Raw genomic sequence first — 115343 nt, forward strand, 5'->3', positions numbered from 1 at the left:
TAATTTTGTGCAAGCTGCATTAGGGGATGAAATTAATGTGCCGACAGTTCATGGTGAAGTGAAATTAAAAGTTCCAGCTGGAACACAAACCGGAACGAATTTCCGTTTACGTGGTAAAGGTGCGCCAAAACTGCGGGGAAGCGGAAATGGTGATCAACACGTAAAAGTGAAATTGATTACACCTAAAAATCTAAGCGAAGAGCAAAGACAAGCATTGCGTCAATTTGCTGAAGTTAGTGGAACAAAATTGACTGAACAACAGTCAGAAGGCTTCTTTGATAAAATGAAAGATGCCTTTGGCGGTAAGAAAAAATAAGATAAAAGAGTTCATCAGAGAAATCTGATGAACTCTTTTTCTTTTGAAATTGGAAGTTGGAAAAGAAGTATTCAGCTTATTGCAACAAAAGTTAATTTTAGACTACCGTTTATTTTATAAATAGTAACGAAAATTATATCCATATCCTAGCTTTCTTAAAAAATATTTGTTAAAAAGTGACTTATGTTTTTTGCCGCTTTATCTAATTTTGTGAAATTAAATAATTTCGTGAAGCTTTTCTTATTTTGGGTTATAGTTAGAATAGTTAGATAAAAGGAGTGGTAGAATGCGCGTTTTTGCTAGCCCCCAAGTTTATATCCAAGGATTTGCGGCTTTTCAAACAGAACTTTTATGCTTGCAACGATTAGGTAAAAAAGCCTTGATTGTGACTGATGCATTTGTGATGCAGATGGTAGGAGAGCAGTTGGTTGAGAATTTAAACAGAGTAGAAATTGAAAGTGCCGCTGTTTTAGTGGATGACAGCAGTCAAGCAACTTTCTTTGCAAAGACTAAAGAGATGATTCAAACTGCTAATTATCAATTTATCATTGCCTTAGGGGGTGGGAAGGCAATGGATTTAGGGAAAATGGTTGCAAATAACAATCACTTACCTGTTGCCGTCTTACCTACATCGGTAGCGACAGATGCTGCTACGTCGCGAATTTCTGTTATTTATGATGAGGCAGGAAATTTTGTACGATACAATTTTTATGCTAAAAATCCTGAAATCGTTCTAGTGGATACTAAAATTATCTTCGCGGCACCTCAAGAAATGCTAGTGGCAGGTTTTGCCGATGGTATTGCAACTTATATTGAGGCGCGAAGTGTTTGGGAGGATCAGGGCGTAAATATTGCTGGTGCCAAACCGACCCTAGCAGCGTTAAGTTTAGCTAAAACGTGTCACGACGTTTTAATACGTGATATTAAAAGTGCACTACGAGCACAAAAGGATGGCATCATAAATGCTGCTTTTGAAAATGTCGTAGAGTCCAATATTTTATTAAGTGGTTTGGGGTTTGAAAATGGCGGCTTGAGTTTGGCCCATAGTTTTCATAACGTGATAATGGGAGATTGCCAATTGAGCGTAAGAGGCAGTCATGGTCAAATTGTTGCAGTGGGACTACTTTTACAGTTGTTAATTGAAAAAAGGAGAACAGAGTATGAGGATTACCGTCAATTATTTACGAGTTTGAAACTGCCGACTACCTTACCAGAACTTAATTTGAATTTATCTCAAACCATGATTAGGGATCTTGCTAAGAAAATTTTATTAACGAAGCAAGCTGGAAATCACCTTGGAAAACAAGTAGATGAAGCAAAAATCAGCACAGCTTTAACTGAGTTAGCATAGAAAGAAGAGCTTAAAATTAAGATTTTAGTAACCGGATTTGATCCTTTTGATAAAGAAAAGATCAACCCCGCCTTAGAGGCGGTGAAACGTCTGCCAGAAGAAATTGCGGGAGCAAAAATTATTAAGTTGGAAATTCCAACAGTATTTGGACAAGCTGGTATAGTAGTTGAAAATGCCATTGAATTAAATAAGCCTGATGTCGTAGTTAATATTGGTCAGGCGGGAGGACGCTTTGCGATTACACCTGAGAAGGTAGCGATTAATCTGGCTGATGCGCGAATTGCCGATAATGCCGGAAATCAGCCGCTTGACGAGACGATATTTACGGATGGGCAAACCGCGTATTTTACTCAATTACCGATAAAGGCCATGGTAGCGGCAATTAATGCTAAAGGACTTCCAGCGGCAGTTTCTTATACGGCGGGTAGTTTTGTTTGCAACTATATTATGTATTATGTGCAATACTTAATTGATAAAAAATATCCAAATTTAAAAGGTGGGTTTATCCACGTACCTTTCATTTTCGAACAGGTTGTTACAAAACCACAACAGCCCGCAATGAGTATAAATGACATTGTAATGGGTCTAACAGCAGCAATTGCCGCAATAGCTACTTCTGGGCAAGAAGATATCAAAACTGTTGGTGGAACGAAACATTAATGTGATTTGCTGAAAAAATAAAATTACACTTACATTTGTTTAAAATTAAGGAAAGTTGGAGGGATATTTCGGCTTTGAGACATAAAAGTAAAATTTATTAAAATGGATTTTTCATTTGTATAAATTTTTGTCTGTGGGTGAGGATTGATTCGTGGAGCCTGACAGGGATAATCTTTGACCGCATGATTTATTCATATAAAAAAGCAATCCTCTGTTAAGAAAACTTAGCAGAGGATTGCTTTTTTTTAATGTAATTAGACGTTTAAGACCTTATCTAAGAAGTCTTTGGTCCGCGGATTAGTAGGATTATTGAAGACTTCATCTGGAGTGCCGTCTTCTAAAAATTTGCCGCCATCGCAAAATAAAACACGATTGGCAACTTCTTTTGCAAATCCCATCTCATGGGTAACGATGACCATTGTCATCCCTTGTTTGGCTAGTTTTTTCATGACATTTAAAACGTCACCAACCATTTCGGGATCTAGTGCTGAAGTTGGTTCGTCAAACAACATAATATCTGGGTTCATCGCCAATGCACGCGCAATAGCGACACGTTGCTTTTGACCGCCAGACAAACTACCAGGCAGGGCGTCTTTTTTATCAGCTAAGCCAACTGTTTCCAATAAACTAACTGCTTTTTTCTCGGCATCTGATTTTGACATCCGACCAAGGTCGGTGGGTGCTAAAGTAATATTTTGCATCACGGATAGATGAGGAAACAAATTGAAATGTTGGAATACCATCCCGATATGCTGACGAACCTTGTTGATGTTCGTTTCTTTAGCCATTAAGTGGGTACCATCGATTTCGATATCGCCACTGGTAGGTTCTTCTAGTCGGTTTAAGCAACGCAAAAATGTACTTTTACCTGAACCAGATGGGCCGATTACACACACAACTTCGCCTTCGTTAATTGTGATACTCATATCATTTAAGACGGTATTGTCACCATATTTTTTAACTAAGTTGGTTACTTTAATTTTTTCTGCCATCTTATTTCACCTTCTTTTCTAAAACTTTCGCCAGACGAGTTAAGGCAGTAATTACGATTAAATACATAACACCGATAATTAGGTAAACGTAAGTACTTTGCATATTACGGGCTACGATGATTTTACCAGTCTGAAGCAATTCAACAACCCCAATAACAGAAATAATGGTGGTGTCTTTTAGCGAGATAACAAATTGGTTAACAAATGATGGAATCATGATTTTAATAGCTTGGGGCAGTATAATTTTGCGCATGGTATGGGTATAGCCTAACCCTAAACTACGAGAAGCTTCCATTTGTCCCACAGGAACTGCATTAATACCACCACGGACAATTTCAGCGATATAGGCACTAGCATTCAGGGTTAATGTGATAACCCCAGCCGTATAGTCGGGAATGGTAAAGCCAATTGCATCTGATAAACCAAAGAAGATAAAGAAGGCGAGTACCATCATTGGAATCCCACGAATAATATCGACATAAATTGAAGCAAAAATACGTAAACCTTTGATTGGCGCAACGCTAAACAAACCAAAGATAACACCAATTGCAAGTGCTAATACAAAAGAGATTAAAGCCAGTGAAATTGTTTTCCATAATCCTTCTAGTAAAACTTTCCAGTTGTTTTTCAACAAACCGCCAATGGTTGACTCATCAACCGTAGATTTTTTTTGTTCGTTGCCATCAGCAATGTATTTATTTAAGATCTTGTCATATTCACCGGTCTGTTTCATTTCTTTTAAGGCTTCGTTAAACATTTCCAAAAGTTCCGGAGATTGTCCTTTTTTAACAGCAAAGCCATATGAACCGCCGCTTTCACGTTTGATTGGGGTAGCTAGTTCTTGTCCTTGGCTAATAGCATAGCCAATTACGGGATAGTCATCCATAATAGCGTCAATTTGCCCCCCGCGAACGGAATCATAAAGTCCGTCAGCTGTATCATATTGTTTGATCGTGTAGCCGTATTTATCTTTATTTTTTTGGAGGAAATCAGCACTTTCAGTTCCTATTTTCGCGCCAACTTTTTTTCCTTTTAAATCAGCGTAACTCTTGATTTCGTCATTGCCTTTTTTTATGGCTAATTGAATTCCCGATTCAAAATAAGGCTCAGAAAAATCAAAACTTTGTTTGCGTTCGTCGGTGATCGTCATCCCAGCAATCATAGCATCGGCTTGATTACCTTGAACTGCTTGGACAGCACCTGCAAAACCAATATGATTCCATTTTAATTTAAAACCTTGCATCTGGGCTGCTTTATTTAATAAGTCAACGTCAATACCTTCGTACTTATTATCTGTATTTTGAAATTCAAAAGGTGCAAAAGCAGTATCGCTGGCAATGACATATTCTGCTTTTTTGGGTTCGATTTTTTTCATCGGAGTAGCAGCATTATCTTCACTTTTAGCAACATATTTTGCCACGATTTTATCGTAGTCGCCACTAGATTTTAAGTCTTTTAAGCCAGCGTTGAATTTTTTTAGTAATTCTGCATTTTTGCCTTTTTTGACAGCAAAGCCATATGAATTGCCTTTTTCTTTGTCACCGACTAATTGTAAAGGTTGTCCTTTTCTAACCGCGTAACCTAAAACAGGTTCATCATCGAAAATTGCCTGTACTGTATTGTTATTCAATGAACCGTAAAGAGCGTCAGCGGCATCATATAATTTGATACTATAGTCGTATTTTTCTTTATTTTCTTCCAAGAAAGTTGCAGACTCTGTTCCAACTTTGGCACCAACAGTTTTCCCCTTTAAGTCGGTGTAGTTTTTAATTTTGGTATCGCCTTTTGCAACGGCCATTTGAATACCGCTATCGTAATAAGGATCTGAAAAGTCAAAAGATTTTTTACGTTCGTCGGTGATACTCATCCCAGCGATCATACCGTCCAATTGATTTGACTGGACACCTTGAATCGAGCTGTCAAAGCCCAGGGGTTTTAATTCGATTTTAAAGTCCTGGTCTTTTGCAATTGCCTTTAGTAAATCAATATCGATACCGACATACTCATTTTGCTCGTTTTGAAATTCAAAGGGGGCAAAAGTGATATCAGTTCCGATTTTGTATGTTTCTTCTGCAGCGGCAGCGGGTTTATTGACGGCTAAAGTTAAAAAGCCTGCCAAAAAAGATAAACATAAGATCAGCTTTCTTTTCATAGTTAATTCCTCCTATAAATAAATGTTAAAAGGCTTCTGTCTGCCTTTAGAAATGGCAGGCAGATTAAGCCTTCTTAACTGCAGATAAAAAGTGGATATAAAAATTCACATATGAAATATTATATGCAGTAATCTGTTGCTTAACAATGTTTTTTGTGAATTATGAGAAAAAAAGTCTTAAAAAAGTTACAACTCATGTTATAAAAAGTAACATTAAGAAAAGGTTCAGACGTAGCAGAAAACTAGCGAAAATATGTTCGGTATGTTAAAATATTTCGTGGACAAAATGCGTATTTATTTTCTTTTATATAGGAAAAGAATACAATTTTTGTAGAGATAAAATATTTTTAAGGAGGAAGATGTGAATGATTGATCGAGTGACCTCCAATCAATTCCAGTTGGTTTCAAAATACGAACCGGCCGGTGACCAACCAGAAGCTATTAGCCAATTAGTAGCAGGGGTTAACGAGGGAAAAAAAGCGCAAATTTTACTAGGCGCTACCGGTACTGGTAAGACGTATACAATTTCAAATGTTATTAAAGAGGTTAATAAACCGACTTTAATTATTGCCCACAACAAAACATTGGCAGGCCAATTGTATGGTGAGTTCAAAGAATTCTTCCCTGATAATGCGGTTGAATATTTTGTTAGTTACTATGATTATTATCAACCCGAAGCTTATGTTCCATCTTCTGACACCTATATTGAAAAAGATTCCAGTATTAATGATGAAATTGATAAATTACGCCATTCCGCAACCAGCGCTCTTTTGGAACGCAATGATGTTGTGGTGGTTGCCTCAGTTTCTTGTATTTTTGGTTTAGGTTCACCTATGGAATATCAAAAACAAGTTGTTTCGTTGCGGGTAGGAATGGAAATCAGCCGTGATCAACTTTTACGAGACTTAGTAGAAATTCAATTTGAACGTAACGATATTGATTTTCAACGGGGACGTTTTCGTGTCCGAGGAGATGTAGTGGAAATTTTCCCTGCTTCAAGAGATGAGCGCGCATTACGAATCGAATTTTTTGGTGATGAAATCGATCGCATTCGAGAAGTCGATGCCCTGACTGGTGAAATAATGGCTGGGACAGAACATGTTTCAATTTTTCCAGCTACTCACTTTGTTACCAATGAAGATCATCTAGAGTCGGCAATTGCTTCTATTCAAAATGAATTGGATTTGCGTTTGAAAGTTTTAAGAGAAAATAATCAATTACTTGAAGCACAACGACTAGAGCAGAGAACCAATTACGATATCGAAATGTTACGGGAAATGGGCTATACTTCTGGGATTGAAAATTATTCTCGTCATTTAGACGGCCGTAAAGAAGGAGAGCCACCTTATACGTTAATTGACTTCTTTCCTGATGACTTTCTAATTGTCATCGATGAATCCCACGTCACCATGCCCCAAGTTCGCGGTATGTATAATGGAGACAGAGCCAGAAAACAAATGTTAGTAGATTATGGTTTTCGCTTACCTTCGGCGTTAGACAACCGTCCGCTGCGACTAGAGGAATTTGAAGAGCACGTCAATCAAATTATTTATGTTTCAGCTACACCTGGTCCATACGAAGCAGAGCAAACGAACACTGTGGTGCAACAAATTATTCGGCCAACTGGTCTATTAGATCCGTTGATTGAAGTCCGGCCAATTATGGGACAGATTGATGATTTAGTGGGAGAAATTAATGAACGAGCGGCAAAAGATGAACGGGTATTTGTCACAACGTTAACGAAGAAGATGTCAGAAGATTTAACGGACTATTTTAAAGAATTAGGGATTAAAGTTAAGTATCTTCACAGTGATATTAAGACATTGGAGCGAACTGAGATTATTCGCGATCTACGTTTAGGTAAATTTGATGTATTAGTAGGAATTAATCTTCTAAGAGAGGGCTTGGATGTGCCTGAAGTATCTCTTGTTGCAATTTTGGATGCTGATAAAGAAGGTTTCTTAAGAAGCGAACGTTCATTAGTTCAAACAATTGGTCGTGCTGCCCGTAACTCAGAAGGTAAAGTTATTATGTATGCCGACAAGATTACCGATTCGATGCAAAAAGCGATGGATGAAACCTCCCGCCGTCGTAGTATTCAAGAAAAATATAATGAAGATCACGGAATCGTGCCAAAAACTATCATTAAAGAAATTCGTGATTTGATTGCCATCACCAAAGCTAGTGATGACACAGGTGAAGAAGTTACGTTGGCAAACTATGATGAATTAACTAAAGAAGAAAAAGATATCTTGTTAATTAAGTTGGAAAAAGAAATGAAAGAAGCTGCCAAAGCATTAGATTTTGAAACAGCAGCCACTTTGCGTGATACAATTTTAGAATTAAAAGCTACGGAATAAATTGAGATTAACAGCATCTTTTGGTGCTGTTAATCTCATTAAGGAGTAAAAATATGGCAAATGATAAAATCGTGATTCATGGCGCCAGAGCCCATAATTTAAAAAATATTGATGTTACGATTCCTAGAGATGAGCTAGTTGTAGTGACGGGTCTTTCCGGGTCAGGAAAGAGTTCACTTGCTTTTGATACGTTATACGCTGAAGGACAGCGGCGCTATGTGGAAAGTTTATCGGCTTATGCTAGACAATTTCTAGGGCAAATGGATAAACCAGATGTTGATAGTATTGATGGCTTAAGTCCAGCTATTTCTATTGATCAAAAAACAACGAGTAAAAATCCGCGTTCAACAGTTGGGACAGTCACAGAAATTAATGACTACTTGCGCTTGTTGTATGCTCGTGTTGGGCACCCGATTTGTCCCAATGATCATATTGAAATTACGAGTCAGTCAGTTGAACAAATGGTAGATGAGGTTCTAACTTTACCAGAAAGAACGAAAATTCAAATTTTAGCTCCCATTGTGTATCAAAAAAAGGGCCAACATAAAAAAGTTTTTGAATTGATTCAAAAAGAAGGCTACGTCCGGGTACGTGTAGATGGTGAAATCTACGACATCAGTGAAGTACCAGAACTAGAAAAGAATTTGAAGCATGAGATTGCCATTGTAATTGACCGCATTGTGGTTAAAGATGGGATTCGTTCTCGCCTATTTGATTCTTTTGAAGCTGCTTTGCATTTGGCAAAAGGTTATGCTGTAGTAGATGTAATCGGTCAAGAAGAAAAATTATTCAGTGAACACTACTCTTGTCCTTATTGCGGATTTACTGTAGGAGAATTGGAACCACGTCTATTTTCTTTTAATGCACCTTTTGGAGCTTGTCCTGAGTGTGATGGCCTTGGGGTTAAATTGGAAGTGGATTTGGATTTAGTGATTCCTGATCAAAGTAAAACACTAAGAGAAGGAGCGATTGTTCCTTGGAATCCAATTAGTTCACAATATTATCCAGAAATGTTAGCACAAGCCTGTGATAGTTTTGGAATTGATTTAGATACACCTTTTGAAAAATTACCCGAAGAACAACAACAAATCGTTTTACGCGGTTCAAATGGTGAGACTTTCCATTTTCATTATGAAAATGACTTTGGCGGTATCAGAGATGTAGAGGTGCCTTTTGAAGGCGTTTTGACAAATATTAAACGGCGATATCATGAAACCAATAGTGATTTTACCCGTGACCAGATGCGACTTTATATGACAGAACTTACGTGTGAAGCCTGTCATGGTTATCGTTTAAATCCACAGGCATTATCGGTCCAAGTTAATGGTACCCATATTGGTGAAGTCAGTGAAAAGGCTATTCATGGGGCGTTAAACTTTTTTGAAACTGTGAGACTGACAGAACAAGAACAAATGATTGCTAAACCAATTTTAAAAGAGATTGGCGATCGCTTGAACTTTTTACAAAATGTTGGTTTGGATTACTTAACGTTAAGTCGCGCTGCTGGGACATTGTCTGGTGGTGAAGCGCAACGAATTCGTTTGGCCACTCAAATTGGTTCAAACTTATCTGGGGTATTGTATATTTTAGATGAACCTTCTATTGGTTTGCATCAACGAGACAATGATCGCCTGTTAGATTCGCTGCGGAAGATGCGTGATTTAGGAAATACTTTAATCGTGGTGGAACACGATGAGGATACCATGCGGGCTGCTGATTATTTGATTGATGTCGGTCCTGGTGCTGGCGCACAAGGTGGGGAAATTGTCGCTGCTGGTACGCCAGCAGAAGTTGCCGCAAATCCTAATTCGATTACTGGTCAGTATTTATCAGGTAAAAAGGTCATTTCCGTACCTGAACAACGGCGAAAAGGTAATGGCAACAAATTAAAGATTACCGGTGCCGCAGAAAACAACTTAAAAAATGTAAACGTCGAATTTCCTTTAGGTAAATTCATTGCAGTTACTGGTGTTTCTGGTTCTGGAAAGTCAACCTTAGTGAATGAAATTTTGAAAAAAGCCTTGGCACAAAAAATTAACCGTAACTCCAACAAGCCAGGGAAATTCAAAAAAATGACCGGCTATGAGTCAATTGAAAAAATAATTGATATCGATCAAAGTCCAATTGGACGTACACCACGCAGCAACCCAGCTACTTATACCAGTGTCTTTGACGATGTTCGTGATTTATTTGCCAAAACCAATGAGGCAAAGATTCGGGGTTATAAAAAAGGACGATTTAGCTTTAACGTAAAAGGTGGTCGTTGTGAAGCCTGCCGCGGTGATGGGATTATTAAAATTGAAATGCATTTTTTGCCAGACGTATATGTTCCGTGTGAAGTATGTCATGGGAAACGGTATAATTCTGAAACCTTAGAAGTTCATTACAAAGGCAAAAATATTGCTGAAATTTTAGATATGACAGTAGAAGATGCGGTGGAATTCTTCAAACATATTCCAAAAATTCATCGCAAATTACAAACAATTGTGGATGTCGGTTTGGGCTACGTTACTCTTGGTCAACCTGCAACAACTTTATCAGGTGGAGAAGCGCAGCGGATGAAGTTAGCCAGTGAATTGCATAAAAACTCCAATGGAAAAAGTTTTTACATTTTGGATGAACCAACTACCGGGCTTCATACAGATGATATTGCGCGTTTACTAAAAGTTTTGGAACGGTTAGCTGACGCAGGAAATACAGTTTTGGTGATTGAACATAACTTAGATGTCATTAAGTCAGCCGATCACGTGATTGACCTTGGTCCAGAAGGCGGCGATGGTGGTGGTATGATTATTGCCAAAGGGACCCCTGAACAAATTGCTAAAGTAAAAGAAAGCTACACAGGTCACTACTTGAAAAAAGTTTTAGTTTAAATCAATAATATTTCTTTTAGAAAGGGTGCAGTCAGAAGATAGCTTTTGATTGCTCTTTTTCTTTATGGTATGATACGAATGTTGTATTAAAGGAAGATATTGAAATTATTTAAAGTAAAACATGAAGTGAGTGTGGTAAAAAGTGGAACAACAACCTTTTGTCCCCATATTATTAGGTAGTGATATGAATGTTTATGGCATGGCCCGAGCTTTTTATGAAGAATATGGCATGAAGTCAACGGCGTATGCTTCTTTTCAATTAGCGCCAACAAAGTACAGTAAAATTGTGGATGTAAATGTGATTGCAGGCTTTGATCAAGATCCTGTTTTTAGTGAGAAATTACTGGAATTGGCTAAGTCTAAGTACAATGATCCAAGTATAAAGTATTTATTAGTAGCCTGCGGGGACGGCTATGCAGAATTACTGTCCCAACACAAAGAAGATTTGAAAGATTATTATGTTTTTGCTGCCAACGATTATTCCTTATTTGAAAAATTAATTAATAAAGTTAGTTTTTATGATATTTGTGAAAAATATCAGCTACCTTACCCCAAGACATTGATCATCACAAAAGATATGGTCGCAGCGGGAAAATTAAATCAAGAATTACCTTTTGATTTTCCTGTAGCGTTAAAACCAGCGAATAGTGTGGAATGGTTGTCTGTAGACTTTGAAGGTCGTAAAAAAGCTTTTATCATTGATAATTTGACAGAGTTCAATACGATTTTAGATCGTTTATATAAAGCTGGTTACCAAAGTGAAATGATTGCTCAAGACTTTATTCCCGGGGATGACAGCAATATGCGGGTATTAAACGCATATGTCGATCAAAAGGGTAACACGCGTTTTATGTTTTTGGGTCATCCTTTATTAGAAGATCCAGCACCGGCGGCAGTTGGCAATTACGTTGTGATCGTACCGGATGAAAATGACGAAATTTACCAAACTATTAAAAGTTTTTTAGAAAAAATTAATTACGTTGGCTTTGCCAATTTTGATATGAAATACGATCGCCGTGACGGGCAATATAAATTGTTTGAAATTAACTTGCGTCAAGGGCGTAGCAGCTTCTTTGTAACCTTAAGCGGATTTAATTTAGCAAAATATGTGACCGAAGACTTAGTATTTAATAGCGTCTTTAGAAAAACTGAATATGGACGTAAAGATGATCCCAAGGCTAAAGTTTGGCTTGGCGTACCAAAAAAAGTTTTTCGCAAATATGCTAAAGACAATGCAGATAAACAATACGCGGAAAAATTAATCAAAGCAGGCCGTTATGGCACAACGTTATTTTATGATAAAGATTCATCTATTCGTCGCTATGTATTGATGAAATACGCTTTCCACAACTACGTGACAGGCTTTAAGAAATACTTCAGTGAGAAAGAAGGCTAAACTAAGTGGAAAACTTTTTTAGTATTTTAGGTGGGATGGGCACGCAAGCAACCGAAAGTTTTGTTCGTTTGTTGAACCATCGTACCGTTACCCATAAAGATCAGGATTATTTAAATTATGTTTTGTTTAATCATGCTACTGTTCCTGACCGTACGGCGTACATTTTAGATTCAACAGCAGAAAATCCATTACCTTTTTTGTTGGATGATATTGCTAAGCAAAATTTATTAAAACCGAATTTTATTGTTTTAACTTGTAATACAGCCCATTACTTTTTTGAAACATTACAAGCTGCAACAGAGATTCCAATTTTGCATATGCCAAGAGAGGCAGCTATTGAGATGAGTCGCCGACAAAAAGGGGGCAAAGTTGCTTTTTTAGGTACCGAGGGCAGTGTAAAAGCCGGAGTCTACCAACGGGAACTGGAAAAAGTTGGCTTTGAAGTGATGTTGCCTGAAAGTAAGTTACAACAAAAAGTAAATGATTTAATTTATCGTGATATTAAAGAAAATGATTTTTTAAATAAGGAACTCTATTACGAAATTTTGGCCGAAGCAATTGAAGAGTGTGGCTGCGCCAGCGCCGTTTTAGGCTGTACAGAATTATCCTTAATGGAAGAATTCGCTACAGACAATCCTTACAATGTGGTTGATGCGCAGTCGATTTTAGTTGATCGAACAATTGAACGCGCGTTAGCAGATCGTAAAAAGAGCTGAGGGGATCATTTATCCCGGTGATATACGAGTAAAATTTGTGTCCATGCCTTTTTCATGTTCGCAAATTTTAGCTTGTCAGCGGATTGATTCATGAAACTAGCTAGTTTGAAAGCCAGATAGCGTCAAATCAATTTTTTTCTTACAAAAAATTTATATTTGCTTTATAAAAAAACAGATCATTTATAAATAAATGGTCTGTTTTTTAGTTAGGTTTAAAAGATATTTACAAGTGTCGCTATAACTGCGTCGCTATTTTGATTATTTTATAAAGCTTTTTTATTTCCTAGGGTAATTTTATTGCTAATGATACGCCCGGGATGTTATAATGTTTGTGAGAAATCGTCGTTTCTTTGAAACGGCGATTTAACTATGAGAGGAGCTTTTAATATGCAAGACAATTTAAAATTAGTCATTATTACTGGTATGAGTGGTGCCGGTAAAACAGTGGCAATTCAAAGTTTTGAGGATATGGGCTATTTTTGTATCGACAATATGCCGCCGTCTTTAATTCCTAAATTTTGGGAACTGATTAAAGAATCTGGTAAAGTAACGAGAATTGCCTTGGTTGTTGATTTACGCTCCCGTTCTTTTTTTGAAGAAATTCAAGAAATGTTAGTGGATATCGAAAATACGAATTTTATTGATACACAAGTTCTTTTCTTAGATGCTTCAGATGAAGAATTGGTTTCCCGGTACAAAGAAACCAGACGAGTGCATCCATTAGCTATGGATGGTTTAATTACAGAAGGTATCAGAAAAGAGCGGGCTATTTTAGAAGATTTGAAAACCAAAGCAACATTTGTGGTAGATACGACTAATTTAACCCCTCGCCAATTAAGAGAAAAAATTAATCAAGAATTTAAAACGTCTAGTGAAGGCGGATTTCGGATTGAAATGATTTCTTTTGGTTTTAAATACGGTCTGCCAATTGATGCGGATATTGTGATGGATGTTCGCTTTTTACCCAACCCACATTATATTCCGGAGCTACGTCCATTAACTGGTAAAGATCAAGCGGTGTATGATTACGTGATGTCTTTTCCAGAAACTGAGCAATTTTATCAACAATTTTATCAATTGTTGGAAACCATTATGCCTGGTTATGTCAAAGAAGGGAAAAGTAGCTTGACGATCGCAATCGGATGTACCGGCGGCCAACATCGTTCGGTTGCATTAACTGAGCGAGTGGGCCAAGCATTAAGTAAAAATTATAAAGTTAATATCACGCACCGCGATAAGGATAAACGTAAAGAGACGGTGAATCGCTCATGAAAATGAAGACGTATCGAATCCGCAAACCAAAAGTGGTAGTAGTCGGTGGCGGAACGGGACTACCAGTCATTTTACGGGGATTACGAAATCAAGGAATTGATATTACAGCTGTTGTCACTGTTGCTGATGACGGAGGAAGCAGTGGCGAAATTCGCGACTCCATTGCCATGTCGCCACCAGGAGATTTACGCAATGTATTAGTCGCGTTATCTGACATGCCCAAACTTTACGCAGATATTTTTCAATATCGTTTTAAAAAAAGTGATAAGTTTTTGGCAAATCACGCCCTTGGAAATTTGATTATTGCAGCGATGTCTGAAATGCGTGGCAGTACGTATGAAGCAATTCAATTGTTAACAAAAATGATGCACGTTGACGGCAATATCTATCCTTCTAGTGAGAAACCATTAGTTTTGCATGCGGTTTTTAAAGATGGTACCCAAGCGATTGGGGAGTCTAAAATTGCCATCGATCGTAAAACGATTGATCATGTTTTTGTCCGTAATCAAGACGGAGATAGTGAGCCTAGAGCGGCTCGAAAAGTAGTATCTTCGATTATGGAAGCAGATATGATTGTTTTAGGACCCGGTAGTTTATTTACAAGTATTTTGCCGAATTTGATGATCTCAGAAATTGGACAAGCGCTTCTAGAAACAAAAGCAGAAACAGTTTATATTTGCAATATCATGACTCAAAAAGGAGAGACCGAGCATTTCACAGACGCCAATCACGTTCAAGTTCTTCATCAGCATCTAAAGAAACCTTTCGTGGATACTGTTTTAGTAAATACAGAAAAGGTTCCTGAAGGATATATGGATCCAGAAGTTTACGATGAATATTTGGTGCAAGTAAAACACGATTTTAAAGCGTTGCGAAAAGAAGGTTGTCGCGTTGTCTCGGCTGATTTTTTACAGTTGCGAGATGGTGGGGTTTTCCATGATGGTGAAAAAGTTGTCGAAGAATTGTTACGTATTTTGTATTAATAGCAATTCATTGATCCAATTGAATTTTTGTAGTAGAAAGGGGTGATTGTGATGTCATTTGCTGCGGATGTAAAAAAAGAATTAACAACTTTAGAAGTGCATAAAGAACATGCAAAAGCTGAATTAGCAGCTTTAATTCGGATGAATGGGTCGGTGAGTTTAAGCAACCATCAATTTGTCTTAAACGTCCAAACAGAAAATGCTGCGATTGCTCGACGGATTTATTCGTTATTAAAAGATCATTTTGGGGTGCGTAGTGAACTATTAGTACGACGCAAGATGAAATTGAAAAAAAATAATGTCTATATCGTTCGTTTGAAGGAAAAAACGCAAGAAGTTTTAAATGAACTTGCGATTATGGATGGTCTGATGTTTCAAACCCATATTTCTGATGAGATTATGGGAAATGCCCAAAAGATGCGTTCTTATTTGCGGGGAGCTTTTATGGCGTCTGGGTCGGTGAATAATCCGGAAACGAGTCGGTATCATTTGGAAATTTATTCGCTTTATGAAGAGCACAATCAAGATATTTGTGAAATGCTCAATTATTATGATTTAAATGCGCGAACTTTGGATCGACGGAATGGCTATATTTCATATTTAAAGGGAGCCGAAAAGATTGCCGATTTTTTGACGCTGATTGGTGCTACAAATTCCATGTTGAAATTTGAGGATGTCAGAATTGTCCGAGATATGCGCAACTCGGTTAACCGTTTGGTGAATTGTGAGACCGCTAATTTAAATAAAACAATTGATGCAGCGTCAAAACAAATCGAAAATATTGAATTTATCGAACAACGGGTGGGTTTGCAGGCTTTGCCTGAAAAATTACAAGAGATTGCCGAGTTACGCTTGGAACATCCTGAGGTAAGTTTAAAAGAGCTGGGCGAGATGATTCCTTCTGGTGCTATTTCAAAGTCGGGAATTAACCACCGCATTCGCAAAATTAATGAATTTGCTGATCGATTACGAGAGCAGGCAAGTTAAATTTTTTTACAAAAGGCGTAAAAAAGATCGTAAGAAATAGTTGGCAGATGCTTTACCTTTACTGCTAATTTTAATGAAAAAAAACCGAGGTTAGCTTGTGCTGCTAATAAAAGCGACACAGACTACCCTCGGTTTTTTTACGTTTTTATTGATGAAGATACTCTAATAATGTAGCCTCACTAATTCCTTCATCAAAAATATGATTGTCGATAATCATTGTCGGGACAAATTGAATGTTGGCTCTTTTTGCCTCATCCATAATCGCTTTTTGAGTCAGCTCATCGGCATAGTTGGCTAATTTCAAGTCACTTTCAGCAAATTTAACAACAGAATCTAAAGATAGATCTCCCCATAAATCTTGGGATAAAAAGATTTTTTTAATATCTGCTAAAGCTTTTGTCGCATCACCTTTTGTGACGTACTGGTGCATGACATTACCCCGCTGTAAGCTTTCTTTGTCTTTATCGTAGAGTTTTATAACCCGTTTTAGATTACCACTTGCCACTTCTTGATTTAATAAATCTTCATGTTCTAAAAACCATTGACGACAATAAGGACAGCGTAAGTTAATAAATTCTACAAGTGTTTTTTTCGCATTTTTATTGCCAATTATAATTCCCACATCGCCATTTGTTTCGTTTGCATTAATAATTGTGATATCCAATTTTTTTTCATCCTCTCATTGTTTCTCTTTTTTAGTTTAGCGAAAGTTTAAAGAAATGGGAAATGTTGTGTTTAAGTAGACCGATTTCAAAGAAAAATGAAAAAGAGTTGTGAAAAAATTGTAACTTCCATGGTTTTGCAGGTGAGGGGATAGAAAAGCTGTGCTATACTATTGAAGTAAGTCCAATTGTAAAGGGAGTCTGCCTATGTCATTTAGCATTCAAGAATTATTTAATATCGATTATTGGAAACAAATGTTTAATGTCGATATTTTTTCTTGGAACTTTTTCGTTAATATTTTGGATATTCTGGTTGTCTGGTATATCGTCTATAAGTTAATCCAACTTGTTCGCGGCACCAAAGCAATTCAGCTATTTAAAGGAGTAGCAATTTTTATTGCGATCCGGTTTGGAGCTGAACTCATTGGTTTGCATACTTTGTCTTGGTTGATGGATCAAGTTATTACCTATGGAGTGATAGCGGCTATTGTCATTTTCCAGCCTGAAATAAGACGTGGGTTGGAACATCTTGGACGTAGTACCCTCTTTAAGACGACCAAACAAGAGCAAAAAGAAGATGAACAGCTGATTACATCACTAGACAAAGCGATTCAATATATGTCCAAACGTAAAATTGGTGCGTTAATCACCATTGAAAGAAATACGGGTTTAGAAGAGTATATTGAAACAGGGATTGCATTAGAGGCGGATATAACAGGTGAGCTTTTGATTAATATTTTCATACCCAATACGCCACTACATGACGGTGCAGTCATTATTCGCAATGACAAAATTGCTGTTTCTTGTGCGTATTTGCCACTATCAGAAAGTATGTTAATTCCAAAAGAATTTGGCACACGTCACAGAGCTGCAGTTGGGATTAGTGAAGTTAGTGATGCGGTTACCGTAGTTGTTTCAGAGGAAACTGGTGGGGTAAGTATTACTTTGAATAATCAACTGTTGTCAGAATTATCCCAAGAAGAATATTTGAAAATTTTACACAGAGAATTAATTCCAGAAGAAAAAACAGAGACAAAGAAAAACCAGCTGCAATCCTTTATCGAAAGTATCGCTAAAGGAGGTAAGAAATGAATTCAAGTCGCAAAAGCAATATCTTGTATGGCTTCTTAGCGTTGGTTTTCAGCTTGATTTTATTTTTTAATGCCAACGGACGTAATGTTCAAACGACATTGAACACAAATCCGGAAAATTTTGAAGAAACAGTTAATAAAGTGCAAATTCATCCGGTTTATGACTCGGATAAATATTATATCCTAGGCTTTGATCCGTATGTTTCGGTGAAATTAAGCAGTGCCAATCGTATCCAATTAAATGCTGAAGCAAATCCGGATACCAGAGGATTCCGTGTCGTTTGTGATTTAACCGGATTAGGAGAAGGTACCCATGAAGTGAAATTACGGATTCAAAACGGCAGTAGCGCTGTGGGCTATACGATTAATCCAACTAAAGTTACCGTGACGATTGAAAAGAAAGTAACGCAATCTTTTAAAATCCATCCGGTTGTTTCTTCTTCTAATTTAGGGGAAGGGTTCTCGGTTGATAGTGTAACGGTAAAACCAGAAGAAGCTCAGATTACCACTGGTGAAAAGACGTTAGCCCAAATTGATCGCGTAGTTGCAACAATTGATCCTTCTAAAACAGCTAGTGCTGACTTTGAAGAAAAAGCAACGATTGAAGCATTGGATAAAGAGGGGAATCGTTTGAGTGTTGTTTCAGATCCCCAAGAAGCGCAAGTTATTGTAAAAGTAAAAGCGCCAGAAAAAATTGTCAGTCTGTATGCTTCGCAAGTAGGGACATTGCCTAATGGGATTTCCCATTATGATTTTAAATTAGATACCCTTTCAACGGTGCTAAGAGGATCACAATCAAAACTTGATGGAATTGAAAGTCTCGCTCTACCGGTGGATATTACGAATATTACAGAGAAAACAACCAGAGAAGTGGTTGTTCCAACCGAAGATGGCATCGTCGCATCACCAAAGACAGTCAAAGTAGAAATCACGCCGGTACACAATACAACAAGCACGGCAACGACGAATTCCTCTAGTAGACAGTCACAAACTTCTTCTAGCGTAACTGAAACAACTCCAGCGACAACTACGGTGGAAACCAGCGAGACAAGTCAATCAGCTGTTGATGCAACGGCAAATGAATAAAATTAACTAAAACAATTTTGTGAGGTAAGAATAATGGGTAAATATTTTGGTACGGATGGTGTTCGTGGCGTAGCTAACGTTGAATTAACACCAGAATTAGCATTTAAATTAGGGCGTTGTGGTGGCTATGTATTAAGTCAACATGAGAACAGTGAACATCGGCCTAAAGTTTTAGTTGGCCGCGATACCCGTATGTCTGGTCAATTATTGGAAAATGCATTGGTTGCCGGGTTATTATCTGTCGGCATTGAAGTGTTTACACTGGGCGTAATCTCAACGCCAGGTGTGGCTTATTTAACCCGTGTGCAAAAAGCGAGTGCAGGAGTCATGATTTCAGCGTCTCATAATCCTGCTGAAGACAATGGTATTAAATTTTTCGGAAGTGACGGTTTCAAGTTAGTGGACGATCAGGAAGCAGAAATCGAAGCACTACTGGATGCACCACAAGATACTCTGCCACGTCCTTCGGCTGAAGGTTTGGGGACAGTTGAAGAATTTCCAGAAGGTCTTTTGAAATATTCACAGTTTTTAGAACAAACTATTTCAGGAGATTTATCAGGCTTAACAGTTTGTATTGATGCTGCAAATGGTGCAACTGCAACAAGTGTCAACCGCCTATTTGCTGATTTAGAAACAGACTTTTATACGATGGGAACTTCCCCTAACGGATTAAACATCAATGATGGTGTTGGTTCTACTCATCCGGAAAAATTGGCGGCTTTTGTCGTTGAAAAAGGTGCTGATGCAGGCCTTGCCTTTGATGGTGATGGTGACCGTGTGATTGCGGTGGATGAGTTAGGAAATATTGTCGATGGTGATAAAATTATGTACATTTGTGCAAAATATTTAGCATCAAAAAAACGTTTAAAACAAGATACAATTGTAACGACTGTAATGAGTAATTTAGGTTTCCATAAAGCAGTAGAAGCTATTGGCTTAAAAGATGTGATTACCCAAGTTGGCGACCGTTATGTTGTCGAAGAAATGCGAAAAAATGATTACAATTTTGGTGGCGAACAATCAGGTCACATGGTTTTCCTCGATTTTAATACTACAGGTGATGGAATGCTTTCTGGTATCCAATTGTTAAATATCGTCAAAGAAACCGGCAAAAAATTATCTGAACTAGCGGCAGAGGTAACAATTTATCCGCAAAAATTAGTGAACATTCGCGTCACAAACAAAAATGGTGCGATGGAAGTTCCAGCGATTAAAGCTGTAATTGAAGAAGCGGAAAAAGAAATGAATGGTGAAGGACGTATTTTGGTTCGACCTTCAGGGACAGAACCATTATTACGCGTAATGGCAGAAGCGCCATCGGATGAATTAGTAAATTACTATGTCGATAAAATCGCGGCAGTCGTACAAGCCGAAATTGGTGCTAAATAAAAAAATGACAGATTACAATTTGTAATCTGTCATTTTTTTTGCAGTTTCAATCACAAGTATAGCTAAAATTATTTTACTTTATTGCCTTTAAAGTAACTGGCACTAACAGGGAGTTTTCGAGCTACAAATTCGGCTGTAGAGGTGGCATTTACCAAAGTAAAATTAGCAGGCATCCCGCTTTTTAACCAACCGTTAGGAGCGATTAATTTTTGATCGGTGACCAATTCTAAACTTTCCGTTAACTCTTTTTGTGAGGTTAAGTCAAACATTTCTGCATAGCGATTAAGTTTATCTATCACATCACCATTACCAAAAGGTGACCAGCAATCGTAAATATTATCACAACCAATCTGGGTTTTCACACCGGCTTGTTTTAATTTTGTTAAAGGCGGAATAACAAAGTCTAAGGGGATGCTGGAAATAATTGTTATTTGATTGGCGGCAAGACGTGAAAATAATTCAGCTTGCTCACTTTTATTTAAATCTCGTAACCCATAAGCGTGACTAATCGTAACTCTTTTTTGCCAATTGGTTTCTTCTGTTAGCGCTAAAATTTTAGCGAAAGCTTTTCTGGCGTCATCACCTCGTTCATGAAGGTGATAATCAATGGGCACATCAAATTGTGTTGCTAAATCAAACGTTTGGTTCAAAGATTTTTCTAAGTTGTTATCAATACTAATTGGGTCGACTCCGCCAACGAGATTAGCACCATTTTGTAACGCCAGTTTCATTTCATTGTAGGCGTGGGATAAAAGGAGACCGTGTTGGGGGAAAGCCACTAATTCATAATCCAATTGGTCCTGGTAGTTTGCTAAAACAGCTTGTGCGGCCTCTAAGTAACTTTGCCCCACAGTAGGATGAACATCAATATGGGAGCGAAAATGCGTAACGCCATAAGAAAGTTCTAAATGAATTAAATTTTCCATGCGCTGGCTAAAAGAGACCGGTGCATTTTTTAAATAGGCAATTTCTTTTGTGAAACGTTCCACGCGGTTTTTTACAGGCTCAATCGGTGTCCAGGGAATACCTAATTTACTTTTATCAAAATGAACGTGCATTTCCCGCAATTGAGGTAAAATTAAAGCATTTTGTCCATCAATTATGGTGTAATCGGTTTTGGTATCTACTTGGTCACTGGTAAACACCGCTGTAATTATTCCATTTTCAAAGGCCACAGCAATATTTTTCGTCGCAGTTCCGTAAGTGAAATCATTTTCTGTCAGATAACTAGTTTCCACGCGGACATTTTTTAATAAAGTTTTCATAAAGCACCTCCGTCTTCATTTAAAATAGCTTGAAATGGATAAAAAAGCCAACGTTTGCATTTTGTAGACCTATAAACACAAAGAAATGCCATAATAAGGTTTTACCAAAAAGCTATTAAAAAACCTGCCTACGACAACGGATGGTCATAAGCAGGTTAAAGTAGCGGTCTTATTCGACGGTGACAGATTTTGCTAAGTTTCGTGGTTTATCAACATCATAGCCTCTTTGTAAGGTTGCAAAGTAGGCAATTAATTGCGTTGGGACAACTGCTAGTAGGCTAGTCAATAGCGGATGAACCGTGGGTAATAAAATTTGATCATCTGGCTTTGCTAATTCTTCTGTTGCGATAACAAGGGTATTGGCCCCGCGACTTCTTACTTCTTGTAAATTTCCCCGTGTGTGTAAGCCAGTTGCAGCGTCAGTAATGATACCAATTACAGGGGTACTATCTTCAATTAGGGCGATTGTTCCGTGTTTTAATTCGCCAGCTGCGAAACCTTCTGCTTGAATATAAGAAATTTCTTTTAGTTTTAAAGCAGCTTCCATTGAAACATAGTAGTCATTGCCCCGGCCGATGTAAAAGGCGTTGCGGGTGTGTGTTAAGTATTCTGCGGTTAATTCTTCTAGCAATTCTTTTTCATTAATCATTGTTTCCATTGCTGTGGCGATTAAACCTAACTCGTGGAATAAATCAAATTCATTCGCTGCAAGAATAGCTTTTTTTGTTCCCAAAGCTTTAGCTAAAACAGCCATAACCGCGATTTGAGCGGTATAAGCTTTAGTCGAGGCAACGGCAATCTCAGGACCCGCATGAAGCAGCAAAGTATAAGTTGCTTCCCTTGATAAAGTAGAGCCGGCTACATTTGTAATAGTTAAAGAAGGGTAGCCTAATTCATTTGTTTTTACTAAAACTTGACGACTATCAGCTGTTTCACCACTTTGACTCAAGTAGATGAAAAATGGTTTTTCCGATAGTAGTGGCATATTGTAGCCAAATTCACTGGATAGATGAATTTCTACAGGTAACTGCGTTAAGGTTTCAAAAAATTTCTTAGCTGCCCAACCAGCATGACTGCTAGTGCCGCATGCAACGATATAAACGCGATCGCTATTTTCTAAAGTAGCTAACAAGTTGGGATCAATCGCAATTGAGCCATCTTCATTTTGATATTTTTGTACAATTTTACGCATGACAACTGGTTGTTCATCAATTTCTTTTAACATGTAATAAGGATAAGTTCCTTTTTCAATGTCACTTGCATCCAGTTCTGCAACATAAAAATCACGGTTGATAATTTGACCAGCTGCATCTTCAATGATTGCATCTGTTGCGGTTAGTGTGACCATTTCACCGTCCGTTAATTCCACAAAGTGGCTCGTTTGATCTAACATTGCTAAGGCATCACTACATAAAACATTAAAGCCATCCCCTAAGCCGATTAAAAGAGGGCTTTTATTTTTTGCGACATAAATAGTTGTATCATCTTGTGTATCAACTAAGGCAAAAGCGTAAGATCCTTCGATTAAGCGTAATGCTTTTTTGAAGGCAGCTTTTGTTTGTAAGCCTTCATTTTTAAAATGAGCAATTAAGTGAACGGCAATTTCAGTGTCTGTTTGACCGTAAAATGTATCTTCACTCAAATACGTTTGGCGTAATTCGTCATAATTTTCAATAACGCCATTGTGTACTAAAACCAGCTCACCTTTTTCACTTGTATGAGGATGCGCATTTTCCTCAGTTGGTTTACCATGAGTGGCCCAACGTGTGTGTCCAATGCCCATTGTGCCAGTAATGGCTGGGGTTAATTTTGCTTCTAAATTTTTAATGGGACCAGTAGATTTAAGCAGATTATTGTTCTTGCCAGCGACATAGATTCCTGCTGAATCATAGCCGCGATATTCCAAGCGTTTTAAACCAGTTAAGATAATTTTTGTTGCGTCGTTTCTTCCAACGACTCCGACGATTCCACACATGTAAAAAAACCTCTTTCTTATTTCAATCTTGTTTTCTTTTTGTCTTCTTATTGGAGTGCTTTTATTAAGTAAAAGATAGAATAAAAATAAATTGGTATAGATTCATTTTTATTGGTCTAATTATTACGACATCCAAAATGATATTATTTATCTTGGCTTTTGTCAATTATAAATTTTATTTCCTTTAATTGGTATAGTCTTATTTTAAGCGTTCCAATTTTATTTTTTTTAAATACGTTGCATTTTTATTTTTTTCTAATTTGCAATTATTTACTTAATCGCTGTTTTTTTTGCTTTCTTTTCGCTACAATGAGAAAGATAAAACCTTTCATTTCATCGTAAGGGATACGAAGAAAACAGGTGATGGATTATTCTATCAAAATAAAAGGAGGACCAAATGGACAATATCGTACGTTGCATGTCTTTTAAACAATTAAAAGCCGCTGTTGCAAAATTAGAGGCGACAGCTGGAATCACAGAAGAAACCAAGATTTTTTTAGATACAGGCTGGGATAGTTTGCAAGAGGTTTCACCAGAAAGTATTGAAGTGAAAAAAGCGCGCTATTTTGAAGTGCAAGATCCTGTTAGTAAGGAATATTTTGGCGGTTTTGCGTTAAGTGAAAAAGCCGAAAAAGTAAAGGCTACAGGTGCAGAAGAAACGGTCATTGTAATTGAAAATTTATATTAATAGTCAAAATTAAAGGAGTAGAAAATGAATAAAAGAAGATGGATTGCAGTTGTTATCGCAGTTGGGTTGTTTGTTTTTTCAGCGGTGTCTTCTCGGGTTGCCACCCATAATGAGGCCGAGAGCCAACAAGCACTGGCAGGATTAAATGCATTATTGTATGGGTCAAATCAATTGGAAAAAAATGTCATTGAAGATGGCGATGCTGATAAACAGATTGCCAAATTGACTGTTGACGGTACGATTGCAGATACAGGTAGTGGTGGTATCTTTTCGACGGCAACGTATAGTCACCAAGATTTCCTAGCACAGTTACAAGAAATTCAGAGGGATGGAAATATTAAAGGGATTTTGTTAGAAGTAAATTCTCCTGGTGGTGGAGTTTATGAGAGTGCTGAAATTGCCAAGGAATTTGCCAAAATTAAAGAATTAAAGATTCCTGTCTATGTTAGTATGAAAAATATGGCTGCCAGCGGTGGTTATTATATCTCAGCAGCTGCTAATAAAATTTTTGCTACCGATGAAACGGTAACAGGTTCCATTGGCGTCATTATGTCTGGGGTAAACTATAGTGGTTTAATGGAGAAATTAGGTATCACCGATGAAACCTATAAAAGTGGGGCCTTAAAAGACATGGGCTCTACTACTAGAAAACCCACTCAAAAAGATCAAGAAGTCTTGCAAACGTATGTCAACAATGCCTATGACCGGTTTGTTAAAGTGGTAGCAAAAGGTCGTGGTATGTCAGAAGCTGCCGTACGTAAAATTGCTGATGGTCGTATTTACGATGGAGCACAAGCAAAAGCAAATGGATTAGTTGATGAAATTGGTTTTCCAGAAGATGCGCTAGCCGCACTAAAAAAAGACCAAAAATTAACCAACGCGCAAGTAATTGAATATTCTGTTGGCGATACCGGTTTTTATTCTTCTTGGTTAGGCAATAAGGCAGCTAAATTACAAGGACTAGCACCAAGTGAAGATAGTACATTAGTGCATTTATTTGCATCACTTGGAAATGCTCAGGCACCAAAACCTCTTTATTATTATGGAGGACAATAAAATGAGCGATAAAATACAAGGTCCAAAAGTATTTAAAACAAAAGATGATAAGGAAAACTTCACCCAAGAAGAAGTAAAAAAGCAGCAGAAAATATGGCGTCCGTTGCTAAATGAAAAAAATGAAAATAAAAAGTATTTCCCCAACTATTTTTATGCTGGTTTTTGGATTCGCATGTTTGCCTATTGCCTTGACTTAATGTGTATTCATGCGATTACAAACGCAACAGTAGGTTTAACATATCGCGTGGCGGCAGTAGAAATAGCAACTAATTTTTTAAGTTTTTCTAGTCTTTTGTCATTGGCGATTTATTTAGCGTATTTCACTTTATTGACAAAATTAAATCACGGACAAACTATTGGGAAAATGGTCTTTGGCATTCGCGTAGTTTCTTTAAGTGAAACAGAACTTTCCTGGGGGACAGTTATTGTCAGGGAAACTGTTTGCCGCTTTATCTTAAAGGGATTTCCGTTTGTTTTAGGGTACATCGTAGCAGCCTTTACAGATCACAAACAACACGTGGGTGATTATTTTTCGGACACTTCGGTAATTACCATTAATGTTTTGAAAGCTTTTAATAAAGAATTACGGGCTTAATTTTAACAAAGCAGGTGTTAAAAATGGGTGAAAAAATTGTCTTCCCAGATGAATTGCAACGAAATATTCGTTTAGCAAAAAAAGCAATGGAACAAAAAGAGTTTCTAACGAGCGTTACTTATTTACAAAAAGCTTATGAGATGGAAATGTCATTTGAGATTAATCAGCTCTATACAGAAGCTTTATTAAAAAGTGAAGATTTTAAAAGTGCACTGCAAATAGCACAAGACTTTGCGATTGAATATCAGAAAACGGCGACAACAATAACTACCTATGTAAGAATTTTATTATTAAATCAACAGTTTTTAACTGCTCGTAAGCTAGTTATACAAAATAGTCTTTTGACAAAAGAGCAAAAAAAAACATTAACCCAACAGATTAAACAATTGGAGTTGGCAATTGATTTATTAGATCCGGAAAGTTTGCAAGTAAAAAGACAGCTTTTAAATCAGTGGGATGAAAGTTTAATGCCGATTATAACAGCGGACTGGGAAGTTTTTGTGGGGCAGTTAACTTATCCTCAATTTATCGGGCTAATGCAGGATTTTTTACCCAAATGCCGAAATAATTTTTTGCGGCCGCGCTTAGTAGAGGAGCTCGTTTTACTAGGCTGTGATAAAGTCATTCGTTGTGCCCGTTGGGATAATACAATAGCGACTATAAATTTAAAAGAACTTAAATTACCCGAAGAAGTCCCAGCTTATCAAAAATTAAAAACATATTTTGAAACAGAAATTGCCGCGACAGACATCCAACTGGCAAATTACTGCTTAACTGAGCTAAGTGCGCAATTAGCTGTAACGTATCCTTTTGTACCTTTCACTGACGATTTAAAAAGGTGGGAGCAAAGTTATATTTTAGAATATCAGGCAATGATGGGAAATAATAAAGCAGTAGCGGGGCTAGAAAAACTAGCTGATATCACAAAACAAAAAGAAAAAATTCGGCAAATTTATCAAGTGATTTTCTAAAGTTTTTTTTACTTTCAATAACCTTAAAATGTTTACAATTCCTAAGGGTTAGTGTACTATTTAAAAGTATGCATGAAAGTATTTCATAGTAAAATTAGTTTATTCGGAGGGAAACACATGACTGCAAAATGGGAAAAAACTGGCACCAATGATGGTGTATTAACATTTTCAATCGATCAAGCTGAAATTCAAAAAGGTTTGACACAAGCATTCAACAAAGTAAAAGGAAATTTAAATGTACCTGGCTTCCGTAAAGGGAAAGTTTCACGCCAAGTATTTAACCGTATGTACGGCGAAGAAGCTCTATATGAAGACGCATTGAACGCTGTATTACCAGAAAATTACGAAGCTGCAGTGAAAGAAGCCGGAATCGATCCTGTTTCTCAACCAAAAATTGACATTGACAGCATGGAAAAAGATCAAGATTGGGTAATCAAAGCTGAAGTTACGGTTAAACCTGAAGTTAAATTAGGGGACTACAAAGACTTAACTGTTGAAAAACAAGATCGCACAGTCACAGAAGCAGACGTTGACGCAAAATTAAAACAAGAACAAGAACAACAAGCTGAGTTAGTGATTAAAGAAGACGAAGCAGCTGCAAACGGCGACACTGTTGTGATTGACTTTGAAGGTTTTGTTGACGGAGTTGCATTTGAAGGCGGCAAAGGCGACAATTACTCATTAGAATTAGGTTCAGGTTCATTCATTCCTGGTTTTGAAGAACAATTAGTAGATCATAAAGCTGGCGATAATGTGGATGTTACTGTAACTTTCCCTGAAGACTATCAAGCAGAAGATTTAGCTGGTAAAGAAGCTATCTTCAAAGTAGTTGTTCACGAAGTAAAAACAAAAGAATTACCTGAATTGGATGATGAATTTGCAAAAGACGTCGACGAAAACGTTGAAACTTTAGCAGAATTAAAAGAAAAATACATGACAGAATTAACAGAAGCAAAAGAAAAAGCAGCTGAAGATGCTAAAGATGAATTAGCTATTAGAACTGCTGTTGAAAATGCTGAAATTCTTGATTTACCACATGTAATGGTTCATGATGAAGTACACCGTTCTATGGACGAATTTTTAAACAACATGCAACGTCAAGGTATTTCACCTGAAATGTATTACCAATTGACTGGTTCAACAGAAGCAGATTTACACAAACAATTTGAAGGCGAAGCTGAAAACCGAGTTAAAACAAACTTGGTAATTGAAGCTATTGCTGCTGCAGAAAACTTAGAAGCAACAGAAGCAGATGTTGAAAAAGAAATCGCTGAATTGTCTGAAGCATACAACATGCCAGTTGATCAAATCAAACGCGTTTTAACAGAAGATATGTTAAAACATGATATCACAATGAAAAAAGCGGTTGAACTTGTTACAGGAACAGCTGTTGAAAAATAATTTTTAAAATTGAAGCCGCCAGCTTGTGCTGGTGGTTTTTTTTGCTTTATTGCCCTTAAAAAAATGGAAGCTGGCTTTACATTTTATTAAAAAACGATTGTACTTGGCTACAATGAAAGCAACTACTTTTTCTTTCGTAAATAGTATGCTATCATAGTTTAAGACTGTTTAAATCAGTTATCCAGCACTCGTTAAGAGTACGGAAATTTTTCAAGGGGTGAGACCATGTACGACAACACTAGCGGAAATGAAACTGTACGTTGTTCATTTTGCGGTAAATCGCAAGAAGAAGTGCGTAAGATCGTCGCCGGTCCCGGGGTCTACATTTGTAACGAGTGTATCGACTTATGCAAAGAGATCATTGACGAGGAGTTCCTGGATGAAGAAGTGCGGGAATTCATCGATGTACCTAAACCAAAAGAAATCTTAGCAATTTTAAATGAATATGTAATCGGCCAAGACCGTGCGAAAAAAGCATTGGCTGTGGCGGTTTACAATCATTACAAACGTGTGAATGCGGAAAGTAGCGAAGATGAGGTAGAATTACAAAAGAGTAATATCTGTTTAATCGGGCCTACCGGCTCAGGAAAAACTTTCTTAGCCCAAACATTAGCCCGTTCTCTTAACGTTCCATTTGCAATTGCGGATGCTACAAGCTTGACAGAAGCTGGTTATGTAGGTGAAGATGTCGAAAATATTTTATTAAAACTTTTACAAGCGGCTGACTTCAATGTTGAAAGAGCCCAAAAAGGGATTATTTATATTGATGAAATCGATAAAATTGCCCGTAAGAGTGAGAATGTTTCGATTACACGAGATGTTTCTGGTGAAGGCGTGCAGCAAGCTTTGCTTAAAATCTTAGAAGGCACAGAAGCAAGTGTACCACCACAAGGCGGCAGAAAGCATCCTCATCAAGAAATGATTCAAATTGATACGACTAACATCTTATTTATCGTTGGTGGTGCTTTTGATGGAATTGAAACAATCGTTAAAAATCGAATGGGTGAAAAAATCATCGGTTTTGGCACGAACAATAGAAAAATCGGTGATGACGAAAGTGTGATGCAACACATCATCCCTGAAGATTTATTGAAGTTTGGTTTGATTCCTGAATTTATCGGGCGCTTGCCAGTCATGGCTGCCTTAGATAAATTGACAAATGATGATTTAGTCCGCATTTTAACGGAGCCTAAAAATGCATTAGTCAAACAATACAAAAAGTTGATGTCTTTAGATGAGACTGAATTAACCTTTGAACCATCCGCGCTAAAAGCAATTGCAGCAAAAGCGATTGAGCGTAATACTGGTGCGCGGGGTCTGCGCTCGATTATTGAAGATATTATGATGGATGTCATGTTTGATGTGCCAAGCGATGGAGATATTAAAGAAGTTATCATCACAGAAGATGCTGTCACAGGTGTTGGTACACCAAAAGTTATTTATGCTGAGAAAAAAGCGGGATAAATGAATAAAAAAGCTGGGGCTCGTACCCAGCTTTTAGCTTGATTTTTAAAGGAGTGGAATAGATGAAAGTTCATAACGCAGAAATTGTGATTAGTGCCGTAGCGCCAAAACAATATCCCGAAACAGATTTACCAGAAATCGCGTTGGCAGGACGTTCTAATGTCGGAAAATCGTCTTTCATTAATACGCTAATCCAGCGAAAAAATCTTGCCCGAACTTCTTCTAAGCCCGGAAAAACCCAAACTCTCAATTTTTATTTGATTGAAGATACATTGCACTTTGTTGACGTTCCAGGCTATGGCTACGCCAAAGTGTCTAAGAGTGAACGGGCTAAATGGGGGCAGATGATTGAAACTTACTTGACTCAAAGGGAACAATTGAAGGCAGTAGTATCTTTAGTCGATTTACGCCATGCCCCTAGTCAAGAAGATATTCAAATGTATCAGTTTTTGAAGTACTACGACTTACCTGTAATTGTAGTTGCAACAAAAGCAGATAAAATTCCCCGTGGCAAATGGAATAAACACGAATCAGTCATTAAAAAAGCTTTGGATTTTGATAAATCGGATACGTTCATTATTTTTTCTTCGGTGACCAAAGAAGGAAAAGAAGAAGCGTGGCAAGCTATTGAAAAAGCAATTAAATAGAGTCGAATCATTTCTGATTCGACTCTGTTTTTTTGCTCTTTTTTTGTTCTTTTTTTATTTCTGGTTTTAAAAAGCGGGAAACATCAACTTCCTCTTTTTTGTCCGGTAAAATTACCAAATCATCAAACATTTTATCTAATGAATCATCTCGTTCAAATTTCAAACCCATCGCAATCCACCTCCAGTTAGAGTTTAGCACGTTTTAGTAGGATTTTTAAGAAAAAACGATTCCTTTTTACTTTTTTTTAACGCCAATATTAGTTATAATAAAATTATAGAAAGATTAAAAGGCGGTGAGATGATGAAGTTGACAAATAAGATGTTTATCACAGTGCAATATATCAACTTAAATGACCAAATGATCAAGCGTCATTTGCAAGACTGGCTTGTCTTTGTTCGCCTGCTCTATCAACCACAGCAGATGATTGTGAACCATGAAGAGATGCAGTCTTTTTCTTTAAAGCGTGTTCATCAACTTTTGAGTCAATTAACTGAGCAAGAAGATTTGGAGTTTATTGTAAAAGAAGGTCCCAATGAATCTTATTTTCATTTGGTCGATGGTAATTTATTAGAAAAGCATCTCGTTTCACAAGAAATCTTTTTAAAAAACAAGCAAATAATCTTAAATTATGTCGATGTCAAAATGAAGGAACGCGGCTTATTTGGCTACATCAGAAATTACGATGAGTATTTGTATCACAATACCGATGATATAAAAATGCGCCAAGTATTTCAGCCGCTAGCAGAAATAGAAAAATTACCTAAAATCCGTAATAAAGAAAATAAAACAGTGGTAGATTGTAATCAGTTTGCTGGGTATGACATTTTTTATCGTGGTTTTTGTTTAACTTCCTGTTGGCGCGTCTACTTCACTGCTCGTTATCATAAAATCATTCCATTAGCGGTGGTAGAAGAAGTGCAACAAGTTGAACAAGTAACAAAAACTGCAGAAGATGTGTGGTTCGTTGAACTTTACAAAGATCCTTATCGTTGGCAAGAAGACTTGAATTTGGGCTATCAGCGCTTGTTTAGAGACCAGATGGGGATTGATCAATTAGCCTGGGATAATGGCGTTGGAATATTACGTGAACCCTTAATTGAATACGCATACACAGAAAATGTTATTCAAACAGTTCAATACCAAAATGACCGGTTGCAGCCAACACCTAAAAAAGAAGCAACGCATTTTGTGACCCGTGTTTATGATATTGTTCACGATAATTACCAAGAAAGACGTGTCAAAGGCGTTTTAAATGCGCAGGCTTATTTTCCTTGGATCGATGAGCAGGGAATGAAGATGATGAATTATCTTGTTTTAAATCCGCAGTATTCTCTGGATGAGGGTCTTTGCGCATATGAATTTTATTTGCGGAACTACTTAGAAATAAATATCACCGATGATCGCTACCATGAATATTTAGCAATCTTAAATATTTATCTGCCGGATGATTTTCTAACTAAAGTGCCATATAAAATCTTAAAAGAGCGGATGCAGGATATCCATTTTGCACGGTTAAAAAAACGCAAACAGCGTGTATATTTTGATATGAAAAAGAAAAAAAATCATTTGCGCGTCAATTTTGTACCATTTTCGGCAATGAAAAATACGAATGAAATAAAAGTCGTGTAGGGGGTTAAAAAATGGAAGATTTATTGTTTAAAAAGTATATGTTACCAACGGGTGTTCTGACAATCTTACTGTTAATGTTACCGGATTTTTTCATGAAAATTCCGTTAGCCCTAGCAATTATTTTATTAGGAAGCTGCCTATGTATTTACAAGTATTGGCAATTAGAAGTAAAATTGGAAGTTCAAAAAATTAGGAGTGGGAAAGAGTAGTAATTTTTCACTAGCAATGTCTGTTATAAAAAAGACCAACAATTCATCAATATGAATCGTTGGTCTTTTTACGAAGTTTTATTTGTTTAGTTAACGTCTTTTTTTAATAATCCAAAAATGATACCAGAAATTACTGCCCCGATGGCAATAAATACTAGATATAAAATTGGGTTGCTGACTAAGAATACTACGAAAATACCACCATGAGGTGCAAGTAATAGAATATCTTTAGCACCAACTAATGCTCCTGTAATTGCAGAACCGATAATGAAACTTGGAATAGCACGTAGCGGATCAGCTGCAGCAAATGGAATAGAGCCCTCGGTAACAAAAGACAGTCCCATTACAATGTTTGTTAAACCAGCATCTTGTTGATCTTTCGTAAATTTATTTTTGAATAAACGTGTAGCTACAAAAATTGCTAATGGAGGAACCATACCACCGGCCATGACAGAAGCCATTACCACACTACCGCCAGAAGCGACTGTCGTAGCTAATGTTGCTGTACCAAAAACATAGGCTGCTTTATTAATTGGGCCACCTAAATCTGCTGCCATCATACCAGCTAGTAAAGCGCCAAGTAAAGCTGCATTAGAACCACTTAAACCAGTTAAGAAACTATTTAACGCATCGTTAATTACTTTCATGGGTACGTTGATGATAAGCATTAGAAAACCAGTAATTAAAAGTCCGAATACTGGATAGAACAAAATAGTTTTAATCCCATCAAGTGATTTTGGTAGACCTTTAAATAATTTCCGTAAGAACAAGATAACATAACCACCAAGGAAACCACCAATTAAAGCACCTAAGAAGCCAGCACCGCCAGTATTTGCTAAAGCACCTGCGGCAAAACCAACAATTAAACCAGGACGATCAGCAATACTTGAAGCAATAAAACCAGCTAAGACTGGCAACATAAAACCAAACGCTGCACTACCAATTTGGTTGAACCAAGATGCTTGTATATTATAGTTACCTAATTGCGCTAAACTGTCTTTTGGAACGCCCATAAATTGGTCAATCATAAAGGATAAAGCAATGGCAATACCACCACCGATAACAAACGGTAACATGTGTGAAACACCGTTCATTAAGTCTTTATATATCCGTTGTCCTACTGTGCCATCTGCGCTTTCATCTGAACTACTAGAGGCAGAACCATCGCCTTTAAATACTGGCGCAGAACCGCTCAATGCTTCATTGATCAAGTTTTCTGGTTTACGAATACCATCACTAACAGGGCGGTTCACTAAATGTTTGCCATCAAAACGATCCATTTCAACTTTTTTGTCTGCGGCGACAATGACACCATCAGCGCGAGCAATATCTTCAGCCGTTAAACGATTTTTAATTCCTTCTGAGCCGTTTGTCTCAACTTTAATGTCAACACCCATTTCTTTGGCTTGTTTTTTCAAGGCGTCTTCGGCCATGTAAGTATGGGCGATACCAGTTGGACAAGCGGTAACAGCAACGATGTATTTGCGATTAAAGCTCTTTAATTCTTCTTCTTCGGCAGCTTTCTTTTCAGCTTTTGCTTCTTCGTCTTTTTTTGCTTGTGCGTCGGTAAATAGTTGTTGCACTTCATCTGGTGTTTTGGCTGATTTTAATTGTGCAACAAAATCAGCATCAATGAGCAAACGAGAAAGGGCAGCTAACGCTTGTAAATGGGTATCGTTTGCACCTTCTGGAGCGGCAATCATGAAAAATAGATAAGTGGGTTGACCATCTAGTGCTTCATAGTCAACACCGGCATTACTTTTAGCAAATAATACTGTCGCTTCTTTAACGGCTTTATTTTTTGCATGGGGCATCGCAATCCCATCACCTAAACCAGTTGAAGTTTGTGCTTCTCGGGCTAAAATACCTTCTTTGTAAACTGCGATGTCTGAAATTCGGCCGACATCATACATTTTTTGAACCATTTCATCGATTGCACCTTTTTTGTCAGTGGCCTTCAGATCCATAATCATGGCATCTTTAATCAATAATTCATTGATATTCATTGTTTTCCTCCTTAATGTTAAAACGACAGCTTATTTTTAACCGAAATTAATCGGCAATTTTTTCAATTACAACTTCAGCTAATAGTTCTTGAATAAATTCTGCTTGTGCCAAATCATCTGAAAACGCAGTGGCACTTCCGCTGGCAACGCCCCATTTAAAGGCATTCACTGCATCCTTATTCTCACTATAGGCGCCGATGAAACCTGCGATCATAGAGTCGCCTGCACCGACTGAATTTTTTAAGGGGCGTTTTAATACATTTGATTGGTAAACGCCTTCTTTTGTGAAGAGCAGTGCGCCATCGCCAGCCATTGAAATGATGGCATTTTGAGCCCCGGTATTCAGCAGTTTCTTACCAAAAGGAATGATATCTGAAATGTTGTTGAAAGTAGTGTGATAAGCTTCTGCTAATTCGTGGTTATTTGGTTTTACTAATACCGGTTGACTAGTCAAAGCATCCATCAAGTCTTGACCGGTCGTATCAATAACAAAATCAGCTTTATTTTCTTTTACTAATTGAACAAGCTCTTGATAAAAGCCACTTGGTAAACTAGCAGGAGCGCTGCCAGATAAAACGACGATATCTCCTTTAGTAACAGTGCTTAATTTTGCTTTTAAATCGGCAATGTCTTTTGCTGAAATGTCAGGACCTAGACCGTTGATTTCCGTTTCAGCTTCTGCCTTTAACTTAATGTTAATCCGCGTATCTGCATTAATTTGGGTGAAGTTTTGTTCAATATTTTCCTGACTTAGCCAGTCAGTGATAAAAGTACCCGTAAAACCACCTAAAAATCCTAAGGCGATATTTTCAACATTATTCCGCTTTAATATGCGAGAGACGTTAATACCCTTACCACCAGGTAATTTCAGATCTTTTTTCATCCGATTTACTTCACCGATTTTTAAGTCATCCACATGGACGATATAGTCGATTGAGGGGTTTAGCGTAACGGTGTAAATCATTTTTTTGCCTCCAATATTTTGACTTCACGATACAATTCTACGTGCTCTTCAGGACAATAATCTGTCAAGATGGTAGCTGCATCTAATGGTGCTACTTTTGCAAAGCTAATTTGATTAAACTTACTATGGTCTGCCAAAATAAATCCTTCTTCTGCTTGTTGTAGGGCTACTTTTTTTAAAATTGCTTCTTCTGGATCAGGAGTAGTATATCCTGCAGTTAAGTCAATTCCGTTTATCCCTAAAAACGCTTTGTTGAAATTAAATTCAGCCAATTGTTTTAAGCTGGTATTTCCCAACGTGGCATTGGTTGAAAGTTTAATGGCTCCACCCAAGATGATGGTATCGATATTTAAATCAATCAATTGTGCAGCGTGTTTAACGGAATTGGTCACAACTTTTAAAGATGTTCCAGTCGTAAGTAGGGGAATTAATTCTAATGTACTACTTCCGGCATCCAAATAAATGACATCATCTTTTTGAATTTGTGTGACTGCGAGTTTAGCGATCATTTGTTTAGCAGAAACATTTTCCTTAGTTTTTGTCTGCATGTCTGCTTCAAAACCAATATGCTGACCTGCTCGCTTTGCACCGCCGTGGATCCGAATTAGCAATTTTTGATTCTCTAATTCTTGTAAATCACGTCGAATTGTTGATTCAGAAGCATCTAATAAGGTGGTTAACTCATGCAGTTTGACGATATTATTTTGAGCAAGGAGTTGCAAAATTTTTTGTTGTCTTTCTTCTGTAAGCATTTACAATTCCTCCTTCGACCATATAGTAGCACGTTTTTCTTTCAAATTCAACTATAAACAGTCAAAAACGTTCAAAACAAATCACAAAGGAAATTGAAAAGGGTTAAAAAACTGCAGTGGAAGGGCTAACAATTGAAAAAAGTTGAGAACTTTGGCTTAATTATAAGTAGAAGGGTGTTGGTAAAATGAATAAAACTTTATTACAAGCATTTCAATGGGAACTTGAGGCCAACAGTAATCATTGGCAGTCATTGGTTACAGAAATTGATTACTTTAAAAAATTGGGCATCAATGCACTTTGGTTACCTCCAGCAGCAAAAGGGTCTGCAGGGGTAAATGACGTTGGTTACGGTACTTATGACCTCTATGATTTAGGTGAATTTGATCAAAAAGGTTCAGTTGCAACCAAATACGGTACAAAAGAAGAATATTTGACAGCAATTAAAAAGTTACAAGAAAATCAAATAGATGTTTATGCAGACATTGTTTTTAATCATTTTATGGGAGCTGATGAGACAGAAAAAGTCTCAGCTGTTAAATACAGTTGGGATAATCGTAATCAGCAAATTAGTGATGAAGAAGAAATTGAGGCATGGACGCGCTTTACTTTTCCAGGTCGCAAAGGAAAATATGATGATTATATATGGAGCTGGCGGAATTTTTCTGGCGTTGATTATGATGCCCATAATAAAGATCATGCAATTTTTAATCTTGCCGATAAGGGCTGGGTTTCAGATGTCGACTCGGAAAATGGTAACTTTGACTATTTGATGGGCTGTAATTTGGACATGACTTATGAAGAAACAATCGAACAGTTGGATCGTTGGGGCAAATGGTTTTTAGAACAGACGAATGTCGATGGGTTCCGCTTGGATGCAGTGAAGCATATTCAATTTGACTTTTTTGTTGATTGGTTATTGAAGCGAAGGCAAGAAAAAGGGGCACCGCTTTTTGTAGTAGGAGAATATTGGACCGATGAGTTAGACAAATTGGAAAACTATATTGATTCTTCTGGCAACCTAATTTATTTATTTGACGTGCCTTTACACTTTAATTTTTATCAAGCTAGTCGCGGAAACGGTACCTTTGACTTACGGGAGATTTTTACGGGAACTCTAGTAGAGTCAAGGCCTGAGTATGCAGTAACTTTTGTGGATAATCACGATACTCAAAAAGGACAAAGTTTAGAATCATGGGTGGAGGGCTGGTTTAAAGTTCATGCCTATGCGCTAATTTTATTACGTAAAATTGGCACGCCCACTATTTTTTGGGGAGATTTGTATGGTATTAAAACACAAAACATTGGACCAGTGGGGGAAAAGCTTGAGTACCTACTTAAAATCCGCCAACACTTAGCCTATGGTAACGAAGTGGATTACTTTGATGATCCTGATTGCATTGGTTGGGTTTTTACAGGGGACTTTGATAAAGAATTATCTGGTTTTGCAGTCATTTTAACGGATTCTGATGCCAATCAAAAAGAGATGACCATCAGCGCAATTCATGCTGGGAAAACGTTTGTTGATGTTTTGAAAAATAATGATACTCATGTTGTATTGGATGAAAATGGTCGTGGTTTGTTTCCGGTAAATGGCGGACAAATTTCTGTGTACGTTAATGAGGATGTGGCGAAAAAAATTTGGGCCCTGTAGAATAGGAGTGCATTTAAATGAAAAAATTAGGGATTTGGTTTGGTTTATTGTGTATTTTGCAAGGTGTGGTGCCGATGCAAGTAGTAGCACAAACGCTGACAGAAACAAAAGGTAGCGTCAATAGTGAAGCTGTATCAGAAACGGATATAAGAAGCGATACTTCACTTCCTTCTTCAACAGAGGAAATAAATTTAAGCGAAGAATTTACAAGTAGCAGTGAACAGACGATTGAAAAAAATGAAACGAGTACCTCGTTGAATGAAGAAACAAAGACTGATTCAAGCACTACGCAAAGTTCAACAAGACAGTCAGAAAAACAATCAGAAAAGCAATTGCAAAATAAAAAGGCTGCCTTTATTAAAAGCAACTTGGTTCAAGCAAAATATGTCACTTTGACCAATCAAAATTATTCATTAAAAATTTATCAAAATTTGACAGATTTAAATACTTACACAACACCAAACAAAGAGCAATTAAATAAAACGTATCAGGTTACTAAAACGATTACTTTAGAAGGACAAGACTACTACTTACTTACTAGTGGGGACAAAGATCTGGGGTATGTTTTGGTGGCAGATGTTACCACAAGTGACTTCTCACAAGGAAATGAGATTTCCTATGAAGTAGAAAAATATTTTGTCACACTAGAGGAGAAAAATGTCTTATTTGCTAATTTTTCTTCGGCTCCACAATCTACTAAGAGTATTTTGCGTAAGACATTAAAAGCTAAAGGCTATTATATTGATTACTCTGGTACACGGTATGAGGTGCTTGTTGATAACAAAAATAATGCTGTTGGGATCGTTGACGCTACGGTTTTAAAAGAAACTTCTGCAGGAGGGATTTATCAAGCAAATCGCCAATATGTCACATTTGTGGAAAAAAGTGGTGATATATATAAGGACTTTAATTTTGCGTTGCGTAATAAAACCACTGCTTACTATTTAAAAACTTATGATGCGCGGGGATTTTATCTCCACTTTAATGGGAAGAAATATTACACGATTTATGATAATAAAGGTAAGTGGATTGGCTATGTGCCAGAAAATTTTGTTAAAACTGGTAATGGCAAAGGTGGTATTTACCAAAGTAGTAATCGCTACATTACGTTTACGAATGCTAACTATTGGATGTACAGTAATTTTGATTTTAAAAAGTTACGGACAACTAAAACGCTGTATAAAAAAACATATCAAGCCCGAGGTTATTATGAACATTTTAACGGGGCCCGTTATTATACCGTTTACGATAACAAAGGCAAGTGGCTGGGTTATGTGAATGCTGCAAGTGCAAAAACCGGTAATGGCAAAGGTGGTATTTACCAAAGTAGTAATCGTTACATTACGTTTACGAACGCTAACTATTGGATGTACAGTAATTTTAATTTTAAAAAATTACGCACCACCAAGAACTTATACAAAAAAACGTATCAAGCCCGAGGTTATTATGAACATTTTAACGGGGCCCGTTATTATACTGTTTACGATAACAAAGGCAAGTGGTTGGGTTATGTGAATGCCGCAAGTGCAAAAACCGGTAATGGCAAAGGCGGAATGTATCAAAAATTAGGGGATGAAGGCGTTGTTATTTCCCGTAATTATTTAACTTACAATGATTTCAATTTTAAAAAACGTGGGAAAACCTCTGCTATTTTTAATCAGAGTGTTCAAGCTCGCGGCTATTATCAACATTTTAACGGGGCAAAATACTATTCCATTTATAATGGCAAAGGCAAGTGGCTAGGTTATGTCAATAGTGCAGCGGTCCGGATTAAAAAAGGTACAGCTGCATATTTGGGAACAACGCGGGGAAAAGTATTAAAGCATATGACGACCAATGAGAAAAATGGCTTTTATGTTGGAACGCGCTATCGGGGGTTAGGCTATGGTGGTATCAGCAATCAAGAAGTATTCATGCAACCAAAGGGTCGTCCCAATAAATATGGACAAGGTATGAACTGTACGGGATTTGTAGCTGCAGCAATGCGTAACAGCGGGGCTAATTTAGCGCCAATTACACGTTTAGGGTATGGCGGTGCGGCAAATGCTACATTGTGGCGCGATGCCTTGAAGAAAAATTGTAAATATTACACGTATGGCTCCATCAACGCATTACTAAAAAGTGGTCGTGCTAAAAAAGGTGATATTTTATACCTTGAAGGGCGTTGGGGAGAATATGGAGCGGATTGTCACATTGGTATCTTTTGGGGGAATAATGGTCATCAAAACCGCTTTTGGCATCAGGTATTAGCAGGTAATATGATTTCCAATATTTTTTCTGGCACGCCGTATTCGATGGTCTACTTATTCCCACAAGAATAAAAAAAACGCGAGATCCTGTTGGGTCTTGCGTTTTTTTGTTCTAGCAGTTTTTCTTATCACATTTGTTCATTAATAGTGCGGACAATATCACCAGCATGGGTCGTATCTGTTAGAATTTCTAACGTATCCCCCATTTTGATAACTGTATCCCCATGGGGGAGAATTTCACGATCACCACGACGTAAAAGTGCTAAGAGCATATGATTTGGCCAATCAAAATCACGAACCAACGTCCCATCTAGTTTGCTACCAGCCAAAACTGGGATTTCGACAGTTGTTCTTTGCCCGGTTAAATGCGTCTTTTTGCCTTTCACAAGTCGCTCCAAAAGTGCCTCATAAATTGGATCGCCACCTAAAATATCTACTACGACATATGCTACTAGTGCAGTCAAGCCGAGGGGCATTAAATGTACGAGTGATCCAACCATTTCAGTGACCAAAATGATGGCAGTTAGCGGTGCCTTACCGATGGCAGCAAAATATCCTGCCATGGCGATCACGATGAAATCTTTAACAAAGGTGGGCTCTAAACCAAAGAAAATCACAGCGCAGTTAGCAAAAAGACTACCTATTATTGCGCCTAGAGTTAAAATGGGTAAAAATATCCCACCAGGAAGTCCGGAGCCATAAGAAACCATCGAAAAAATAAAACGCAAGCTCAGTAAACCAAATAATGCGATTAAAGTAGGGGAATGTTGCCCTAAAGCAATAATGATTTGATTGCCGCCGCCAAGATAATTAGGAAAAAATAGGCCGACAAAAATGACCAAAAGAAATGGAATAATACCACGCAAATGAGCCGGTAAGGGTAAAAAGCCATACCATTTCTCTAGTGCTAGTAAAATAATTTGATAAAAGCGGCCTAAAATCCCTAAGACAATTCCTAATAAAATAAGTAGCCAATAATGTCTTAACGGCAAAGAAGGAATATCACCTAAATGCAGTACCGGTTGTAAGCCAAAAATAGTTAAAGAAACGAAATTAGACATTAAAGCGGCAGCAAAAGAGGTCAACCAAACCAATGGGGAAAAGTTATGATGAACTTCTTCAACGACAAATAATAAGCCGGCAACAGGTGCGTTAAAGGCAGCGGCCAAACCAGCAGCTGCACCACTGGACAGTAAAATTTTCTCTTCGCTTTTGCCAGCTTTCATTTTAGTAGCAACACCTTGAGCACAGCTGGCCCCCAGCTGGATAGAGGGGCCTTCTCTTCCGAGGAATAAGCCTGTACCAACGCTTAAAATACCGCCGATAAATTTCTTCCACAAAACCGACCACCACAAAACCGAAATTTCATCTTTCAACTGTCCTTCAACCTGAGGAATCCCACTTCCTTTAATATTGGGCTCGCTTTTAATTAAAGCACCAACGACAATGGCACATAAAAGCATCAAAATAGTCCAAGGAATTAAAAAAATTGGCTGTACTTTTAAGTACTGATAAATGACAGGTAAAATTTCACCAATCTTTTCAATCCAAAGGCGAAATACACTCACCACAATTCCCGCCAAAGTCCCAACTAAAATTCCTTTTCCAATATATTTTATTTTTGTTTTATCTAGCGTATCCAAAAACTTCTTCACATTAACCCCGCCGTTTCCTTCATCCACTTGTCAAAATAGACTGCGTTATTATCATAGCGGATTTTTTTTAATAGGACAAATAAATTTCGGCTAAAAGAGCAAAGCACAATTGTGTCTGCTTTTTTACATCTTTTTATATTCCTGTGAACTTATAAAAAACCTAAGATTTTTTCCTTTTTCAATTTATCCAAAGAGGCTAAAATGCTATAATTAAAAAGATTGAATTAGAGAGGATGTTGTTATGTGTCACCCAATCCATTATTAGAGGGAATGAATCCTCGTCAAAAAGAAGCTGTCAAAAATACAGAAGGTCCATTGTTGCTCATGGCAGGAGCTGGAAGTGGTAAAACCCGCGTGTTAACTCATAGAATCGCGTATTTAATTGAAGAAAAAGAAGTAAATCCTTGGAATATTTTGGCGATTACTTTTACAAATAAAGCTGCTAAAGAAATGAAAGAACGGGTGAATAAAATTATCCCGGCTGGTGGTGAAGATGTCTGGGTCTCTACTTTTCACTCAATGTGTGTCCGCATATTGCGACGAGAGGTAGATTATATTGGCTATTCGCGGAATTTTACCATTATTGATGGTTCTGAACAATTAACCTTAATGAAGCGTGTTTTAAAAGAATTGAATATCGATCCAAAAAAATATGATCCACGCTCTATTTTAGCGGCGATTTCAAATGCTAAAAATGCACTTTTAACACCAAGTGATTATGAAGCACAACAAGGTGTCTTTTTTGAAGAGATTGTTGCCCGTTGTTATGATATGTATCAACAAGAATTAAAAGTAAATGAATGTATGGACTTTGATGACTTAATCATGAATACAATTCGTTTATTTAAAGAGCATCCTGAATCACTGCACTATTATCAAAATAAATTTCATTATATCCATGTTGATGAATATCAAGATACCAACCATGCCCAATATACGTTAGTTAATATGCTGGCTGAGCGTTTTCGCAATTTATGTGTGGTGGGAGATGCCGATCAAAGTATTTATGGTTGGCGGGGAGCAGATATGCAAAACATCTTGGACTTTGAAAAAGATTATCCTGACGCTAAAGTTATTTTATTGGAGCAAAATTATCGTTCCACCCAAAATATCTTAAATGCCGCAAACCAAGTAATTCAAAATAACCAAAATCGCAAAGACAAAAAGCTTTGGACACAAAACGATTCAGGCGAGAAAATCACTTATTATCGTGGTGACAATGAACGAGATGAGGCACGATTTATCGTCAGTGAAATTCAGCAAAAAAAACAAGAGCAAAAACGTGATTACGGTGATTTCGCTATTTTATATCGGACCAATGCCCAATCTCGTGTGGTTGAAGAAACGTTATTGAAGTCAAATATGCCTTACAAAATGGTAGGCGGCCATAAGTTCTACGATCGAAAAGAAATTAAAGATATTCTGGCATACTTGCAAGTCATTGCCAATCCCGCTGATTCATTAAGTTTTGAACGAATTGTTAATGTACCAAAACGCGGTATTGGTACTACTTCGTTAGAGAAATTGCGACAATTTGGTAATCTCCACGGCTTTTCACTTTTAGAAGCAGCTGAAAATTCAGCATTGGCCAATATTAGTGGTAAAGCAGGAAAAGAGTTGGCTGATTTTGCCGAACTAATCGCAAACTTTCAAAAAATGCGCACCTATTTAACTGTTACCGAATTGACCAAAGAGGTCTTAGCAAAAAGTGGTTACGAAGATGAATTGAAGCGCCAAAACACGCTAGAAGCCCAAAATCGCTTAGAAAACTTAGAAGAGTTTTTAACAGTAACACAAGAATTTGATAAAAATTACGAGCGGGAAAATAGCGGCGATGAAGAAAATGCAGACGATAAATTATCGGTCTTTTTAAATGATTTGGCTTTGTTGTCAGATGTGGACAGTTTTGAAGAGTCAAATAGTCAAGTGACGTTAATGACCCTTCACGCTGCTAAAGGACTGGAATTTCCTGTTGTCTTTTTAATTGGCTTAGAAGAAGGGGTATTTCCCTTATCACGGGCGCTAATGGAAGAAAGTGAATTAGAAGAAGAGCGACGCTTGGCTTATGTAGGAATCACAAGGGCAGAAGAGGAATTGTATTTAACGAACGCTTTCACTCGGACCTTATACGGGAAAACCCAATACAACCGCCCTTCTCGCTTTTTAGAAGAAATTGAAGATGACCTACTTACAAAAGCTGGTCAAGTAGCTCAGCCCGCAAATAGTCGCCCTTTTTCTGCTAGAAAAGCTCAAGCAACCAGAACATACCAACAACCGTCTATTACCGGGGTAACTGCAAAACAAAATACCGGTGGCGAGAAATCAGCTTGGCAAGTTGGAGATAAATTACGCCATAAAAAATGGGGAGTTGGAACCGTGGTAAAAACAAACGGGACGGCAAAAGATATGGAATTGGACGTTGCTTTTCCAGAGCAAGGAATCAAACGCCTGTTAGCAGCTTTTGCCCCAATCGAAAAAGTTTAGTTTTTAGAAAGGAAAAGTGTGCATGTCAGAATCTATAACGGAATTAGCAAAAAAAGCAGCTGCTTTACGACAAGAATTAAACACCTATGCCTATGAATACTATGTTAAAGATAATCCGACAGTTGAAGATTATGTCTATGACAAACTTTATCACGATTTAGTTGCAATCGAAGCAAGCTATCCTGAGCTTGTGACACCTGACTCACCAACACAACGGGTAGGCGGACAAGTATTACAAGGATTTGAAAAAGTTGTTCACGATGTGCCCTTATATAGTTTGAATGATGTCTTTAATAAAGAAGAGATCATCGCCTTTACAAACCGGGTGACAAAAGAGTTAGGAGAAAACGTTACGTATGTTTGTGAATTGAAAATCGACGGACTTTCGGTGACATTACGCTATGAAGAGGGACTTTTTATTCGGGGGGCTACTCGTGGAGATGGAACAGTTGGCGAAAATATTACCGAGAATTTAAAAACGGTGCGTTCGATTCCGTTGCGTTTACAAGAACCTTTGACAATTGAAGTCCGGGGTGAATGTTTTATGCCAAAAAAATCCTTTGTGGCTTTAAATGAAAAAAGAGACGAAGCCGGACAAGCGATTTTTGCTAATCCCCGGAATGCTGCGGCAGGTAGTTTACGACAATTAGATCCCAAAGTCACGGCCAAACGAAATTTAGATACTTTTTTATATACAGTAGTTGATTTTGGACCACTACATGTTGATGACCAATATACTGCTTTAAAGCAATTAGAAAATGTTGGCTTTCACGTTAACAAAGAGCGGCGCCTATGCAAAAATATTGATGAAATTTGGGCTTATATCGAAGAATTCCACAAACGGCGGACAACACTGCCATATGAAATCGATGGGGTGGTAATTAAGGTCAATGATTTTCACCAACAAGATGAATTAGGCTTCACAGTTAAAGCACCCCGGTGGGCTGCTGCTTATAAATTTCCACCAGAAGAAGCGCAAACGACATTACTGGATATTGAATGGTCAATTGGCCGAACCGGTGTGATTACCCCAACCGCTGTCATGGAGCCTGTCAGAATAGCGGGTACTACCGTTAGTCGTGCTAGTTTGCACAATGTTGATTTTATTAAACAAAAGGATTTGCACACTTTTGATACTGTTACAATTTACAAAGCCGGTGACATCATCCCAGAAGTAGCGCAAGTCGTCTTGCCTTTACGAAAAAAAGATAGTCAGCCTGTTTCAATTCCAACCACTTGTCCAATTTGTGGCAGTGAGTTGGTCCACTTAGACGATGAAGTGGCTTTACGGTGTATTAATCCCAAATGTCCTGCCTTAATCAAAGAAGGCTTACGTCATTTTGTTTCCCGGGACGCGATGAATATTGATGGTTTAGGGCCCAAAGTACTGGCTCAAATGTATGACCACCACTTATTAACCGATGTTGCGGGGCTATATAGTTTAACACGTGAGCAGTTGTTGACGTTACCTAAAATCAAAGAAAAATCGGCCAACAATATTTTACAAGCGATTGCCGCTAGTAAAGATAATTCTGTTGAGCGTTTGTTGTTTGGTTTGGGAATTCGCCATGTTGGTGCCAAAGCGGCAAAGATCTTAGCCGAAAACTTTGGCGACTTAGCGTCAATTGCCATAGCAGACAAAAAAAGCATCATCTCATTGGATACTTTGGGTGAAACAATTGCTGATAGTGTTGTGACTTATTTTGAAAACGAAGAGGTACATGAACTCCTACAAGAGTTAAAAACAGCAGGCGTTAACTTCTCCTTTAAAGGAAGAGTTGTTCAGCAATCAGAAATTGATTCACCTTTTAATGGTAAAACAATTGTTTTAACGGGTAAATTAACCCATTACAATCGCAATGAAGCCAAAGAAAAAATTGAAAATCTTGGTGGGAAAGTTACTGGTAGCGTGTCGAAAAAAACTGATATTGTAGTTGCGGGAGAAGATGCCGGTAGTAAGCTTTCAAAAGCAGAAGAGTTAGGCATTACTGTCTGGAATGAAGAGCAGATGGTAGAAGCGCTAGATAGGAGTTTAGTTAATGAAGATTAAATCATTGTTTTTAACAAGCGCATTAGTACTGTTGCTTACAGGTTGCGGCAATTTAGACAAAGGCGTTACAAATGTAGACAATGGCGGAAAAAATAATGGCGAGAATATGACGACTGGTCGAATTGACCGCTCCGAATATCAAGCTGTGATTAATGATGGTCGTTACAAAACGAGTGCAGCTAGAGAATTAAATGCCACAAAACTAAACAGTGGCTACAATCAAGATAATTTTGAAACAGGATTGTTGCGTTTATCCCACCAGACTTTTTCACCTGACAAATATTTTTTCCAAGAAGGTCAAAAGTTAGACTATGATACAATTGAAAAATGGTTGGAACGTAATTCAGACGAAAATAATCAAGGATTAAATCCTGCGGACAAAAGCCAACCTATCATTTTTCAACAATTAATGGAGCAAGATTTCCTAAAAGAAGATGGGAAAACTTTAGCGGGAATGTCTTTGGGCTTTGCTTTTAACTCAGTTTATTATGACGATGATAGTCAAACGCAAATCTCCCGGGATGAATTGATGGCCAATGCTAGAAAAACGATCAACGCTGTCCTTACAAGAGTACGTAAAATGGATGGTTTGAAAAATATCCCCATCGTGGTTGGCATCTTTGAACAAGCTAGTAAAGAAGATATCAACGGAGGAAATTACATCTATACCGCGGTGAGCAAAAACGGGGATACGACGATTGCTGATTTTAAAGGAGTTAACGAAAGTCATTTGGCACTTCCTGTAGCTGCCGATGCCAAAAATATCGCGACCCAAGATGGCATGAGTACGAAGTTTAATTCTTTTCAATCGGCGGTTCAAAATTTCTTTCCAAATTTAGTGGGTGTTACCGGTGAGATTTATTATGTCGATGAGCAGGCAGAAAACTTAACGATTACGATTGAAACAAAGTATTATAGTAAAACTGAAATTACAAGTTTCACGCAATATGTCGGAAAACAAGTAGAGTCAATTTTTGACTCGGTGAATGGTAATGTCGAAGTTCAAATTAATTCTGTGGAGGGACCACAAGCTTTCGTAGCAAAAAAACCCGAACAAAAAGAGATTATTTCTTATATTTTCAATTAGTGACTTGAAAAATAGGCGGAATTATTTCATTATAGAAAAGAAAAAGTATTTTACACACCACGTTTAAATACTTAGTGGCAAGAAAGAAGGGGTAGTATGGCAATTAGTGAAGAACAAGTTAAGCATGTAGCAAAGCTTGCAAAACTTTCATTTTCTGAAACAGAAGCAGCAGAATTTACCAATCAATTGGGTAAAATTATCGAAATGGTAGAACTTTTAGAAGAAGTTGATACAACCGGCGTTCCCTTTACTTCCAATGTAGTGGAAACCGTTAACGTTATGCGCCCTGACCGTGCAGAGGCTGGAATGAATCGGGCTGATTTAATGAAAAATGTACCAGAAAAAGAAGACGGCTTTATTAAAGTGCCGGCAATTATTGACAATGGGGAGGCTGGCGCTTAATGGAAAACTTTTACGATAAAAATTTAAGCGAATTACATGATTTACTTGTTGCAAAAGAAATCACAGCCACTGATTTAACAGCAGCAACAATTGCGCGCATTAAAGAAACAGAACCAAAAGTGGATGCTTTTATTACAGTTAGTGAAGAAAAAGCATTGGCACAAGCAAAAGCTTTAGATTTAAAAGGAATTGCTGAAGATAATATTTTAGCGGGTATTCCGATTGGGATTAAAGACAATATTGTAACCAAGGATATTTTAACTACAGCTGCTTCTAAAATTTTATCTAATTTTGAACCAATTTATGATGCAACAGTCATGGATAAAATTTATCAAGCTGATATGATTCCTGTTGGTAAATTAAACATGGACGAATTTGCCATGGGCGGTAGTAGTGAAACATCTTATTTTAAAAAGACCAAAAACGCTTGGGATGAAACAAAAGTTCCTGGTGGTTCATCGGGTGGTTCTGCCGCAGCAGTAGCCGCAGGAGAAGTGCTGGTTTCTTTAGGTAGTGATACGGGTGGCTCAATTCGACAACCTGCTGCTTTTAATGGAATTGTGGGGATGAAACCGACATATGGTCGCGTATCACGTTTCGGCTTAATCGCTTTTGCATCTTCTTTGGACCAAATTGGACCATTAACGAAAAACGTGAAAGATAACGCACTGACTTTAAATGCAATTAGTGGTTATGATGAAAAAGATGGCACGAGCTCGGGTATTTCAGTTCCTGATTTTACAGCTAACCTTGAAAAAGGCGTAAAAGGCTTAAAAATTGGTTTGCCAAAAGAATATCTTGGTGAAGGTGTGGAGCCTGGGGTTAAAGCGGCGATTGAAAAAGCTGCGGCAACTTTTGAAAAATTAGGCGCTACAGTTGAAGAAGTTAGTCTGCCCCATTCAAAATATGGTGTTGCGGTTTATTATATTATCGCTTCTTCTGAAGCAAGCTCAAACTTACAACGTTTTGATGGCATTCGCTATGGATACCGCGCTGAAAATGTGGAAAATCTAGAAGATGTTTACGTAAAATCTCGTAGCGAAGGTTTCGGTACAGAAGTCAAACGTCGAATTATGTTAGGAACTTTCTCGTTAAGCGCTGGCTATTATGATGCTTACTTCAAAAAGGCTGGACAAGTACGGACCTTAATTAAACAAGATTTTGACAAAGTCTTTAATGACTACGATTTAATTATTGGACCTGCTTCACCAACTGTAGCTTTTGGCTTAGGTGAGAAAATTAATGATCCGATCACGATGTATATGAGTGATATTTTAACAATTCCAGTCAATTTAGCCGGACTTCCTGGGATGTCTATCCCAGCAGGCTTTTCTGAAGGATTACCAGTGGGCTTACAAATTATCGGCAAACAATTTGATGAAGCTACAATGTATCAAGCAGCAGCAGCATTTGAAGGTGCTACTGACTTTCATTTACAAAAACCAGTGATTTTAGGGGGGAATAAATAATGAATTTTGAAACAGTTATTGGGTTAGAAGTTCACGTGGAACTAAAAACCAACTCTAAAATCTTTTCACCAGCGCCAGCTCACTTTGGGGCTGAACCAAATAGTAACACTAACGTAATTGACTGGGGCTATCCAGGGGTATTACCAGTCATGAATAAAGCAGCCGTCGAATTCGGGATGAAAGCAGCTTTAGCTTTGAACTGTGAAATCTCAAAAGAAACGCACTTTGACCGTAAAAACTATTTTTATCCAGATAATCCTAAAGCGTACCAAATTTCCCAATTTGACCAACCAATCGGACATGATGGCTGGATTGAAATTGAAGTAGAAGGCCAAAAGAAAAAAATTCGCATTGAGCGGGTTCATTTGGAAGAAGATGCTGGTAAAAATATGCACGGTATTGGTGGTTACTCTTATGTGGATTTAAATCGTCAAGGAACGCCGCTAATCGAAATCGTTTCAGAAGCAGATATGCGTTCTCCAGAAGAAGCGTATGCGTATTTAGAAGCATTACGTTCAATTATCTTATTTACAGATGTCTCAGATGTAAAAATGGAAGAAGGCTCTATGCGCTGTGATGCCAATATCTCGATTCGTCCTTACGGGCAAGAGGAATTTGGTACCAAAACGGAATTAAAAAACTTAAACTCCATGAGCTTTGTTAAAAAAGGACTAGCTTTTGAAGAAAAACGTCAGGCTAAAGTTTTACTTTCAGGTGGCGAAATTCAACAAGAAACACGTCGCTTTGATGAAACAACTAACAAAACAATTTTGATGCGGGTCAAAGAAGGTTCAAGTGATTACCGTTACTTCCCAGAACCAGATATTCCTCGTTTTGTCATTGATGATGAATGGATCACAAAAGTAAAAGCAACATTACCTGAATTACCGGCTTCTCGTCGCTTACGCTATATGAATGATTTTGGTTTACCAGAATATGATGCTAAAGTCTTAACTTTAACAAAAGAAATGTCTGATTTCTTTGAAGCAACATTACAAAAAGGTGCAGATGCCAAACTTGCATCCAACTGGTTGATGGGTGAAGTCTCTGCTTATTTAAATAGTGAAAAGCTAGAATTAGAAGAAACAAAACTTACACCAGCAAACTTAGCAGGTATGATTGTCTTAATTCAAGATGGCACAATCAGCTCTAAAATCGCTAAAAAAGTCTTCCGAGAATTAATTCAAAACGGTGGCGATGCCAGTGAAGTTGTAAAAGCAAAAGGATTAGTACAGTTATCTGATCCTGCTCAATTATTGCCAATTATTAATGAAGTGTTAGATAGCAATGCGCAATCAATTGAAGACTTTAAAAATGGTAAAGATCGTGCAGTTGGCTTTTTAGTGGGACAAATTATGAAACAAACGAAAGGGAAAGCGAATCCGGCCGTGGTTAACCAATTGTTACAGACTGAATTGGCCAAACGCTAATAAGAGTATGAAAAAAGCACGCGTGATTTACAATCCAACATCAGGTAAAGAGGCAACAAAACGCAGCTTGGCCGATATCTTGCAGGTATTGGAACAAGCCGGTTTTGAAGCTAGTGCTTTTGCAACAACCCCTGAACCAAACTCAGCTAAAAATGAAGCTACCCGTGCTGCTAAAGCTGGTTTTGATTTAATTGTTGCAGCAGGTGGTGATGGTACTATTAACGAAGTTGTGAATGGTATCGCACCATTAAAAAAACGTCCCAAAATGGCAATTATTCCTGCAGGAACAACCAACGATTATGCTAGAGCCTTGAAAATTCCGCGAGATAATTTGAAATCTGCGGCAGAAGTTATTTTAAAAAAACAAACGATCAAAATGGATATTGGTCAGGCAAAAGAAAATTATTTTATTAATATTGCTGCTGGTGGGCATTTGACAGAATTGACGTATGAAGTGCCTTCAGAGTTAAAGAGTATTTTTGGTTACTTGGCATACTTAGCCAAAGGGGCAGAATTATTGCCACGGGTAAAGCCAATTAAAATGCACTTGAAATATGACGAAGGCGAATACGAAGGCAATGCTTCCATGTTTTTCTTAGCTTTGACGAATTCAGTGGGTGGTTTTGAGCAAATTGCACCAGATGCCAAATTAGATGATGGTAAGTTTTCTTTGATTATTGTCAAGACAGCTAACATTTTTGAAATTGTCCATCTGGTCGCTTTAATGCTAAATGGTGGGAAACATATCAATGATAAACGGATTATTTATACCAAAACGAGCCGTTTAGAAGTTGATACCGTTGGTGAGAAAAATCGCTTGATGATTAATTTAGATGGTGAATACGGCGGTGATGCCCCAATGACTTTTGTCAATCACCATCATCATATTGAAATGTATGCGAATCTAGATGCAATTCCAGACGATGCAATTGTCGGTTATGAAGAAGAAGAGGCTGACTATGAAGAGGTTAGTCGTGACTTTATTAAAGAAGTTGAAAAACTAACGGATGAAGATATTGATGGCGATGGTCAAATCGCTAGCTCAAATGATAAGAAATAATTATAAACTCCACATTCCCCTTAGCGGATGTGGAGTTTTTGGTTGTATAAGTCAAGTTTATGCCTTAGAATAAACAAGGATTGTTTTAAGCAAAGTCAGTCAACAGCCGTTAAGGTTGTTTTTTGTTCTAAATTTAGGAGGAACTATGAAAAAAACAGATCAAGTATATCCAGTGGAGAAAAATAGTCAGTACGAAGTTGTGATTTCAGATTTAACTTATGAAGGAATGGGGGTCGCAAAGATTGATCATTACCCATTGTTTGTCGACAATGCACTTCCCGGTGAAAAAGTTATTTTAAAAGTAATTAAAGTCGGTAAAAAATTTGGTATTGGGCGTGTTGTTTCTTACTTAGAAAAAAGCCCAAAACGGGTTGAAGTTGCAAACGAAGATATATTGCGTACCGGGATTGCACCATTAAGCCACTTAACATATGAAGAGCAACTGCTTTTTAAACAAAAGCAGATTGAAAATGTTTTACAAAAAATTGCGAAAATGCCAGATATTCCTGTTTTACCCACAATCGGAATGGCAAAACCTACCGGCTACCGCAATAAAGCTCAAATTCCAGTACGGCGTAAAGATGGACAGCTACAAACTGGTTTTTATCGTAAGAACAGTCACGACTTGGTAGCGATTGAAGACTTTTATATTCAAGATCCCGCTATTGACGCTGCGATTATTAAAGTTCGCGATATTTTGGAACGCTTCAATGTAAAAGCGTATAATGAGCAACAACACGAAGGTTTACTGCGCCATATTGTTATTCGTCAAGGTCATTATTCTCGTCAAATGATGGTGGTATTGGTAACCTTGCGCAATAAATTCTTTAAAGGTGAAGAAATCGCCGCTCAAATTCATAAAGAAATTCCAGAAGTCGTTAGTGTTATGCAAAATGTTAACACTGAAAAAACGAATGTCATTTTAGGGGAACATGAAAAAGTTCTCTATGGTCAAGACTACATTGAAGATACATTGCTAGGAAAAACTTTCCGAATTTCAGCAAAATCTTTCTACCAAGTCAATACAGAACAAACAGAAGTATTGTATGAGACAGCCTTTGAAATGGCTGCCCTAAAACCAGATGATGTTGTCATTGACGCTTATGCGGGTATTGGTACAATTGGTTTGTCTGTAGCAGATCGCGTTAAACACGTGTACGGGATGGAATCTATTCCAGCTGCCGTTTCCGATGCAAAGAAAAACGCTGAATTAAATGAAATTGATAATGCGACTTATCTTGTTGGGGATGCAACAAAGGTGATGGGGCAGTGGTCAAAAGAAGAAATGCAGCCAGCTGTTATTTTCGTTGATCCACCACGAAAAGGATTAACAACAGACTTCATTAATGCTGCCTGTGATATGAATCCAGAAAAAGTTATTTATATTTCATGTAATCCAGGTACAATGGCGCGAGATTTAATTGATTTTGAGGCAAAAGGATACACATGTAAAAAAATCCAACCGGTTGATTTATTTCCACAAACAACCCATGTGGAGTGCGTAGGAATTTTGACTAAAGACTAAACCTGAGTGCAGTACTATAGATACAATGTAATTTAATGATTTTTAGAGTTAGAACTTTCGCGTTTTAACTCTTTTTTTGTTGTTTTATTAAGAAAATAATAGATTTCAAAATAGAAGTCAGGGTGTCTGAGATAAGTAATAAAAAATTTTTAGAGATTTTTCCCCCTAGTAAGTATTCAGGTGAACATAGAAAGTAAAGGAGCCAGTTTATCTAGTGTGTTAGTAAAATCAAGCAAAGAATATCGCAAATAAAATTTACAACAAATGCGAATAGTTAGAATACCTGTAAAAAAGCTATCAATGCTATAATATATTCAGCTTGGATTTAGTTACTTCAACTAGTGCTATAGGTGATTTTAAAACACTGATAGCCACGTTAAAAAAGGGTAAAGGAAATATAATTAAGAAGACTACACCAAATGGCAAAGAGAGATATCAGCCTTTAAAGTTCTGAATAAACTAGAAAGCTACCTTCGGCTACTTTAGACTAGATTTTTGCGATGGCGCATTTTATTGCTTGAAAATTAGGGTTAAGATCCTGAAGGTGACTAGTCTGGCTATAACGCGATACTTATAGCTTAGACAAGCGCTAGGAAGTTTTCCCAATAGACGATGGTATCATATTATTGCGCAGGATTGTCGTCAAATAAACGAGATAAAAGGTTCCGCATTTTTCAAACAAAAATTACACGATTTAAAAAGGAGATTGACAAGTATGGAACAGTATCCACAAGCGCTGACTATTGCAGGTTCTGATAGTGATGGTTCAGCCGGAATGCAAGCAGATTTACATACTTTTTTTGCAAGAAAGGTCTATGGGGCATCCGTTATGACCGCTTGTGTCGCTGGAAATTCCTATGGGATTGAGGCCAGTGTAACATTACCGACAGAATTTATTGATAAAGAATTTGAATTACTAGCAGCAGATTACCAGATTCGCGCTAGCAAAACTGGCATGTTAGGAAATTCAGAACTGATTCGCACGATTGTTAAAAATTACAAGTTGTATGATTTTGGTCCTTTAGTTGTTGATCCGGTTATTATGACAAAACACGGCAATATGTTAATTGAAGAAGAAGCTTTGGCAACCTTAAAGGAAGAATTACTTCCTTTAGCTTTCGTTTTAACGCCAAATTTTTATGAAGCAGAGAAATTAACGGGCATAAAATTAAATACCGCAAAAGATTTTGAAACAGCAGCTCTTATTTTACAGAAGATGGGAGCTAAAAATGTGGTAATAAAAGGTGCCCATCAAGATGAAAAACAAATAGAAGTTGTGGACTACTTGTTATTAGCGACAGGAGAAAGTCATTGGTTAAAAGCCCCATACTTTAAAACAGAGCGAATAAATGGTACCGGAGATTCTTTGTCAGCTTGTATTGCAGCTGAGTTGGCCAAAGGAAACGATGTGTTGACAGCGGTAAAAATTGCTAAAGAATTTGTCAATAAGGCAATTGCAGCTGAACTTGTCATCGGGCATAAATTTGGCCCGATTAACCACTGGGCTGGTAGTGGCTTTTTTTAAAAGGTAGTTAGGATTATTTGATTATGAGGTAATCGGAAATTTTAACGTTTCTAGTATAAAAAAATGTCTCAGTATTGTAGCGAGCGCAAAAAGTTAGACCAAAAATCTAACTTTTTGCGCTCGCTATTTTTATACCTGACTATTCAGATGAACATTGTAGTTTCAAATAGCAAAAATAAATATAAACATTAAATGAATTGAAAAAAAATTAATTTTCAGTAAAACAATATACGATAGTGTTACATTGTTGAAAAATAAAGGCATAAGTGCTAAATTAATAATTGTTAGTGATACAGTTTTTAAGGAGATGTAATACAGTGAGTAAAAAAGGTGCAGAAATCATTGTCAATAGTTTGGAAAATCATAATGTCCCATTTATTTTTGGCATTCCCGGTGCAAAAATTGATGGTGTTTTTGATACATTAGAAGATCATGGTCCGCAGTTGATTTTGGCGCGTCACGAGCAAAACGCTGCTTTTATGGCACAAGCAATTGGACGCTTAACGGGAGAACCAGGTGTAGTAATCGCAACTAGCGGTCCTGGCGCAAGTAATCTAGCGACAGGATTAGTAACCGCAACAGCTGAAGGCGATCCTGTCTTAGCATTAGCTGGACAGGTCAAACGTTCTGATCTTTCCAAATTAACACATCAAAGTATGGATAATGCAGCATTATTTGCACCAATCACAAAATATAGTTCAGAAATTCAAGATCCAGAAAATCTTTCAGAAAGCATTGCCAATGCGTATCGGATAGCGAAAACAGCTAAAAAAGGAGCCAGCTTTTTATCAATTCCGCAAGATGTTACCGATGGTGTGGTGAACAGTGATGCAATCAAGCCTCTGTCAGCGCCTAAGTTAGGAGCTGCTTCTGATGAGGATATAGATGATCTAGTGAAACGAATTAATGAAGCCAAATTACCAACATTATTAGTTGGAATGCGTGCTTCTGGGCAAAAAGAAACAGCGGCAATTCGAATGTTAGTTAAAAAAACCGGAATGCCAGTAGTAGAAACTTTCCAAGGTGCGGGTATTATCTCACGAGAATTAGAAAATCACTTCTTTGGACGTGTTGGTTTATTTCGAAATCAACCTGGTGATATGTTATTAAAACGTAGTGATTTAGTAATAGCAATTGGCTATGATCCCATTGAATATGAAGCACGAAACTGGAATGCCGAAAAAGATGCACGCATTATCGTGATTGATGAAGTGCCGATGGAAATTGATCAATATATGCAACCAGAAGCAGAATTGATTGGCAGTATCGCTAAAACGATTGAAAAATTAAGTGGCAAGATTGTGGATTATCGCCTATCCTCAGATGCGAATAACTACCTGGTTACGCTACAAGATAAATTGAAAAATGGCATGCAAAAAAGTGCGCCTCACACTGGACGTGTTCACCCATTAGAAGTGATTGATACTTTGCAAAAAAATGTTTCCGATGAAATGACAGTGACTGTAGATGTCGGAAGCCATTATATTTGGATGGCACGACATTTTCGCAGTTATGAACCACGCAAGCTTTTATTTAGTAATGGGATGCAGACACTAGGTGTTGCGTTACCGTGGGCAATTTCAGCGGCGTTAGTACGACCAAATACGCAAATTTTTTCAATTTCTGGTGATGGCGGCTTCCTATTTTCAGCCCAAGAACTTGAAACGGCAGTACGCCTAAAACAAAAAATTATTCATTTGATTTGGAATGATGGCAGCTATAATATGGTGGAATTTCAAGAAGAAATGAAATACGATCGTTCTTCAGGGGTGCATTTTGGTCCAGTTGACTTTGTAAAATATGCCGAAGCATTTGGTGCAAAAGGATTACGGGCAACTTCAAAAGCGGAATTAGAGGCGGCAATTCAAACGGGCTTAGAAACAGAAGGTCCTGTAATCATTGACATTCCAATTGATTATTCTGATAACAAGGAATTAGGTAAAACAATTTTGCCCGATCAATTTTATTAAAGGATAACCAGCAGCTACAGTGGCCACTTAATAAAGTAAAAAAGGTTTATTTTCTTTGTTAAGTTTGAAATAAGAGGAGATTTGATATGTTAGTGAAAGCTAAAAATTATATTTATCAACATGGAACTTTAGGCGGTTTGATGCAAGATTTAATGGAGGGGACAGAGAAAATTGGCACGTTGTCTAACTATGGTGATTTTGGGTTAGGGACATTGGAAGGTTCCAATGGAGAAGTCATTTTCTTAGACGGTGTAATCTATCATGCTGACCAGACAGGGGCCATTCATCAATTAAGCGGAGAAGAACTGACGCCTTATGCAGCGGTTACTCATTTTGAATCCGATCTTCAATTTCCAAGCTCTGCTATAACAGATGATGAATTAAAAGCAGAAATTTTAAATAAAATTAGCCATAATCTATTTGCGGCTATCAAAGTTGCGGGAACATTTAAGCATATGCATGTACGGATAGCACCTAAACAAGTTAAACCCTATCCAAGATTTGTCGAAATTGCACGCAACCAACCCGAATTTTCAGCCGCTGAAATTTCTGGGACAATCGTGGGTTTTTTTACGCCCAAGCTATTTCATGGGGCGGCTGCAGCAGGTTTTCATTTACATTTTATTAGTGATGACCATAAATTCGGCGGTCATGTCTTGGATTTCAAGTTGACAAAAGGACAAGTAGACGTAATGGAATTAGCTGAATTTCGACAACATTTTCCGACAGAAAGTCCGGAATATTTAGCAAATGAAATAAAATTAGCCGATATAACAAAAGATATTGAAGAAGCTGAATAATGTAAAAAAGATACTTCAGCCTTAGCTGATTTTATAATGGAGTGGATCAATTAAAATATGTATTTCGCGGTTTGTTAAAGCTCCCTATTGCCTAAATGCTCTTACTAGGTGCTTTGAATTAACTTTTTTACAAATAGCAATTAAATCTAAGCATAACAAATAGCAGAGAAATTTGATGCCGATAGATTCTTTGAAGCTGGACTAAAAATCTAACGTTTGAAAGAACCTACGTCTTATTTCACTGCTATTTTTTTGAAATGAAGGATTTTGCAGGCAACAACGGACTAAAAGACGATAAAAAAATACACCTTAGGTCTGATTTTTATCATTTACAGTAGCGGTAGACTGAATAAGTGAAGAAAATGACTGTTATCTTATTGGTTATTTTTTTGAAGGCTCATAAGGAGGCGTAAAATGGAAGTAATTGAAACATTAAGTGTAGGGAAAACATATGGTTCAGGAAACACCGCATTCACGGCATTAAAAGAAATCAGTTTGAAAATTGAAAAAGGAGAATCGGTGGCGATTGTCGGGAAAAGCGGCTCCGGTAAATCGACATTGATGCATATTTTGGCCTTGTTAGATAAGCCAACAACAGGTCAAGTCAAAATAGTTGGTCAAGAAACAAATGGTATTAAAAAGAAAGAGTTGAATAAATTACGCAATCAAACCTTTGGCTTTGTTTTTCAACAATTCTTTTTGAATGCCAAAGACAGTGTTTTAGATAATGTTATTTTGCCGTTAAAAATTGCCGGTATTACAGGTAAAGAACGTAAGGAAAAAGCGATGGCGGCTTTAGCTGCAGTGGATTTAGCAGATAAAGCGCAAAACAAGGCCAATAATTTATCAGGTGGCCAAAAACAGCGCGTATGTATTGCCCGTGCTTTAGTCAACGATCCAGAAATTATTTTTGCTGATGAACCTACAGGAAATTTAGACTCTGCCACTGGTGAAAAGGTGGAAGAATTACTTTTTCGTTTAAATCGCCAAAAGGGTATCACCTTAATTATCGTTACCCATGATCCTGATCTTGCTGCCCGGTGTGATCGGCAAATTCACATTAAAGACGGCTTTATTGTTAAGGAGGAACGTTCATGAATTTATGGGATACAATAACTTCTGCCAGTGCAAATTTATGGCGGAATAAAGGGCGAACCATTTTAACTATTTTAGCGATTTTTATCGGCGCATTTACTATTTCGATGACGTTGGGTATTAAAGCTGGGGTTAACGACTATGTCGATAAACAAGTAAAAAATGTTGGTCGTGATGATTTATTAATGATAAACAAAGCTGTTAGTGATGACCCAAACAAAGCCAGTGATGAACCAAAAGAATACACGGAAGAACAAGGCAATGCCGAGGACTCTTATTTATTGGACGAAAAAGACGTCACAAAAATTGCAAAAATTGCTGGCTTAACAGATGTAAAACCAGCCGAATCTTTTAGTCCAGATTATATTGTCGGAAAAAATAATAAAAAGTTTGTTTTATCTGCATCAAGTACAGATGGCATTGATGTTGACTTAAAAGCTGGTAAACAAGTGAGTCAAAAAGGCGATGCCTATGAAATTGCATTAGCTGCAAATTATGTCAAGAGTTTAGGTTTTGCTAATGCACAAGATGCACTAGGGAAAAAAATTAGAATAGCGGCCTCGTCACAAGCGACAAAAGCGCAATCAGAAGTGGTGGCAACTGTTGTCGGCGTGCGCAATCCAAGTATTGTAAATAATGGTGATTCTGTCGTTAGTAAAGCTTTGGCTGAAAAATTAATTGCCATCAATAAGGCTGGCTTGCCTAAGGGGATGCAAAATCAATATTACGCTATTTTGGCAACTGTCAAAAATCCAACAGAAAATAATATTACAAAATTAAAAGAAAAATTGAGTAAATACGGGTATGGGGCGAGTACCTTTGCTGATCAGGTGGGGATGATTCATTCAACCGTCGATGCAATCACAGGTGTATTAACATTGTTTGGTGCTATTGCATTATTGGCAGCCAGTTTTGGGATCATTAACACGTTGTATATGTCAGTACAAGAACGCACGCGAGAAATTGGTTTAATGAAAGCAATGGGAATGGGGCGAGGAAAAGTTTTCTTAGCCTTTAGTATTGAAGCGATTTTAATTGGTTTTTGGGGATCAGCATTAGGTGTTGCTGTTGCAATGGGAGCTGCAAAAGTCGTAAATAAAGTAGCAACCGATTCTTTCTTACAAGGATTAGATGGCTTTAACCTATTGCAGTTTAATTTCTCATCGGTTGCCATGATTATGGTAATCATTATGTTAATTGCCTTTTTAGCAGGAACATTCCCTGCAAATCGCGCTGCTCGGTTGGACCCAATTGATGCATTGCGTTATGAATAAACTTCTAGTCATATAAGAGTAGTAAGAATAAAGATAGTAACTAACCTAATTGAAACAATTCAATCTTAACGGTAGTGTTTAATAATGAAGGACTTTAGGTGGGCTTTACAAACAAAAACTTCAGGAAACCGTCTTGGTGACACTTCCTGAAGTTTTTTTGCTTAAGGTTTAATGACTAATTTTTGATCTGCTAAATTGGTATCGTTAATGGCCGAATCAATGTATTTTTGTAAAAAGGGAGAATATTTGCCAAGTTCTTTATAAGCAAAAGACTGCTTTATTTGCTCTCTTTTCTTTGATGAATAGTCATCTTGTCCAGTAAAATAATTGTAATTTACTTCACCAACTAATTTAGCTGCGGGCGCTAAAATATTTTCATCCCGCACCTTTTGATCTAAAAGCTGTTGATAAGCTAATCTTTGCCCATCTTTGAAGAAAAGTTCTTTTAAATATGCATTATGTTGACGGATATTTTTAGCCGTCATTTTATTTTCTTTAGCCCAAGCGTCTACGTCAACTGTTTGTCTGTGATAGGAAATTTTGCCTGGGGTAAGCTTTAATTCACCATAAGCATGATCAGCAATCGCAAAGGAGCTGGTAACAACTTCAGTAATGTCAGTTTTTCCAGTAGGATCTTTCATAATATCTTGAGCATGAATATGACCGGAAAAAACTACAGGCACCGGATATTTTGCTAAAAGACTTTTAAGAGTTTGAGCGTTTGACAAGACATAACCTTTGTAAACAAGAGGGTTATGAATAAAAAGATTATGATGCATAAAAAGAATCGGAACTTTGTTTTTACTTTCAGCAATTTGCAATCTTTTTTCAAGCCAATTTAAAGTTTCATCTTTTACTTGGCCACCTGTATGGGGTTGCGCACGACTGGTTTGAATGGGGTATTCATTTGTATCTAAGAAAATAAAGTCATATTTTTTGTCGATTTTAATTGCATAACTTAATGATGCGCTATCTGTACTAGTCGCAAGTTTATACCCATCGGGGAAAAATTCTTTAAAGTCAGTAGGTGAGATTTGGGCAATACGCTCTTTGGTATCGCCTTGGTATTTGCGAGCCCAACCATCAAAAATATCGTGGTTCCCAGGAATCGCAAGTATCTTTGTACCAGTCTTTTTTACAGGAGCTAAAATTTCAGCCATTTCTTTGGCACTTTGTTTTTCACCATTTAAGGTTAAGTCACCTGTCAAAATAATTGCCGCAGGCTTTACTTTTTTTGCTTTAGCCACAAAGGCTGTTAAAGATTCTTCTTGATAATCCAAATCTTTTCCGGCGGCAGTTCCTTTGATAAATTGAAATTCTTTGCCATCATCGTGAAGAGACGGGGCAATAAAATGAATATCCGTGGCAATCCAAAACGTATCATTTTTTAGCTTAAATTGATTTGCCTCAGTTGAGGTGTGACAACCAGTAAGGACAAATCCAAATAGAATTAGTAATATTGTTAGCATTTTTTTCATCTTCCACACTCCCGCAGGTTATCATAGCACAAAGGTTGTCATTATGTTAAAAATTAGACAATAAAATAAAGAGTAGGGATAAGAGGACTTCACTAAAGCCCTCTTATCCCCGCTCTTTATTTATAAAGGTGTATTAAGTTAAAGTATTAATCAAATTGACGAAGATATTCTGAAAATTTTGCAAGTCCAGTCTTTAAATCATCAGTTTTACAGGCATAGCCAATTCGCACGCACTTTTCAAACTCAAAGCACTCACCGGGTGTGAATAAAATACCGTGATTGTCAATTAAATCCAAGCACAAATCATAACTTGTCATGTCAAAATCATAGTACAGTAAAGTGATCGTCCCTGCTTGTGGTTTCACGTAGTGGATATGGGGTTCGTTTTGTACCCATGTGTCTAAAATCTGCAAATTTTTACGTACTAAAGTTAAGTTGCGGGCCATAATTTCTGTTTGATGGGTGAGTGCAATGGCTGCCAGTTCTTCATCTAGTAGGCCACAACTAATCGTATTATGATCGCGATGTATTAAACAGGTATCCATAGCAGCAGAATCTCTGGTTGCAATCCAACCCAGTCGCAAGCCGGCCAATGACCAAACTTTTGACATGCTACTTGTGCTAATTCCTTTTTCGTATAAATCAACAATAGAAGGACTCACTTCATCAGTTTGTGTCAAGCCGCGGTATGTCTCATCACATAAAATGTAGGCGTCAACTTCTTTGGCAAGAGCAACGATGCCATTTAAAATATCTGCTGACATTAAAGCACCTGAAGGATTGTTGGGATTGTTAATAACGATAACTTTAGTTTTATCCGAAACTAATTTTTTTACTTCCGCTAAGTCTGGTAAAAAGTTATTTTCTTTTTTTAGTGCATACATTTTAACCGTGGCACCAAATGATTCCGGTATTGAATATAATTGCTGATAGGTAGGGAGGATAGCCACAACTTCATCTTCGGGATTTACTAAAGAATATAAGACAAGATGATTTGCACCGATTGCACCATGGGTAGTAACAACTTGATCTGGCGTAATATTTTGATAGAGCTTCGTGATTCCCTGTTTAAAAGTTGGATTGCCAAAAATATGGCCATAGGTGAGACGTTTTTTTAAAAGATCATTTAAAGTTTTTTCTTTATCCAGTCCAGCTAATTCGAATAAATCATTGACACTAATTGAGTCGACACAGGTTTCACCAGTGTTGTAAATAGCTTTGTCTTCGTGTTCGTTCATCCACATTTCTACTTTAAAGGGTTTGATATTCATTTTTTTCCTCCTTAATTTATGACTGTTCCCGCGTGTTTGTAAAAAAAACTATAAAAAGACAGTTTGGCCAATATTTTCTTTAGTAGCTATTTTTAGTGCTAAATTTGAAACAGCTAGATCTTGGAGTGCAATTCCTGTCGAATCAAAAATCGTAATGGCATCATCTGCAGTACGACCTGCAACTTTTCCTGTAATAAGGGCGCCAATTTCACCGCTAATGTCAGCTTTTTTTATAACTCCTTCTTTGATCGGACGTTCAGTTTCACCAACAGTTATTGCTTGTTGTAAATCATCAACGATGATGATAGCATCTTTAAAAATCTGCGGATCAATTTCTTCTTTACCGCTGATGTCAGCGCCAATACAACTAAAGTGTGTTCCTTTTTTTACCCATTTTGCCTTTATAATTGGCGTAGTGGCAGGGGTTACCGTTGCCACTAAATCTGATTTTTCTAATGTTTGCGCAAGATCTGTCACAGCGCTAACATTCGTATTTTTTAGCGAAACTTTTTTGGTTGGATTTTTGGCTAACAAACTTTCTAAAGGTGTCGCCAAATTTGTTACAAACGCATTTGCTTTGTTTGCATCTAAGGGATCAAAAATAAAAATATCCGATATACTGTCAAAAACCGTCAAATATGCAGCAATCTGAAAAAAGGCTTGTTGGCCCGAACCAATAATTAGCAATGTTTTGGCCATTTTTTTAGCTAAATATTTTGCACCAATGGCCCCTGCGGCACCGGTGCGCATGCCCGTGATATATTCAGCATCCAACAAGCTGCAAGGTGCTCCTGTTTTACTATCAAATAAGAGGGTAGTACCAAATAAAGCCGGTAAGTTTTTGGCGGGATTATCTTTAAACCAAGAGACGACTTTTAAACCGTAACGCTCAAGTTCGGGCATAACACCAGCTTTGATATCCATATCCGCAACACCAGCTTCAAATTCATGGAATAGCATCGGAAGAACGAGGGCTTTGTTTAACTCTTTTTGTTTATAGGCCTCTTCAACTGCGGCGATAGTTTCTTCCATTGTTAAAATTTTTCGTAAATCATTTTCATTTAAAACTGTAACTTTATTCATGGAAACAACTCCTTTACTTCTTTCATTGTAAGCGATAAATGTAAGAGGTTTTTTTGTAATATTTCCAAAATTAAGATATATTTTTTGTAGAGCTAATAAAAATGCTTGCGTGTTTTTCATTTATGATGGAGGTGTAAAGATGGGTTTGACTGTCACGGGTCTATTGGACACTATTGATCCAAAGGGATTTGTTTTGTGTGCTGGTTTTAATGGGCTGAAGAATCCGATAATGGATGTGGGGATTTTAGATCACGAATTTGATTTAATGAAAAATAAGGAACAGCCGTATTTTGAACCTTGTTCCATTGTTGTATCCAGCCTGTTGTTCATGAAAGACAATCCAGAGCAACTGTTACCAACCATTCAACAATTATTACAAGATAAAGTGAGTTCTTTAGCCATTCAAAATGTTTACTTTAAGGATATTCCCCTAGCGGTCCTTAATTATTGCAACGAAAAAAATTTCCCCTTGTTTTTATTGACGGAAGAAGCGGATTACTTAGAAAATTTGATTTTTAAAATTAAAAACAGTATTCATCAAGCGGACTATTTAAATTATTTAGAACATAGTTTTCAACAGTTATTAAATGGTGATGAACACAATTTTGCGTCTTTATATCAACAGCTATCCCTTGTTTTAAAGCCTCAGAGTCGAGCATATTTGATTGAAAAACAAGATCAAGCCGTCTTTTCTTTACGGGAGTATGATCAATTTAAACGTGATATTCCCCAAGCTGCATTTTTAACGCGGTGGAAAAATAAACTTTTTGTTCTAACAACCTTGGAGCTAACTTTTCCGCCTGGTTTTAAGTCCAATCTTATCGGCGGCTGTAGCAGCAACCAAGAACAAAACAAAGATTTAGCACAATTATTTGAAGAATCCCTGTTGGCTTTAGAAGCTAATAATCAATTTGGCAAAATTTTTCACTACGATGATTTAGGTATTTTAGCTTTGATTGGCAAAATGAAACTAAATACTGGGATTACAAAGCTTGTTGACAAATTAATGGCTGAACTACAAGCAGATTTTGGGATAGAGGTATTTCAAACTGTACTCATTTTTTTTGCCGCAAATGGTGATATTCAAAAAACAGCTGACACGCTATTTATTCATCCCAATACAGTCCGTTATCGCATCAAAACTGTCTGCAACAAGCTTGGATTTCAATCAGAGTTTGAATTGATTGCAAACTACGGTCTACTGTTTAAAATAAGAAAATAATTACTACGAGATAAAATGGGCGAGGAGGGATTAGTTTGACCAATAGAATGCAAATCAATCAAAAATATCAGCAACAAAATAGTTTGCTAATGGAAATTGCTGTTTTGGCAAAAGATACGCCAGATTTAATTGATCTTTCGATTGGTGATCTAGATGTAACCACGAATGAGTCAATCATCGCGGCAGCTTTTGCTGCTGCCAAAAATGGTGAGACAAAATATACAGCGCCAGATGGGACGAAGACATTTCTCGGTGCTGTTTGTCGCTATTACAAAAAACGTTATCACATGACAATTAGTGAAAATGAAGTACGGGCAACAGTGGGTGCGATGCATGGTATGTATTTAGCCTTAATGGCCTTAGTTGATAAAGGTGATGAAGTGATTATTCATGAACCTTACTTTACCCCTTATAAAGAGCAAGTCCTTGCTTGTCAAGGTATACCGGTATTTGTAGCAACCAATCCAGCAGAAAACTATCAATTAGATGTTGAAAAATTAGCAGAAAAGATCACCGATAAAACGAAAATTATTATTATTAACTCCCCTAATAATCCAACGGGAGCAGTTTTTACAAAAGAAACAATGCAAAAAATTGCTGATCTAGCAATTGCAAATAACTTGTATATTTTTTCAGATGAGGTTTATGAAGCTTATTGTTTTAATGAAAATTTCACCCCAATGATGAGTTACGCACCGCAAAATACTATAACCTTTAACAGTTTTTCTAAAACTTTTGCAATGACGGGGTGGCGAATTGGTTTTATGATTGCCCCAGAGCAGATTATTGATGCCTGCCGAAATGTCAGTGAATTCGTAACTTTTACAGCACCTTCCATTTCACAAGCAGCCGGTGTTTTTGCTTTAGATAATTGGGAAGAGCTCTTTAGCGAAGTTGCCAGTCTTGTTTACGATCGGTTGCGCTATATTGAAAAACGGGTCGCCAAAATTAATTTTCTTAGCATGGGGGAAGTTTCAGGAAGTTTGTATGCTTATTTAGATATCTCTAAAACTAATTTGGACTCTTTAACTTTTGTTAAAAAAGTATTAGCAGAATGTCATGTTTTATTGGTACCAGGGGTCGCTTTTGGTGAAACAACTGGTAAAGACCAGGTTCGAATTGCCGCAAATCAACCGGTATCTATTTTAAAATCAGCCTTTGACCGGATGGAAAAGTTAACCTTCTCATAAAAATGCAGTATTTGCTTTCAAGAGTTGCATCTTGTATAATCAAAAGTCGCAGGCTAAACAGCTTGATTTGAAGTTGGTAGCCTAACAAAGTCTGCGCCTGAAATTAATGATTGTTAAAGGCAAATTGAGGAGAAAATCATGAATACAAAAGAAAAAATGATGGAAATAATTAAGAAAAAACAAGGCGGCGGCCGTGTAAAAGAAATGCAAGCACCAAAAAATGATCGCAAAAATATGCGTAAAGGTCCCAAAATTTATAACAAATAAGAAAAAGTCGTACTCTCTGGTTAAGATGGTACGATTTTTTTTTGCGATTAAAAATTTACGAGGGATTTTTCAAAATACAAGAAACAGTTTTGGCGCTTGCTTTGTTACGTATTTTCTAAATGCCCTCCTGCTATTAGCAGGAGGGCAAGAAAAAGAAGGGAAGAGTGGGCAAATTAGAGACCTGTATTTTTTACGGTGGCAGCTAATTTTTATACCGTTATATTTAGGTGCTTTTATCTCATGTTGGACTAGAAATTGCATTTTTACTCGTTATTTTGTATTTATCATCTAGGGCTGGTTAAACTGCCATTATTAAGCTTGCGCATTACTACCAAATAAACCTATATGCATCCAGACATACTTCTTTTTAACCAAAACGAAGACCTTAATAGAACGACAAAAAATTCAAGCATTTAAAGAAATATGACTATGTGGTTAATGAAAAATAGAAACTGCGAATTTTAAAGTAAAAGTAGGTAGCGGTTTTTTAACTTAAACCTTGGAATATAGTAATAAAGCTGATATTGCTATATAAAAACCTTTTATCGCAAATAATTAAAGTAAAACGGCCTTAAAATATTTGGTATTACCCAATATTTTAAGGCCTTAAAAATTTAGAGTTATTTATTTTCCTAGCTGCTCGTTAAAGAAAGCTAATGTAAGATTCAGGGTTTTCTCCCAGTACCCCTCACCATGAATGGTGCCAGCAATCAGTTTAACACAACTTTCAACACCAACTGTGGCGAGTCCTTGTTGTAATTTTAAAACACCGCTGATCGGCACGAGTTCATGCAACGAATTAGCTAAAAATACAGGACCGCTGTTAGCTGTAATTCGTGTTAAGGGCGTAGCCGCTTTTAACAAATTTAAATCATTTCTAACGTAGTTTAAAATGAACCATTTATAGAATTGATCATTACTGCCATCTTGATCGATTTCGCGACTTTCGTGTTCATCGAAGTGTTGTTCTTTATTCATAACTGCTTTCACTTCGGGGTGTTTTGTCACCCAATCATATAAATCAATAATCCCTGACCAAGAAGCAGCGGGAATTCCTTTTTGTAAGGCCAGTTCAACTGCCAAATTTCCACCGGCTGAAGCACCTAAAGCAAAAACTAGCTTATTTTTTAAGTCAGCATTGTTTTTAACCCAAGCATAGACATTGAAAATATCCGTTAAAGCGCTAGGATAAAGGTGAGCAGGTGCAAGGCGATAGTTTGGAGCAACTACAAAAAAGCCATTTTCCACAAACTTTTCAGCCAGAAAATTTTCTTTTTTCTTATCGCCACGAAACCAACCGCCCCCGTGGATCAAGAGTAAAACCGCTTTGAAATCACCAGTTGGAGCATAGGTATCCAACTTTAAATCATTCCCCATATCATAGACAATATCATTTACTACTTTCATTTTTATCGCTCCTAAATTAAATCATTGGCATCGTCAGGTTGAAGTTGCATGATTTCATCAATGGTGGTAAGTAAAGCTTTTTGTGCTTTGTCGTATTCTGCGATAGAAGTGAATTTTTCGTTGAAACCTTCTAAGCCACCACTGGCAAAAGCCATTTCATATTGATAGACTGCATCATATTGTGCTGTAAAAGTCTTTAAGAGCGCCATTTGATTTTCTGCTAATTGCAACGCTAATTGAATCACGCGAAAATCAGTATACGCTAATTCAAATTGAACGGCCCAAGCACGCATGAAAGGATGCTGATTTTTTATATGCAAAAAGTGATGTTCTACTGTCCAGGACAAATTTTTTAGCGAACCTTGAATATCTAACATGAAAATTACTCCTTTTTTACTATTCTAATTTTAAGAAAATTCCTTTGTCTTGCATGGCTTTCACAAATTTTGCTACAGTATTGCTTCTATTCCAATCACGTTGTAATTCGCAAGCAAGTTGCGCAAAGGAGGTCATTTTAGCACCAGCTTGTTCAACACGATGAAGTGCCATTTCGTGGGCGATTTTGCTTGTTCCACCAACTGCGTCTGCGACAGCATAGACTTCATAGCCTTCTTTTAAAGCATCCAAGGTTGGAAAAGTTAAGCAAGCCTCTGTCCACAATGCGGCAATAATAATTTTCTTTTTACCCGTTGCCTTAACGGCGTCATTAAATTCGCGATCTTCCCATGCGTTAATGGAGGTTCTGTCATAGCTTGGCAAATCAGCTACTAGTTCTTTTAATTGGGGAATAGTATCTTTGTTACGTCCGGTTGCTACGTTGACCGTTGAAACAATAGTAGGGACATTATAAGCCCGCATCAAAGCTGTTAAATTTACAATACTTTCAACTAATTCATGGCGATCCATTGAATTGATGGAGTTTACTTGTGTAGGCTGATAATCAATTAGTACAAAAACGCTGTTTTCCGGCGAAAGCAGTTCATCTTTTTCGGGATTTCTAGGTTCATAACTTGTCATAATAAAATTCCTCCTTAATGCTATTTAGTAGAATGAAAATTTTTACCTCAAAACCAATATACTGCCGTTTTTTAAATAAGGGAAATAATCCGACTTTAAAATAGTAAGCGCTTAAATTTTCATTTGAATTATAAAAGTTTAAAAAAGATAGTAGCAGTCATTAGGGTAAATATGGATTGGAATAGCCTCAATTGTAAATACTCTACATATAAAACAAATAAAAAAGATTTGACACAAAAGTCTCAAGACTAATCTGTCAAACCTTAAAAATTATTGGTCAAAGTAACCCATTGTAATAATTACTAAAAATTATTTGTATTGATGATAGGTATCCCGTGGTTTTTGATTGTAAGGATAAAATTTACGAATACTTTGACGATATTTTTTTTCGTCCCATAAGGCAAACCAGACTAAAAAAGGGGGAACAAAAATCAAAGCGGCTAGAGCAACACCATAATGACTAATGACAAAGCTGACGATTAAACCTAAAACGATTAAAGAAATATTGCGAATTGTATTCATCCTTTTCACCTCAATTAAAATATACGAACAAATGTTTGTATATTGATTATACGAAAGTATGTTCGGTTTGTAAAGTAAAAAAATAAATCCTCGAAAAATTCGAAGATTTATTATTCGTTCTAGAGTAAATCCCGATAAAGTCCAACTACCAAACCTAAAATTTTAACATTTGGCAAAATGATAGGCTCCATATAATCATTTTCTGGTTGGAGTCTAATATAGTCACGTTCTTTGAAAAATCTTTTACAAGTAGCTTCGTCTTCGTCAGTCATGGCAATCACAATATCACCATTACTTGCGGCAGCTTGTTTCCGAACAATAACTTGATCACCATCCAAAATGCCAGCATTAATCATACTTTCACCGCGGATCGTTAACATGAACAAAGAACCACTGTCGTTTAATAAATGAGGTGGAATGGGAAAGAAATCCGATGCTTCTTCTACTGCTAAAATTGGTTCGCCGGCTGTTACAACCCCAAGCATCGGAATTGTCTCCGGCTGAGCGCCGATTTTTTCAAGACCCAATTCGGTTAATTCAATTGCCCGTGGTTTGGTAGGATCACGTAAAATTAAGCCTTTCTTTTCTAAACGGGAAAGATGACCGTGAACAGTTGATGTGGAAGACAAAGCGACTGCTTCACCAATTTCTCGCACAGTAGGAGGATAACCTTTTTGCGAGACGCGATCGTGAATAAATTTTAAAATTTCAATTTGGCGATTTTCTGTGCGTTTAGCCATACTGCACCTTCTTTCTTTAATAATTTTAGTTTAGCATAAAGTATAAAACAAATCAAACAGATGTTCGCTTTGAGTTTGTAGTTGTCACCAGGCTTTTTTTTAGCTAAGATAAGGAAAGATATGCGTCACTCAAAGAATTTAACGTTCATAATAAAAAGGGGATTTTAAAATGCTATCAGAAGAAAAATTAGCACGAATTAATGCGCTAGCAAAAAAGAAAAAAGAAGCTGGTCTAACTGATGCAGAAACACGGGAACAAAAAAATTTACGCGAAGAGTATCTAAAAGCTTTCCGCTCCGGTATGCGGCATCATATTGAAGGCATGAAGGTTGTTGATCCTAAAGGAAACGACGTAACGCCAGATAAATTAAAACAAATTCAAAAAGAAAAAGGTTTACACAATCGAGATTGATATTTAATTGCTTTTCCGGTAATAATCCTATACAATAGGGATGTAAATAATAAAGGTAAAAAAAACCTAAAAACAGGAGGAAGCACAATTGTTTGATAAAATCGATGAATTGAGCGTTAACACCTTACGTACATTAAGTATTGAAGCGATTCAATCCGCAAATTCTGGTCACCCAGGCTTACCAATGGGGGCAGCGCCAATGGCTTACGCTCTTTGGACAAAACATTTGAAAATTAACCCAGCAACTTCTCGTAACTGGGCAGACCGTGATCGTTTTGTTTTATCTGCCGGACATGGGTCGGCTTTACTTTACAGTTTATTACATTGTGCAGGATATAACGTCACAATTGATGATTTGAAAAATTTCCGTCAATGGGATAGCAAAACACCTGGGCATCCAGAAGTAAATCATACTGATGGTGTAGAAGCAACAACTGGTCCTTTAGGTCAAGGGATTGCCATGGCAGTCGGAATGGCAATGAGCGAAGCGCATTTAGCAGCGATTTATAATCGTGATAATTTCAATGTTGTTGATCATTACACGTATGCACTTTGTGGTGATGGCGACTTAATGGAAGGTGTCTCACAAGAAGCTGCCTCTATGGCTGGTCACATGAAATTAGGCAAACTCGTTGTTTTGTATGATTCAAATGATATTTCTTTAGATGGACCAACTTCAAAAGCCTTCACAGAAAATGTTGGCAAGCGCTTTGAAGCCTATGGTTGGCAACATATTTTAGTTAAAGATGGTAATGATTTAGAAGAAATTTCAGCAGCCATAGAAAAAGCAAAAGAAAACGTGGATCAACCATCATTAATTGAAGTGAAAACAATTATTGGCTTTGGTGCACCAAATGAAGGTACGAATAAAGTTCATGGTGCCCCATTAGGAGTAGAAGGAATTGCTGCAGCTAAGAAAGCTTATGGTTGGGAATATCCAGATTTCACCGTGCCAGCACAAGCAGCGGCACGCTTTAAAGAAACGATCAACGATCGGGGACAAAAAGCTGAAGAGGCCTGGGATAAAGTTTTCACCGAATATACCCAAGCCTATCCAGAACTAGCGGCACAATTTAAAGCAGCATTTGCCGGTGAACTTCCAGCTGATTGGGATGACAAATTACCTGTCTATGAAGAAGGCACCGCTCAAGCAAGTCGTGTATCAAGTAAAGAAATGATTCAAGCCTTATCTAAAGCAGTTCCAAGTCTGTGGGGTGGTTCGGCAGACTTATCATCTTCGAATAATACGATGGTAGCTGCAGAAAAAGATTTTGAACCGGGTCAATACGAAGGACGGAATATCTGGTTTGGTGTTAGAGAATTCGCTATGGCAGCTGCTATGAACGGTATCCAATTACATGGTGGTACCCGTGTCTATGGTGGAACATTCTTTGTCTTTACGGATTATTTACGTCCGGCATTGCGTTTATCAGCGATTCAAAATGCACCTGTTGTATATGTTTTAACCCATGACTCAGTGGCTGTTGGTGAAGATGGACCAACTCATGAACCAATTGAACAATTAGCAAGTGTGCGTTGCATACCAAATGTTCAAGTTATTCGTCCGGCTGACGGAAATGAAACAAGAGCAGCTTGGAAAATTGCTATGACAACAACAAATAAACCAACTGTTTTAGTTTTAAGTCGCCAAAACTTACCTGTTTTACCTGGTACAAAAGAAAATGCAGATGAAAATGTGGCTAAAGGTGGCTATGTTGTTTCACCGCAACAAGGTGAAACACCTGAAGGTATCTTGATTGCAACTGGTTCAGAAGTTGATTTAGCTGTAAAAGCTCAAGCTGAATTGCAGAAGGCTGGGAAAGATGTTTCGGTTGTATCACTACCAAGTTTTGATTTATTTGAAGCTCAAAGTGCCGAATATAAAGAAAGTGTCTTACCTCAAGCAGTACAAAATCGTGTGGCGATTGAAGCTGCTTCTCCGTTTGGTTGGGAAAGATACACTGGTTTTGCCGGAAAAGTAGTTGCAATTAATCATTTTGGTGCTTCTGCTCCTGGTGAAAAAGTGCTTAGTGAATTTGGCTTCACTGTTGAAAATGTCGTTAATGTTTATAATTCCTTGTAATTAATCATTAAAAGACTCTTATAAATTGCTTTTTCTGTAGCAGTTGATAAAGAGTCTTTTTGTTTTTTGGTAAAATTAGGCAGATTGTCAGAAAAGACGTTAAGAAAACTTTTTAATGTTGCGTATATTAAATATTTGTTACAAAGGGGGAAACATTTGATTAGCCAAAAAATTCAAGCTATAATACATATACTTAGTTATCTTTATAATTATCTTAATTTTATATAAGTTTTTTCAGGAGGAAGAAAATGTCAGAGTATCGTACCCGTAGTGAAAGACATCAAAAAAAGCAAGTCACCTTTCAGTATAAATTTACTGGTAAAAAAGCCATGTCACTAGTTGGCGTGGGGTTAGCGTGTACTCCTGGAGTGATGGCACTTATGCCTGCTCAGAGTGCCCAGGCAGCTCAATTGGAGAATCAAGGAATTGATAATACGGCCAATTTGATTAATCAAATTGGGGCAGCAGCTTCTCAAATTGCCCAGGAGAACGATTTATATGCATCTGTTATGATTGCGCAGGCAGTACTAGAAAGTGGAAATGGTTCATCTGTTCTTGCACAGGCGCCGTATTATAATTTGTTTGGTGTAAAAGGTGCTTATAATGGCCAATCCGTAACTTTACCAACGCAAGAATATTTGAACGGCCAATGGGTAACGATGAATGAACCTTTCCGTCAGTATAATTCATATTGGGAATCTTTAGCTGATCACGCTTACGTGTTACGCAGCACAAGTTTCGCTACTGGAACAGCTCATTATGCCGGTGCTTGGAAGAGTAACACTGCAAGCTATCTAGATGCGACAGCTTATCTAACTGGACGATATGCCACTGATCCTACGTATAATCAAAAATTGAATTATCTAATTGCTGCTTATAATTTGACCCAATATGATACGCCAGATTCTGGTTATGTTCAAACAAGTTATACAACACAAACAAACACAAATACTGAATCTACTGCTGAAAACACAGCAGCAGCCTCTCAAAGTCAAACGACAGGAAATGTGTACACCGTTGTTTCTGGTGATACACTTTGGGATATTGCCGCAACGTACGGTACAACAGTAGAGCAATTGATGGCAAATAACGGTCTATCAAGTGATACTATCATGGTTGGCCAACAACTCAACGTCTAAACATAAAATAGATGATAAATTTTGACTATTTCTTCAATCTTTACAAAAATCATTTTCGTAATGAATTTTTGAATTCTGATTGTAGGAATAGTTTTTTTTAAGACAAATTATTCGCACAATGGTGATAATTTCGCTATTATACTAATAAGTACAGCTGTTTTTTCAGCTAATACAAGGAGGAAGTAGCATGAATGAAATTTATCAATCTGTTTTGGATTTAATTGGTCAGACTCCCATTGTGAAACTGAATCATTTGGTTTCGAGTGATGATGCTGAATTGTATGTAAAATTAGAATTTTTCAATCCAGGTAGTAGCGTGAAAGATCGTATTGCCCAAAGTATGATCGAAAAGGCTGAAGCACAAGGAAATTTAAAACCTGGCGGGACAATTATTGAACCCACTTCTGGAAATACTGGGATTGGTTTAGCGATGGTTGGTGCCGCAAAAGGCTATAATGTCATTTTAGTTATGCCGGATACCATGAGCGTTGAAAGACGCAAATTAATGCAAGCTTATGGTGCAAAATTAATTTTGACACCGGGTTCAGAAGGAATTACGGGTTCTATCAAGCGAGCTGAAAAAGAAGCAAAAGAAAACGGCTACTTTTTACCATTGCAATTTGAAAATCCTGCCAATCCAGAAATTCATGAAAAAACAACCGGTAAAGAAATTGTTGATGCGTTTGGCGTTGGTGGTTTAGATGCATTCGTTGCTGGTATTGGTACTGGTGGTACGATTACTGGAGCAGGACATGAATTGCGCCGCGTTTATCCAGAAATTAAAATTTACGGCGTTGAGCCAGCAGAATCAGCTGTGTTAGAGGGTGGCAAACCAGGTCCGCACAAAATTCAAGGGATTGGTACTGGCTTTGTTCCGGATACTTTAGATACAAAAGTATATGATGAAGCAGTGGCTGTTTCAAGTGATGATGCAATTGCAACAGCGCGTAAAATGGGAACAGAAGAAGGGATTTTAGTAGGAATTTCCTCAGGTGCTGCGATTAAAGCTGCTGTTGATGTTGCTAAAAAACTTGGCAAGGGCAAAAAGGTTCTAGCAATCGTACCAGATAATGGGGAACGTTATTTATCGACAGTTCTTTATCAATTTGACGAAGAATGATCTTTTGAAAACTTGGCTTAAAAAAACTCTCGTGCAAATTCGAGGGTTTTTTATTAGCCAAAATTGGCGGTTTAAGTCTGTCAAATTAGGTTTATATTGAATTATTGCATCATTTAGTTTTCTTTGGTTTGAGATTTTAAACAGACACTTTTCTTTTTAGTCTTCTCATAGTATTATTACACTATAATAATACAAAGAGGAGGGGATTAAATGGAAGAGCGTCTTAGCGTCACCGAAGCAATCGAAAAGTTAAAAAAGGATAATATCCGCGTGACACCGCAACGACAAGCCATTTTAGATTATTTAATTGGTCATAGATCCCATCCAACTGCCGATGAAATTTATCATGCGCTATCCCCAGCGTTTCCTAGCATGAGCGTTGCAACAGTCTACAATAATTTACGCTTATTTACTGAAATTGGGTTTGTTCAAGAAATGAAATATGGTGATGCCTCCAGTCGTTTTGATTTTGCGGCAAAACCACATTATCATGCAATTTGTACGAACTGCGGGAAAGTAGTTGATTTCTTTTATCCATCATTGGAAGATGTCGAAATTGCTGCAAGTCAATTAACTGGTTTTGAAATTAATGATCATCGTTTGGAAGTATACGGCTTATGTCCAGACTGCCAAAAAAAGGAGAACGAAAAATGAAAAATGTAACAACTAATTTGGCACCACAAGCAATAGGACCTTATGTGCAAGGCAAAATTGTAAATGGCTTTTTATTTGCTTCAGGTCAAATCCCACTAGATCCAAATACAGGAGAGATGGTCGGAACAACGATTGAAGAGCAAACAGTTCAAGTGTTTAAAAATATTCAGGGCTTACTAAAAAGTTGTGATTTAACAATGGATGATGTTGTTAAAACGACTTGCTTTTTAAAAGACATCAATGATTTTGCGGCGTTTAATACAATTTACGCAACTTATTTCAATGATTCTTTTCCTGCTCGTTCAGCACTACAAGTGGCAGCTTTACCAAAAGATGCCATGGTCGAAATTGAAATTATTGCAGTTGTGAAATAGTACTTTTAAACGACTTTTATTAATTTAAGTCAGTCCAACAGAATCTGTTTGGATTGGCTTTTTTTTCGCCGTGAGATAAAAAATACGTTATACTGATATAGAGAAATGAGGGATACCATGTTAGCTTTAGAAGATTATTTTGCTGCTGGACAAACAGTTATTTCCAATTTGATATTAGATCACTACCATCAATTAGGGATGAATAGTGATGAATTGATTTTTTGGTTGCAATTATATCGTCATCATGAACAAGGAGACAACTTTCCTGATTTAAATCAAATTGCAACTGAGATGGGATTGGCGCAACAAAAAGTCTTTGAACTTTTAAATCAATTAGTTCTAAAACAAGTCATTAAAATTGAAACAGTAGTAGTGGATAATAAGCAACAAGATCACTATTTATTTACTCCAATCTTTGAGAAAATTGCGCAATTATTAGCACAAAATAAAAAAAATACTATCCAAGAAGGGCAGCAACAAGAAATCGCGCAAATGTTTCAGCATTTTCAACAAGAATTTGGCCGCCCTTTGTCGTCATTTGAATACGAAAGAATTGCACAATGGCTTGAAGAAGATAAATACAGTCCAGAAATTATTATTTTAGCCTTAAAAGAAGCGGTGTTAAACAATGCCCGCAGTTTACAATATATTGAAAGTATCTTGTCAAGTTGGAAGAGCAAAAATATTCAGTCAGGCCAAGATGTGGCAAAAGAGAAACAACACTATCAAAAGCAAAAAACAAAGCCGGCTGACAATGATAACAGAGAACTTTCACCTTATTCTTTAGAAAATTGGTTGAAAGGAGAATAATGAGATGTTAAATGTTGAGAAAACTCGTTATGCTTTAAAAGTCATGGGAGAGATGTTTCCAAACGCCCATGGTGAACTGATTTACAATACACCTTTTCAACTTTTAATTGCGGTTATCTTAAGTGCTCAAGCGACAGATGTCTCAGTTAATAAAGCAACACCGGCTTTATTTGCTGATTTTGGTACGGCTGATAAATTAGCAGAGGCTTCGTTAGAGGATATTATTGCAAAAATTAAGACGATTGGTTTATATCGTACCAAGGCAAAAAATATAAAGGCCTGTGCTCGTATTATTGCGACAGAGTATGGGGGGACTGTACCCAATGATCGCAAAATTTTAGAATCTTTACCAGGGGTCGGGCGAAAAACAGCAAATGTGGTCTTGGCAGAGGCCTATGGCGTACCTGCTATTGCAGTTGATACACATGTGGAACGGGTCTCAAAACGCCTGCGAATTTGTAAGTTAAATGCCACCGTTGTTGAAGTTGAAAAAACATTAATGAGAAAGTTGCCCAAAGACGAATGGATTAAAGATCATCATCGCATGATTTTCTTTGGCCGCTATCACTGCTTAGCGCGTAATCCTAAATGTGAAATTTGTCCCTTGTTGCCAATTTGTCAAGATGGTAAAGAACGAATGAAAAAGCAACTTTAAAAAACCGCTCAGAAATGACGAATCATTTCTGAGCGGTTTTTATTTTTAAATATTTCCTTAGCCACCTGATGAACTCGTAGCAGGTGGTGTTGTGCTACTTTCTGGCGTCTCTGAAGAGGCAGGGGGTGTTGAACTACTTTCAGGAGGTGTTGATGGATCTGGTGTTGGTGTGACACTACTGCTTTCAGGTGGTGCGCTAGAAGCAGTAGATTCTTCTGTACTTGAACTTGATTCTGAATTTGTTTCAGCTGTTGTACTTGAACTTGGCACGGTTTGGCTTTGTGAATAGGAAGGTTGTGTTTCAAGCGATTGTTCATATTTATCTCGCCAATATAATTCACTACCTACACGGATTAAGTCATCTGGGATTTTCCAATCGTTATTTTCGCCGTTTTGTGCAACATATTGCATTAATTCCCGATAAACATCTGAGGCAATCATATTTGATTCCGATGTAATGGGGGTCAAATGTTTTTCATAACCCGTCCAAACAGAAATGGCATACTGGCGATTATAGCCGACAAACGTAACATCTGGTGAAATACCGTCTGTAATACCAATTTTTTCTAAATCTTCATCCGAATAATTGGATGTTCCTGTTTTACCAGCTTGAATTAGCCCATCGATCATTGCATTAGTACCGGTGCCTTGTGTAATCACATCTTTTAATATATCCGTAATCATATAAGCAGTACCAACAGACATCGCTTTTTTTCCTTCTGGTTTAAATTCATCAGAAGAGCCATCTTGATAAACAATTTTATTAACATATTGTGGTTTATAATAGGTTCCACCGTTGGCAAAAGCTGCATAAGCAGCTGCCATTTTAAGCGAAGAGACACCATATTTTGAGCCGTCTTGGGCTGTATTACTTGAAATCGCATTGGATTGAACTAAATCTTTGTATGAAATTCCAAGACCATTCAAGAATTTTGTAACATTGTCTTTGCCAACTTCGTTAAATAATTTAACAGCAGGGACGTTTCGGGACTCGTAAAGGGCTGTGCGCAAAGAGATATTTCCCATGTATTGTTTGTCCCAGTTGTTAACGCTGATATTTGTACCTTCATATTTGTATGGAGCATCATCAATGCGTTTTGCTGTCGATAAATTTAGGTTTTCAAAAGCAGGACCATAATCGGTGATTGGTTTAACGGTTGACCCAAAGTCACGAGCCGTGCTGACGGCTTGATTGTTACCAAAAACAACATTATCTGGCACGTTACGCGCACCAATTTGGGCTAAAACTTTTCCGGTATTGACGTCTACCATCGTTGTTGCCACTTGCAATTTTTCATCGGGATAATTCACGTATTTATTTGTATTCACGATTTCGTACAAGCGCTTTTGTGCATTTAAATCTAAATTAGTATGAATCTCTAGACCGTCTGTATAGACGTCTTTTCCCGTAGTATTTTTAACTTCCTCAATGACTTCTTTAACATAGTTATCAACGAGCTGTAGATTTTCACTTGATTTTTCTAAATCTTTCAATCCGTCTTTAATCGGTTTTTTTATTGCTGCTTGATATTCATTTTCGGTGATTTTGTTGTTTTCTTTCATTGTATACAGCACAGTATCTCGGCGTTCTTTTGCCGCTTCTGGATGTTGGTAAGGATCATAGGCATTCGGAGCTTGCGGCATGCCAGCTAGTAGTGCTGTTTGAGCTAAGTCGAGATCTTTTAAGTCTTTCCCATAATAAGTGTCTGCGGCAGTTTCCATACCATATAAACCATTTGCCATATAAACTTTATTAATATAGTAAGTTAGAATTTCTTGCTTAGATTTTTTTTGTTCCAATTGTAGTGCCAACCAAGCTTCTTGTGCTTTTCTTTTCAACGTTTGATCTGATTTTTTTGTGGAAAAATAAGAAAGCTTAATCAATTGTTGTGTTAACGTACTACCACCTTGTAATCCACCCTTAGTTACGTTGGATAAGGCAGAGCCGACAATCCGAATAGGGTCAACCCCGATATGTTTATAAAAACGACGGTCTTCGACAGAAACTACAGCATCTTCTAACAATTGGGGAACATCTTGTGCTGAAATCTTTTTGCGGTTTTCAGAACCTAAATCCGCAACGATATCATTATTACTTGCGTATATTACTGAAGAAACAGAGGCATCTAATTTACTATCCTCAATTTTAGGCGCATCTTTAGCATAAAACCAAAAAAGTCCCATTCCTGAAAGTAGGCCGATACAGCCAACGATAAAAAAGCCAATCAAACATTTTAAAATAATTGATCCAACAGAGTTTTTTGATTTCTTTTTCATCTTTTTTGGTTTCTTTTGTGGCGTGTTGCTGCCATTGTGGCGGGACGCCCGTGATGGTGTGTCATTTCCCATTTTTATTTGACTCCTTTAAAACAAATTTTTCTACTGCCTCAAGATACGGAATTCGCGGGGCAATTTTAGGTGTAATTTCGATTCCAATTTTTTCAATCACATCAAGAGGAATCGACTTTTTGCCATTTTTTTGTTGTGTCCACAGTGAAATCAAATTTTTACTGTCTAAAAAAAAGCAACGGTGTAAGGAAGAAAACCAAAGTAAAACAAAACAAATGCCTCCTTGTGCTAAACAAGCTTCCATATGCCGTATTTGATGGTCATGGAAGTTTTTAAAAGGAAACGATGCCTTGTTTTTTGTTTCTTTAGCTTCAAAATCAAGGTAAAAACCGCGATAAACTCCATTATAGTCAGTAGTAGAAGCCTCTTTAAAGTAAGCTTCTTTAATAACTGCTGCACTGCGTTTTGGATAATCTACGTTAACGATTTGAATCGGGGTGGGCTTTTTATGCACCACTGCTTGATTATGCGTTAAATAATAAAGATTACTTTCATTAATTGCTTCTTCAAAGCGCATGCCGCGATTGCTAAAACTAGCTGTTTCTTGAGTTTTAACCTTTGTTTGTTTATGCTTAGCAGGTAGCGCAGCTTGATAAATTTGACCGTTGGGGTACTTTAAAACCATATTCGTCACACTCCTACCGGTGTATTATACCAAAAAGCCAAAAGGAAAGAAAAGGTATCGTTATGGAAACTATAAAAACATTATTATTAACAGGTTACAGGAGTTATGAATTAGGGGTTTTTCAAGATAAGGACCCTAAAATTGCAATTATTAAGAAAGCCATAAAAAATAATTTGTTGCCTTATGTGGACGATGGATTAGAGTGGGTGATTGTTAGTGGCAACCTTGGGGTGGAAATGTGGGCAGCTGAGACGGTTAGCGAATTAAAAGCAACTTATCCCGATTTACATTTAGGTGTTTTATTTCCTTTTGAAGAATTTGGTGAACAGTGGAATGAAGGCAATAAAGAAAAGTTACTTCGTTTAAAAAAAGAAGCGGACTACGTAGAGTCTGTCAGTCATAAACCTTATCAAAATCCGCAACAATTACAAAATCATACAAATTTTTTATTACAGCACTCAGATGGTGTTCTTGCTGTTTTTGATCCTGAATTTCCAGGAAAGCCGAAATATTTACTAGATAGTGCCACAAAACTAGCGGAAAATAACGAATATCTCATTCATCTCATTACGATGGATGATTTACAAAATACCTTCTATGAATGATTTTTGTTGCTTTCTAGCTTATTTTTGATAGAATGTTTTAAGAGAGTTTCTAAAAATAAATGAGGTGTATGAATTAATGGCGAATTTAAACTATAGTCCAAAAGACATTTTGCAACAAGAATTCAAAACAAAAATGCGTGGTTATGATCCCGTTGAAGTCGATGAATTTTTAGACAACGTCATCAAAGACTATGAAGCATATAACAAAGAAATTTTAGCGTTACAAGAAGAAAACGATCGCTTACAGGCTAAACTAAGCCAACAAGCTGCCAATCCAACACCGGCACCAAGCCGTGTGCAAACAGAAGCGCCAAAAAGTCAAACAGTTACAAACTTTGACATTTTGAAACGCCTTTCCAACTTGGAAAAAGAAGTTTTTGGTAAAAAATTAGATCAAGATACAACAGCAGACCGCTCAGAAGTCACAACACGTGTATCTCAATCTTTAAATGGTAATTATACCAACGATGAAAATAGTGATGATAACGAACGGACACGTCGTTTCTAACATTTTAATGAAGTCTGTGATTTTCGGGTAATCGCGGTCTAGCAATAGGCTGAGGAAAGTCCATGCTCGCACAAGCTGTGATGCTTGTAGTGTTCGTGCCTGGCGAAACCATAAGCCAGGGTGCTATTTTAGTAACGGCAGGAAAAATTCCTAAGGCGCAAGCTACGGATAAGTATCCTTGAAAGTGCCACAGTGACGAAGCGTCAAGGGAAACTTTGACGGTGGAACGCGGTAAACCCCTCGAGCGAGCAACCCAAACAATGGTAGGGGCACTTCTTTGACGGAATCAAACGAATACAAGAAGGTATCTTTATGATGCAGATAGATGATTACCCCGCAATTTTTGACCCTGAAAAAATTGCGGACAGAACATGGCTTATAGAAAATCACAGGATTCAGGGCTTATTTTGAAACTAAATTAAAGCTGGACAGTAAGTTCAGCTTTTTTTCTTTGCAATCATTTGCATTCGAGTGATAGTCGTGTTTCAATACATTTAAGAACAATTTATGCCTGCGGGTAAAGGAGAATATATGAAAGAACAAACGTTTAATTTAGTGGCAACTTGTGCCAGTGGCTTAGAAGCTTTAGTAGGAAAAGAATTACGAGATTTAGGAATTGAATGCCAAGTGGAAAATGGTCGTGCGCGTTTTAAAGGAAATTTAACCACAATCGCGACTGCAAACTTGTGGCTAAGAACTGCAGACAGAATTAAAATTGTTGTGGGTGAATTTGATGCCTATACTTTTGATGAACTATTTGAAAAAGTCAAGGCATTGTCATGGGAAGATTTACTACCACTGGATGCAGAGTTTCCGGTTAGTGGAAAGTCAATTAAATCAAAACTTTATAGTGTTCCTGATTGCCAAGCAATCACAAAAAAAGCAATTGTCGAGCGTTTGCGCTCCTATTATCATCGCCCTACAACTGTCCCATTAGCAGAAACTGGTGCATTATTTCCTGTAGAAGTCGCACTTTTAAAAGACCATGTTATGGTGACATTAGATACGACTGGTCCAAGTTTATTTAAACGAGGTTATCGTTTAGAAAAAGGTGGCGCGCCCTTAAAAGAAAATTTAGCAGCAGCATTGGTACTATTAACCAATTGGCGTAAAGATCGTCCTTTTGTTGATCCCGTTTGTGGTTCTGGTACAATTTGTATCGAAGCAGCTTTAATTGGTCATAATATTGCGCCGGGCTTTAATCGCGAATTTTTATGTGAAACATGGGATTGGGCTGACGCAGCGATTTTTGAAAAAGTTCGCACAGATGCTGATAATGCGGCAGATTATGATATTGAACTGGATATCAGCGGGTATGATATTAACGGTAAAATGATCGAAATAGCAAAAGCAAATGCCGAAGAAATCGGCTTAGGAGATACGATTACATTTAAGCAACAAGCGGTAAAAGATTTTACTACAGATAAAGAGTATGGTGTGATTGTAGCAAACCCACCTTATGGCGAACGTTTGGGTGAAACAGAAACTGTTCAAAGACTATACAAAGAAATGGGAACTGTTTTACGTCCATTAAAAACTTGGAGTAAATATATTTTGACAAGTGATCTACAATTTGAATCATTTTATGGTGCCAAAGCAACAAAAAAACGCAAACTATATAACGGAGCTTTACGAACAGACTTATTTCAATACTGGGGAACACGCCCACCAAGAACAAAGGAGAAAGCAGAATGAAAGAAAAAGAATTTCTAGATGAATTAGCCGAAATCACACTATTAAATCAAACTCTAGCTTTACTAGACTGGGATAGTCAAACTGGTATGCCTGAGACTGCTGCGACCGAGCGAGGAGCAGCTAGTGGTTATCTAAGCGGATTAGCTTTTGAAAAGCAAACTGGTCCTAAAATTAAAGCGGCACTTGATTATTTTAATGACCATCAAGCTGAACTTTCCGAAGTTGGCAAAACTGTCTTTCAAGTAGCAAAAAAAGATTATGACGAAATTCATGCAATTCCCAAAGAGTTAATGGTCGAACGCAGTCGCTTATATAGTCAAGCCCATACTGCTTGGGTTAAAGCTAGGAAATCACAAAATTTTGCTGATTTCAAACCAGCACTAGAAGAAAATATCCGCATAACAAAAGAGTTGATTCCTTATTATAAAAAAGATGAAGCAACAGATTATGATGTTTTATTAAATCTATTTGAACCAGGCATGACTACTGCGGTCTTGGATGAGGTTTTTACTGAACTAAGAGATGGATTGGTAAAAATTAGACAACTGATTGCACAAGAAGGCATAGAACCTGATACAAGCTTTAAAGACAGAATTATGACTAAAGAACAACAAAAAGTTTTTGTGGAAAACTTAGTGTCACAACTAGGCTTTGATTTTAATCGCGGACGCCTTGATGATACGGTCCATCCTTTTGCCACACGACTTGCTCGTAATGATGTCCGCATTACAACCCGTTGGAACGAGCAGGACTTTTCAATGGGAATTTTTGGTGTAATACACGAAGCTGGACATGGTATTTATGAACAGAATATGGCTGAAAAATACAATATGACACCAGTTTATGATGCACCATCGATGGGAATTCATGAATCTCAGTCATTGTTTTATGAAATTATTTTAGGTAGTAAGCGTAGTTTTTGGCAAAAGCAATATCCGATATTTCAAGCTGCGGCTGAAGGTACTTTCGACGATATTGATTTTGAAACATTCTATCGTTCGTTAAAAGCTACCGCAGCAAGTCTGATTCGCATTGAAGCTGATAGTTTAACCTATCCGTTACACATTATTATTCGTTATGAATTAGAAAAAGCGCTATTTAATGGTGACTTAACGGCAGCTGAGTTGCCAAAAGCTTGGAATGATAAATATGAAGAATATCTCGGAATTCGACCAGACAATGATTTAGTTGGTGTTTTACAAGATGTCCATTGGTCTGGCGGGATGTTTGGTTATTTTCCATCTTATGCCTTGGGGTATATGTATGCGGCACAGTTACTACACGCAATGGAAAAAGAACTAGCGGTGGATGACTTATTAACCGGTGGCGATTATGCTCCGATTAAAGCTTGGTTGACAGAACATATTCACCAATTTGGAAGAAGTAAAACACCTAGTGAATTAATCAAAGCAGCAACAAAAGAAACCTTAAATCCTCAGTATCTGCTGGATTATTTGTCAGAACTTTATCAAACTGTTTATCAAATCAAAGCATAAATATTGTTTTTTACTAAATGTATGGAAAGTATAAATAATGCCAAGCGAGTTCGCTTGGCATTATTTGGGGAAGTGGCTAGAATTGTCTGCATCAATTACCAGTTAGTGATTGAGGGGGAGATCTTCTAAAACTGTCTTGCAACAAGTGACCACTCTATTATTATTGTAAACGCTTTTTGAAGATTGTGAAAATTCGAATTTGCATATTAACTTGTATATTAAGGAGAAAAAATGGATAAGATACCAGAAATCATCGCATATGCTAAAAAAAAGTTGCAAGAAGATTTGACTGGCCATGGTTTTGATCATGCCAGCCGCGTGGCGACATTGGCTACTCAGATTGCAAAAAAAGAAGCTGTGCAATTAGACGAAGAGGTTTTAATTGCTGCGGCTTATTTACATGATACAATCGACGATAAAGTTGTTCCGGATGTAGCAATTGCTCTCACAAAATTACAAAGTTTTTTGAAGGAAATTAATTTTAGCGCACAACAGCAGGCAGAAATTATTTTTATTATCACAAATATGTCTTTTTCAAAAGAATTGGAAGCAAAAGCAAATTTATCTATTGCTGGACAAATCGTTCAAGATGCTGATCGGCTCGAGGCACTTGGGGCAATGGGGATTTTAAGAACGGCTTATTTTGGTGGTAGCCACCAACATCCGTTACACGATCCAATGATAAAACCCATCAATTTCACCGATAAAAAAGAATACCGAAAAGGCACTACCGTCATCAATCATTTCTATGAAAAACTGTTGTTACTACCAGATAAAATGAATACCAAAACAGCCTATACAGAAGCTGTGCGGCGGCAAAAATTCATGGAAGCTTTTTTGTCAGAATTTTATCAAGAATGGGAGCCGGAAAACGCGGAGTTCTTTTAATCTGATTTTTTGAACAGAAGGCTTAATAGACAATAAACATGATTACATGAAAAGCTGACGTAAAGATGCCACTAAAGAAAAATAAAGTCTTAAGCGCAATATTTGTACGGTTGTGCCTTTTGTCACAACACTTATTATTTTATTTTAGTTAGAATATCTCCTATAATCAAGTTAAGGGGGGATGGAGATGTTCTACCAACAAGCTATGGAACCAGCTGAGCTTTTAAATACATTAACTGCCAACAATGAATGCTTTTTTGTTATCGAAGCACATTTGACTAATAAGCTATATCATGTAGCAGTCTATAAGTATGATAAAGAATACTTTTTACTCTTAGACCCTCGTTTATTTCAACAAATTTTGAAAACTAAAGCTGCGTCACACGGAGATGAAGATGAGGTATTGCCATACATCGAAGAGGCTTTAGAAGATAATCTCTATCAGTTAGTAGCTGAAGATTATGTAAAATTAGATCTTTATACACTGACTGCTTTGGCAAAAAAAAATACCGTCAGTATTCGCTTTTACGAATTTTATTAGGAGTGATTGAAAATGAAAAAAACGGAGTATTTAACTTTTAAAGATAAAGGTTTTATTACCCTTTTACAAAATTTGGGTGACGATTATTCTGCAGTGGAATTAATTGATGAACAAAATGATGTCGATGTGGTGGTTTTATCCCAAGCAGATTATGATTATCTGGTCAGTCAATTAGACGAAGAAGAGCGTAGCCAATATGTTGAAGACAACGATGAATCAGAGTTTTTAGAAGATTAATTAAAAAAAGAAAAACCCAAACGTACCAAGCCAGGTTATTGTGTTTCAGATAATCTGCACTACGCGTTTGGGCGTTTTTGTTTTGTGTTTTTATCAGAATGCTTTATGATTTAAGTTGTGGTTTAATGCGCTTGTAAGCACGAAAAATATTAATGCCAACTAAAATAATCCCGATAATTAAAGGGATATATAATAACCAAAATGGATAGTTTAAAGCTAAGTTTTTACTTGCTTTTACTAAATCATCTTGTTCTTTTATGGCGTATTGCAACACTTGGTAGCTAAAAGCCACCATAAAGCCCGCTATAATAAACAATACAAACCCCAGATAGGGGATTTTACTTTTTTTACGCAGTAGCAAGATTAGGCCATATAAAACAATTAGTGCAATAGGAACACCCAATGCAAAATACTCGTTTAACATAATTGCACCTCCTGTAATTATCATACGCCAAAGTATTTTTTTTGGGAAATATTTTAAGACTTAGCTTAAGCAAAGAAAGGATCTTTTATGTCTGCTTATATTGAACCACTTAAAACAGCTCTTTTGATTTTCCCGTTTTTAGCCTTATTTATCTCATCTTTTTTCTTTATTTATGAGTATCGTAAATTTGGTCGCTTTATTTTTAGTCGTGCCCTTATTATGTATTCTTTTGTCTTTTATTTGTTATGTGCCTATTTTTTAGTCATTTTGCCATTACCACCAATTTCGGAGGTGGCGCATTACACGGGGCCTCACTATGAATTGCATTTAGGTGCTTCATTGCATAACTTTTTAACTCAAACCGTTTTGAGACTAAATGATCCAAGTACGTATTTGCCCGCCATGAAACAAGGCGTTTTTTTAGAACCTGTATTTAACGTATTTTTACTGTTGCCATTTGGCGTTTATCTACGCTATTTCTTCGGTTTTTCTTTGAAGAAAACGATATTGGCTAGCTTTTTATTGTCATTATTCTTTGAAGTTACACAATTAACCGGGCTGTATTTTATTTATCCCAGAAATTATCGTTTGGCTGATGTGAACGACCTTTTACACAACACCATTGGTGGTACGCTTGGTTATTTGGTTGAACCTTTATTTACTTTATTATTGCCATCACGAGAAGAGTTAGCCGAAACAGCCTATGAAAAAGGGCGAGATGTGACTCTTTTCCGACGCTTTGCCGCCTTTTTCTTAGATTGGTTTTTCATTTATTTCTTTACCTTTGTGCTTACTGTTGCTTTACGCTTTTTTACACAAGATTATGCAATTGATTTTAGTGATACCCCAGCATGGTATTTTGTCACCATTTTACTTTATTTTATCCTTTTAAACTATGGGCTAAATGGTCAAACACTGGGGAAAAAAATTGTTAGAATTCGCGTGGTTGAAAACGAGCATCGCCATATCACCTTAAAAGCGTTAGTAAAGCGTTATGGATTGTTGTATTTAATTTATGGCGGTATTGGACAACTCGGTACCTTATTTGCGCCTTTGGTGAAAAGCAACAACCACTTTTTAGTCGGAATTGCTTCTATGGTTACAATCGGCGCAGCTGTCATTCAAGGATTGTTTGTTATTAACGTTATCTGGTCAGTGATTCGTAAGAAAAGACAATTGTTTTATGAAAAAAGAAGTGGGACTTACGTAATAAGTACAATTTTGCCAAAAGAAATCTGACGCAGTGTGCCATTTATGCTATAATCCCTAAGAACATTATGAAAAGAAGGTGGAAATATGCAATTTACGGATTTTCAATTTAAGCCCTTTATATACGAAGCTCTTAAAGAAAAGAAGTTTGAAAAACCAACGGAAGTGCAAGAACGCTTGATTCCTGTCATTAAACAAAAAAGAAGCGTTGTCGGGCAATCGCAAACAGGTACGGGGAAGACCCATACTTTTTTACTGCCATTGCTTGATGCAGTTGATCCAACTAATGAAAGTGCTCAAGTTGTCATTACAGCACCAAGTCGAGAATTGGCCAATCAGATTTATGCGGCTGCCAAACAAATCGCAGCTTTTTCTGATCCTGTAATTCGTGTGAGCAATTTTGTGGGCGGAACAGATAAACAACGGCAAATTGACAAATTAAAACATCAACAACCTCATGTAGTCATCGGAACACCAGGCCGATTGTTGGATATGATTAATGAACAAGCCTTATTTATCCATAAAGCTTTTGCTTTTGTAGTCGATGAAGCAGATATGACATTAGACATGGGTTTTTTGCAGGAAGTTGATCAAATTGCGAGCCGATTACCAGAAAAAGTTCAAATATTAGTTTTTTCAGCAACCATTCCCGAAAAATTACGTCCATTTTTAAAAAAATACTTGGAAAATCCAGTAATTGAAGAGATTCAACCCAAAGCAGTCATAGCTGATTCGATTGATAATTGGTTAATCGCTACCAAGGGCAAAGATAAAAATCGGTTAATTTATCAGTTATTGACGATTGGGCATCCTTATATGGCCTTAGTGTTTGCCAATACCAAACAACGCGTAGATGAAATTAGTGATTATCTCAAAGAACAAGGATTAAAAGTTGCCAAAGTCCATGGTGATATCACACCCCGCGAACGCAAACGCATCATGCGTAGCATCCAAAATATGGATTTTCAATACGTTGTTGCAACAGACTTAGCAGCTCGAGGAATTGATATCGAGGGCGTTTCCCATGTTATTAATGCAGAGATTCCTAATGATTTAGAGTTCTTTATTCACCGTGTTGGACGAACTGGCCGTAATAATTTGGCTGGTACGGCGATTACTTTATACGGTCCGCAAGATGAGGAAAAAGTAGCCGCAATTGAAAAAATCGGTGTGACCTTTAAACCAAAAGAAATCAAAAATGGCGAAATTGTCACAGGTTATGATCGCAACCGTCGGAAAAAACGGGAACAGACCAAAAAAGATGAGTTAGATCCGACGCTGATTGGTTTGGTTAAAAAGAAAAAGAAAAAAATCAAACCAGGTTACAAGAAAAAAATTCAATGGGCAGTCGACAAAGATAAAAAGCAAAAACGTAAAGTCGAAAAACGCCAGCAACTGCGTACAGCACGAAAACACAAGAAAAAATCAAGTCAATAGTTAAAAAAGTCATGATGCTTTAGCATCATGACTTTTTGTTGTTTTCCATTAGCAAAAAGCGAATGAAAAAAATTTTACACTACTGCCAGAAATGTTGTTTTCATTGCCAGCTAATATAAGGCCAGCTTATCAAATCAGTCAAACCGTCAAAAAGTATTTTCTTTTATTCTTTGGGATAAGCTTACAGCTTTTTTGCCATTTTCTGACACAAAATACCATCTTCTAAGAAAACATCACTGATAATTTGATAATTCAACTTTTGATAGAAATAAATAGCTGTAACTTCGGCAGTCAGTTGCGAAAAGATATAGCCATCTTTTTTAGCTTGCTTTTCATAGGCTGTTAATAATTTGCGACCTAAGCCACGGTTGCGATAAGCTTTTAAAACACAAAAACGATCCGGTTGAATCGTCTTTTGATCCCAGGCCTGATAGCGAACGCTAGCCACGGGGATTTCGTCTTTAAAAAGAACAAAGTACTTTCTTTTTTTGTCATCCAAAGAGTCAAATTCCCATTCTGGCTTGATTTTTTGTTCTAAAACAAAAACGTGATAGCGAACATAAAAGGCTGCTGCTTGTAAACTGCTTTGGCAGCCAAAAGAAATTTTATCCATAATGTACTCCAATCATGATATACTAAATTTTAGTAGGTTAAAAAAAGAATAACATGAAAAGTCATTGTTTAAAGGGGAATTTCGATGAATTTATTTGAAATGTTACGTTGGAATAATTGGAAGAATTTGACAGATGAAGCGAAGATTCAAGCGTTCCAGCAAGTCTTAATGTATTTTGTCAGTCCATTAAAAGAAATCACCAATCTTGAATTATTGACTTATCAATTAGATGGCGTAAAATGCCGCACGTTTGAATTGGAAATCGATGGCGAAGCTTTTGTTTTTGTGCCCGGACAAAAAGAAGCAATTTTAGGCTGGGATTTGGGTGTAAAAGGACTAGCAACTAACGCTTGGTCAATTACGAACACACATCCCTTAACAAAAAACGATAAACAAATTGTTGCAGAATATCACTTGGGAGATTTGGATAGTTGGGATTTATATGTCAATTTGCATACCTCTCCCTTACGAAAAAAAGATATTCCCCCCATGTTGATACAAAAGCATGCACTACCGGCAGGAACGCACTATTTAGGCATGTTAGATACTATTACGGGGGAATTTACTGGGAATGTGGCAAAATTTAGTCCTTTTGAAGCGGAGGTTAAAGCACAGCTTACGCCGCCGCAAACTTTTGAAGAAAGCTTAAATTACTCATTGCCATACCATATTTTATCACCAAATGCTTTTTACTTAGAAATTGCAGATGGTACTGATAGTTATTATGTCTTTGAGCATTTTGAATGCACCCAAACAAGTTTAATTCATACGATTCAAAATGAAGGCTTTGATTTATTAAGTGAAGATCAGTGGGAATTTATGGTAGGCGCAGGAACACGTAAACTATTTCGCTGGGGAAATGCTGCTGATGTTGACGAAAGTTACTGGGGCAGACAAGTGAAAAGCTTAAAACAAGGTCCCAATATGTTTGGTGTAGTTATTAACGGTGGAGCCAATCGCTATGAACTAACTTGTGATGCTGTCTTGAAAATGGAACATAGTCAAAAAAGCGGGATTCCTTTATTAGAATTGCTGCCAGAAGCAACTTATTACCGTGCCAATAGACGTCTAAAAGCAGATGAAAAATTAACACCACAAGATTTTTTATATCGTAAAGTAATCTCAATTGAATTAGATTAAATCGTTGACAAGTATAGGTTTGTCTTCTATACTTTGTAAGGAAAAAGGATATAACCGAACAGTTTCTTTGTTACAGAAAGCTTTTGTTTGCTGAGAAAAAAGCACAAACCTGTTTGCAGTTGCTCCCTTTTTTTTAATTCAGTAGCAATACTGACGCAACTCCGCGTTATAGAGCTTAAGAGGTAATGAATGACATCATTGCAAACAAGGTGGTACCGCGGTTTTCGTCCTTGTCTTGCAGTGGTGTCTTATTTTTTTTGAAAGTAGGAGAAATGATGAAAGAATTATCCAGCGGCCAAGTCCGCCAAATGTTCTTGGACTTTTTCAAGTCAAAAGGACACAGTGTTGAACCAAGTGCATCTTTAGTACCAGTGAATGATCCCACCCTTTTGTGGATCAATTCTGGAGTTGCCACTTTAAAAAAATATTTTGATGGCTCTGTGGTTCCAGAAAATCCCCGGATTACAAATGCACAAAAATCAATTCGAACCAACGACATTGAAAATGTAGGGAAAACAGCTCGCCACCATACAATGTTTGAAATGTTAGGAAATTTTTCAATTGGTGACTATTTTAAAACAGAAGCTATTCATTGGGCTTGGGAATTTTTAACTGATGAAAAATGGATGGCTTTTGATCCAGAAAAATTATATGTTACGGTTTATCCAAAAGACACAGAAGCCAAGCGTATTTGGCATGAAGAAGTCGGATTACCTCTTGATCATATTGTGGAAATTGAAGACAATTTTTGGGATATTGGTGCGGGCCCCAGCGGTCCAGATACTGAAATTTTTTACGATCGTGGCGAAGAATTCAACGATTTAGCAGCAGATGATCCTGAAAACTATCCTGGCGGGGAAAATGAACGTTACTTGGAAATTTGGAATTTAGTATTTTCTGAGTTTAATCACAAACCAGACGATACTTACGAACCATTACCGCATAAAAACATTGATACGGGGATGGGGCTAGAACGAATGGTTTCCATCGTTCAAAATGCACCAACCAACTTTGAAACAGATTTATTTATGCCAATTATTAAAGAAGTAGAAGTTTTAAGTGGCAAATTCCAATATGGCGATGCACCACAAACTGATATTTCCTTTAAAGTCATTGCTGACCATATTCGGGCTTTGGCGTTTGCCATTGGCGACGGGGCGTTACCTTCTAATGAAGGTCGTGGTTATGTATTGCGGCGTTTATTACGTCGGGCTGTTATGCACGGCAAAAAACTAGGAATCGATGAAGCCTTTTTGTATAAATTAGTTGTCGTTGTCGGTAAGATTATGGACAGTTATTATCCAGAAATTCTACAACAACAAGAATTTATTGAAAAAGTAATCCGAACAGAAGAAGAGCGTTTCCATGAAACAATCAACGAAGGCTTGGAAATTTTGACCCAAGTCATTGAAAAAGTTAAAGCTGAGAAAAAAGATACCTTAAGCGGACAAGATATCTTCAAATTGTATGATACGTATGGTTTCCCAGTTGAATTAACGGAAGAAGTCGCAGAAGATGAAGGCTTAAAAGTTGATCACGCTGGGTTTGAAGCAGAAATGCAAGCCCAAAGAGAACGGGCCCGTGCAGCTCGCAGTACGGACGTGTCAATGGGAGTTCAATCTGCTTTACTAACTGAAATTAAAGTAGAAAGTGAATTTGTGGGTTATGATAACTATGAAGCTGAAAGTGAATTGCTCGTTTTAATTCAAGACGAAGCGATTGTTAGTGCTGCAAATAGTGGTGAAGCACAATTGATTTTTGCCAAAACACCGTTTTACGCAGAAATGGGGGGACAAGTTGCCGATACTGGTATCATTTGTGATGTAACAGGAAATATCGTCGCTGAAGTTCACGATGTGAAAAAAGCGCCAAATGGTCAATTTTTACACACGGTAACGCTGCAAGCACCCGTATCAGAAGGCACGACTTACTTCTTACAAATTAATGTTGCTCGTCGTAATCGTATTATTAAAAACCATACAGCGACGCATTTATTACACAAAGCATTAAAAGAAGTATTGGGCAATCATGCAAATCAAGCTGGCTCACTAGTGGCCCCAGGACACTTACGTTTTGACTTTACGCACTTTGGTCAAGTGACAACAGAAGAATTAAGCCAAATGGAAGCAATTGTCAACCAAAAAATTTGGGATGCACTACCCGTTGTTACAATTGAAACAGATATTGATACAGCCAAAGGTATGGGAGCAATGGCGTTATTTGGTGAAAAATACGGTCACGATGTCCGCGTTGTAAATGTTGCCGACTGGTCCATTGAGCTTTGTGGGGGCACGCATGTAGCCAATACAGAAGATATTGGTATTTTCAAAATTGTTTCTGAGTCAGGAATTGGTGCCGGTGTCCGCCGAATTGAAGCTGTAACCAGCAAAGAAGCCTATGAATTACTTGATAGTGAAGAAACACAACTAAAAGAAATCGCCACAATTGTGAAATCACCACAATTAAAAGAAGTTGTTGCCAAAACTGTACAACTACAACAACAACTAAAAGATTTACAAAAAGAAAATGAACAATTGGCAAGTAAATTAGCCAATCAACAAGCTGGCGATATTTTCAAAAACGTTGAAACTATAAATGGTATTAGTTTTATCGCCGCTGAAGTGAAGGTTAAAGATATGAATCAATTGCGTCAATTAGCTGACCAATGGAAGCAAAAAGCTACTTCTGATGTGTTAGTGTTGGCCAATGCTAGCGGTGAAAAAGTAAACTTGTTAGCGGCAATGAGTAATGAAGCAATCGCACGCGGCTTAAAAGCTGGAGATTTAATTAAAGTGATTGCACCACTCGTTGGCGGTGGTGGCGGTGGACGTCCTGACATGGCTCAAGCCGGAGGTAAAAATCCTGCTGGCATTAGCGCTGCCCTAGCAAAAGTAGCCGATTTCTTACAACAAGCATAATAAAAATACACGAATAGCTAGATTGTAATCGTGATAAAAGATGATGACCCGAACAATAAATGTATCACTCTTTAATTTTAGAGAGTTGCGCCTTTTAAAGGCCAAGTACATATTGCGTTCGGGTTATTATTTATGTCGTTTTTAAGCCGATAATTATTTATCAAGAATGGCCTTAAATTTGTTTGAAATTGATAAAAAGGGTAAAATGAAGAGAAGTTTAGTTGAAGGAGTTTTACGGCAATGCTTAATTATTTTATAAAAAAAATCGAATCAAAAGACGCAGAAAAGACGCGCACTTCTTTTGGTTTTTTAGCAGGTAGTTTAGGACTTGTTTCAAATGGTCTCTTGTTTATTATGAAATTTTTTATTGGTCTTTTCGCCCATAGTGTTTCAATCATGGCCGATGCCATCAACAGCCTAAGCGATACTGCATCTTCTGTGTTAACTTTGGTTGGTTTTCAAATTGCAGCTAAACCAGCCGACAAAGAACATCCCTATGGTCATGAGCGCTTTGAATATATTAGTGGCTTCATGATTTCGATTATTATTACCTTTGTTGGCTTTCAATTCTTGGTTTCCTCTGTTGAAAAGATAATGGATCCAAGCAAAATTAAACTTTCGCCATTGGTTTTTATTATTTTGCTCTTATCAATTGGCATTAAAATCTGGCAAAGTTTTATGTATCAAAAAATTTCAACCAAAATTGATTCTGAAACACTAAAAGCATCCTCACAAGACAGCTTAAATGACGTTATTACAACGGCAGCTGTTCTCATTTCAGCTTTTGTTGAACTATTTACTGGTCTACATGTTGATGGTTGGATGGGGCTTTTTATCGCACTTTATATTTTATACAGCGGTTTAAAAATGGTGAAAGAATTTATCGATGAATTATTGGGAAGTCGTCCTAGTAGCGAAGAAATTTTAAAAATGGAAACGCACTTAAATGAATATCCTGATATTTTAGGGTATCACGATTTGTTGGTTCACAGTTATGGTCCTAAAAAACAGTTTGCCACAGTCCACATTGAAGTAGATGACACGTGGAGCTTAAATCATGCGCATGATATTATTAACCGCATTGAAAAAGATTTTCGCGAAAACTTGAAGGTGGAGCTTGTTTGCCATTTAGATCCGGTTGCGGTGAAAAGTCCTGAGTACCAGCAAAAATGGGAGATCGTAAAAGAAGCGATTAGCGCATTACAGTTAGATTTGCGTGTCCATGATTTTCGGATTGAAAAAAATCAGTTGTCTTTTGATGTCGTAGTGCCACCAAAATGTGCTAAAAAAGATTCTGAAATTCGCGAAAATTTGACAGAATATTTAACCAACCGTTTGGGTGCTGTCACTTTAGAAATAACCTTTGATCATAACTATTTATTATAACGATCTAAATTTGACGTAAAGGAGTTTAGCCAATGACGATTCAACAAGATTTAAGTATCTTACAATCAGTTTTTTTACTTATAATTTTCATTAACACGATTGGTGCTTTGGTTACAGTATTTCGGAAACCACGCTCGATTACGAGTATTCTTGCGTGGTCTTTGACCTTAATTTTTATTCCCATTATTGGATTTATCGTGTATTTATTTTGCGGCCGGGGAATTGATGGTGAAACAGTTTATAAATATGATGTTGAGACCAATCGAAAAGTCAAAGAAATTAATACGTTAATTCACCAGAATAATAAGCGTTATGATATTGAAGAAGTAGAAAAAGAACTAAAATTATTAGAACGCTATTTAAAATCTGTTGATGAATCACCTTTAACAAGGGGCAACAGCGTAAAGCTCTATACAGATGGTAATGAGAAATTTGCGGCTTTATTTGAAGATATTAAATCAGCTGAAGATAATATTCATGTAGAATACTATGCTTTTTTCCCGGATAGAATTGGCCATCAATTTTTACAACTATTAATTGAAAAAGCGAAAGCTGGCGTAGAAGTTCGTCTAATCTATGATCCATGGGGGGCAAAAGGTTCCAATGAAAAATTCTTTCAGCCACTAGTTGCAGCAGGGGGAAAAGTTGCCGCCTTTATTACTTCGCGAGATTTAATTCGCAAAACTCGGTTAAATTATCACTTGCATCGTAAAATTGTAGTAATTGATGGTAAAATCGGTTGGACCGGTGGTTTTAACGTGGGGGATCAGTATTTAAGTCGCAGTGAAAAATTTGGTTACTGGCGGGATACCCATGGACGCATTGTTGGTACGGCTAGTTTCAGTTTACAAGAAATCTTTATTCGGGATTGGAATGCTTCGGTTAAAAATGAGAGCGACCAGTTAGATTACGAAGAACGTTACTTTGTGATTAAAAAGGATACGGGGGGGCAAGCTGAGATTCAAGTAGTGGCAGATGGCCCAGAAAATAAAATCGATATTTTAAAAAGTGCCTTTGTTAAAATGATTTTGTCTGCGGATGAGAAAGTATGGATTCAAACACCGTATTTAATTCCAGATGACGTCATGTTTAATGCTTTGGTTACAGCTGCACGTTCAGGCGTTGATGTCCGAATTATGATTCCCAATATGCCCGATCATCCTTTTATCTACCGTGCAACGCAATATTATGCTAATTTACTGCATAAAATGGGAATTAAAATCTATCATTACGACAATGGTTTTTTACATGCAAAAACCATTGTCATGGATGACAATTTATGTTCTTTTGGTTCAACCAACCAAGATATTCGTAGTTATGAATTAAATTTTGAAGTGAACGCTTTTGTCTACGATGAAACGCTAACCAAACAAATGCAGCAGATCTTTTTAGCCGATCAAGAAAAATGCTATGTTTTAACAGATGAAATAATTGCCAATCAGTCCTATTGGCTACGTTTTAAGCAAAACTTTTCTCGTTTACTGTCACCAATTTTATAAGCAAAACTTCCGAACTTATTTTTCTTACTAGCAATAAGTTAGATCGTGCTCAAGTAGTCAAATCAATATTTTTTCTTGTATAGTAAAAAAGCCACCAACGGCAAAGATTCAAAGAAAAACTTACTTTGATCTTTGCCGTGTTGGTGTCTTTATTCTTTAGTGCTGTCGTAATGCTTTTTGTAGCCCTTGTCTGGCCAGTTGATCAGCACCTTTATTCTTACTTTCTGGAATCCATTGTAAAATTAATAGGGGGAAATTTGGTAGCAAAGCTTGAATTTTTTGAAAAATTTCTTGGAAATTTTCGTTATTAGTATAGTTTTTATCTACTGTTTGGACTAAAATCTTACTATCAGAGTAAACAAAAATGGTTTCATTTATATAATTGTGTTGGATGAGATAAGTTAATAATTCGTAAAAAGCATGGAATTCAGCTTGGTGGTTACTCATCGTTTTCAATGGTAGGTGGATTTGTTCATGCAGATTGTCAGAAACTAACAACAACCCAGCACCGCTTGGACCTGGATTACCTTTTGTAGCGGCATCAATATAGGCTTTAATCATAGTCATCATCCTTATAATTAAAATAATTCACGTTTTAACTTTAGCAGAAGAGGAGCAATTTACAAGTATGAAAAATAGAAAATATCGTTGGCAGCCAGAACTTGCTGTCAGTATCATTTATTGGTCATTAACATTGATTGTTCTCTTTTATAGTTTGACATTGTCTTTGGAAAATACTAGACCCTACTGGAAAAGCAATTTAGTCATGGCCTTCTTTTTTGTCTGTGTTATAATTGGCTGTCTGCGCCGCTTTGTTCTAACCCATGATCATATTACGGTTTATTATGCTCGCTTTTGGAAAAAGCAAGAACTTTATTACCGCAATATTACCCAAGTCGCCATTATCAAAAACGGTATTGAGTTTTTGTATTTGGGTGAAGAATATCATTTTCTAATGCGTAAGAAAACCAAGTCAGCATTAATTACAGAACTTAAAACCCATATTTCAGCTGAAAAATTTGTGACCAAAGAAAGTGATTTGTTTCAATAAAATAAAAAGGAGCAGTCGTTATGGCGGAAAATGCTGATTTATTTTTAGCTAGTTTTAATCGGATTAACAAATGGTTAAAAGAGCAATTAAATAATCCCAAAAACATGGGCTTTAGTGAAATGGTACGCCGTTTAAGCAAAAAACCAGAATTTTTGACAAATGATTATGCCGAGGATCTACTGCAAATGGCGCAATTGCGCAATGCTATTGTTCACGATCAAATTAGTACAGATTTTGTGATTGCGGAACCAAATGAGTGGGTAGTAAAACGGATTATGGAAATCGAAAAAGCACTGTTGCAGCCAGAACTGGTCTTGCCGCGTTTTCGGAAAAATGTAACAGGTTTTGAAATTACTTTACCAATTTATGAAATTCTAAAAACCATTGCCCAAAAGCGCTATTCTCAATTTCCCTTATACGAAAAAGGCAAATTTAAAGGCCTTATCACTTTGAGAGCGCTAGGTTATTGGTTTGCCAAAGAAAGCTTAAAAGGTGAGATAGTTTTAGGAAATCGCTTGGCAGATGAATTGTTAATTGAAGATGGTAAAGTGACCAATTACCAGTTTGTTGACAGTAAAACAACTGTGGCAGAAGCAGAAAATATGTTTCATCAAAACGGATTGTTAGAAGCAATCTTAATTACACGCGATGGAAATCCTAATGGTAACTTATTAGGAATTATTCGTCCGCGTGATTTATTTAATGTTTAGAAATGAGTTGAATTTATGATAATTTTTATTCTTATTGCGGTACTTTTGATCGTAGTAGATCAATTGGTCAAGGGGTGGATCGTTGCCAATATTGCATTGGGCACATCGATGCCGATTATTAAAAATGTTTTCTCACTAACTTATTTTCAAAATACAGGTGCTGCTTGGAGCATGTTAGAAGGGCAAATGATTTTTTTTGCCCTTGTCACAATTGTAGCAGTTGGTGCTTGTAGCTACTTATTGTACAAAAATCGTAACGGTGTCAAGCTTTATTCATTGGGTTTAAGTTTGGTGCTTGCGGGCGCATTAGGCAACTTCATTGATCGCATGCGCTTAGGTTACGTAGTGGATATGTTTCAAACTGATTTTGTCTCATTTCCTATTTTTAATGTAGCGGATTCTTGTTTAGTAGTGGGGGTTATTTTGATTTTTATTTACATTTTATTTGAAGAACGCTTTAAAGGAGCAAAAGCATGAAAGAACTTTTAATTGTGATAAAAGAAAACGGGCCGCGCATTGATAAAGCGTTAACGACATATTTACCAGAATATACCCGCTCGCAAATTCAACAGTGGTTAAAAGAAGGTGTAGTCTTTTTAAAGGGACAACCGTTAAAAGCTAATTACAAAGTCAAAGCCCAAGATGAGATTGTCATCCAAATTCCAGAACCAGAAACACTGGACTTAGTGCCAGAAAATCTCGATTTGGAAATCGTTTATGAAGATGAAGATGTCGCAGTGATAAATAAACCCCAAGGAATGGTGGTCCATCCTTCTGCAGGTCACAGTCACGGCACGCTAGTAAACGGATTGTTATATCAATTGAACAATTTATCAACGATTAACGATGTTGTACGTCCGGGAATTGTTCATCGTATTGACAAAGATACTTCTGGACTATTGATGGTGGCAAAAAATGATGTTGCCCATGAATCATTAGCAGCACAATTAAAAGCTAAAACCAGTTTGCGCAAATATGTTGCTTTAGTACACGGTAATATTACTCACGAAAAAGGGACCATTGAAGCTCCCATTGGTCGTTCTAAAGTTAATCGAAAAATGCAAGCAATAAGAGAAGACGGGAAACCGGCGCTGACGCATTTTACTGTCTTAGAACGCTTTGGTGACTTTACTTTAGTCGAACTACAGTTAGAGACTGGTCGTACTCATCAAATTCGGGTGCACATGCAATACATAGGTTTTCCTCTAGCCGGAGATCCAACCTATGGTCCGAAAAAAACCTTAAAAGGAAACGGTCAATTTTTACATGCGAAGTTACTTGGCTTCACACACCCTCGTACCAACGAAAAAATGGTTTTTGAAGCACCTTTGCCAGAAATTTTTGAAAAAACATTAACAAACTTACGAAAAAAAGATTGATTTTTGATTTAAAGAAGTGTAACCTTGTTTTAGGAAAAATAAATAGTAATCCTTTAAGAGTAGTCCCGTGAGGCTAAGAAGGAGTGTGCAAGTAATTTAGTAAGGTGCGCCTTAGTAAAACTTGTTTAGTGAATTGTAGTAAAAAGGGTCAGTGTACCCAGATACTAAATCAATTATCACTCCTGCCTAACTTCGGGCAGGAGTTTTTTTGTCTTTTAAATTGACGAGGAGGAAAAAAATGGCAATAAAAGAAGTAGTAGACGCAGTAACAATGAAGCGAGCATTGACTCGGATTACCTATGAAATCATTGAACGAAATCATGGTATTGAGGACTTGGTTTTAGTCGGAATCAAAACAAGAGGCATCTACATTGCCCAGCGTATCGCTGAACGTTTACAACAACTAGAAGGTATTAAAGTGCCAGTCGGTCAATTAGACATTACACTTTATCGGGATGATGCAAAAAAAGAAGATGATCCAACTGTTCATGCTTCTGATATCCCAGTCAATTTGGAAGGTAAAGAAGTTATCGTGGTGGATGATGTCTTGTTTACCGGCCGAACAATTCGTGCCGCGTTGGATGCAATTATGGACTATGGTCGTCCGCGTAAAATTTCTTTAGCTGTTTTAGTGGACAGAGGTCATAGAGAGTTGCCAATTCGTGCCGATTATGTTGGAAAAAATATTCCGACATCATTAGCCGAAGAAATTATTGTGGAAATGGAAGAAGTAGACGGTAAGGACCGTATTGTCATCAATAAAGAAGCCGAGTAAAAAAACTTAAGGGAACTATTAGGAGGAAAAAAGATGATCATCCAACAAGAGAGAATTAGTTTAAAACACTTATTAACCGTTGAAGCTTTAACAGACCAAGAGGTTATGGGCTTAATTAGACGTGGTCAAGAATTTAAAAACGGCGCAAAATGGACACCAGAAAAAGAGCAGTATTTTGCGACAAATCTATTTTTCGAAAATAGTACCCGAACACATAAAAGTTTTGATGTGGCAGAAAAAAAATTAGGCATTGATGTCATTGAATTTGATGCTTCAACAAGTTCGGTTCAAAAAGGTGAAACATTATACGACACCGTTTTGACCATGTCGGCTTTAGGCGTCGATGTTGCTGTTATTCGTCACGGAGATGAAAATTACTACGATGATTTAATTCAAAGTAAAACAATCCAATGTGGAATTATTAACGGCGGCGATGGTAGTGGCCAACATCCAACGCAATGTTTATTGGATCTAATGACAATTTATGAAGAGTTTGGCCGTTTTGAAGGTTTAAAAGTAGCGATTGTCGGAGATATTACCCACTCCCGCGTGGCAAAATCAAATATGCAAATGTTAAAACGTTTAGGTGCGCAAGTCTTCTTCTCTGGACCGGCACAATGGTATGATGAAGAATTTGAAGTTTATGGGCATTACTTACCATTAGATGAACTTGTTGACAAAGTAGACGTAATGATGATGTTACGGGTTCAACATGAGCGTCACGATGGCAATGAAAGCTTTTCAAAAGAAGGCTATCACGCGCAATATGGACTAACTGTTGGGCGTGCCAAAAAAATGAAAGAAGGGGCAATTATCATGCACCCAGCGCCAGTTAATCGTGATGTTGAATTGGCAGATTCTTTAGTAGAAGGCTACCAAGCTCGCATTATCCAACAAATGACCAACGGCGTTTTTGTCCGGATGGCAATTTTAGAAGCAGTTTTAGCCGGCAGAGCTTAAAAGAAAATAAAAAAGGAGATGTGCTGACAAATTAGCCATCTCCTTTCCAGTAATAAAGCAATTTTTTCAACAAATTTTAGGAGGATGATTATGAAAACACTCATTAAAAACGGTAAAATCAATACTTATGATAACAACCTAACGACAGCAGAAATTTGGATTGAAGATGGCGTAATTAAAGCTATCGGCACAAATTTTGACCCGACCTTTTTTGATGAAGTGTTTGATGCAGCTGGTCAGTTGATCACACCAGGCCTTGTCGATGTTCACGTTCATTTAAGAGAACCAGGTTTTGAGTACAAGGAAACAATTAAAACTGGCAGCCAGGCAGCCGCTCGTGGCGGTTTTACTACGGTATGTGCCATGCCTAATTTAAATCCAGTTCCAGATACTGTTGAAAAATTTCAAAAAGTTCAAGCAATTATAAAAAAAGATGCCGTCGTGAAGGTGTTGCAATATGCACCAATTACCGAAGAATTGCGCAGTGAGATATTAACAGATCAAAAAGCGTTAAAAAAAGCGGGTGCTTTTGCCTTTACCAATGATGGTGTAGGGGTTCAAACAGCAGGAACGATGTATTTAGCAATGAAAGAAGCTGCTGCCAATAATATGGCTTTGGTTGCCCATACAGAAGACGAGTCACTGCTGTTTGCAGGTGTTATGCATGCTGGAAAAAAAGCAGCAGAACTTAATTTGCCAGGAATTTTAAGTGCAACAGAAAGTTCCCAAATTGCCAGAGATCTAATTTTAGCCGAAGAAACCGGCTGCCATTACCACGTTTGTCATGTTTCAACTAAAGAAAGCGTGAGAATTATCCGAGATGCAAAAAAAGCTGGTGTTCATGTAACAGCAGAAGTATCACCTCACCATCTCATTTTGTCTGAAGAAGAAATTCCCAATGATTTTGGCTACTGGAAAATGAATCCACCATTGCGAGGAGCAGATGACCGCAAGGCGTTAATTGAAGGCCTATTAGACGGCACAATCGACTGTATTGCAACGGATCATGCTCCCCATGGATTTGAAGAAAAAAATCAAAGTTTCTTAAAAGCGCCTTTTGGCATTGTTGGCTCTGAATATGCTTTTCAGCTAATTTACACTCATTTTGTTAAGACCGGCATTTTCACTTTAGCACAAGTTATTGATTGGATGGCGACAAAACCAGCAGCAATTTTTGGCTTAAACGCAGGACGTTTACAAATTGGTCAGCCAGCTGATCTAGCAGTTTTTGCCATCGAAACAGAATATGAAATCGACTCAGAAAAATTCTTATCAAAAGCAGTTAATACACCATTTGATCACAAAAAAGTTTATGGCGATACTCTTTTAACTTTTGTTGATGGTCAAAAAGTTTGGCAAAAAGGGGAGTAAATATGAAACGTTGGTTAATCTTAGAAGACGGCACCTACTTTGAAGGGGAAGGTTTTGGCGCTAGCAATAACGTATTTGGCGAAATTGTTTTTACAACCAGTATGACCGGTTATCAAGAAACCATCACCGACCAAAGTTTTAATGGACAGATTATTACGTTCACTTATCCAATGGTAGGAAATTATGGGATTAACCGAGATGACTACGAGTCAATTGCCCCTACTTGTAAAGCGGTCGTTGTTAAAGAACATGCCAGACTTGCTAGTAATTGGCGCAACCAAATGACACTAGACGAATTTTTAAAGCGCAAAGAAATTCCTGGCATCGCTGGGATTGATACGCGAGCACTAACCAGAAAAATTAGAGAGCACGGCACTATGAAAGCTAGTATTGTAGCAGAAGAAGATTTCACCCATGCCTATGATCAATTAAAAGCTGCAGTGCTACCAACCAATCAAGTGGCTCAAGTTTCCACAGCTAAACCATACCCAAGTCCAGGAATTGGCCACAATGTCGTTGTGATTGACTTTGGATTAAAACACAGTATTTTACGTGAGCTATCAAAAAGACAGTGTAATCTAACTGTTTTACCTTACGATACGAAGGCTGCCACAATCTTAGAGTTATGTCCCGATGGTGTTATGTTGACCAATGGACCAGGAGATCCTAAAGATGTACCAGAAGCGATTAAAATGATTCAAGAAATTCAAGGAAAAGTGCCGATTTTTGGAATTTGTTTAGGCCATCAATTATTTGCACTAGCAAATGGTGCGGATACATTTAAAATGAAATTCGGCCATCGTGGCTTAAATCATCCGGTGCGTGAAATCGCAACAGGACGGATTGATTTTACTTCGCAAAACCACGGCTATGCTGTAGATGCCAACTCCATTGACAACAAACGTTTGATGGTTACCCATATTGAGGTTAATGATGGAACGATTGAAGGGGTGCGCCACAAAGATTATCCTGCCTTTACAGTTCAGTTTCACCCAGATGCAGCCCCAGGTCCTCATGACGCTTTGCACTTGTTTGATGAGTTTATTGAAATGATGGATGCAGGAAAGGAGCAAAAAGATGCCAAAGCGTACGGATATTAAAAAAATTATGGTGATTGGCTCTGGCCCGATTATTATTGGTCAGGCAGCTGAATTTGATTATGCCGGCACACAAGCGTGTTTGGCATTAAAAGAAGAAGGCTATGAAGTTGTTTTGGTCAATTCAAATCCGGCCACAATTATGACTGACAAAGAAATTGCCGACAAAGTATATATCGAACCGATTACTTTTGAATTTGTTTCCCGCATTTTACGAAAAGAAAATCCAGATGCGCTTTTGCCAACTTTAGGTGGGCAAACGGGTTTAAATATGGCCATGGAGTTAGCTGCTTCAGGTATTTTAGCCGAGTTAAACATTGAACTTTTAGGTACAAAGCTTGCCGCGATTGATCAAGCCGAAGACCGTGATTTATTCAAACAGCTAATGGAAGAACTAAATCAACCCATTCCTGAATCTGCCATTATTAATACGGTTGATGAAGCAGTTACTTTTGCTGATGAAATTGGTTATCCTGTTATCGTTCGTCCTGCCTTTACGCTAGGTGGTACAGGTGGTGGTATGTGTGATAATGAAGAGGAATTGCGTTTGATCGCAGAAAATGGCTTGAAATTATCGCCAGCTACGCAATGTTTAATTGAAAAAAGTATTGCCGGCTTCAAAGAAATCGAGTATGAAGTTATGCGAGATTCAGCTGATAATGCGATTGTCGTATGTAATATGGAAAACTTTGATCCTGTCGGTATTCACACCGGCGACTCCATTGTTTTTGCCCCTAGTCAAACGTTATCAGATAGCGAATATCAGCTGCTGCGAGACGCCTCACTTTCAATTATCCGTGCTTTAAAGATTGAAGGCGGCTGTAATGTCCAACTAGCACTAGATCCCCATAGTTTTAATTACTATGTTATTGAAGTAAACCCACGGGTATCGCGTTCCTCAGCTTTAGCAAGTAAAGCTACCGGTTACCCGATTGCTAAATTGGCGGCTAAAATTGCGGTTGGTTTAACTTTAGATGAGATGAAAAATCCAGTAACGGAGACAACTTACGCTGAATTTGAGCCGGCATTAGATTATGTCGTTTGTAAAATTCCCCGCTGGCCCTTTGATAAATTTGAAAAAGGTGAGCGCATTTTAGGAACACAAATGAAGGCTACAGGCGAAGTTATGGCCATTGGGCGTAACATTGAAGAATCCTTATTAAAAGCTGTTCGTTCGTTAGAAATCGGAGTCACACACGTTGAATTAGCAGAATTAGCAACATTAAGTGATAATCAGCTGACAGAAAAGATGATAAAAGCTCAGGATGATCGGTTATTTTACGTAACCGAAGCTATCCGGCGTCAATATCCGATTGAAGAAATCGCGGAAATGACGAAAATTGATCTCTTTTTCTTAGATAAATTATTGCACATCGTTGAGTTAGAGACTGCGTTAAATGCTGCCCCAAATGATTCGACTATTTTGAAAAATGCCAAGCAAAACGGTTTTACTGATAAAAAGATTGCTGACCTTTGGCACTTGAAAGAAAGTGAAGTACGTAATTTCCGCAAAGAACAAAATCTCAAACCTGTTTATAAAATGGTAGATACTTGCGCGGCTGAATTTCAATCGGAAACACCCTATTTTTATAGTAGCTATGAATTTGAAAATGAAAGTAGCGTCACTAAGAAACCATCTGTTTTAGTTTTAGGTTCAGGTCCTATTCGAATTGGCCAAGGTGTCGAGTTTGATTATGCAACTGTTCACTCGGTTAAGGCAATTCAAGCGGCGGGTTATGAAGCAATTATTATGAATAGTAATCCAGAAACGGTCTCGACTGACTTTTCAGTTTCTGATAAATTATATTTTGAACCGTTAACTTTAGAAGATGTCTTAAATGTGATCGAATTGGAAAATCCAATTGGGGTAATCGTACAATTTGGCGGACAAACAGCGATTAATTTGGCTGAGCCTTTGAAAGATAATGGTGTCAAAATTTTAGGTACCAGCATTGAAGACTTAGATCGAGCTGAAAATCGTGATTTATTCGAACAGGCCTTAAAGGAGTTGGCGATTCCACAACCTCCAGGTGAAACTGCAACAAATCAAGCTGAGGCTGTCGCTATCGCTGAAAAAATCGGTTATCCCGTTTTGGTTAGACCAAGCTATGTTTTAGGTGGTCGCGCGATGGAAATCGTGGAAAATCAAGCTGATCTTGAAGATTATATGAAAAATGCGGTTAAGGCTTCGCCAGAACACCCCGTTTTAGTTGATCGTTATTTGACCGGTAGTGAATGTGAAGTGGATGCGATTTGTGACGGTGAAACAGTTCTAATTCCAGGAATTATGGAACATATTGAACGAGCGGGGGTACACTCGGGTGATTCAATGGCTGTCTATCCACCGCAATTTTTAAATAGAGAAATTCAAGCTACAATCGCAGCCTATACAGAAAAATTAGCTTTGGGATTAAATTGTGTCGGGATGATGAATATTCAGTTTGTCATTAGTGACAATAAAGTTTATGTCATTGAAGTAAACCCACGGGCTAGTCGAACGGTTCCGTTTCTAAGTAAGGTTACAGGAATCCCAATGGCTCAAATTGCAACCAAAGCTATCTTAGGAGAAAAAATACGCGATCAAGGTTATGAAAATGGGTTATATCAAGAAGATGATTACGTTCATGTTAAAGCACCTGTCTTTTCATTTACAAAGTTACAAAAGGTCGATACTTATTTAGGGCCAGAAATGAAATCAACTGGCGAAGTAATGGGAAGTGACCGTAACTTGGAAAAGGCACTATACAAAGCCTTTGAAGCTTCGGGGTTGAAAGTACCAGAATTTGGTTCTGTTTTATTTACCATCGCAGATGATACAAAAGAAGAAGCCTTAGCTTTGGCTAAGCGTTTTGCAGAAATTGGGTTTAGTTTAATTGCAACAAAAGGAACAGCCCATTATTTTGTAACAGCGGGTTTGCGGGTGAAAGAAATTGCCAAAATTTCTGAAGAAAAAGATGCAAATGTCGTTGAACTAATTCGGAATAATCAAGCTCAACTGGTTATTAACACGATGGATAAAGATCGTCAGAGCGCTTCTGTGGATGGGTTTATTATTCGCCGCGAAGCCGTTGAACATGGGGTACCATTACTAACATCTTTAGATACAGCCGATGCTATTTTAAAAGTAATGGAAGATCGCGCCTTTTCAACTAAAGCAATCTAAACGACAAAACTGTGACAGCAGTTACCTGAAAAAACGCTGTTTATTTTCTAATAAGGGGTGTGACAAGTCTTTTGTCACAGCTTCATTTGCGAGCATAATGTCTATTTTAAATACCAGGGGGAGCAGCATGAGACAAGGGATTTTGACCGTAGTAGCACAACAAGAAATTGCACCTAATATTTTTGAATTGGTTTTACAGGGTGAATTAGTAAAAACGATGAAAAAACCGGGGCAATTTTTGCATGTTTTGGTACCACAAAAAGATTTATTATTACGCCGACCAATTAGTATCAATCAATTTGACAAGAAAAATTTGACCTGTCATTTGATTTATCGCGTTGAAGGTCAAGGTACAAAAGTTTTCACGCAGTTAGTACCAGGAGATGCGCTTGATTGTTTAGGACCTTTAGGCAATGGCTTTGATATTAGTCTGTTACAAGAAGGTAATACAGCGTATATAATTGGGGGCGGAATTGGAGTACCACCATTGTATGAGTTATCACGCCAATTGGTGCAAAAAGGAGTAAACCCAATTCACTTTTTGGGCTTTGCCAAAAAAGAAGTTGTCTATTATGCTGAAAAATTCCAATCCTTGGGAAAAACCCACATTGCAACAGATGATGGTAGCTTGGGTACTAAGGGTAATGTTTCCCATCTTTTAGCAGAGTATACACATGCACAAACTCCTGCTGCGGTGTTTGCTTGCGGCAATAATGGTATGTTAAAAATGGTCGATGAAAAATATCAAAATCATCCCAACGCGCAAATCTCAATGGAAGCACGAATGGCTTGTGGCGTTGGTGCTTGCTATGGCTGTGTCTGCCACGTTAAAGATGAGCCAAATAAAAGTGTCAAAGTTTGTGATGAAGGACCAATTTTTAAAACGGGGGTAATCGTATTATGACCAATTTATTACACATCCAATTACCAGGCCTTGAGCTTCAAAATCCAATCATGCCAGCTAGTGGTTGTTTTGGCTTTGGTGATGAGTATGGCAAATTTTATGATTTAAATAAATTAGGTGCCATTATGATTAAAGCAACAACCCCTGAAGCGCGTTTTGGTAATGAGACACCCCGGATTGCCGAAACTCCCAGTGGCATGTTAAATGCTATTGGCTTACAAAATCCTGGCCTAGAAGTTGTGCAATCAGAAATTTTACCCAACTTAAACACACGTTATCCAAATTTAAATATTATTGCCAATGTTGCCGGCTCTTGTGAAGAGGATTATGTAGCGGTTTGCAAGGAAATTGGCAACGCGGAAAATGTAAAAGCAATCGAGCTGAATATTTCATGTCCAAATGTCAAACACGGTGGAATTGCTTTTGGAACAGATCCCAAAGTAGCCGCTAGTCTGACAGAAGCGGTAAAAAAAGTGGCCAAAGTGCCTGTTTATGTTAAATTATCTCCCAACGTAACCGACATTGTCCCCATTGCAAGGGCAATTGAAGCAGCCGGTGCTGATGGCTTTACTATGATTAATACCTTACTGGGAATGCGAATTGATTTAAAAACACGTAAACCACTTTTAGCAAACCAAACCGGTGGATTGTCCGGTGCTGCCATTAAACCTGTCGCAATTCGTTTAATTCATCAAGTCTTTCATGCAACCAATATTCCGATTATCGGAATGGGTGGTGTACAAACAGTAGATGATGTACTGGAAATGATGATGGCTGGTGCTAGTGCTGTCGCAGTTGGAACAGCTAATTTTACTGACCCTTATGTTTGTCCTAAATTAATTGATGCACTCCCTAAAAGAATGGCTGAACTAGGTATTAACAGTTTAAGTGAATTAATCCAACAAGTAAGAGAGGAAAAATAAAAAATGAATGAACGTCCAATTATTGCCCTAGATTTTTCAAGTCGGGGAGAAGTTGAATTATTTTTCAAAAAATTCCCAAAAAAAGAACCATTATTTGTTAAAATCGGTATGGAGTTGTTTTACCACGAAGGACCTGAAACAGTTCGTTGGTTAAAAAGAAACGGACATGACGTCTTCTTAGATTTGAAACTCCACGATATTCCCAATACAGTTGAAAAAGCTATGCGCGGATTAGCCGGCCTTGGTGTTGATATTACTTGCGTTCACGCAGCTGGTGGTGTCAAAATGATGGCTGCTGCGATGCGTGGTTTAGAAGAAGGCACCCCCATGGGGAAAAAGCGTCCGAAGCTTTTAGCAATCACACAGCTGACTTCAACGACAGAACAAGAAATGCACGCAGATCAATTAATTGAAGTGCCTTTAGCTCAGAGTGTCATTCATTATGCGCAATGCGCAAAAAAAGCTGGTCTTGATGGTGTTGTTTCTTCTGCGCTAGAAGTTTCTGAAATAAAAGGAGCCACAAGTGACGACTTTATCTGCTTAACGCCAGGTATTCGTCCTACTGGTAGTGAAGTAGGGGATCAAAAACGTGTGGTGACACCTGGCAATGCACGAAAAATCGGATCGAATTATATTGTTGTTGGTCGTCCAATCACTCTGGCTGAAGATCCTTACAAAGCATATACCCAAATTAAAAATGAATGGAATGGTATTGAAAATGACTAGTTTAGAAACCACAATTGCAAAAGATTTGTTAGAAGTAGAAGCTGTATTTTTGAGTCCAAATGAGCCCTTTACATGGGCTAGCGGCATTAAAAGTCCAATTTATTGCGATAATCGTATTACGATTAGTTATCCTAAAGTGCGTAAACAAATCGCCCAAGGATTAGCCGATAAGATTAAAGCGCAGTTTCCTGATGTGCAAGTAATTGCTGGTGCAGCTACAGGTGGCGTACCTCATGCCGCTTGGGTAGCAGATATTTTAGACTTACCAATGGTTTATATCCGTGCCAAGGCTAAAGACCATGGTAAAGGAAAACAAATTGAAGGTCGCATTGAAAAAGGTCAAAAAATGGTAATCATTGAAGATTTAATCTCAACAGGAGGCAGTGTCTTGGGCACTTGTGAGGCAGCTGAAAAAGAGGGTGCTGATGTCTTAGGTGTTGCTGCAATCTTTACTTATGAATTGCCAAAAGGAAAGGAAAACTTTGCGGCAGCGAATGTCCCATTGGTTACGTTAACCAATTATTCAACTTTAATTGAAGTGGCATTGGCTAGTAATTACATCAGCGAAGCAGACCTTGAATTATTAAAAGCTTGGAAAGAAGATCCAGAAAATTGGTTAGCCAAGTAAAATGAAAAAGTTGTGATTCTGGCAAAAGCGAGGATCACAACTTTTTCATTTATTGCATATAAATGATATGCAATCGTGAAGGTTAATAATAAAATCACTCTTTCAAAGTTGTAAACTACAAGGTTGAATTAGACAAAATCTGAAGCTAAAACCGATGAAAGTAGTGGATAAAAATCACTTTATTTTTCTTTGACAGAAAGATTACATAATATTGGCACATCGTGATAGAAATGCGTCATGTTTTTCGTATATTAAGTAAATAAAGGAGGGATAAGATGGGGGACAAGAAAATCGTAACCTTAATTAGAAATCATGATTTTACAGGTTTGGAAAAAATGATTGAAATCTATGGTGAAACCATTATTAAAACAATCCGGGGTGTTTTGTCAGACAACTCTGAGCGTAATCTTTGGTCAGATTGTGAAAATGAGGTTTTTTATACATTATGGAAAAAAATCCCCAACTATGTTGCGGATAAAAGCAGCCTAGCAACCTTTATCATGGTTATAACCCGCAATAAGGCAATTGACTTTAAACGTAAACAACAGTTACAAAACAGGCGACAAACAGACCTCAAGACTGAAAATGTTGCTAGTAATTATCAACAAACTGATAGTCCCTTAGAAAAAGAACAATTTTTAGAATTATTGGATGTTTTAAATGAACAAGATCAGTTGATTTTTTTGCATTATTACTTTTATCAAACAGCACCCATAGAGATAGCCCAGCTTTTAGAAATAAAGACAAGTGCAGTATATAATCATCTATCGCGGGGGAAAATACTGTTGCAAAATGCGTTAAAGGGGGAATTAGCATGAGCTTTAAAGAGATTATTTTTGCAGAAAATGCCAAGTTGCAACCGGGATATTTAAGTACTAGTGCTAAAAAAGATTTATTCAAGCGCAGTAAATATTATATTTTATTTCAAGAGGTCAAAGAAAAATTGCAACCAAATTTAGCTGTCAGCGAAGAAATTATGGGCTATTTGCCTATGACCGTAGAAGGAAATTCTGGTTTTATGAATGCTGGTCCCATGGCAATGGGCTATGCCCGAACTTCACAAGCCAAACAATATGTGAAAACTTTTAATGATACACGGGGCAACCGCCTCCTAATTTTTACCAATACGCGCATGATTTTCCTTACCCTCTTAGATTTTTTTGAAACAGGGGGGTTCTCTAGTTTTCCTTATGACAAAATAAAAGGAATCACAACCAAAAAATGGAGTATGGGCTATTGGGATGAAAAGCGCAAACGACAAACAATAAATTGGTTTTTTCTTGATTTTGCTGCAGACACAAAAATTTTTAATGAAGTTTTGACTGAAAAAGAAATGATATTATTTAAAGAAAATTGGCAAAGAATTGAAAAAATGCGCGCTATTGCCGAGACAGATAAAGTTTTACGTAATCAAAAAATGGATATGCTCTTTAGCAATTTAAGACTTTGGTTCAACTTATTACAAGGTGCAAATGTCTTACTAATCGTCTTGGCTATTTTCCTTATTTTAGCGGTCTTATTCTTATTAGGGTCGAAAAAAACGTTATTTGGTGGTACAATTTCCCCGATTGCTTGGTTTTTGTATTTGCCACAATTAAAAGGATTTGATATGCTATTTAAAATCTTTTGAAATTTGTGAGGTGGAAAAGTGAAACGAAATTTAGATGTTCCTTGGAGTTATACAGGAGAAAATGGTCCAAAATATTGGCATACCTTGTGTGAGTGGTATAAAGAAGGGGCGCAGTTTCCTTACCAATCACCAATTGCCATTGAAACGAGCAAAACTCTAGCAGGAAGTGCAAAACAGCGTCTGACTTTTTCTTATCAAATTGAGAAGTTTACCGAAAAAGAATTTAAAAATACCATTCATTTTGTTCCGTTTGATTGTCAGAGCTATGTTGTCTTTGCAGGGGAAAAGTATGATTTAACGGATATTCATTATCATTTACCTAGTGAGCATATTTTAGATAACCAACAAGCGCCACTAGAGATACATTTGGTACACATGAGAAAAGATGGGACAAATTTAGTTGTAGGCGTATTGTGTGACATCATACCGGGAATTTTGCCAGAAGGTCCACTAAAAAAAGCCCAACGTTGGGATTTAAAAGAGCATATTGAAATTTTCAATCCCGAGTTGTTTTTACCAAAAGAACAACGCTATTTTCATTATGTTGGTTCTCTGACTACCCCACCGACAAAAGGCCCGATTAACTGGTTTGTCTTTAAAGAGCGACATCAAATATCCCGCGCTTTTTTATCTCAATTTCAAGAAGAGATCTTAAAAGGTAATAATCGACCCTTACAAGATAAAAAAGACCGAAAAATCTATTTTTGTGAATAGAAAATGAACGAAGCCACTACTTGAAAATAAAGGGGCTTCGTTCATTTTTTTATTGTTTTTTTAGTCGGGTAGTAATATCTGCTTCTGGAGTAACGTAATAAGTTTTTTGATTTTCGTAAATGACGTACCCGGGTTTTGCGCCATTTGGTTTTTTAATGTATTTGACTTGAACTAGATCGACTGGAACCTGAGCAGAATGACGATATTTAGAAAAGTAGGCAGCTAATTCTGCGGCTTCTAAAATAGTTGCATCAGTCGGCTGGCTGCTTTTGATGATTACATGAGAGCCAGGGATATCTTTGGTATGGAGCCAGTAGTCAGTCTTACGGGCGGTTTTTAAAGTTAGTTGATCATTTTGCAAATTGTTTTTCCCAACTAAAATAGTGGTACCATCACTTGCTGTATATTCGTCAGGTTTAGATTTTGATGCTACTTTTTTACGTTTTGAGTTTTTTTTCAAATAGCCTTGTGCAATTAATTCTTCGCTAATTAGATCCAAATCCATTGGTCCGGCAATTTCGATTTGAGCGAAAACGGATTCCAAATAGGCAATTTCTGCTTTTGCTTCATCGATTTGTTGATAAATTAATTTCACTGCATTTTTCAATTTTTGATAACGGTGAAAATATTTTTGCGCATTTTGACTAGGGGATAGGGCTGGATTTAACTTAATTTCTAGTGGTCGATCTTCATCGTAGTAATTTGCTAAAACGACTTTTTTTTCCCCTTTTGGTACTTCATGCAAAAATGTCGTTAAAAGTTCACCTTTTTGCCGATATTCCTCAGCGTTTTCAGATTCTTTTAGCGTTTGTTGTCGTTTTTTCAACTTGGTCTGATTGCGGGCCAACTCATTTTCTACTTTTTTAAGCAGTTGTCCCCCTTGTTGTTTGACCCGATCGCGTTCAGCTTTATCGCCATAAAAAGCATCTAACAAGATATTGAAATTTGGATATGTCGTAGCGCTAACCGTTGTTTTAGCTAAAGATTGAAAAGCAATTGGTGTAAAAAATTCTTTTGTTTGTGTAACAGTTAAAGTAGGGCGTCCAGGATTGAGACTTTCAAAAAATGCACGCCAAGTCAGTACTTTTTTATTTTCATTTTTATTTAGACGAAAGGCCAGTTCTTGTGCTGTATCAAAACCTAGCCCTTGGAATGTCTGTTGAAGCGCCTTGGCTGTAATTTCGGGTAATTGCGAGAGTGCATCAAAAAGCGTAACGTATGTAACCGTAAAAGGATTTAGCAGTGCTTGTTTAGGTGGTGCGACATAAATGGCACCAGGTAAAATGGAACGGTAAGTATTCTGACTGCTACCAATATGTTTTATCGCATCTAAAATTTTGCCGTTTGCTTCGTTTAACAATAAAATGGTACTGTGGCGACCCATTAATTCCACTACTAAAACAATATTTTGCAAATCCCCCAATTCATCTCGTTTATTGAAAGTAAAATGGATCACGCGATCATTTTCAATCTGCGAAATGCCTGTTAAAATTGCGCCATCTAAGTATTTTCGTAACATCATAACAAAATTAGGCGGTGTCTCAGGATTTTGATAGGCGATATCGGTTAATTGTACTCGAGCGTAACTCGGGTGCGCAGATAGTAGTAATTTATGGTTTTTTCCTTGGGAGCGAATAACCAAAATAATTTCATTTTGATAAGGTTGGTGAATTTTAGAAATGCGTCCACCAACTAATAAGTCAGTTAATTCATTGGTAATTAAATGGGTAAAAACACCATCAAAAGACATTGTGTAACCTTCTTTCATGACAGAATAACTACATTATAGCAGATAAAAGCCAGATTCTTTGTGATCGAATCTGGCTTTTCATCGTTGTTGAAAATTAAAGGGTGTCATTTATTTATTTTTGTTAAGCTTTTCCATCGTTTCTTCGTTATCCAAAGCATCTTGGATTTCACGGTGCAAGAAATAAGAGATTACCGTTCGAATAACAACGACTGCTGCAAGGCGCAAAATATCAGCTGAAGTAGGATTAATAATCGACTCAATAATATCGGCAGCAATTAATATCTCCAGGCTCAACAAGACATAACTACCCAGAAAGTTACGGATAAAATTATTGTGACGCGCCGCCTCAACATGATTGGCGTGGGAACACTCTGATTTAATGAAATCATAGCCTGCGATAATCACACCCCACACCAATACTAAAATAGATAAAAAATTAAGAAAGACGATAATGATATCAAATAAAGGCATCGCCAGGTGCATAATAGTATGACCAAGATCTTCCACTGGTGGTCCTCCTAAAGTTATTTTAACTCTTGTTCTTATGATAGCGAATATTTAAAGAATTGCCAACTATCTTGACGATTCCAAACAATGATTGCTACTATAAAGATAGCGATAAAACACGTTACAGTCTAAATGCACATTTTACTAAGGTCATAAATAGGGGCTTACATTTCTTACTGTGTTTCTTGTCATGGTAGAAATCCGGCTAACGTATACTTAATTAGAACTTATAAGCAGTGAATGAATTTCACAAGAAAACGAACAACCCTACTTAAAAAGCTACTTTTGTGGTGCTATCTGTTATAAAAAGCACATCTTTCATAAAGATTACTCGATTTTTCTTATTAATTTATTAGGAGCCAGACAATGAAGATCATTCAAAATTTTTTTGTCAGCGTAAAAGCT

At 37.3% G+C, this 115343-nt stretch carries 103 protein-coding genes and 1 other RNA gene (2 of these 104 running past the window's edge); 79 read left to right on the top strand and 25 right to left on the bottom strand.

From position 1 onward, the window contains the following. The 3 genes from dnaJ to pcp all read left to right on the top strand — a co-directional run. Nucleotides 1-316, top strand: partial view of a molecular chaperone DnaJ gene (gene dnaJ / locus K4422_RS09130; RefSeq protein ID WP_206902723.1) — the end only. Its footprint begins 854 nt before the window's first position; only the last 316 of its 1170 coding nucleotides appear in the window; its start codon lies beyond the left edge, outside the window; the stop codon is at nt 314-316. Nucleotides 317-602: 286 nt separating this feature from the next. Beyond that, entirely contained in the window at nt 603-1667 is a 1065-nt protein-coding gene (locus K4422_RS09135) for an iron-containing alcohol dehydrogenase (protein ID WP_230710762.1), read from the top strand. Between the two features lie 15 nt (nt 1668-1682). Then, a complete protein-coding gene (gene pcp / locus K4422_RS09140) occupies nt 1683-2327 on the top strand; it encodes a pyroglutamyl-peptidase I (protein ID WP_230710996.1) in 645 nt (214 codons plus the stop codon). A gap of 254 nt (nt 2328-2581) precedes the next feature. Here pcp and K4422_RS09145 read toward each other — a convergent pair whose 3' ends face one another. Together K4422_RS09145 and K4422_RS09150 are read right to left on the bottom strand one after the other, a co-directional pair. Continuing rightward, nucleotides 2582-3319, bottom strand: coding sequence for an amino acid ABC transporter ATP-binding protein (locus K4422_RS09145; RefSeq protein ID WP_206902726.1), 738 nt, complete (start codon nt 3317-3319; stop codon nt 2582-2584). Nucleotide 3320: 1 nt separating this feature from the next. Further along, nucleotides 3321-5471, bottom strand: a complete 2151-nt coding sequence (locus K4422_RS09150) for an amino acid ABC transporter substrate-binding protein/permease (RefSeq protein ID WP_230710764.1) — start codon at nt 5469-5471, stop codon at nt 3321-3323. Nucleotides 5472-5836: 365 nt separating this feature from the next. Between K4422_RS09150 and uvrB the strand changes: the two genes are divergently transcribed. The 7 genes from uvrB to whiA all read left to right on the top strand — a co-directional run bounded on the left by uvrB (nt 5837) and on the right by whiA (nt 16058). Then, a complete protein-coding gene (gene uvrB, locus K4422_RS09155) occupies nt 5837-7831 on the top strand; it encodes an excinuclease ABC subunit UvrB (protein ID WP_230710766.1) in 1995 nt (664 codons plus the stop codon). A gap of 53 nt (nt 7832-7884) precedes the next feature. Beyond that, a complete protein-coding gene (uvrA, locus tag K4422_RS09160; protein WP_206902729.1) occupies nt 7885-10704 on the top strand; it encodes an excinuclease ABC subunit UvrA in 2820 nt (939 codons plus the stop codon). A gap of 184 nt (nt 10705-10888) precedes the next feature. Beyond that, nucleotides 10889-12100, top strand: coding sequence for a carboxylate--amine ligase (locus tag K4422_RS09165; protein WP_230710997.1), 1212 nt, complete (start codon nt 10889-10891; stop codon nt 12098-12100). Between the two features lie 5 nt (nt 12101-12105). Next, the gene (locus K4422_RS09170) at nt 12106-12816 is read left to right on the top strand and encodes an amino acid racemase (protein ID WP_206902730.1); all 711 of its coding nucleotides are present in this window, start codon (nt 12106-12108) and stop codon (nt 12814-12816) included. Nucleotides 12817-13203: 387 nt separating this feature from the next. Further along, nucleotides 13204-14088, top strand: coding sequence for an RNase adapter RapZ (gene rapZ, locus K4422_RS09175; protein ID WP_206902731.1), 885 nt, complete (start codon nt 13204-13206; stop codon nt 14086-14088). Continuing rightward, nucleotides 14085-15071 (top strand): gluconeogenesis factor YvcK family protein, encoded by a 987-nt coding sequence (locus tag K4422_RS09180; protein ID WP_206902732.1) that lies wholly within the window; start codon nt 14085-14087, stop codon nt 15069-15071. The genes rapZ and K4422_RS09180 overlap by 4 nt, the downstream gene beginning before the upstream one ends. Before the next feature lie 51 nt (nt 15072-15122). Beyond that, the gene (gene whiA, locus K4422_RS09185; RefSeq protein ID WP_206902733.1) at nt 15123-16058 is read left to right on the top strand and encodes a DNA-binding protein WhiA; all 936 of its coding nucleotides are present in this window, start codon (nt 15123-15125) and stop codon (nt 16056-16058) included. A gap of 145 nt (nt 16059-16203) precedes the next feature. Here whiA and K4422_RS09190 read toward each other — a convergent pair whose 3' ends face one another. Further along, a complete protein-coding gene (locus K4422_RS09190; protein WP_230710768.1) occupies nt 16204-16722 on the bottom strand; it encodes a thioredoxin domain-containing protein in 519 nt (172 codons plus the stop codon). A 205-nt stretch (nt 16723-16927) separates the two neighbouring features. On the opposite strand from K4422_RS09190, the gene cdaA reads away from it, so the two are divergent. Genes cdaA through glmM form a run of 3 tightly spaced genes read left to right on the top strand, consistent with a single transcriptional unit; the run spans nt 16928 to nt 20286 of the window. Then, nucleotides 16928-17812, top strand: a complete 885-nt coding sequence (cdaA, locus tag K4422_RS09195; RefSeq protein ID WP_206902735.1) for a diadenylate cyclase CdaA — start codon at nt 16928-16930, stop codon at nt 17810-17812. Beyond that, complete coding sequence (locus K4422_RS09200) at nt 17809-18897, top strand: CdaR family protein (RefSeq protein ID WP_230710770.1); 1089 nt, start codon at nt 17809-17811, stop codon at nt 18895-18897. The genes cdaA and K4422_RS09200 overlap by 4 nt, the downstream gene beginning before the upstream one ends. Before the next feature lie 33 nt (nt 18898-18930). Beyond that, nucleotides 18931-20286, top strand: coding sequence for a phosphoglucosamine mutase (gene glmM, locus K4422_RS09205; protein WP_230710773.1), 1356 nt, complete (start codon nt 18931-18933; stop codon nt 20284-20286). 68 nt (nt 20287-20354) lie between these two features. Here glmM and K4422_RS09210 read toward each other — a convergent pair whose 3' ends face one another. Next, nucleotides 20355-21551, bottom strand: coding sequence for an amidohydrolase family protein (locus K4422_RS09210; protein WP_230710776.1), 1197 nt, complete (start codon nt 21549-21551; stop codon nt 20355-20357). A gap of 169 nt (nt 21552-21720) precedes the next feature. Beyond that, complete coding sequence (gene glmS / locus K4422_RS09215; RefSeq protein WP_230710778.1) at nt 21721-23526, bottom strand: glutamine--fructose-6-phosphate transaminase (isomerizing); 1806 nt, start codon at nt 23524-23526, stop codon at nt 21721-21723. A 397-nt stretch (nt 23527-23923) separates the two neighbouring features. On the opposite strand from glmS, the gene K4422_RS09220 reads away from it, so the two are divergent. From K4422_RS09220 to yihA, 7 genes are all read left to right on the top strand, one after another. Continuing rightward, nucleotides 23924-24214, top strand: coding sequence for a hypothetical protein (locus K4422_RS09220; protein ID WP_206902740.1), 291 nt, complete (start codon nt 23924-23926; stop codon nt 24212-24214). A 24-nt stretch (nt 24215-24238) separates the two neighbouring features. Next, nucleotides 24239-25270 (top strand): signal peptide peptidase SppA, encoded by a 1032-nt coding sequence (gene sppA, locus K4422_RS09225; RefSeq protein WP_206902741.1) that lies wholly within the window; start codon nt 24239-24241, stop codon nt 25268-25270. A 1-nt stretch (nt 25271) separates the two neighbouring features. Next, nucleotides 25272-25865, top strand: coding sequence for an RDD family protein (locus K4422_RS09230; protein ID WP_230710781.1), 594 nt, complete (start codon nt 25272-25274; stop codon nt 25863-25865). 23 nt (nt 25866-25888) lie between these two features. Next, complete coding sequence (locus tag K4422_RS09235; protein ID WP_206902743.1) at nt 25889-26836, top strand: hypothetical protein; 948 nt, start codon at nt 25889-25891, stop codon at nt 26834-26836. 117 nt (nt 26837-26953) lie between these two features. Then, a complete protein-coding gene (gene tig / locus K4422_RS09240) occupies nt 26954-28237 on the top strand; it encodes a trigger factor (RefSeq protein ID WP_206902744.1) in 1284 nt (427 codons plus the stop codon). 225 nt (nt 28238-28462) lie between these two features. Continuing rightward, a complete protein-coding gene (gene clpX / locus K4422_RS09245; protein WP_230710783.1) occupies nt 28463-29701 on the top strand; it encodes an ATP-dependent Clp protease ATP-binding subunit ClpX in 1239 nt (412 codons plus the stop codon). Nucleotides 29702-29763: 62 nt separating this feature from the next. Continuing rightward, nucleotides 29764-30348, top strand: coding sequence for a ribosome biogenesis GTP-binding protein YihA/YsxC (gene yihA, locus K4422_RS09250; protein WP_230710785.1), 585 nt, complete (start codon nt 29764-29766; stop codon nt 30346-30348). Nucleotides 30349-30355: 7 nt separating this feature from the next. On the opposite strand, the gene K4422_RS09255 is transcribed toward yihA, so the two are convergent. Further along, nucleotides 30356-30517, bottom strand: coding sequence for an SPJ_0845 family protein (locus K4422_RS09255; RefSeq protein WP_206902747.1), 162 nt, complete (start codon nt 30515-30517; stop codon nt 30356-30358). A 132-nt stretch (nt 30518-30649) separates the two neighbouring features. Here K4422_RS09255 and K4422_RS09260 point away from each other — a divergent pair, with 132 nt between their 5' ends. After that, entirely contained in the window at nt 30650-31978 is a 1329-nt protein-coding gene (locus K4422_RS09260; protein ID WP_230710787.1) for a hypothetical protein, read from the top strand. Nucleotides 31979-31989: 11 nt separating this feature from the next. Beyond that, nucleotides 31990-32187, top strand: a complete 198-nt coding sequence (locus tag K4422_RS09265) for a hypothetical protein (protein ID WP_206902749.1) — start codon at nt 31990-31992, stop codon at nt 32185-32187. Nucleotides 32188-32273: 86 nt separating this feature from the next. On the opposite strand, the gene K4422_RS09270 is transcribed toward K4422_RS09265, so the two are convergent. Genes K4422_RS09270 through K4422_RS09280 form a run of 3 tightly spaced genes read right to left on the bottom strand, consistent with a single transcriptional unit; the run spans nt 32274 to nt 35909 of the window. After that, the gene (locus K4422_RS09270) at nt 32274-34193 is read right to left on the bottom strand and encodes a PTS fructose transporter subunit IIABC (RefSeq protein ID WP_206902750.1); all 1920 of its coding nucleotides are present in this window, start codon (nt 34191-34193) and stop codon (nt 32274-32276) included. A 46-nt stretch (nt 34194-34239) separates the two neighbouring features. Continuing rightward, the gene (pfkB, locus tag K4422_RS09275; protein ID WP_230710789.1) at nt 34240-35157 is read right to left on the bottom strand and encodes a 1-phosphofructokinase; all 918 of its coding nucleotides are present in this window, start codon (nt 35155-35157) and stop codon (nt 34240-34242) included. Continuing rightward, the gene (locus K4422_RS09280) at nt 35154-35909 is read right to left on the bottom strand and encodes a DeoR/GlpR family DNA-binding transcription regulator (RefSeq protein WP_230710791.1); all 756 of its coding nucleotides are present in this window, start codon (nt 35907-35909) and stop codon (nt 35154-35156) included. Before K4422_RS09280 ends, pfkB begins: the two co-directional genes overlap by 4 nt. A gap of 185 nt (nt 35910-36094) precedes the next feature. Here K4422_RS09280 and K4422_RS09285 point away from each other — a divergent pair, with 185 nt between their 5' ends. Both K4422_RS09285 and K4422_RS09290 read left to right on the top strand, forming a co-directional pair. Next, entirely contained in the window at nt 36095-37561 is a 1467-nt protein-coding gene (locus K4422_RS09285; protein WP_230710793.1) for an alpha-amylase, read from the top strand. Between the two features lie 17 nt (nt 37562-37578). Next, nucleotides 37579-39882 carry a hypothetical protein gene (locus K4422_RS09290; RefSeq protein ID WP_230710795.1) on the top strand — a complete coding sequence of 768 codons (2304 nt, stop codon included), beginning with the start codon at nt 37579-37581 and terminating at the stop codon, nt 39880-39882. Nucleotides 39883-39938: 56 nt separating this feature from the next. Here K4422_RS09290 and K4422_RS09295 read toward each other — a convergent pair whose 3' ends face one another. Further along, complete coding sequence (locus K4422_RS09295; protein ID WP_230710999.1) at nt 39939-41465, bottom strand: ClC family H(+)/Cl(-) exchange transporter; 1527 nt, start codon at nt 41463-41465, stop codon at nt 39939-39941. Between the two features lie 270 nt (nt 41466-41735). Between K4422_RS09295 and pcrA the strand changes: the two genes are divergently transcribed. The 13 genes from pcrA to K4422_RS09360 all read left to right on the top strand — a co-directional run bounded on the left by pcrA (nt 41736) and on the right by K4422_RS09360 (nt 59636). Next, entirely contained in the window at nt 41736-43949 is a 2214-nt protein-coding gene (gene pcrA, locus K4422_RS09300; protein WP_230711000.1) for a DNA helicase PcrA, read from the top strand. A 22-nt stretch (nt 43950-43971) separates the two neighbouring features. Then, the gene (gene ligA, locus K4422_RS09305) at nt 43972-45999 is read left to right on the top strand and encodes an NAD-dependent DNA ligase LigA (protein WP_230710797.1); all 2028 of its coding nucleotides are present in this window, start codon (nt 43972-43974) and stop codon (nt 45997-45999) included. Further along, complete coding sequence (locus K4422_RS09310) at nt 45989-47086, top strand: CamS family sex pheromone protein (protein ID WP_230710799.1); 1098 nt, start codon at nt 45989-45991, stop codon at nt 47084-47086. Before ligA ends, K4422_RS09310 begins: the two co-directional genes overlap by 11 nt. A gap of 96 nt (nt 47087-47182) precedes the next feature. Then, nucleotides 47183-47488 (top strand): Asp-tRNA(Asn)/Glu-tRNA(Gln) amidotransferase subunit GatC, encoded by a 306-nt coding sequence (gatC, locus tag K4422_RS09315; RefSeq protein WP_206902757.1) that lies wholly within the window; start codon nt 47183-47185, stop codon nt 47486-47488. Then, on the top strand, nt 47488-48957 hold the full coding sequence (gene gatA / locus K4422_RS09320) for an Asp-tRNA(Asn)/Glu-tRNA(Gln) amidotransferase subunit GatA (RefSeq protein WP_206902758.1): 1470 nt from the start codon (nt 47488-47490) through the stop codon (nt 48955-48957). Before gatC ends, gatA begins: the two co-directional genes overlap by 1 nt. Then, nucleotides 48957-50387, top strand: coding sequence for an Asp-tRNA(Asn)/Glu-tRNA(Gln) amidotransferase subunit GatB (gene gatB / locus K4422_RS09325; protein WP_206902759.1), 1431 nt, complete (start codon nt 48957-48959; stop codon nt 50385-50387). The genes gatA and gatB overlap by 1 nt, the downstream gene beginning before the upstream one ends. A gap of 7 nt (nt 50388-50394) precedes the next feature. Then, complete coding sequence (locus K4422_RS09330) at nt 50395-51447, top strand: diacylglycerol kinase (protein ID WP_206902760.1); 1053 nt, start codon at nt 50395-50397, stop codon at nt 51445-51447. A gap of 145 nt (nt 51448-51592) precedes the next feature. After that, nucleotides 51593-52972, top strand: coding sequence for a 23S rRNA (uracil(1939)-C(5))-methyltransferase RlmD (rlmD, locus tag K4422_RS09335; protein WP_230710801.1), 1380 nt, complete (start codon nt 51593-51595; stop codon nt 52970-52972). Between the two features lie 715 nt (nt 52973-53687). After that, nucleotides 53688-54497 (top strand): bifunctional hydroxymethylpyrimidine kinase/phosphomethylpyrimidine kinase, encoded by an 810-nt coding sequence (gene thiD, locus K4422_RS09340; protein ID WP_230710803.1) that lies wholly within the window; start codon nt 53688-53690, stop codon nt 54495-54497. A gap of 317 nt (nt 54498-54814) precedes the next feature. Continuing rightward, nucleotides 54815-56467: an acetolactate synthase AlsS gene (gene alsS / locus K4422_RS09345; RefSeq protein WP_206902763.1), complete on the top strand. Its 1653-nt coding sequence runs from the start codon at nt 54815-54817 to the stop codon at nt 56465-56467. Nucleotides 56468-56553: 86 nt separating this feature from the next. Beyond that, complete coding sequence (budA, locus tag K4422_RS09350; protein ID WP_230710805.1) at nt 56554-57267, top strand: acetolactate decarboxylase; 714 nt, start codon at nt 56554-56556, stop codon at nt 57265-57267. Between the two features lie 414 nt (nt 57268-57681). Beyond that, nucleotides 57682-58365, top strand: a complete 684-nt coding sequence (locus tag K4422_RS09355; RefSeq protein WP_230710807.1) for an ABC transporter ATP-binding protein — start codon at nt 57682-57684, stop codon at nt 58363-58365. After that, nucleotides 58362-59636, top strand: coding sequence for an ABC transporter permease (locus K4422_RS09360; RefSeq protein ID WP_230710809.1), 1275 nt, complete (start codon nt 58362-58364; stop codon nt 59634-59636). Before K4422_RS09355 ends, K4422_RS09360 begins: the two co-directional genes overlap by 4 nt. Before the next feature lie 161 nt (nt 59637-59797). Here K4422_RS09360 and K4422_RS09365 read toward each other — a convergent pair whose 3' ends face one another. The 3 genes from K4422_RS09365 to K4422_RS09375 form a co-directional block, all read right to left on the bottom strand. Beyond that, on the bottom strand, nt 59798-61114 hold the full coding sequence (locus K4422_RS09365) for a metallophosphoesterase (RefSeq protein WP_230710811.1): 1317 nt from the start codon (nt 61112-61114) through the stop codon (nt 59798-59800). 146 nt (nt 61115-61260) lie between these two features. Continuing rightward, on the bottom strand, nt 61261-62385 hold the full coding sequence (locus tag K4422_RS09370; protein ID WP_206902768.1) for an aminotransferase: 1125 nt from the start codon (nt 62383-62385) through the stop codon (nt 61261-61263). A gap of 48 nt (nt 62386-62433) precedes the next feature. Next, nucleotides 62434-63468 carry an ornithine cyclodeaminase family protein gene (locus tag K4422_RS09375; RefSeq protein WP_230710813.1) on the bottom strand — a complete coding sequence of 345 codons (1035 nt, stop codon included), beginning with the start codon at nt 63466-63468 and terminating at the stop codon, nt 62434-62436. 139 nt (nt 63469-63607) lie between these two features. Between K4422_RS09375 and K4422_RS09380 the strand changes: the two genes are divergently transcribed. The 3 genes from K4422_RS09380 to K4422_RS13575 all read left to right on the top strand — a co-directional run bounded on the left by K4422_RS09380 (nt 63608) and on the right by K4422_RS13575 (nt 66147). Next, on the top strand, nt 63608-64690 hold the full coding sequence (locus K4422_RS09380) for a helix-turn-helix domain-containing protein (RefSeq protein WP_206902770.1): 1083 nt from the start codon (nt 63608-63610) through the stop codon (nt 64688-64690). 47 nt (nt 64691-64737) lie between these two features. Beyond that, nucleotides 64738-65880, top strand: coding sequence for an aminotransferase class I/II-fold pyridoxal phosphate-dependent enzyme (locus K4422_RS09385; protein ID WP_230711002.1), 1143 nt, complete (start codon nt 64738-64740; stop codon nt 65878-65880). 138 nt (nt 65881-66018) lie between these two features. Continuing rightward, the gene (locus tag K4422_RS13575) at nt 66019-66147 is read left to right on the top strand and encodes a hypothetical protein (RefSeq protein ID WP_268991022.1); all 129 of its coding nucleotides are present in this window, start codon (nt 66019-66021) and stop codon (nt 66145-66147) included. Nucleotides 66148-66771: 624 nt separating this feature from the next. Here K4422_RS13575 and K4422_RS09390 read toward each other — a convergent pair. From K4422_RS09390 to lexA, 5 genes are all read right to left on the bottom strand, one after another. After that, entirely contained in the window at nt 66772-67554 is a 783-nt protein-coding gene (locus K4422_RS09390) for an alpha/beta hydrolase (RefSeq protein WP_230710815.1), read from the bottom strand. Nucleotides 67555-67565: 11 nt separating this feature from the next. Further along, a complete protein-coding gene (locus K4422_RS09395) occupies nt 67566-67931 on the bottom strand; it encodes a hypothetical protein (protein ID WP_230710817.1) in 366 nt (121 codons plus the stop codon). Between the two features lie 19 nt (nt 67932-67950). Continuing rightward, a complete protein-coding gene (locus K4422_RS09400; RefSeq protein WP_230710819.1) occupies nt 67951-68571 on the bottom strand; it encodes a hydrolase in 621 nt (206 codons plus the stop codon). 309 nt (nt 68572-68880) lie between these two features. Then, a complete protein-coding gene (locus K4422_RS09405) occupies nt 68881-69093 on the bottom strand; it encodes a hypothetical protein (protein ID WP_230710821.1) in 213 nt (70 codons plus the stop codon). Between the two features lie 119 nt (nt 69094-69212). Then, complete coding sequence (gene lexA / locus K4422_RS09410) at nt 69213-69833, bottom strand: transcriptional repressor LexA (protein WP_206902775.1); 621 nt, start codon at nt 69831-69833, stop codon at nt 69213-69215. A 169-nt stretch (nt 69834-70002) separates the two neighbouring features. Here lexA and K4422_RS09415 point away from each other — a divergent pair, with 169 nt between their 5' ends. The 8 genes from K4422_RS09415 to nth all read left to right on the top strand — a co-directional run bounded on the left by K4422_RS09415 (nt 70003) and on the right by nth (nt 77080). Continuing rightward, nucleotides 70003-70245 (top strand): DUF896 family protein, encoded by a 243-nt coding sequence (locus K4422_RS09415; protein ID WP_206902776.1) that lies wholly within the window; start codon nt 70003-70005, stop codon nt 70243-70245. Nucleotides 70246-70333: 88 nt separating this feature from the next. Then, on the top strand, nt 70334-72328 hold the full coding sequence (tkt, locus tag K4422_RS09420) for a transketolase (RefSeq protein ID WP_230710823.1): 1995 nt from the start codon (nt 70334-70336) through the stop codon (nt 72326-72328). A gap of 248 nt (nt 72329-72576) precedes the next feature. Then, nucleotides 72577-73467: a glucosaminidase domain-containing protein gene (locus K4422_RS09425; RefSeq protein ID WP_230710825.1), complete on the top strand. Its 891-nt coding sequence runs from the start codon at nt 72577-72579 to the stop codon at nt 73465-73467. 187 nt (nt 73468-73654) lie between these two features. Beyond that, entirely contained in the window at nt 73655-74587 is a 933-nt protein-coding gene (gene cysK / locus K4422_RS09430) for a cysteine synthase A (RefSeq protein ID WP_230710828.1), read from the top strand. 210 nt (nt 74588-74797) lie between these two features. Continuing rightward, a complete protein-coding gene (locus tag K4422_RS09435) occupies nt 74798-75241 on the top strand; it encodes a Fur family transcriptional regulator (RefSeq protein WP_206902780.1) in 444 nt (147 codons plus the stop codon). Next, a complete protein-coding gene (locus tag K4422_RS09440; protein WP_230710830.1) occupies nt 75238-75615 on the top strand; it encodes a RidA family protein in 378 nt (125 codons plus the stop codon). The genes K4422_RS09435 and K4422_RS09440 overlap by 4 nt, the downstream gene beginning before the upstream one ends. A gap of 117 nt (nt 75616-75732) precedes the next feature. Next, the gene (locus K4422_RS09445; protein ID WP_230710833.1) at nt 75733-76425 is read left to right on the top strand and encodes a DnaD domain-containing protein; all 693 of its coding nucleotides are present in this window, start codon (nt 75733-75735) and stop codon (nt 76423-76425) included. A 4-nt stretch (nt 76426-76429) separates the two neighbouring features. Beyond that, on the top strand, nt 76430-77080 hold the full coding sequence (gene nth, locus K4422_RS09450; RefSeq protein ID WP_230710835.1) for an endonuclease III: 651 nt from the start codon (nt 76430-76432) through the stop codon (nt 77078-77080). A 57-nt stretch (nt 77081-77137) separates the two neighbouring features. Here nth and K4422_RS09455 read toward each other — a convergent pair whose 3' ends face one another. Both K4422_RS09455 and recU read right to left on the bottom strand, forming a co-directional pair. Further along, on the bottom strand, nt 77138-79429 hold the full coding sequence (locus K4422_RS09455) for a PBP1A family penicillin-binding protein (protein ID WP_230710837.1): 2292 nt from the start codon (nt 79427-79429) through the stop codon (nt 77138-77140). Then, nucleotides 79419-80054 carry a Holliday junction resolvase RecU gene (gene recU, locus K4422_RS09460; protein WP_206902785.1) on the bottom strand — a complete coding sequence of 212 codons (636 nt, stop codon included), beginning with the start codon at nt 80052-80054 and terminating at the stop codon, nt 79419-79421. Before recU ends, K4422_RS09455 begins: the two co-directional genes overlap by 11 nt. Before the next feature lie 62 nt (nt 80055-80116). On the opposite strand from recU, the gene K4422_RS09465 reads away from it, so the two are divergent. From K4422_RS09465 to K4422_RS09500, 8 genes are all read left to right on the top strand, one after another. Continuing rightward, nucleotides 80117-80659 (top strand): DUF1273 domain-containing protein, encoded by a 543-nt coding sequence (locus tag K4422_RS09465; RefSeq protein ID WP_206902786.1) that lies wholly within the window; start codon nt 80117-80119, stop codon nt 80657-80659. A 76-nt stretch (nt 80660-80735) separates the two neighbouring features. Next, the gene (gene gpsB / locus K4422_RS09470) at nt 80736-81167 is read left to right on the top strand and encodes a cell division regulator GpsB (RefSeq protein ID WP_206902787.1); all 432 of its coding nucleotides are present in this window, start codon (nt 80736-80738) and stop codon (nt 81165-81167) included. A 19-nt stretch (nt 81168-81186) separates the two neighbouring features. Continuing rightward, nucleotides 81187-81551, top strand: an RNA gene (gene rnpB, locus K4422_RS09475) — RNase P RNA component class B. 147 nt (nt 81552-81698) lie between these two features. Then, a complete protein-coding gene (locus tag K4422_RS09480; RefSeq protein ID WP_230710839.1) occupies nt 81699-82862 on the top strand; it encodes a THUMP domain-containing class I SAM-dependent RNA methyltransferase in 1164 nt (387 codons plus the stop codon). Next, nucleotides 82859-84358, top strand: a complete 1500-nt coding sequence (locus tag K4422_RS09485) for a carboxypeptidase M32 (protein ID WP_230710841.1) — start codon at nt 82859-82861, stop codon at nt 84356-84358. The genes K4422_RS09480 and K4422_RS09485 overlap by 4 nt, the downstream gene beginning before the upstream one ends. Nucleotides 84359-84589: 231 nt before the next feature. After that, nucleotides 84590-85246 carry an HD domain-containing protein gene (locus K4422_RS09490; RefSeq protein ID WP_230710843.1) on the top strand — a complete coding sequence of 219 codons (657 nt, stop codon included), beginning with the start codon at nt 84590-84592 and terminating at the stop codon, nt 85244-85246. Between the two features lie 187 nt (nt 85247-85433). Continuing rightward, nucleotides 85434-85787, top strand: a complete 354-nt coding sequence (locus tag K4422_RS09495) for a hypothetical protein (RefSeq protein WP_230710845.1) — start codon at nt 85434-85436, stop codon at nt 85785-85787. A gap of 12 nt (nt 85788-85799) precedes the next feature. Further along, nucleotides 85800-86024, top strand: coding sequence for a hypothetical protein (locus tag K4422_RS09500; protein WP_206902791.1), 225 nt, complete (start codon nt 85800-85802; stop codon nt 86022-86024). A gap of 103 nt (nt 86025-86127) precedes the next feature. Here the strand turns inward: K4422_RS09500 and K4422_RS09505 are convergent, their stop codons facing one another. Beyond that, on the bottom strand, nt 86128-86448 hold the full coding sequence (locus K4422_RS09505) for a hypothetical protein (RefSeq protein ID WP_206902792.1): 321 nt from the start codon (nt 86446-86448) through the stop codon (nt 86128-86130). A gap of 87 nt (nt 86449-86535) precedes the next feature. On the opposite strand from K4422_RS09505, the gene K4422_RS09510 reads away from it, so the two are divergent. Both K4422_RS09510 and K4422_RS09515 read left to right on the top strand, forming a co-directional pair. Beyond that, complete coding sequence (locus tag K4422_RS09510; protein ID WP_230710847.1) at nt 86536-87687, top strand: VanZ family protein; 1152 nt, start codon at nt 86536-86538, stop codon at nt 87685-87687. A gap of 57 nt (nt 87688-87744) precedes the next feature. Then, complete coding sequence (locus K4422_RS09515) at nt 87745-89094, top strand: DEAD/DEAH box helicase (RefSeq protein WP_206902794.1); 1350 nt, start codon at nt 87745-87747, stop codon at nt 89092-89094. A 181-nt stretch (nt 89095-89275) separates the two neighbouring features. On the opposite strand, the gene K4422_RS09520 is transcribed toward K4422_RS09515, so the two are convergent. Beyond that, nucleotides 89276-89707, bottom strand: coding sequence for a GNAT family N-acetyltransferase (locus K4422_RS09520; protein WP_230710849.1), 432 nt, complete (start codon nt 89705-89707; stop codon nt 89276-89278). 84 nt (nt 89708-89791) lie between these two features. Here K4422_RS09520 and K4422_RS09525 point away from each other — a divergent pair, with 84 nt between their 5' ends. From K4422_RS09525 to cls, 4 genes are all read left to right on the top strand, one after another. Continuing rightward, on the top strand, nt 89792-90847 hold the full coding sequence (locus tag K4422_RS09525; RefSeq protein WP_230710857.1) for a DUF7278 family profilin-like fold-containing protein: 1056 nt from the start codon (nt 89792-89794) through the stop codon (nt 90845-90847). A gap of 275 nt (nt 90848-91122) precedes the next feature. Then, complete coding sequence (gene alaS / locus K4422_RS09530) at nt 91123-93765, top strand: alanine--tRNA ligase (protein WP_230710859.1); 2643 nt, start codon at nt 91123-91125, stop codon at nt 93763-93765. Between the two features lie 240 nt (nt 93766-94005). Then, nucleotides 94006-95151, top strand: coding sequence for a cation diffusion facilitator family transporter (locus tag K4422_RS09535; protein WP_230710861.1), 1146 nt, complete (start codon nt 94006-94008; stop codon nt 95149-95151). 32 nt (nt 95152-95183) lie between these two features. Then, entirely contained in the window at nt 95184-96650 is a 1467-nt protein-coding gene (gene cls / locus K4422_RS09540) for a cardiolipin synthase (RefSeq protein ID WP_230710863.1), read from the top strand. A 156-nt stretch (nt 96651-96806) separates the two neighbouring features. Here the strand turns inward: cls and K4422_RS09545 are convergent, their stop codons facing one another. Then, a complete protein-coding gene (locus K4422_RS09545) occupies nt 96807-97211 on the bottom strand; it encodes a ribonuclease HI family protein (protein ID WP_206902799.1) in 405 nt (134 codons plus the stop codon). 67 nt (nt 97212-97278) lie between these two features. On the opposite strand from K4422_RS09545, the gene K4422_RS09550 reads away from it, so the two are divergent. From K4422_RS09550 to K4422_RS09625, 16 genes are all read left to right on the top strand, one after another. Then, nucleotides 97279-97701 carry an EbsA family protein gene (locus tag K4422_RS09550; RefSeq protein WP_206902800.1) on the top strand — a complete coding sequence of 141 codons (423 nt, stop codon included), beginning with the start codon at nt 97279-97281 and terminating at the stop codon, nt 97699-97701. A gap of 20 nt (nt 97702-97721) precedes the next feature. After that, nucleotides 97722-98411 (top strand): CBS domain-containing protein, encoded by a 690-nt coding sequence (locus tag K4422_RS09555; protein WP_206902801.1) that lies wholly within the window; start codon nt 97722-97724, stop codon nt 98409-98411. A 15-nt stretch (nt 98412-98426) separates the two neighbouring features. Then, a complete protein-coding gene (lspA, locus tag K4422_RS09560) occupies nt 98427-98888 on the top strand; it encodes a signal peptidase II (protein WP_230710865.1) in 462 nt (153 codons plus the stop codon). Next, nucleotides 98885-99790, top strand: coding sequence for an RluA family pseudouridine synthase (locus tag K4422_RS09565; protein WP_230710867.1), 906 nt, complete (start codon nt 98885-98887; stop codon nt 99788-99790). Before lspA ends, K4422_RS09565 begins: the two co-directional genes overlap by 4 nt. A gap of 238 nt (nt 99791-100028) precedes the next feature. Next, nucleotides 100029-100565, top strand: a complete 537-nt coding sequence (pyrR, locus tag K4422_RS09570) for a bifunctional pyr operon transcriptional regulator/uracil phosphoribosyltransferase PyrR (protein WP_206902804.1) — start codon at nt 100029-100031, stop codon at nt 100563-100565. A gap of 33 nt (nt 100566-100598) precedes the next feature. Then, nucleotides 100599-101525: an aspartate carbamoyltransferase catalytic subunit gene (locus K4422_RS09575; RefSeq protein WP_206902805.1), complete on the top strand. Its 927-nt coding sequence runs from the start codon at nt 100599-100601 to the stop codon at nt 101523-101525. Between the two features lie 90 nt (nt 101526-101615). Then, nucleotides 101616-102896 (top strand): dihydroorotase, encoded by a 1281-nt coding sequence (locus K4422_RS09580; protein WP_230710870.1) that lies wholly within the window; start codon nt 101616-101618, stop codon nt 102894-102896. Nucleotides 102897-102898: 2 nt separating this feature from the next. After that, nucleotides 102899-103996: a carbamoyl phosphate synthase small subunit gene (locus tag K4422_RS09585; RefSeq protein WP_206902807.1), complete on the top strand. Its 1098-nt coding sequence runs from the start codon at nt 102899-102901 to the stop codon at nt 103994-103996. Next, nucleotides 103974-107156 (top strand): carbamoyl-phosphate synthase large subunit, encoded by a 3183-nt coding sequence (gene carB / locus K4422_RS09590; RefSeq protein ID WP_230710877.1) that lies wholly within the window; start codon nt 103974-103976, stop codon nt 107154-107156. The genes K4422_RS09585 and carB overlap by 23 nt, the downstream gene beginning before the upstream one ends. A gap of 127 nt (nt 107157-107283) precedes the next feature. Beyond that, the gene (locus K4422_RS09595; RefSeq protein WP_230710879.1) at nt 107284-108060 is read left to right on the top strand and encodes a dihydroorotate dehydrogenase electron transfer subunit; all 777 of its coding nucleotides are present in this window, start codon (nt 107284-107286) and stop codon (nt 108058-108060) included. Continuing rightward, the gene (locus tag K4422_RS09600; RefSeq protein ID WP_230710881.1) at nt 108057-108983 is read left to right on the top strand and encodes a dihydroorotate dehydrogenase; all 927 of its coding nucleotides are present in this window, start codon (nt 108057-108059) and stop codon (nt 108981-108983) included. The genes K4422_RS09595 and K4422_RS09600 overlap by 4 nt, the downstream gene beginning before the upstream one ends. Nucleotides 108984-108986: 3 nt before the next feature. Next, nucleotides 108987-109709: an orotidine-5'-phosphate decarboxylase gene (pyrF, locus tag K4422_RS09605; protein ID WP_206902811.1), complete on the top strand. Its 723-nt coding sequence runs from the start codon at nt 108987-108989 to the stop codon at nt 109707-109709. Next, on the top strand, nt 109702-110337 hold the full coding sequence (pyrE, locus tag K4422_RS09610) for an orotate phosphoribosyltransferase (RefSeq protein ID WP_230711003.1): 636 nt from the start codon (nt 109702-109704) through the stop codon (nt 110335-110337). Before pyrF ends, pyrE begins: the two co-directional genes overlap by 8 nt. Before the next feature lie 275 nt (nt 110338-110612). After that, the gene (locus K4422_RS09615; protein ID WP_230710886.1) at nt 110613-111155 is read left to right on the top strand and encodes an RNA polymerase sigma factor; all 543 of its coding nucleotides are present in this window, start codon (nt 110613-110615) and stop codon (nt 111153-111155) included. Beyond that, the gene (locus K4422_RS09620; protein WP_230710888.1) at nt 111152-111967 is read left to right on the top strand and encodes a PH domain-containing protein; all 816 of its coding nucleotides are present in this window, start codon (nt 111152-111154) and stop codon (nt 111965-111967) included. Before K4422_RS09615 ends, K4422_RS09620 begins: the two co-directional genes overlap by 4 nt. Before the next feature lie 18 nt (nt 111968-111985). Next, entirely contained in the window at nt 111986-112681 is a 696-nt protein-coding gene (locus K4422_RS09625; protein ID WP_230710896.1) for a carbonic anhydrase family protein, read from the top strand. Nucleotides 112682-112730: 49 nt separating this feature from the next. On the opposite strand, the gene efbA is transcribed toward K4422_RS09625, so the two are convergent. Continuing rightward, nucleotides 112731-114431 carry a fibronectin-binding protein EfbA gene (gene efbA / locus K4422_RS09630; protein WP_230711008.1) on the bottom strand — a complete coding sequence of 567 codons (1701 nt, stop codon included), beginning with the start codon at nt 114429-114431 and terminating at the stop codon, nt 112731-112733. A gap of 108 nt (nt 114432-114539) precedes the next feature. Beyond that, entirely contained in the window at nt 114540-114938 is a 399-nt protein-coding gene (locus K4422_RS09635) for a DUF1622 domain-containing protein (RefSeq protein ID WP_206902815.1), read from the bottom strand. Between the two features lie 366 nt (nt 114939-115304). Here K4422_RS09635 and K4422_RS09640 point away from each other — a divergent pair, with 366 nt between their 5' ends. Further along, a protein-coding gene (locus tag K4422_RS09640) for a hypothetical protein (protein WP_206902816.1) crosses the window boundary here: on the top strand, nt 115305-115343 show its start. 537 nt of this gene lie beyond the right edge of the window; the window shows 39 of its 576 coding nt (coding positions 1-39); its start codon is at nt 115305-115307; its stop codon lies off the right edge, out of view.

The sequence above is a fragment of the Enterococcus sp. SMC-9 genome (assembly GCF_021011285.1).
In the GTDB taxonomy this organism is placed as follows: domain Bacteria; phylum Bacillota; class Bacilli; order Lactobacillales; family Enterococcaceae; genus Enterococcus_C; species Enterococcus_C montenegrensis.

Coding starts and splice junctions, on each gene's coding strand:
- K4422_RS09135 (WP_230710762.1), top strand. CDS start 603: ATGCGCGTTTTTGCTAGCCCCCAAGTTTATATCCAAGGATTTGCGGCT.
- K4422_RS09145 (WP_206902726.1), bottom strand. CDS start 3,319: ATGGCAGAAAAAATTAAAGTAACCAACTTAGTTAAAAAATATGGTGAC.
- K4422_RS09150 (WP_230710764.1), bottom strand. CDS start 5,471: ATGAAAAGAAAGCTGATCTTATGTTTATCTTTTTTGGCAGGCTTTTTA.
- uvrB (WP_230710766.1), top strand. CDS start 5,837: ATGATTGATCGAGTGACCTCCAATCAATTCCAGTTGGTTTCAAAATAC.
- uvrA (WP_206902729.1), top strand. CDS start 7,885: ATGGCAAATGATAAAATCGTGATTCATGGCGCCAGAGCCCATAATTTA.
- K4422_RS09165 (WP_230710997.1), top strand. CDS start 10,889: ATGAATGTTTATGGCATGGCCCGAGCTTTTTATGAAGAATATGGCATG.
- rapZ (WP_206902731.1), top strand. CDS start 13,204: ATGCAAGACAATTTAAAATTAGTCATTATTACTGGTATGAGTGGTGCC.
- K4422_RS09180 (WP_206902732.1), top strand. CDS start 14,085: ATGAAAATGAAGACGTATCGAATCCGCAAACCAAAAGTGGTAGTAGTC.
- whiA (WP_206902733.1), top strand. CDS start 15,123: ATGTCATTTGCTGCGGATGTAAAAAAAGAATTAACAACTTTAGAAGTG.
- cdaA (WP_206902735.1), top strand. CDS start 16,928: ATGTCATTTAGCATTCAAGAATTATTTAATATCGATTATTGGAAACAA.
- K4422_RS09200 (WP_230710770.1), top strand. CDS start 17,809: ATGAATTCAAGTCGCAAAAGCAATATCTTGTATGGCTTCTTAGCGTTG.
- glmM (WP_230710773.1), top strand. CDS start 18,931: ATGGGTAAATATTTTGGTACGGATGGTGTTCGTGGCGTAGCTAACGTT.
- K4422_RS09210 (WP_230710776.1), bottom strand. CDS start 21,551: ATGAAAACTTTATTAAAAAATGTCCGCGTGGAAACTAGTTATCTGACA.
- glmS (WP_230710778.1), bottom strand. CDS start 23,526: ATGTGTGGAATCGTCGGAGTCGTTGGAAGAAACGACGCAACAAAAATT.
- K4422_RS09220 (WP_206902740.1), top strand. CDS start 23,924: ATGGACAATATCGTACGTTGCATGTCTTTTAAACAATTAAAAGCCGCT.
- sppA (WP_206902741.1), top strand. CDS start 24,239: ATGAATAAAAGAAGATGGATTGCAGTTGTTATCGCAGTTGGGTTGTTT.
- K4422_RS09230 (WP_230710781.1), top strand. CDS start 25,272: ATGAGCGATAAAATACAAGGTCCAAAAGTATTTAAAACAAAAGATGAT.
- K4422_RS09235 (WP_206902743.1), top strand. CDS start 25,889: ATGGGTGAAAAAATTGTCTTCCCAGATGAATTGCAACGAAATATTCGT.
- tig (WP_206902744.1), top strand. CDS start 26,954: ATGACTGCAAAATGGGAAAAAACTGGCACCAATGATGGTGTATTAACA.
- clpX (WP_230710783.1), top strand. CDS start 28,463: ATGTACGACAACACTAGCGGAAATGAAACTGTACGTTGTTCATTTTGC.
- yihA (WP_230710785.1), top strand. CDS start 29,764: ATGAAAGTTCATAACGCAGAAATTGTGATTAGTGCCGTAGCGCCAAAA.
- K4422_RS09255 (WP_206902747.1), bottom strand. CDS start 30,517: ATGGGTTTGAAATTTGAACGAGATGATTCATTAGATAAAATGTTTGAT.
- K4422_RS09260 (WP_230710787.1), top strand. CDS start 30,650: ATGAAGTTGACAAATAAGATGTTTATCACAGTGCAATATATCAACTTA.
- K4422_RS09265 (WP_206902749.1), top strand. CDS start 31,990: ATGGAAGATTTATTGTTTAAAAAGTATATGTTACCAACGGGTGTTCTG.
- K4422_RS09270 (WP_206902750.1), bottom strand. CDS start 34,193: ATGAATATCAATGAATTATTGATTAAAGATGCCATGATTATGGATCTG.
- pfkB (WP_230710789.1), bottom strand. CDS start 35,157: ATGATTTACACCGTTACGCTAAACCCCTCAATCGACTATATCGTCCAT.
- K4422_RS09280 (WP_230710791.1), bottom strand. CDS start 35,909: ATGCTTACAGAAGAAAGACAACAAAAAATTTTGCAACTCCTTGCTCAA.
- K4422_RS09285 (WP_230710793.1), top strand. CDS start 36,095: ATGAATAAAACTTTATTACAAGCATTTCAATGGGAACTTGAGGCCAAC.
- K4422_RS09290 (WP_230710795.1), top strand. CDS start 37,579: ATGAAAAAATTAGGGATTTGGTTTGGTTTATTGTGTATTTTGCAAGGT.
- pcrA (WP_230711000.1), top strand. CDS start 41,736: ATGAATCCTCGTCAAAAAGAAGCTGTCAAAAATACAGAAGGTCCATTG.
- ligA (WP_230710797.1), top strand. CDS start 43,972: ATGTCAGAATCTATAACGGAATTAGCAAAAAAAGCAGCTGCTTTACGA.
- K4422_RS09310 (WP_230710799.1), top strand. CDS start 45,989: ATGAAGATTAAATCATTGTTTTTAACAAGCGCATTAGTACTGTTGCTT.
- gatC (WP_206902757.1), top strand. CDS start 47,183: ATGGCAATTAGTGAAGAACAAGTTAAGCATGTAGCAAAGCTTGCAAAA.
- gatA (WP_206902758.1), top strand. CDS start 47,488: ATGGAAAACTTTTACGATAAAAATTTAAGCGAATTACATGATTTACTT.
- gatB (WP_206902759.1), top strand. CDS start 48,957: ATGAATTTTGAAACAGTTATTGGGTTAGAAGTTCACGTGGAACTAAAA.
- K4422_RS09330 (WP_206902760.1), top strand. CDS start 50,395: ATGAAAAAAGCACGCGTGATTTACAATCCAACATCAGGTAAAGAGGCA.
- rlmD (WP_230710801.1), top strand. CDS start 51,593: ATGAAAAAAACAGATCAAGTATATCCAGTGGAGAAAAATAGTCAGTAC.
- thiD (WP_230710803.1), top strand. CDS start 53,688: ATGGAACAGTATCCACAAGCGCTGACTATTGCAGGTTCTGATAGTGAT.
- budA (WP_230710805.1), top strand. CDS start 56,554: ATGTTAGTGAAAGCTAAAAATTATATTTATCAACATGGAACTTTAGGC.
- K4422_RS09355 (WP_230710807.1), top strand. CDS start 57,682: ATGGAAGTAATTGAAACATTAAGTGTAGGGAAAACATATGGTTCAGGA.
- K4422_RS09360 (WP_230710809.1), top strand. CDS start 58,362: ATGAATTTATGGGATACAATAACTTCTGCCAGTGCAAATTTATGGCGG.
- K4422_RS09365 (WP_230710811.1), bottom strand. CDS start 61,114: ATGAAAAAAATGCTAACAATATTACTAATTCTATTTGGATTTGTCCTT.
- K4422_RS09370 (WP_206902768.1), bottom strand. CDS start 62,385: ATGAATATCAAACCCTTTAAAGTAGAAATGTGGATGAACGAACACGAA.
- K4422_RS09375 (WP_230710813.1), bottom strand. CDS start 63,468: ATGAATAAAGTTACAGTTTTAAATGAAAATGATTTACGAAAAATTTTA.
- K4422_RS09380 (WP_206902770.1), top strand. CDS start 63,608: ATGGGTTTGACTGTCACGGGTCTATTGGACACTATTGATCCAAAGGGA.
- K4422_RS09385 (WP_230711002.1), top strand. CDS start 64,738: ATGCAAATCAATCAAAAATATCAGCAACAAAATAGTTTGCTAATGGAA.
- K4422_RS13575 (WP_268991022.1), top strand. CDS start 66,019: ATGAATACAAAAGAAAAAATGATGGAAATAATTAAGAAAAAACAAGGC.
- K4422_RS09390 (WP_230710815.1), bottom strand. CDS start 67,554: ATGAAAGTAGTAAATGATATTGTCTATGATATGGGGAATGATTTAAAG.
- K4422_RS09395 (WP_230710817.1), bottom strand. CDS start 67,931: ATGTTAGATATTCAAGGTTCGCTAAAAAATTTGTCCTGGACAGTAGAA.
- K4422_RS09400 (WP_230710819.1), bottom strand. CDS start 68,571: ATGACAAGTTATGAACCTAGAAATCCCGAAAAAGATGAACTGCTTTCG.
- K4422_RS09405 (WP_230710821.1), bottom strand. CDS start 69,093: ATGAATACAATTCGCAATATTTCTTTAATCGTTTTAGGTTTAATCGTC.
- lexA (WP_206902775.1), bottom strand. CDS start 69,833: ATGGCTAAACGCACAGAAAATCGCCAAATTGAAATTTTAAAATTTATT.
- K4422_RS09415 (WP_206902776.1), top strand. CDS start 70,003: ATGCTATCAGAAGAAAAATTAGCACGAATTAATGCGCTAGCAAAAAAG.
- K4422_RS09425 (WP_230710825.1), top strand. CDS start 72,577: ATGTCAGAGTATCGTACCCGTAGTGAAAGACATCAAAAAAAGCAAGTC.
- cysK (WP_230710828.1), top strand. CDS start 73,655: ATGAATGAAATTTATCAATCTGTTTTGGATTTAATTGGTCAGACTCCC.
- K4422_RS09435 (WP_206902780.1), top strand. CDS start 74,798: ATGGAAGAGCGTCTTAGCGTCACCGAAGCAATCGAAAAGTTAAAAAAG.
- K4422_RS09440 (WP_230710830.1), top strand. CDS start 75,238: ATGAAAAATGTAACAACTAATTTGGCACCACAAGCAATAGGACCTTAT.
- K4422_RS09445 (WP_230710833.1), top strand. CDS start 75,733: ATGTTAGCTTTAGAAGATTATTTTGCTGCTGGACAAACAGTTATTTCC.
- nth (WP_230710835.1), top strand. CDS start 76,430: ATGTTAAATGTTGAGAAAACTCGTTATGCTTTAAAAGTCATGGGAGAG.
- K4422_RS09455 (WP_230710837.1), bottom strand. CDS start 79,429: ATGGGAAATGACACACCATCACGGGCGTCCCGCCACAATGGCAGCAAC.
- recU (WP_206902785.1), bottom strand. CDS start 80,054: ATGGTTTTAAAGTACCCCAACGGTCAAATTTATCAAGCTGCGCTACCT.
- K4422_RS09465 (WP_206902786.1), top strand. CDS start 80,117: ATGGAAACTATAAAAACATTATTATTAACAGGTTACAGGAGTTATGAA.
- gpsB (WP_206902787.1), top strand. CDS start 80,736: ATGGCGAATTTAAACTATAGTCCAAAAGACATTTTGCAACAAGAATTC.
- K4422_RS09480 (WP_230710839.1), top strand. CDS start 81,699: ATGAAAGAACAAACGTTTAATTTAGTGGCAACTTGTGCCAGTGGCTTA.
- K4422_RS09485 (WP_230710841.1), top strand. CDS start 82,859: ATGAAAGAAAAAGAATTTCTAGATGAATTAGCCGAAATCACACTATTA.
- K4422_RS09490 (WP_230710843.1), top strand. CDS start 84,590: ATGGATAAGATACCAGAAATCATCGCATATGCTAAAAAAAAGTTGCAA.
- K4422_RS09495 (WP_230710845.1), top strand. CDS start 85,434: ATGTTCTACCAACAAGCTATGGAACCAGCTGAGCTTTTAAATACATTA.
- K4422_RS09500 (WP_206902791.1), top strand. CDS start 85,800: ATGAAAAAAACGGAGTATTTAACTTTTAAAGATAAAGGTTTTATTACC.
- K4422_RS09505 (WP_206902792.1), bottom strand. CDS start 86,448: ATGTTAAACGAGTATTTTGCATTGGGTGTTCCTATTGCACTAATTGTT.
- K4422_RS09510 (WP_230710847.1), top strand. CDS start 86,536: ATGTCTGCTTATATTGAACCACTTAAAACAGCTCTTTTGATTTTCCCG.
- K4422_RS09515 (WP_206902794.1), top strand. CDS start 87,745: ATGCAATTTACGGATTTTCAATTTAAGCCCTTTATATACGAAGCTCTT.
- K4422_RS09520 (WP_230710849.1), bottom strand. CDS start 89,707: ATGGATAAAATTTCTTTTGGCTGCCAAAGCAGTTTACAAGCAGCAGCC.
- K4422_RS09525 (WP_230710857.1), top strand. CDS start 89,792: ATGAATTTATTTGAAATGTTACGTTGGAATAATTGGAAGAATTTGACA.
- alaS (WP_230710859.1), top strand. CDS start 91,123: ATGAAAGAATTATCCAGCGGCCAAGTCCGCCAAATGTTCTTGGACTTT.
- K4422_RS09535 (WP_230710861.1), top strand. CDS start 94,006: ATGCTTAATTATTTTATAAAAAAAATCGAATCAAAAGACGCAGAAAAG.
- cls (WP_230710863.1), top strand. CDS start 95,184: ATGACGATTCAACAAGATTTAAGTATCTTACAATCAGTTTTTTTACTT.
- K4422_RS09545 (WP_206902799.1), bottom strand. CDS start 97,211: ATGATTAAAGCCTATATTGATGCCGCTACAAAAGGTAATCCAGGTCCA.
- K4422_RS09550 (WP_206902800.1), top strand. CDS start 97,279: ATGAAAAATAGAAAATATCGTTGGCAGCCAGAACTTGCTGTCAGTATC.
- K4422_RS09555 (WP_206902801.1), top strand. CDS start 97,722: ATGGCGGAAAATGCTGATTTATTTTTAGCTAGTTTTAATCGGATTAAC.
- lspA (WP_230710865.1), top strand. CDS start 98,427: ATGATAATTTTTATTCTTATTGCGGTACTTTTGATCGTAGTAGATCAA.
- K4422_RS09565 (WP_230710867.1), top strand. CDS start 98,885: ATGAAAGAACTTTTAATTGTGATAAAAGAAAACGGGCCGCGCATTGAT.
- pyrR (WP_206902804.1), top strand. CDS start 100,029: ATGGCAATAAAAGAAGTAGTAGACGCAGTAACAATGAAGCGAGCATTG.
- K4422_RS09575 (WP_206902805.1), top strand. CDS start 100,599: ATGATCATCCAACAAGAGAGAATTAGTTTAAAACACTTATTAACCGTT.
- K4422_RS09580 (WP_230710870.1), top strand. CDS start 101,616: ATGAAAACACTCATTAAAAACGGTAAAATCAATACTTATGATAACAAC.
- K4422_RS09585 (WP_206902807.1), top strand. CDS start 102,899: ATGAAACGTTGGTTAATCTTAGAAGACGGCACCTACTTTGAAGGGGAA.
- carB (WP_230710877.1), top strand. CDS start 103,974: ATGCCAAAGCGTACGGATATTAAAAAAATTATGGTGATTGGCTCTGGC.
- K4422_RS09595 (WP_230710879.1), top strand. CDS start 107,284: ATGAGACAAGGGATTTTGACCGTAGTAGCACAACAAGAAATTGCACCT.
- K4422_RS09600 (WP_230710881.1), top strand. CDS start 108,057: ATGACCAATTTATTACACATCCAATTACCAGGCCTTGAGCTTCAAAAT.
- pyrF (WP_206902811.1), top strand. CDS start 108,987: ATGAATGAACGTCCAATTATTGCCCTAGATTTTTCAAGTCGGGGAGAA.
- pyrE (WP_230711003.1), top strand. CDS start 109,702: ATGACTAGTTTAGAAACCACAATTGCAAAAGATTTGTTAGAAGTAGAA.
- K4422_RS09615 (WP_230710886.1), top strand. CDS start 110,613: ATGGGGGACAAGAAAATCGTAACCTTAATTAGAAATCATGATTTTACA.
- K4422_RS09620 (WP_230710888.1), top strand. CDS start 111,152: ATGAGCTTTAAAGAGATTATTTTTGCAGAAAATGCCAAGTTGCAACCG.
- efbA (WP_230711008.1), bottom strand. CDS start 114,431: ATGTCTTTTGATGGTGTTTTTACCCATTTAATTACCAATGAATTAACT.